Source organism: Streptomyces sp. NPDC001020 (assembly GCF_053599115.1).
The window spans coordinates 1-114619 of record NZ_JBSFLQ010000025.1 but is presented as its reverse complement, the minus strand read 5'-3'; the positions used below and the strand labels follow the sequence as shown (position 1 = coordinate 114619).

The following is a 114619-nucleotide window of genomic DNA, read 5'->3' as shown; positions in this document are numbered from 1 at the left end:
TGCTGATCATGATGTATCCGGTCCTGGCCAAGGTCCGTTACGACAAGCTCGACGCCGTCACCGGCGACAAAAAGCTGATGGTCTCCTCGCTGGTCATCAACTGGCTGGTCGGGCCCGCGGTGATGTTCGCCCTGGCATGGATTTTCCTGTCGGACCTTCCCGAATACCGCACCGGCCTGATCATCGTCGGTCTCGCCCGCTGTATCGCCATGGTCATCATCTGGAACGACCTCGCATGCGGCGACCGTGAAGCCGCCGCCGTCCTGGTGGCGCTGAACTCGGTCTTCCAGGTCCTGGCCTTCGGCCTGCTGGGCTGGTTCTACCTCGACCTGCTGCCCGGCTGGCTCGGCCTGGGTGGCGGCCAGCACCTGGACATCTCCATGTGGAAGATCGCCCTGAACGTCGTCATCTTCCTCGGCATCCCGCTGGGAGCCGGGTTCCTCACCCGCCGCATCGGCGAGCAGAAGCTCGGCCGCGAGAAGTACGAGACGGGCTTTCTACCCAAGATCGGCCCGTGGGCGCTTTACGGGCTGCTGTTCACGATCGTCGTCCTCTTCGCCCTGCAGGGGAGGACGATCACCTCCCAGCCGCTGGACGTGGCCCGTATCGCGCTGCCGCTGCTGGTCTACTTCGCGGTGATGTGGTTCGGCGTGTTCGCCCTTGGCAAAGCCATCGGCCTGGCCTACGACCGCACCGCCACGCTGGCCTTCACCGCCGCCGGCAACAACTTCGAACTCGCCATCGCGGTCGCCATAGCCACGTTCGGCGTCACCTCCGGCCAGGCCCTGTCCGGCGTCGTCGGTCCGTTGATCGAGGTGCCCGTCCTGGTCGCCCTCGTCCACGTCTCGCTGGCCTGGCGACGCCAGTTCAGCGCGGCCCGGCAGCTGACCTCGGCCACCCAGGAGGGCTGAAGCTGCTGTCGGCGTCTGCGCCGCAGCCGACCGAGCCCACGCGGAGTGCTGCCCGTTGGCCACCTGTGTCCTCCGGATCTGCTGACACGCAAGTGATGATCGTCGGCGGCGGTCAGGTCGGGCTCGCCGTCGGCTACCACCTACGCCGTCTCGGGCTGGGCTTCGTCATAACGCTACGAACTGTCGATTCGGCGGCCGGTTCAGCCTGTCGACGCTGCCGGCATGTGAGTTCGGTTCAGACGACGGTGGGGCTGCGGCGTTCGACGAGGACGGTGTCGCGCCAGCGGCCGTGGTGGCGGGCGACGCGTTCGCGGGTGCCGATGATCCGGAAGCCTGCCCGTTGGTGCAGGGCGATGCTGGCGGTGTTCTCGGGGAAGACGCTGGACTGGATGGTCCAGATCCCGGCCGCCTCCGTGGAGTCGATCAGTGCCTTGAGGAGCGTTGCGGCCACTCCGCGGCCCCGGGCGTCGGGGTGGATGTAGACGGAGTGTTCGACGACGCCGGCGTAGGCGCGGCGGGCGGAGACCTTGGTGACGGCGACCCAGCCGAGTACCGCCTCACGCTCGTCGAGAGCGACGAAGCGGTGCTCGGCCAGCTTCGCGGCGTCGAACGCCTGCCAGGTCGGGGCCGTCGTCTCGAAGGTGGCGTCTCCCTCGTCGATCCCTGCCTGGTAGATCGCCAGGACCTCGGCGGCGTGCGCGGTGGCCATCGGCGCGATGGTCACATTGTTCGAGCTGGACACGGTCGCGTGCTCTTTCGTTCCCGGTCGTTGTCAGGCCGCGGTCGGCGCGAAGGCCAGCAGCTTGCCCATCGCGGCCAGAACGGAGGGCTCGACCCGGTAGTACACCCAGGTGCCGCGTCGCTCGGAGGTCAGCAGCCCGGCCTCTTTCAGCTTCTTCAGGTGGTGGGAGACGGTCGGCTGGGAGACGCCGACGTCGGAGATGTCGCACACACACGCCTCTCCGCCCTCATGGGAGGCCACGGCGGAGAACAGGCGCAGCCGTACCGGGTCGCCCAGTGCCTTGAACATCCGCGCGGCCGTCTCGGCCTCCTCCGCGGAGAGTGGGCGCTCGCTGAGCGGCGGGCAGCACGGCGCCACCGTATCGGCAGTCTCGGGTTCGACCAGCGGCAGTAGCACCTCGGTGTTCGACATGTATCTATGTTGACATATATCAAAGCACCAAGGCCAGCGGTGAATCGCTCGGTCGCGAGCGAGATGAGTCGCCAGGCGTCATGCAACGCGAGGAGTTGCGGGTTCGATGGATGTCTATGTTGACGTTTATCGAAACGCACGCAATGCTGGCAGCACAACCCATCGACAAATGTCGAAACATGCAAGGAGCCGCCGTGAACGTGCCCGCCACCACCGATCTGCCCGTCGTGGTCATCGGAGCCGGACCCGCCGGTTTGGCTGCCGCCGCCCACTTGGTCGAGCGCGGTATCGAGCCTTTGGTGCTGGAAGCCGGTGACGCCGCCGGTGCGACGGTGCGCGAGTGGGCGCACGTGCGGCTGTTCTCCACTTGGGGTGAGATTGTCGACCCGGCAGCCGAGAAGCTCCTCGCCCCGACCGGCTGGACCAAGCCGGACGCGGCCGGCTACCCGTCCGGCGGCGAGTGGGTCGAGCTCTACCTCCAGCCCCTCGCTGACGTCCTCGGCGAGCGTGTCCGCACCAGCGCCCGGGTGACCGGCGTCTCCCGCGCCGGCCGGGATCGGATCGTCGACGCCGACCGTGAAGCCCAGCCCTTCGTCGTCCACGTCGCCCACGCCGACGGGCGCGAGGAACGCCTCTTCGCCCGCGCCGTGATCGATGCCTCTGGCACATGGACCACCCCCGGCCCCGCGGGCGGCAGCGGCCTGCCCGCCCTCGGGGAGAAGGCGGCGGCCGACCGGATCAGCTACCGCGTCCCCGACTTCAAGGATCCGGCCGTCCGCGTCCGGTACGCGGGCAAGCGCACCGCGGTCATCGGCTCCGGCGCCTCCGGCTTCACCGCGCTCGCCTACCTCGCCGACCTCGCCAAGTCCGACGACGGCACCGGCACAAGGGCGGTCTGGATCCTGCGCCGCGGCATCTCCGGCTCAACCTTCGGCGGTGGCACCGCCGACCAGCTGCCTGCCCGAGGCGCTCTCGGCCTCGCGGCCAAGGCCGCCGTCGATGACGGCTACGCGGACGCGGTCACCGGCTTCCGCGTCGAGGCCATCGAGCGCGACGCCGATGGCCGCCTGGTCCTGGCCGCCGAGGACGGCCGCCACCTGGAGCCGGTCGACGAGGTCATCGTGTTGACCGGCTTCCGCCCCGACCTGTCCTTTCTCTCCGAGATCCGCCTGGGCCTCGACGAGCGCCTCCAGGCCCCCGTCGAGCTCGCCCCGCTGATCGACCCCAACCAGCACTCCTGCGGCACCGTCTACCCGCACGGCCACCGCGAGCTCGCTCACCCCGAACAGGGCATCTACCTGGTCGGCATGAAGTCCTACGGCCGCGCCCCGACCTTCCTGGCGATGACCGGCTACGAGCAGGTCCGCTCTGTCGTCGCCGCGATCGCCGGCGACCTGGAGTCCGCCGACCGCGTCGAACTCACCCTCCCCGAGACCGGAGTGTGTGGCGGCGCAGGACTCTTCGACGCTCCCGAGGTTGGCCAGGCGTCCGGTGGCTGTTGCACACCCACGCCCGCGCTGGTCCAGATCGGCAGCGCCTCGGCTGCAGTACAGGCCGCAGACACGGCACAGTCGGAGGGCGGCGGTTGCTGCGGCTGATGACCGGGGTCACCATCCACGAAGGCGATGGGGTCGCCGCACAGGGGCCTGCGACGGGCAGTGGTTCTCCCCCCGGCGCTCCGGCACCCCAGGGGCCATTTGGACGCCGCACGATGGTGTCGCCCCAGGCCCGGCCACACGCTGGACATGGACGCGCTGCCGTTCAGGACACGGCAGACAGGCTCTGGGAGGACCATGTGACCGCTTCGTCACCCATCCCTGGTGTACCACCCGCCCGATACGACGACCTGCGGGCGCTGGTGATCAACTGCACCCTCAAGCGGTCACCGGAGCGCAGCAACACCCAGGGGCTGATCGACCGCAGCACCACCATCATGGACGCGCAGGGAGTGCAGGTCGATGTGGTGCGGGCCGTGGACCACGACATCGCCACCGGTGTGTGGCCGGACATGACCGAGCACGGTTGGGCGACAGACGCGTGGCCCAGCCTCTACGAGCAGGTACTCGCGGCGGACATCCTGGTGCTGGCCGGCCCGATCTGGCTCGGTGACAACAGCTCCGTGATGAAGCAGGTCATCGAACGCCTCTACGCCTGCTCCAGCCTGCTCAACGAAGCGGGGCAGTACGCCTACTACGGACGGATCGGCGGCTGCCTGATCACGGGCAACGAGGACGGTGTCAAGCACTGTGCCATGAACGTCCTCTACAGCTTGCAGCACCTGGGATACACGATCCCGCCGCAGGCGGACGCCGGGTGGATCGGAGAAGCGGGCCCCGGCCCCTCCTACCTCGACCCAGGCTCCGGCGGTCCGGAGAACGACTTCACCAACCGCAACACCACCTTCATGACCTGGAACCTGCTGCACCTGGCCCGCATGTTGAAGGACCTGGGCGGCATCCCCGCCTACGGCAACCAGCGCACCGCCTGGGACGCAGGCTGCCGCCACGACTACGAAAACCCCGAACACCGTTAAGGGCTGTCCCGCTGCACGCGAGTGAACCAGGCCGGCTGTCACGGCACGGCCCTCGTCGCGACCATCAAGCGCTGGGCCGGACACGGAGAGCTCGCCCAGGTGGACGGTGTAATTCCGTATTTAGCAGCGGGAGTTGGGGTCGGAGCGGTCGATGTTGATCAGTTTCAATCGTGCCTAGTCAGTTCCCGCATCACAGGGTTAAGCTCCATCCTGATCACTCGCGATCTACTGTGATCAGGTCTGACAACTTCGTGCTGCAGCCGACCACTTACCCGTGGTCGGCTGTGGTGCGCCTGCCCCCTGGGAGGCGATGCGATGAAAGACATGGACTCGGTGTTCGTCGAGACCGACGAAGTGAGGCAAGACCTCCCAGAGCGGTCGTCGTATTGCGAGCCGGACCACTTGCAGAAGCTGGCCCGTCGGCTCGAGGGCTCCCGTCACCTCCGGGCGCAGCCCGTGGTCCAGGCGTTCCTCGAGGACATCCGTTCCTTCACCCCCGGCAGTCGGCTCCAGGCCACCAAGGAGCACATCAACACCCGCCGGGACAACCACATCTTTTCGCTGTTCAACGCCTCGTACTTCCCGCGGCTCTCGCTGGACTACCTCACCTATGAGACGCTGCCGACCGACCCGCACCTCGCCGAGCGGTATGCGAGCAACACGATGCCGGTCAACATCACCGGCCGGTCCGCCGGGTTCGGATCCCGCGTCGTCGTGGCACTCTTCCCGGAGAATCACATCGACGGCGTCCAGGAGCCGGACGACCTGATCTTCTACTTCATCGACAAGTTCGTCGAGCGGCACCAGCGGGTCACCCAGAAGATGATCGACGCGGTGATGGCCCCGGGCAGCTTCCCCCTCATTCAGAACGCGACGCCTCAGCAGGTCGAGCAGGCGTCGTCCTGGTGGGTGCGGTTGCACGAATACCATCACCGGCAGGGCGACATGCCGATACCCGACTTCCTCCCGGCCAAGAAGGCCAAGCCGTTGGCCGGTCTTGAGGAGCTGCGGGTCGACGTCTCCGGCATGCTGGTACTGCTCACGGACGACAAGCTTCCGCAGGAAGAGGCGCGCCGCGCCTACGAGTTCGTGTTGTCCGAGCGGCTGTTGCGTTACGCGGTCGAGGGTATTCCGCGGCCCAATTACGACGCGGTGGCCTCACAGTTGCTCTTCAACTATCTGGCCCGGCACGACGGCATCCGGATCGAGTCGGGACTGATCCACCTGGGTCGCCGGATTCACGAGATCCTGGCCGCTTTCCTCGCCGAGATTCAGGACATCGAGCGCAGGATCCATGAGGAGCCAGTGGAATCTGTTCAGAAGCGGCTTCTCGAATTCACCAATCTGTACACGGACTACGATCCGGTGGCCCGCGATTACCGCCACATCCCTTATTTCGCCGAGGTCAAGGCGAAGCTGGGCGTTTAGTACACCACCCCCCGTACTTTTCCTGGAGTGATCGTGACTGTCGTAGAGCTTTCCAGTGCTGCCCGGAAAGAGCTTGACGAGCGCGTGGAGTCGGAGATCGACAAAGCGCTGCTGCGGCGCGCGGACAACCCGTTCTTCGGTACCGCGCGGAACGTCGAGTCGGTGACCCCGCAGGCCGGGCTCACCATCGCGGTGTGGTGGCGGGCGATGACCAAGAGCTTCATGTTCACCACCCTCGCGGGCCTGGGAGTCACCGCGCGTGCCTTCTCGGCCCAGGACGCGCCCACGCGTGACCTGCTCAGTGCCTTCCAGACCGTGTACCGGGTGATCGGTGACGACCTGGACAACGCGGCCCCCGAATTCCGCGAGGTGGCTCCGAGCGGCCCGGCCGGCATCCACTACGTCTGGTGGGAGGACACCATCCTCAACCCGCTGAAGGAGCACGTCGACGAGGACGGGCAGCGGGAAGCGCAGGTCATACCGCCGGCCATTCGTGAGTTGCTGGACGATATGGACCGGCTGGCCACCGAGCCGCTGGGTGCTGCGGTGCAGCTGCGGGTGGTGGAGACCATCGCGCTGGACATCGCGGTGGGATTCCGGCGGATGTACGCCAAGGTGCTGGCGAACGGCGAAAAGGTCTTCACCGCGAACGAGCAGTTCGCCTGGATCGACTCCCACATCAAGGCGGAGACCAGCCACGCGGCCCAGGTCAGCGATGACGAGACCGGTATGACCACCCTGGTCGTGACCGAAGCGGAGGCGGCCGAGTTCGAGAACCTGGTCGCGGAGTACTCCCAGCACTGGTCCGCCGCGCTCAACTGCTTCGCGGAGTGCCTGGCCGGCGCCGAGCCGACGGGCGTCTGAGCGGAAGCATGGAGATCCGGGATCTCTACGGTCTGAGGGTTGCCCTGATCGGGCCGGACGAGCTGGCCGACGAGCCGTGGACTCGGGCGCCGGAGCACATCGACGTGGTCCGGATGCCCCAGCCCCCGGCCGTCTGCTGGGCCCATCTCGCCGCCCGGGGGTTCGTCCGCAAACCCACCACGGTGACCTGGGCGGCCGAACTCGGGTCGGACGAAGCGGAGTTCATGGCACGGCTGGAACGCAGGGGTCGCAAGGACATCCACAGGGCCCGGCGGCGGGCGGAGGCGGCCCGTCTGCGCCAGGTGACCGAGGAGCCGGTGTCCGAGTACACACTCGACGCTTTTCTGAAGCTGTACGAGGAACGGGTCGGCGACATGCCGTTCGGCGTCCCCTTCGCCCTCCAGTACCGGGACGTCGTCCTGCACGGGCCGGACAAGTTCTTCGGTGTGTTCGCCTTCGAACGGGACGAGCTGGTCGGAGGCACCCTCGTGCTGGAGTGTCCCGCCGCCGACACTGCCGTGCTGCGCTTCTCGGCCGTCAGCGCGGAATGGCGCAAGGTCAGCCTGGCCCGCGCCCTGTACCCAGCGGCGATGGACATCGCGCGTGCCAAGGGGTACACGCGTGCGACGCTGGGGAACGAGCCCAATCTGCTCGGACATCTCACCCGGCCGGGGCTGCTGGTCTTCAAGACCGACCTGGGGTTCCGGGCCGTCCCCTCGCAGGACTTCGCCGACCCGCAGGGCACCGACGAGGCGGATCTCGTCCTGAGCCTGGCCGCCTTGAACGACCCGACACTGATCCTGGGCTACGCCGACCAGACCGACCCGGCGGAGCGCCGTCTCGCGGGGCACCTCATCTGCGAGGCGCCGGTGGACGCAGCGGTGTACGCGGCGCCGTTCCTCACCTCGATGCATCAGCAGCGCCCGGGGAGCCGGGCCGGTCACCCGAGGTGACCGGCAACGCCGGACGGTGCGTGGTTTCCGTCCTGAAACGCCGGACGGGCCGCGGGCCGACACATTGTCGGCCGGGCCCGGTCCGGCGTACGGGAGACGGCCTACTCCGCCGTGCGTGCCTCGACCCAGTCGAAGACTCCACCGAGTACCTGCCGGTGCTGCTCCTTCCCCATCAGGCCGAGGAAGCCGGGGACGGGGTTCACCTCGAGGACCAGGTAACCGCCGTCATGCGGAAGGATGTCGAGACCGGCGAGGGTCAGGCCCATGGCACGGGTGGCGCGCAGGGAGAGTTCGACCAGCTCGTCCGGTGCGTCGAGCCGCTCGAAACTCGACCCCTCCATGGTCTTGCAGCGCCAGGAGCCGGCGGCCGGGAGCTTGAGGGTGTTCAGAGGCGTTGCGGTTCCCGCCACGGTGATGCGGTACTCGCCGCCCGCGGTCGAGTAGTAGGGCTGGCAGACCAGGGTGGGGTACCGGGACAGCAGGTCCTCCGCGACCGCCTTGTCCGCCGCGAGGTCGGCTATCCGCTCCACATCCTGGGCGCGGTAACCGAAGGACGGCTTCAGGACGAGGGGCCCCCACTCCTCGTACGCGGCCTCGACATCGGCAAGGGTGACGGCCGACCGGATGGGCGGTACGGGGATTCCGGCCGCGGCCAGCCGCTGGGCCATCAGGAACTTGCTGTACCCGGTCGACCAGGCGTCCGCGGGGTCGAAGAGCCGCAGGCCGGAGACGTTGCTCAGCATGCTCAGCCGCTCAACGCGGTCCTGCCAGTCGTCGCCGTAGAGCTTGGAGCGGTTGATGACCGCGTCGAAGGATGCCGCCGGCTCGCCGCCGAGGCTCATCTCGATGCCATTCGTGCCTGAGCGATAGGTGATTTCTTCAAGGGTGAAGAAACTCATCTCATGCCCGCGCTCGCGCCCGAATTCCGTCAGGGCCGGGCCGTCGGGGTCAATGCCGGAGTAGTCCCAGCCCAGCAAGCCAATCTTCACACTGCCCCCAAGGACGCGGATACATGCCGCACAGAGATCAGAATTTTGATGAAGCCTCGCCGGGAGCATCGCGGCTGTCAAGTGTCATGCCGACTGGGGAACCTTGAGGAGAACTTGTCGATGATGGGGCAGTCTGTCGGATTTCATGCGGCATTAAATCGTGCAGGGTCGAATAACCGAACCGGAATTCCGAGTTCAGGCCTACCGTGGCCACGACATCATCATCTAGGCTCGGCAGCCAGATTCGCTCTCGAGTGCGAAGGGTGTTGTCGTGGGGATGTGGGAGACGCTGGTCCGGCCGGAGCCCGAACAGGCCGATCACTATCGGGCCCAAGGTTGGTGGCGGGAGACGACTTTCCTCGACGATCTCGCCGAATCCGCCCGCACCAAAGGTGGTCATCCGGCGCTCATCGCCTACGAGGGGCGGGGGCCGGCTCGAACCGTCTCCTACACCGAACTCCTGAAGTATGTCGAACGGTTCGCCGCCGCGCTCGCCGAACTGGGCGTCACTCGAGGCGATGTGGTGGCTCTCTACCTGCCGAACCGCTGGGTGCTCACCCCGCTCTACCTCGCCTGCCACCGCCTCGGCGCCGTCGCCTCGCCCGTCATACCCGTGCTCGACGTCCGTGAACTGGCCTTCGTGCTGCAGGAGAGCAAGGCGAAGGTCTGCGTGACCGTCGACCGCTTCAACGACGCCGACTACGGTGCCCGTCTGGCCGACGCGGCACCGGACTCCCTCGCCCACCGTGTGGTGATCGGCGATGCGGCGGCCACCGGTGCGGTCGACTTCGACGAGTTCTTCGTGCATACACCCTGGGAGGAGCGCCGACAGGTCGACCCGGCGGACCGGCTCGGCCCGGACGACCCGTCACTGCTGCTCTACACCTCCGGTACGACCGGCCGGATGAAGGGTGTCGTGCACACCCAGAACACGCTGCACGCGGCGGTGCTCGCGGTCAGCGTGCCGCACGGGGTCACCGGCGACGACGTCATCTCCATACCGAACTACACGACCCACATGGCGGGCCTGACCTACGCCTGCTACATGCCGCTGCTGCTGGGCGCGACCTGCATCCTGCAGGAGGCCAACCGGGACATGGAGCTGTTCCTCGACATCATCGCCGAGCACCGCGTCACCTGGGCGTACGCCTCACCCGTCTATCTCGTGGACATGCTCGCCGTACAGGCGAAGGAGCCGCGCGACACCTCCAGCGTGGTGCAGATCGTGTCCGGCTCCGCGCCGATCCAACCGCAGCTCATCGCACAGATGCGAGAGGTCTTCGACATCCCGGTGCGAGCCCTGTGGGGGATGACCGAGAACGGCGCGGTCACCGTCACCAGGCCGGACGACCCGGAAGGCTGGGCCGGCAACAGCGACGGTCGCGCGGAACCGTCGATGGGGATCCGCGTCGACGCCAAGCCGGGCGAGGTGGGACGGCTGCTGGTGCGTGGAGCCTCCCAGTGCCTCGGCTATCTCGGCCAGCGTGATGTCTATCTGGCCTGCCTGGACGAGGACGGCTGGTTCGACACCGGCGACCTGGCCCGGGAGGACGGCCGCGGCGGCATCCGGATCACCGGCCGACGGGCGGACCAGATCGCCCGGGCCAGCGGCCAGAAGATCTCCACGCTCGAGGTCGAATCAGTTCTGACCCGGCACCCCGGCATCAAGGACGTGGCGCTGATCGGCTACCCCGATCCCGCCGTCGTCGGCGCGGAGCTCGTCTGCGCCGTGGTGGTGCCGGAAGGGGAGCCGATCACCCTCGAGGCGCTGCACGCCCATCTGGCCGAGGAACGGATGGCCCAGGTGCTGTGGCCCGACCGGGTCCAGTTCGTATGGGAACTTCCCAAGAACTCCCTGGGCAAGGTGCTGCGGCAGCCGCTGCGCGAGCGTCTTGAGATCGAATACGCCGCACGCCGGTGACGGCGTCGAGCCAGTCCGCTGTCGGCACCCCGGAACGCCGGGAGGGCGGTCAGCGGCGAACCGTCGCACTCGCGGTCATCTCCGCGGCCCAGTTGATGTTTCTGCTCGACGCCACCATCGTCAATGTCGTGCTGCCCAGCATTCAGCACTCGCTGCGGCTGAGCGGCTCGCACCTGGAGTGGGTCGTCGCCTCGTACTCGATCGCCTTCGGCGGCCTGCTGATGCTGGGCGGCCGGGCCGGCGACATCCTCGGCAGGCGGCGGATGTTCACCGCCGGAGTGGCGCTGTTCACCGCCGCCTCGCTGCTGGGCGGGTTCGCCGCGGAGCCCTGGCTGCTCACCGTGTGCCGCATCCTGCAAGGCATGGGCGCCGCCGCGGCCTCACCGGCCGCTCTGTCACTCATCGCGGTGACCTTCCCCGAGGGCCCGGAACGCAACCGGGCAGTGGGCTGGTACACGGCGACGGCCACAGCGGGCGGCGGCGTGGGCATCCTGGCGGGCGGACTGATCGCCGCCTATCTGTCCTGGCGCTGGGTGTTCTTCGTGAACGTCCCGATCGGGCTGGCGGTCATCGCGGCCACCCGGCAGGTGATACCCGAAACGCCCCGGCGGCGTGGCGCGTTCGACGCGGCCGGGGCACTCACCGGCACACTGGCCGCGCTGCTCCTGGTGTACGGACTGATCGACGGCGCGCAGGGCGGCGGCAACTGGTCCTCCTGGCGTGTGCTCGCCGCACTCGGTGCCGCAGCCGTTCTGACGCCGGCGTTCGTGATGGTCGAGCGGCGCAGCCGGCAGCCTCTGGTGCCGCTGCGGCTGTTCGCCGACCGCACCCGCGTCGGTGTCTACGCCGTACTCGCGCTCACCGGCACCGCCATGTTCGGCATTTTCTTCTTCCTCACGCTCTTCCTGCAGCAGGTCTGGCACTACAGCGCGCTGCACACCGCCCTCGTCTACATTCCGCTGACCTGCCTGCTGGTCCTGGGGGCGAAGACCAGCTCCTGGCTCTTCGCACGGTTCGGTGCCCGGACCCTGGTCTGCTGCGGTCTGCTGACCTCGGCGGCCGGGATGCTGTGGCTCTCCCGGATCGGTGACTCGGCCGGCTACGCGAGCGGGATGCTCGTGCCGACCGTGCTCACGTATGCCGGACTCGGCGTCACCGGCGTGCCGTTGACGCTTTCGGCCCTCGCGAAGGTCGCCGACGAGGACTCCGGTGCCGCCTCCGGACTGTTCAGCATGGCCCGCCAGATAGGCGGCGCGACAGGGCTCGCGGTACTCGGCACGGTCGTCTGGTCGGCGGTCGCCTCGGCCGCCCCCGGCACCCCTGCCGGGGAGGCCCTGTCCACCGGCGCGTCCCGCGGGTTCGTGGTGGCCGCCGCGATCACCGCGCTCGCGCTGCTGGTGGCGCTCGTCACCGTGCCCGGGAAGGAACGGATGGCCACATGAGCGACTTCCTCGTCATCGGGGGCGGCATCGCCGGTGCCGCGGCCGGCTACTTCCTCGGCCTGCGCGGCACGGTGACACTGCTGGAGGCCGAGCGGACACCGGGCCTGCACTCGACCGGACGCTCCGCGGCCCTGTTCTCCGAGTACTACGGAAACGACTGCGTCCGATCCCTGACGCGTACCTCACGCGCCTTCTACGAGACCCCGCCGCCAGGATTCGCGGCCGCCCCGCTGCTCACCCCGCGCGGGGTGCTCGCACTCGAAACCCCCGGAACGGCCGAGCAGTTCGAGGCCGCGAAGGAAGCGGGAGCGAGCGCCCCCCAGCCCGTCGTCGAGCTGGACCGAGCCCAGACACTGCGCCTGTGCCCGGTGCTGTGGCCCGGCACCTTCGGCCGTGTCCTGCACAGACCCGGAGCCTGCGACATCGATGTGGACGCGGCCCACCAGGGCTTTCTGCGCGGGCTGCGTTCCTCGGGCGGCACCGTGGTCACCGACGCCCGGGTCCGCGGACTGAACCGGCGGCACGGCCGCTGGTACGCGGACACCACGGCGGGGGAGTTCAGCGCACCCGTCGTGGTGAACGCCGCCGGAGCCTGGGCGGACGAGATCGCCCGGCTGGCCGACGTCCGCCCAGCCGGACTGGTGCCCCGCCGCCGTACCGCGGCGATCGCCAAACTCCCACCCGGAGTCGATGCCACCGCCTGGCCCATGGTCTGCGATGTGGCGGACACCTTCTACGCCAAGCCGGAGCCGGGCGGTCTGCTGCTCTCCCCGGTGGACGCCGAGCCCGCCCCGCCGGGGGACGTACGGCCTGACGACCTCGGTGTCGCTTTGGCGGTCGAGCGCCTGGAAGCGGTGACCACCCTGCGCATCCGGCACATCAGCCATGCCTGGGCGGGGCTGCGCACCGCGTCCGCCGACGACACGCCCGTCGTCGGACCGGACCCGGCCGAGCCCGGTTTCTGCTGGCTCGCCGGCCTCAGCGGATACGGCATCCAGACCGCCCCGGCGGCAGGAGCGCTGCTCGCGGCGCTCGCCGTGGAGGAAGCACCGCCGCCCGAGCTCACCTCCGTAGTCCTGGGCGCCACCCCAGCCCGGGACTACGGACAGCCTCTCCAGTGACCCCGCCCCTCACCAGCAGAGAGTCCAGAAGATATGTCGGAAGCGATCTGGCAGTTCGCCGGCAGCGCCGTCGATCACGGTCCGTACCGGCCAGTGGCCGCTCTCATCGAGGACCAGACCGATCGAACCCCCCATCGCCCGGCCATCGTCCACCGGTCGGCGACGGAGACGATCCTGACCTATGCGGAGTTCGACGCCCTGGCCAACGGGCTTGCCGCGGAGCTGACGGCGGCCGGGCTGGGCGCCGGCGACATGGTGCCCGTCGTGATCGGCAACTGTGAGGAACTGCCGCTGTGCATGGTGGCGTTGATGAAGATCGGCGCGGTGTTCACCCTCTGTGACCCGGCCTGGCCCGAGGAACGGCTGCGCGCGGTCCTGGAAGTACTGTCCCCCAAGCTGGTGCTGACCTCGGGTAGCGCCGTGCGTACCGAACTGCCGGTTCGTGTCGTGTCGGTGAGGGACATCACGCCGAGCACACACCGCCCCGGCCTGCTGCCGGGCCCCGACCAGCCCGTCTACGGTGTCTTCACCTCGGGCACGACCGGCACCCCCAAATGCGCCGTCAATCTGCACGGTGGGCTGACCAACCGGTTCCGCTTCATGTCCCGGCACTTCCGGGCCAACGGCGAAGAGGTGGTGTTGCAGAACAGCCGGCACACCTTCGACTCGGCCATCTGGCAATTGCTGTGGCCGCTGACCACCGGTGGCTGCACGGTCATTCCCGAGCCGGGCGAGTTTCTCGACCTGGAGCGGACCGTCGAGACCATCGACCGGTACCGGGTGACGGTCACCGACTTCGTCCCGGCGATCCTCGGCATGCTCGTCACCCTGCTCGAGGCCGTCCCGGAATCCGTGGCCAAGGTCGCCTCGCTGCGGCATCTGGTGGTGGGCGGCGAAGAGATCATCCCCCATGCCGTGCACCGGCTGCGGGCCCTGGTCCCCGGCCTCGAGATCTCCAACGGATACGGTCCCTCCGAAGCCTCGATCGGCATGGTCTTCCATCGGATCGAGGGCAGCGAGGGCGACCGCATCCCGCTCGGACGGCCGATCGACAACTGCTACGCCGTCGTCACCGACGAGGAACTGCGCCCGCTCCCGCCCGGCAGCAGCGGTGAGATCCTGATCGGCGGCGCCTGCATCGGGGCCGGATACCTGGGCGATCCGGAGCTCACGGCGGAGGCCTTCGTTCCCAACCCGTTCCCGGCCGTCCCGGGCGAGCGCCTGTACCGCACAGGTGACCTCGGCTGGTACGACGAAGAAGGCCTGCTGCGCTTCATAGGACGCCGTGACCGGCAGACCAAGGTGGACGGCGTCCGTATCGAACTCGCCGAGATCGAGACCACCGCCGAGGGCTGCCCCGGTGTCGTCCAGGCGAAGGCGCTGACCGTGCGCCGGGCGGGACGCAACCGGCTGGTGGTCGCCGCGGCGGCGGAGGAGACGACTCCGGTCGTGCTCCGGGCCCATCTGGCCGCCCGACTGCCCCGGGTCCAGGTGCCGCAGCACTGCTTCGTACTGCAGTCCCTGCCACTCACCGATAACGGCAAGGTCGACCTCGGCACGCTGCGCGGCCTCGTCGAGGAGAAGCTCGAATCCGAGACCAGACCCGCGGCACACCACGCGCTCGAGGAGCGCATCGCGCAGGTGCTGTGCGGTGTGCTCGGCCTGCCGCACTTCGGCGTCCACGACGACTTCCTCGCCCAGGGCGGCGACTCGCTGTCCGCGCTCAGCGCCGCCATCCGTATCCGGGACGAACTCGGCGTGCAGTCGGGCATCTCCGACCTGTACCGGCACCGCACCCCTGCCGCGCTGGCCGCGGCGCTGTCCGGAAGCGCCCCGGAGGCCGGTCAGGAGACGGACATCGTGGCGCTGATGGAACGGGACGCCGCACTCGACGCGGGGCTGGCGGAGCTCGCCAGGGCGGCAGCAGGCCGGACCACCACGGCGCCGCCGGGCACCGTCCTGGTCACCGGTGGTGCCGGTTTCGTCGGCGCACGGACCGTGCACCGGCTCCTCGCCGCGACCGAAGCACGAGTGATCTGTCTGGTACGGGGACGCGACGACACACATGCCCGGGACCGGGTCGTACACACCCTGCGGGCCCAGGGGCTGTGGGACGAGTCGCTCGCCGGACGTCTCGAGGTGTACCGCGGCGACCTCGGTGAACCGCTGTTCGGCTGGACGCGGGAAACCTGGGACCGCCTGACGGTGGACTGCGACGCCGTCCTGAACATCGCGGCGTTGGTCAACTTCCTGCTCGACTACCGGGCACACCGCCCGGCCAATGTGCGCGGCACGGCGGAGGTGCTCCGCTTCGCGCTGACCGGACGACCGAAACCCCTCCACCACGTCTCCACCCTCGGAGTCCTCGACCACCACGCCGTCCGGTCGGACCGGCCCCTGGGTGAGGACTTCGACGTGTCGGACGCGCCGGCTCCCACGAGCGGCTACAGCAGGTCCAAATGGGTGGCCGAGCGGATGCTGCTGGAGGCCCGGCAGCTCGGTGCCTGCGTCACCGTCTACCGGCTGGGCGAGGTGATGCCCGCCGCCGACAACGGCGTACCCAACCGGAAGGCGCTGACCCATCTGCTGCTCTCGGCCTTCCACCGGCTGCAGATGCGACCCTCCGTGCCCATGTACTCCGACTACACACCCGTCGACTTCGCCGCGGAACGACTGGTCTGCGGACTGCTGGAGCCGGATGCCACGGCGGTTCACCACATATTCCGCGCGGGCAGCGTCGACTTCACCGCGACCGGCCTCGCCGGCGCAGGCCCGGCGGACACGTTCCGGTCCGTTTCGCCGGCCGAGTTCATGGCCGCGCTGAGCGCGGTGGCGGACCGCGAACAGGACTCGGCCGTGGCCGTGCTGCACGCGCTGCTCACGGCGCTGCCCGTCACCGGTACCGACGGCCTGCCGGAGTTCGGCCGGCTGCTCGCCGACAACCCCGCCCTGTTCACCCGTGATTCCTGTGCCGCACTCGAGGCGCGGCACGGTCTGACCGAGCGGCCGCTGGCAGCAGCGATCGCCGCGTACCACAGCACACTCATCGCCTGAGCGCAGGGAACGAGAGGAAATCCGTGCACTACCGAACGATGGGCCGACTCGGCTGGCAGGTCAGCGAGATCGGCTACGGAATGTGGGGCATCGGCGGCGGACCCGGAGGGTTCACCGGCTGGGACTACGACGTGGCACCGGACTGCCTTGATCTCGCCGTCGACCTGGGCTGCACCTTCTTCGACACCGCCTGGGTCTACGGCCGCGGCGTCAGCGAGCAGATGCTGGGCGCGCTGCTGCGCAGACACAGCGGCCGACGCCTGTACACCGCCACCAAGGTCCCGCCGCTCAACCGGGAATGGCCCCCGCGCCCGAACGACACGCTCGACGACGTGTTCCCGGCCCATCACATCCGCGAGTACGTCCACCGCAGCCTGGAGAACCTCGGCACGGACCGGATCGACCTGCTGCAGTTCCATGTCTGGGAGGACCGCTGGAGCGGCGACGAGCGCTGGCAGCAGGTCATCGCCGACCTCAAGGCCGAGGGCGTCATCGAGGGATTCGGCCTCAGCGTGAACCGTTGGGAGCCGGCCAACTGTCTGCGCGCGCTCGACACCGGACTCGTCGACGTCATCCAGGTCATCTACAACATCTTCGACCAGGCTCCCGAGGACGAGCTCTTCGAACGGGCCCAGCGCGACGGCATCGGCATCATCGCCCGCGTCCCCTTCGACGAGGGCGGACTCACCGGGACGCTCACCCGCGACACGGTCTTCCCCGAGGAGGACTGGCGTTCCGTCTACTTCGGCCCGGAGAACCTGGGTCCCACGGTCGACCGGGCGGAGCGGCTGAAGAAGTCGCTGCCCGAGGGCATGGAACTACCCGAACTCGCCCTCCGGTTCATCCTGCACCACCCCGCCGTGAGCACCGTCATCCCCGGCATGCGCAAGCCCGCGCACGTCCGCGCCAACCTTGGCGCCGCCGGGAAGCAGCCCCTCGCCCCCGCGCTCCTGGACGAGTTGCGCGGCCACCGCTGGGACCGCCGGCCGACGGGGTGGTCGATGTGAGCGTCATCGCGATGTGGGCACACCCCCGGGCGGTCTCCACCGCGTTCCTGCGCATGATGGCCGAGCGCGGGGACGTCACCGTCGTGCACGAGCCCCTGGTGCTGCTCACCGACCACGGCCAGGTGGAACTCCCCGGTACGGACGGCGGAACGACGACCGTCCGTACGACCGGCGAGCTGCTGGACCGTCTGACAGAACTCGGCACCAAAGGCCCGGTGTTCTTCAAGGACACCCTTGAGTACCACTACCAGTATCTTTTCGACCACCCCGAGGCCATCGCCGGCTTCCGGCACACCTTCATCGTCCGCGAGCCGGCCCGCACGATCGCCTCCCACCACGCGGTCAAGCCCGAGTTGGCCTGCCACGAGGTCGGCTACGAGCATCAGTACGCCCTCTTCGAGCTGGCCTGGAAGACCACCGGCGATCGCCCCGTGGTCATCAGTACCGAGCGGCTGCTCGAGGACCCTGCCCCCGTGGTCGAGGCGTACTGCGCCGCCGTCGGCCTGCCCTATCTTCCGAAAGCCCTGACCTGGCAGCCGGGCGAGCGCGCCGAATGGCAGCAGAACCGGCGCTGGCACCTCGACGCCATCGCCAGCGCCGGCTTCCGGCTGCCCGAGAAGAAGTACCCGGTCACCGTCGAGAACGACGAGCGCCTGCGCGGCTACTACGAGCATCACCTTCCGTACTACGAACGGCTCATCGAACACGCCCTCTGATCCGTCGAACCGGCCACCACAGGAGCCCCTCACCATGACCGACACGCCCGGCGAGCGGTTCGCCCAAGCCTTCCTGACCGACCCCGAACACGCCCAGGTCGACTTCGACTTCACGCTCAGCGACGCCTTCCAGCCCACGAACGACCGGCCGCGCCTGACCGTACGCAACCTCTTCCGCAAGCAGCGCGCCGCCACCGGCACGGTCCGGTCGTGGTTCGAGAACCGGCCGGGCGCGGACGAGGCGTCGCCGGAACGCAGGCTGCGTGAGGCCGCGTTCCGGTTTTCAGTGGCCGAGTACGGTGTGCGGCCGATCACCGGATGGGTGCAGATACCGGAAGACCTTGCCAAGGAACCGGAGGCCCTGGCGTCCTTCATCGACCGCCGCCTGATGGTCCGCCTCGGCACCGCGGAGAACCTGGCACTCACCCGAGACCTGCTGGACAACCCCGATGTGGCACCGCTGCCCTACAAGGACTCGTACACCGCGGGCGTACTCGCCGCCTTCGAGGAGATCGAGCAGACCGGCGGAACCGGTCACGCCCTGATCGTGAACCCTGCGGACTACTACGGTGAGTTGGTCGGCGCGGGCAGCGTGCTTCAGGACCTCGCCCGGGAAAAGGTCATGATCTGCCGCAACCGGCACGTGGCCCCGGGGCATGCGGTGGTCGGCGACTTCGCGATGGCCGCCCGGCTGCTCGAAGCGGGCCATTCGGTGATCAAGGTTGCCGAGCCGCCGCAAGGGACCTTCGACCGGCCCGGCACAGCGGTCTGTGCAGAGGTCTACGAAGGCGTCGCCGTGCAGCTGCCCACCCACTTCTTCCATGTCGTACCGGCATGAGTGATGGCGCCACGATCTGGCTGACCGGTCTGCCGAGCGCCGGCAAGACCACCATCGCCTGCGAGCTGGCGGGACGGCTGCGCGAGGAGGGGCACCGAGTGGAAGTGCTCGACGGCGACGAGATCCGCGAGTTCCTCTCCGCGGGCCTGGGCTTCAGCCGTGAGGACCGGCACACCAACGTCCAGCGGATCGGCTTCGTCGCCGAACTGCTGGCGCGCAACGGCGTGAAGGCGCTGGTGCCGGTGATCGCACCCTACGCGGACAGCCGTGAGGCGGTGCGCATGCGCCATGACGCGGCGGGCACCACGTATGTCGAGGTGCATGTCGCCGCTCCGGTGGGCGTGTGCTCGGCGCGTGATGTGAAGGGCCTGTACGCCAAGCAGGCGGCGGGCGAGATCAGCGGACTGACCGGTGTCGACGACCCGTACGAGGAACCGCGGACACCGGATCTACGGATCGAGTCGCACCGGCAGACCGTTGCCGAGTCCGTGGCGGTGCTGCACGCGCTGTTGACCGAAAGGGGCCTGGCATGACGACGGCGACTGTCTCGGCAAAGGACACCGAGAACTCGTTCGCGCTGTCGCACCTGGACGTTCTGGAGTCCGAGGCGGTGCACATCTTGCGTGAGGTGGCGGGTGAGTTCGAGCGGCCGGTGATCCTTTTCTCCGGTGGCAAGGACTCCACTGTCATGCTGCACCTGGCACTGAAGGCGTTCGCCCCGGCTCCGGTGCCGTTCTCGCTGCTGCACGTGGACACGGGGCACAACTTCCCCGAGGTGATGGACTACCGCGACCGGACGGTGGCCCGGCACGGGCTGCGGCTGTATGTCGCCTCGGTGCAGGAGTACATCGACAGCGGTCGGCTGCGCGAGCGTCCCGACGGCACCCGTAACCCGCTGCAGACGCTGCCGCTGACCGAGAAGATCGCCGCCGAGCGGTTCGATGCGGTCTTCGGCGGCGGCCGCCGCGACGAGGAGAAGGCCCGCGCCAAGGAGCGCGTCTTCTCCCTGCGCGACGAGTTCTCCCAGTGGGACCCGCGCCGCCAGCGCCCCGAACTGTGGCAGCTCTACAACGGCCGGCACGCCCCGGGCGAGCACGTCCGCGTGTTCCCGCTGTCCAACTGGACCGAGCTGGACGTGTGGCAGTACATCGCCCGCGAGAAGATCGAACTCCCTCAGATCTACTACGCCCACGAGCGCGAGGTCTTCAAGCGCAACGGCATGTGGCTGACCGCCGGCGAATGGGGCGGGCCACGGGAGGGCGAGACCACCGAGATCCGACTGATCCGCTACCGCACGGTCGGCGACATGTCCTGCACCGGCGCCGTCGACTCCGACGCGACCACCATCGAGCAGGTCATCGCCGAGATCTCCGCGTCCCGGCTCACCGAGCGGGGCGCCACCCGCGCCGACGACAAGCTGTCCGAAGCCGCGATGGAAGACCGCAAGCGCGAGGGGTACTTCTAGTCATGACCAGCACCACCATCGACACCAGCGCGACCTCGCTGCTCCGTTTCGCCACCGCCGGGTCGGTCGACGACGGCAAGTCCACCCTGGTCGGGCGGCTGCTGCACGACTCCAAGTCCGTGCTGGCGGACCAACTGGAGGCCGTGGAAGCAGCATCCCGCAACCGGGGCCAGCAGGCCCCGGACCTGGCGCTGCTCACCGACGGACTGCGCGCCGAGCGTGAGCAGGGCATCACCATCGATGTCGCCTACCGCTACTTCGCCACCCCCCGGCGCCGGTTCATCCTTGCCGACACGCCCGGCCATGTTCAGTACACCCGCAACATGGTCACCGGCGCCTCCACCGCCGAACTGGCCATCATCCTGGTCGACGCCCGCAACGGCGTCGTCGAACAGACCCGCCGCCACGCCGCGGTCGCCGCTCTGCTGCGTGTCCCGCACGTCGTCCTGGCCGTCAACAAGATGGACCTGGTCGACCACGCCGAGCCCGTCTTCGCGCGCACAGCCGAGGAGTTCACCGCCTACGCCACCCGGCTCGGTGTCCCGGAGGTCACCGCGATCCCGATCTCCGCGCTGAACGGCGACAACGTCGTGGACCCGTCGGCGACCATGGACTGGTACGGCGGCCCCACCGTGCTGGAGCACCTGGAGACCGTGCCCGTCGGCTCGGCCCCCTCCGACGACCCGGCCCGCTTCCCGGTCCAGTACGTGATCCGCCCGCAGACCCCGGAGCACCCCGACTACCGCGGCTACGCCGGCCAGATCGCCTCCGGCGTGCTCCGTGTCGGCGACCAGGTGACCGTACTGCCCTCCGGTGTGACCTCCACGATCACGGGCATCGACGCGCTCGGCCGGGCCGTGGACGTGGCCTGGGCACCCCAGTCGGTGACCGTGCTGCTGGCCGACGACGTCGACATCTCCCGCGGCGACCTGATCACCCCCACGGGTGCCGCCCCGGCGACCACCCGAGACGTCGAGGCCACCGTCTGTCACCTGCACGAACGGCCGCTCAAGACCGGCGACCGGGTGCTGCTCAAGCACAGCACCCGTACCGTCAAGGCCATCGTGGAGGACATCCCCTTCCGGCTGGCGCTCGAGGACCTGTCCCAAGACGCTTCGCCCGGTGTGCTCACCACCAACGACATCGGCCGGGTGGTCATCCGCACCGCGGAGCCACTGCCCATCGACGCCTACGCCGACTTCCGGCGTACCGGTTCCTTCCTGCTGATGGACCCCGCCGACGGCACCACACTCACCGCGGGAATGGCGGAGCGCTCGTAACCGTCAGGCGCCCAGCCGGAACACGGGCAGCCGGCGGCCGGATGCGTGAGAGAAGGGCACCCTGGTCGACGATGAAGCCGGCGAGGGGGCCCTTGACGCGAACAGGCCAGTGCCCCGGCAGGCAAGGTTGGCCCGCCGAGGAGCGTCCGTCCGGTGGTTCTCCGGGGGCACATCCTGCCCGAAGAGTCGGTTACAGGTGTGGCTCCAGGGTGTTGGCGGCCTTGTGGCACAGCTCCGCGAACATCGCTCGTTCGCCGGGGCTCAGGGCGGTCTCCACGATGCGGGCGTTCTCGCGTCGTTGCTCGGCGACCCGAGTGAGGAAGGTCTCACCGGCCGGGGTGAGTGAAGTGGTCAGTTCGCGTCGATCCTCGCCGAGTGTGCGCTGGCCGACGAGCCCGAGGTCCTTCAGGACACGCAGCGCCTTGGACGTGGTTGCCCGTGACACTCCGAGTGAGTTGCTCAGCGCCGAAGGAGTCATCGGGCCCCGGATGCGTAGCAGTTCGAGCACGTCGTACTGCTGCCAGGTGACGCCTTCCGGATTCGACCGAGTGCGGCGGGCGACCAGGACGCACTGCAGGTGGGAGAGTGCGTCCTCCAGTTCGTCCGGCGCGGCCAAGGCCTGAGGCACACGTTGTGGAGGGTCGATTCGGGTCATCAGCGCCCTTGGGTGATGGGTTGGGGAAGAGGCTCGGTGTGGCACCCGAGGCGGAGCAGCCGGCGGCAGTTCGCGCTCCACGTGCACGGCCGCTTCGCCAAGCAGTCGCAACTCAGAGGTAGTGTCTATAAGGAAATTAGTATACCCCGACTGTCGAGTGGTCGCCTTCGGTGGTGATCAGGCGGCAGGCTGCTCCGTCGCTGATTGAGGGGATTGCCTTGATGGGATAGCTTTCCATAAAGAAATCATATTGCTGATCTTCCATGGAAGAGGAACGGCATGGCGTCCCACCTATCACCGGTCCCGGGTGACCACATCGTTCTGGGTGAAGCACGGCAGAACAACCTCAAGGGTGTCAGTCTGCGCATCCCCAAGGGGCAGTTGACCGTCTTCACCGGAGTATCCGGCTCTGGCAAGTCCTCGCTCGTCTTCGGGACGATCGCGGTCGAGTCACAGAGGCAGCTCAACGAGACCTACCCGGCCTTCATCCGCAACCGGCTGCCCAAGTTCGAGCGGCCCGACGCGGAGGTCATCGAGAACCTGTCCACAGCGATCGTGATCGACCAGCGTCCGGTCGGCGGCAACGCCCGCTCCACAGTCGGCACCATGACCGAGATCCACCCCATGCTGCGGGTGCTGTTCTCCCGGCACGGCACGCCCAGCGCGGGCCCCTCACACAGGTATTCCTTCAACGATCCGCGCGGGATGTGCACCGAATGCGAGGGGCTCGGATCCATGGTGCGGCTGGACCTGAACCGGCTGCTGGATCAGGACAAGAGCCTCAACCAGGGCGCCATCCGTTTCCCGTCCTTCGCCGTCGGCACCTTCCAGTGGCAGCTTTACGCGGAGTCCGGACTCTTCGACCCCGACCTGCCACTGCGGCGATACTCCGCCGAGGACCGCGAACTGCTTCTGCACGGTTCGGGGTTCAAGGTCGACCGGGCCGGCCGACACGGCATCTACAAGAACGAGTACGAAGGCATCGTGCTGCGCTTCACCCGCCGCTACATCAAGCCAGGCCTGGACGCCCTAAAGTCAAAGGAACGTGGGGCGGTGGAGCAGGTCGTGACCGAGGGCTCCTGCGAAGCCTGCGGCGGCGCCCGACTGGGATCGGCGGCGCTCGACTCGCGCATCGCGGGAGAGAACATCGCGGACTACTGCTCCCTGGAGACAACCGATCTGACCCGTCGCCTCGAGCGGATCGACGCGCCCTCGGTCAAACCGGTGGTGCAGGCGGCGCTGTCCGCCCTGCGCAGGATCGACGCGGTCGGGCTCGGCTACCTCAGCCTCGACCGCCAGACCAACACGCTCTCCGGCGGTGAGGCCCAGCGTCTGAAGACGGTGCGACACCTGGGCAGCAGTCTGACCGGTCTGACGTACATCTTCGATGAGCCGAGCGTAGGCCTGCACCCGCGTGACGTGCGGCGCCTGAACCAGATGCTGCTCGGGCTGCGGGACAAGGGAAACACAGTGCTCGTGGTGGAGCACGACCGGGATGTGATCGCCGTCGCCGACCATGTCGTGGACATGGGGCCCCGCGCTGGCAACCAGGGCGGCGAGGTGGTCTACGAAGGCACTCTGGCCGGATTGCGGCATGCCGACACCCCGACCGGACGCGGCCTGGCCTCCGTTCCGGGGCTGAAACCCGAACGGCGTTCCCCACGGGGAAACCTGACGATCCGCGGCGCCCGGCTGCACAACCTCAAGGACATCACGGTCGACGTGCCTACCGGTGTGCTCGTGGCGCTGAGCGGCGTCGCCGGATCGGGCAAGAGCTCGCTCGCCCGGGAACTGGTCGACCGGTATCCGCAGGAGACGGTCGTGGTCGACCAGTCCTCGATCGGGATCTCCTCCCGCTCCACCCCCGGGACCTACCTCGACATCATGGATACCGTCCGGCGGCTGTTCGCCCGCGCCTGCGGCGCCGACCCCGGCCTGTTCAGCTTCAACTCCACAGGCGCCTGCCCAGAGTGCCAGGGCCGGGGGGTGATCGAGACCGACCTGGCGTTCATGGACCCGGTCACCACGGTCTGCGAGCGCTGCGAGGGACACCGGTTCAATGAGGAAGCGCTGCGCCACACCTTGTCCGGCCGGACCATCGTGGACGTCCTCGCCATGACGGCCGAGCAGGCGATCGATTTCTTCGAAGACGCGCCCGTCCGCCGCAAACTGGCCCTGCTGACCGAGGTCGGCCTCGGCTACCTCACGCTTGGGCGGACCCTGTCCACCCTCTCCGGTGGTGAACGCCAGCGGCTCAAACTGGCGCACCGGCTGCACACCTCTGGCAGTGTCTACGTCTTCGACGAGCCGTCCACCGGCCTGCACATGACGGATCTGGGCAAGCTGCTCGCCCTGTTCGACCGGCTGGTCGACGGCGGCAACACGGTGGTGGTGATCGAACACGACCTTGACGTGCTCAAGCATGCGGACTGGATCATCGACCTCGGTCCCGAGGCCGGCCGGCACGGCGGCCGAGTGGTGTTCGAGGGCACCCCGGCGGACCTGGTACGGGCACGCGACTCGCACACCGGCCGATACCTCGCCGAGGACCTGGCAGCGCACGGTCAACGCTGAAGGCCACCGCACCAGGCTCCACCGTTGGGGCGCTGGGGTGCTCGTTCCGGTGCACGCACAGTCATGACCACCGTGCGACCGGCGACTACCGTTGCCCACCTCGCAGGATTACCGGAAGAAGAGGGGCCCATGCAGTTCGGTATCTTCACGGTCGGTGATGTGACAACCGATCCGACCACCGGACGTACTCCGTCGGAGCACGAACGCATCAACGCGATGGTCACCATCGCGGTCAAGGCGGAGGAGGTCGGACTGGACGTCTTCGCGACCGGTGAGCACCACAACCCGCCGTTCGTACCATCGTCCCCGACCACGATGCTGGGTTACATCGCGGCCCGCACCGAGAAGCTGATCCTGTCCACGGCCACGACGCTGATCACCACCAACGACCCGGTGAAGATAGCCGAGGACTATGCGATGCTCCAGCACCTGGCCGATGGCCGGGTCGACCTGATGCTGGGTCGTGGCAACACCGGGCCGGTCTACCCGTGGTTCGGGCAGGACATTCGCCAGGGCATCAATCTGGCCAAGGAAAACTACGCGCTGCTGCGCCGCCTGTGGCACGAGGACGTCGTCAACTGGGAGGGGAAGTTCCGTACGCCCCTGCAGGCGTTCACGTCAACGCCCCGTCCGCTGGACGGCGTAGCACCGTTCGTCTGGCACGGCTCCATCCGGTCCCCGGAGATCGCCGAGCAGGCGGCCTTCTACGGTGACGGCTTCTTCCACAACAACATCTTCTGGCCTGCCGAGCACACGAGACGGATGGTCCAGCTGTACCGGCGGCGGTACGCCCACCACGGTCACGGTCGACCCGAAGAGGCCATCGTCGGTCTCGGTGGGCAGGTGTTCATGCGGAAGAACTCACAGGACGCCGTACGGGAGTTCCGTCCCTACTTCGACAACGCGCCCGTCTATGGGCACGGTCCGTCACTGGAGGACTTCACTGAGCAGACTCCATTGACCGTCGGTTCTCCCCAGCAGGTCATCGAACGGACGCTGGCCTTCCGTGAGACCGTCGGCGACTATCAGCGGCAGCTCTTCCTGATGGACCACGCGGGTCTTCCCCTGAAAACCGTTCTGGAACAGCTCGACATGCTCGGTGAAGAGGTCGTACCCGTGCTGCGCAAGGAGTTCGCCGGCGGCCGCCCGGCCGACGTGCCGGACGCGCCGACGCACGCGGCGCGGGTCGCCGCAGCGGAGTCCTCGAAGGGAGTGACCACCGCATGAAGCTGGTCGCCGTGTCCGCAGGATTGAGCACTCCGTCCTCCACGCGTCTTCTCGCGGACCGTCTCGCCGAGTCGGTTCGCGGTGAACTCGTCGCGCAGGGGCATGACGTGGAGATTCACGTCATCGAGCTGCGCGAGCTGGCCGTCGCCATCGCCAACGGCCTCCTGACCGGATTCCCGCCGCCGCAACTGGCCGCGGCGATCGACACAGTGACGGGCGCCGACGGCCTGATCACCGTGACTCCGGTGTTCACCGCCTCCTACAGCGGGCTGTTCAAGTCCTTCTTCGACCTGATCGATCCCGAAGCACTCACCGGCAAACCGGTCCTGGTCGCCGCGACGGGAGGCACGGCCCGCCACTCCCTGGTCCTGGAGCACTCCATGCGGCCGCTCTTCGCCTACCTGCGTGCCATCGTCGTCCCCACCGCGGTGTATGCGGCGTCCGAGGACTGGGGATCAGGCGGCGACGAGTACGTGGAGGGCCTGCCCGCACGCATACGGCGGGCGGGCGGAGAGCTGGCCGCGCTCATGGCCGCCCGCCCGGCCGACACGGTGCCCGAGGACGACATCACCGCACTCGAACGCCAGCTTTCCGACCTGCGCTTCGACTGAGGCCAACCCCGACCGGCCGCGTGTATGCCGGGGACGCGTTGTCCAGGAGCGCATGTGGTGATGCCGGAAGCGCGCCAAAGGCGCCCTCGGGCCTTCGGCGTGCGCTCTCGGACCGACAGCCGTGCGCTCACGGACATGGGCAGTCGCCGCACGGTCCTAGCCTCGGTGCACGGCAGGTCGAATGACCGTACGGACGGAGAAGTGTGCGAGTGAACGAGCAGGTGGACGTGGTCGTCGTCGGCCTTGGACCCGGCGGCGAGTATGCCGCGGGCACGCTGGCCGAGGCCGGCCTGGACGTTGTCGGTGTCGAGGCGGAACTCGTCGGGGGCGAGTGCCCGTACTGGGGATGCGTGCCCAGCAAGATGATGATCCGGGCCGGGAACCTGCTCGCCGAAGCCCGCCGTGTCCCCGCCCTTGCCGGGGACACGGATGTCACCCCTGACTGGGGGCGCGTAGCCGGTCGCATCCGCGAAGAAGCCACCGACGACTGGAACGACCAGGTGGCAGCCGCCCGCCTCGCGGCCAAGGGCGGCCGTCTGGTCCGTGGACGGGGGCGCCTCACCGGGCCGCGACGGGTCACCGTCGACGGGCGCACCTGGGAGGCCCGCCGGGGCGTCGTGCTGGCCACGGGCAGCCGGCCCCGGATCCCGTCCGTACCCGGCCTTGCCGCGACGCCGTACTGGACCAATCGGGACGCCATGGCGACCAAGGACCTGCCGACGTCGATGATTGTCCTGGGCGGGGGTGCCATCGGCGTGGAGGTCGCACAGGTTTTCGCCCGCTTCGCCTGCCGCGTCACCCTGATCGAGGGACAGGGTCGGCTGCTGTCCCAGGAGGAGCCGGAAGCCGCGGAACTCGCGGCGCAGTCCTTGCGTGCGGATGGCGTGAGCGTGCTCACCGGCGTTCACGCCCGTCAAGTCAGCCATGACGGCGCGGAGTTCGACGTACTTCTGGAAGGTCGGACGGAGCCCCTGCGCGCGGAACGGCTGCTCGTCGCCACCGGGCGCCATGCCGAGCTCACCGACCTGGGCCTCGAGACGGTGGGGCTCGATCCCGCGGCGGGGATCGTATCCACGGATGGCCGGATGCGGGCGGCGGAGGGGCTGTGGGCGGTCGGCGACATCACCGGCCGTGGCGCCTTCACGCATGTGTCGATGTACCAGGCCCAGATCGCCGTCCGCGACATCCTCGACCGGCCCGGCCCCGATGCCGACTACCGTGCGCTGCCCCGCGTCACCTTCACCGACCCCGAGATCGCGGCCGTGGGACTCACCGAGCGACAGGCCCGCGACCTTGGCCTGCGGGTGCGGACCGCCGTGATGCCCAACTCCTCCTCGACGCGCGGGTGGATCCATGGGCAGGGTGGCGAGGGGTTCATCAAGCTGATCGAGGACGCGGACCGGGGTGTCCTGGTCGGCGCGACCTCCGCGGGACCGGCCGGGGGCGAGCTGCTGTACGGGCTGAACGTCGCCGTCCACGCGGAGGTGCCGGTCGAGCGACTCCGGAACATGATCTACACCTACCCGACGTTCCACCGTGCCGTGGAACCGGCGCTGGCGGCACTGGGCTGACCCCGTCCTCACGCGTGCCGCGTCGAAAGCCCAGGCAGGTCGGTGTGTCACTCGCTTCCTGACAGCAAGCGGTACCGGCAGTTCGTTGGCCTCGGTGACGAGGATCGCTGCCTGGGAAACGATCGAGTCATCTCCTGCGGGGACGGCCGCGGGGACCGTCTACTGCGGCCGCACCGGGTGCTTGCTCATGATCGAGACCCGGTTGAACGCGTTGATGGTGACCGCGACCCAGACGGCGGCCGAGATCTGGTCGTCGGTGAGCACCTCGCGGGCGTTGTCGTAGGCGGCCTCCTGCAGCGTAGCGTCACCGGGGTCGGTGGTCGCCTCCGCGAGCGCGAGCGCCGCGCGCTCGTCGGGAGTGAACAGTTCGGTGTCCCGCCAGGCCGCCAGCACACCGAGCCGTTGTGCGGTCTCGCCCGCGCGAACGGCCGCCTTGGTGTGTACGTTGAGGCAGTACGCGCAGCCGTTGACCTGCGAGACGCGCAGGTTGATCAGTTCCACGAGCGTTCGGTCGAGCCCTGCCTCGGCGGCGACCGCGCGGACCGCTTCCGAGGTCTGTACCAGCGCGTGATAGGCGGTGGGGCTCTGCTTGTCGATGAAGATCCGCTGGGGCGTGGAACCCCTCGTGTGGGCGCTCAACCTGGGACTCCTCCGGGGCCTGTCCGGCTCCCTTGTCGTGTGGCGTGTACCTGCTGGTGTGGACGGTCTGTCTTCAGGCATGATAGTTGAATCTAGAACATTTTTAGGAGGTGTCCACGGTGAGCAGTGCCGAGACGAAATCGATGGAGCTGCGAGGCGGCGCGCCGAAGGACGGCGAGCGCCCGATCGAGACGGCGCGGGTCGATGTACTGACCCCGCGTGCTGTGCCCCTCGGCGGTCCCCGGGCGATGACCGTGCGGCGGACCCTGCCGCAGCGCTCCCGGACCCTGATCGGTGCCTGGTGCTTCGCCGACCATTACGGCCCCGACGACGTCTCGGTGACCGGCGGCATGGATGTCGCCCCGCATCCGCACACCGGGCTGCAGACGGTGAGCTGGCTGTTCAGCGGTGAGATCGAGCACCGCGACAGCCTGGGCAGCCACGCCTACGTACGGCCCGGCGAGCTGAACCTCATGACGGGCGGGTACGGCATCAGCCACTCGGAGGTCTCCACTGAGCGGACCACCATCCTGCACGGCGTCCAGTTGTGGGTGGCGCTGCCAGGGGAGCACCGCAACACCGACCGGGACTTCCAGCACTACGTACCTGAGCCCGTGCGGATCGACGGGGCCGAGATCAGGGTCTTTCTGGGTTCCCTCGTCGGTCATGCCTCTCCGGTGCGGACCTTCACGCCCCTGCTCGGCGCCGAGATCGTCCTCCAGCCGCGCTCGACCCTCACGCTCGTCGTGGACCCCGGCTTCGAGCACGGCCTCCTGGTCGACCAAGGGGAGGTGCGCCTGGCCGACACTCTCGTGGGCCCCGCGGAACTTGGCTACGCCCACCCGGGCATTGATGAACTGACGCTGACGAACGAGTCGGACGGCATCGCACGGGCGGTCCTGCTCGGCGGAACCCCGTTCGAGGAGGAGATCGTCATGTGGTGGAACTTCATCGGGCGCAGCCACGAAGACATTGCGAAAGCCCGCGACGATTGGCAGAACTCCTCTGAACGATTCGGCGCCGTCGAAGGATATGCCGGAGACCGTCTGCCCGCCCCCGCTCTGCCGAACGCCGTCATCAGGCCGCGCAGGAATCCACCGCGCCACTGAACTGTCCTACCCGTCATCCCCGTTTGAGAGGCACCCGATGAGCCAGCATTCCACCGCTCCGACCGTGGAGCGGAATGACGCCAAGAACCGCTACGAAATCCTGGTCGACGGCACGCGCGCCGGACTGACCGCCTATCGCGACCGCGGTGATCAGCGCGTCTTCTACCACACTGTGGTCTACGAGGCCTTCGCCGGACAGGGCCTGGCCTCCCTGCTGGTCCAGGAGGCGCTCACCGACGTGCGCGACTCCGGAAAGCGGATCGTGCCCGTCTGCCCGTACGTTGCCAAGTTCCTGACGAAGCATGACGAGTTCTCCGACATCACCGACCCCGTGACCCCCGAGGTCCTGCAGTGGCTGGACACGGAACTCGGCTGACCGCACGCCTCTTCAAGCCGGCCGTTGGACTCAACGGCCGACGCCTACCACCACATCGTCCGGGCCCACACCCACCGCCGGCAGGCGCACGGCGGGTGACGGCGGGACGGGCCACACCAGATGACGTGAGCGGAAGGTCATGGTCGCCGGCGGGAGCCACATGATGGGGCCTGGGGCTCAAACAGATCACTGCCGTGATCCATCACGGAAACACAGCCTCACCTTCCGTCGCCCAGCGCCTCGGGTTCAACCGCCTGCGCGAGGACACCGTCCTCGGTAGCGCCTGCACCGTCTGCCCTGACCCGGGACGACTTTCCCTCCCCTGTGGCGGAGCGGAACTGTGCCGTTCGCATCCCCGGCCGCCGCCTAAACTGACGGGCAATCAACTGCACAACATGGCAGGGCGGAAAGAATCATGCGTGGCCTCACTGAGGTGAACCTCAAGAAGCTGGCTGGTGCCCGTTCCTTCGATCGCGGCCTCGGGTACCTCGACGTGGTGTCCGAGGTTGAGGTCGGTGACGGCTGGATCACCGCGTCCGTCCACGGAACGGAACGGTACGAGGTGGAGCTGTCGTTGGACGGGCCCGGCGGCCTCGCCGGCGAGTGCGACTGCCCGTACGGCCTGGAGGGCAACTTCTGCAAGCACTTGGTCGCCCTCGGCCTGAAGGTGCTTGCCCAGCAGGCGAGCCTGCCGCGGCAGCGAAAGGCAGCCAAGGAGCGCGCGCAGAACCTCGACGGCTGGCTTTCCGCCCTGTCCAGGGACGAGTTGCTCGCTGTGTTGCGAGAACAGTTGGACGAGGACCGGCAGTTCCGGCGACGCCTGGAACTGCGGGCCGCCACCGCCCGCGGCGACCTTGCCGCGGTCCGGTCCCGCATCCGCGGCCTGCTCGACATCGGCCCCTTCGCACAGTACGGGTACGTCGAGTACGCCGATGCCCGCGCCTACGCCGACCAGGCCGCGCAGGCGGTGTCCGCGATCAGGGCACTGACCGGCTCCGGCCGGGCCGACGACGCGCTCACCCTGACGCGGGAGGCAATGAAGCTGCTGGCCGAGGCGGAGGAGAGCGTCGACGACTCGGACGGCCGGCTGGGGCAGATCGGTGCAGACCTCGCCGACGCCCACCTCGACGCGTGCCGCGCGGCACGCCCCGACCCCGAGGAGCTCGCGCGCTGGCTGGTCGGTCATGCGCTCGGCGACATCGACGACGGTCTGACCGACATCGATCCACTCGACTACGAGGACGTCCTCGGCGAAGAGGGAATGGCGGTCCTGCGGAAGTCCGCGGTCGAGGCGTGGCGGGGCAACCGTCGTGGTTGGGCGGAGAAGTACCTGATGGAACGTCTGGCCAAGGCAGGAGGCGATGTCGACGCGGTGATCGCCGTGCACGCGGCCGACCTCTCACCGAACGGTCACACGCACCTGGTCATCGCCCGCGAGCTGGACACCACCCGGCGCACCGACGAGGCACTGCGCTGGGCAGAACGCGGCATCCGGGAAACCCGTGACCTCGCCGCCATCGACACCGCCCTCGTCGACTACCTCTGCGACCGCTACACCCAGGCGGAGCGTCTGCCGGATGCCGTCTCCATCCGCCGTGAGCACTTCCGCGCCGGCCGCACCCTGGCCTCGTACCAGCAGCTGCGGTCCGCCGCGCGAGCTGCGGACTGCTGGCCGACCGAGCGTCGGGGAGCCCTTGCCCTGCTGTATGCCGACGCGGAGCGGCGACAACCGGGCCGGTACGGCGGCCCCGTCCTGGTCGACGCCCTGCTCGACGACAAGGACATCGACGCAGCCTGGCAGGCTGCCACCCGAACCGGCGCCCAGGACCGGCAGTGGCGCGCCCTTGCCGACCGGGCACGGTCCGACCGCCCCGCCGACGCCCTCGGCGTCTACCTACGCCTGGCCGAACCACTGACCAAGCAGACGGGCAACACGGTCTACGAGCAACTGGTCGCCCTGCAGCTGAGCATCCGCGACTGCCACCGTCGCCTGGGCACGGAGGAAGAGTTCGCCGAGTACATCACCGCCCTGCGCCTCGCTCAGAAACGCAAGCGGAACCTGATGCGCCTGATGGACGAACACGGTCTGTGAGCCGGACGGCGCCTCGGAGCCACCAGGCCACGCTGACCTCGCATCCCTGCGGTCCGATGGTGCTCTGCACGCCCCATGGCCAGGCGGATGGGGACCAGTTTTGGACCGGCGCGCTTGACCGCGTCAGCGGGCGACCACGGTCGGGTTCGGTGCACGTCTGGGTGCAGGTAGCGCTGGATGGTTGTCAGTGATCCGTGGCCGGCGGTTCTGCACAGGATGCGCTGGACGACGAGGGGCGGCCGGATTGTGGAAACCGATGATGCCCCCGCAACACCTGGCGTTCACGTTTTCGCCACTGCGATGACTCCTGGCATCAATCCGTGATTTTCATGGGCCCCTTCAGTGGGCCGCTGTCGGGAACGTGTAGTGCGCCCAGTCGGCGAAGCTGCTCCAGTGGACCTCCGGGTGGGCAGCGTGCAGCGCGGGGATGTCGACGCTGTAGCCGGGGCCGTTCAGAAACGTCCACATCGCATGCATGTCCGGGTTGGTGATCGCGGTCAGAGGCACTTGCTGATCGCGGACTTCCCGGCCCAGCGCCGCGCCGAGTGCGGCCGCCATCTGACGGGGAGTGGGCGCATCACTGGCCAGTTCGATACGTCGACCGGCGTAGGGCCCGGGATTGAGCAGCACTTCCGCCGCGAACGCACCCAGGTCGGTGCGGGCCAGCTGCTGCAACGGCCGATCGGGCGGCAACGGCAGGTCGAGAATGCCGCCGAAGATACGCTCCGCTCCGGCAAGAGCGTTGTCGAAGAAATACGTCGGTCCCAGAATCGTATGGGGTACATCACCAGCGGCCAGCTCGGCTTCGATGCGTGCCTTGCTGTCGAAATGCGGTACCCCGCTCTGCTGGTCGGCGCCGGCGACCGAGCTGAACACGAGATGCGGCACGCCCGTCTCCTGAGCGGCAGCCAGGATTGCCTGTCCCTGGCCCACTTCCGCCTCCACACCGGCCTCGAAGGGAGTGGTGAACGCGAAGACCCTCGCCATCCCGCTCATCGCAGCGGCGAGCGACCCGCGATCGCTCAACGACCCCGCCATCACTTCGACACCCTGGCCAGCCAGTTCCCGCGCCGCTCTCCGCTCGGGGTCGCGCACCAGTGCGCGGACCCGGGCCCGGCGACCCAGCAGCGCGTCGGCCACAGCCCTGCCCTGTCCCCCGGTTGCCGCAAGTACCAAGATCGGCTCATCGACCATTGAAGAATGTCCTTCCTTGGGGCAGACGCGGCAACGCATCATCAGCGCCGGCCTCAACGGTAACCATCACTCCCGGAGGACACGCCCAGCGTTGTGTCCATTCACCCCTTCCAGTGGGCCTCGTGAAGGCCGGGCATTGCCGGTCTCGGCACGCCCGGCTCTCTCACCGTCGTCACCAGTCGCGACGAACCACTCAGCGCCCCGTACCTGGAGGCCGAGACGCTCAACCGCATCGGCGACACCCACCTTGTGACCGGCGCCCACGAGGACGCACATGCCGCTTGGGAACAGGCCCTCGCCTCCTCACCACGCTCGGCCACCCGGAAGCCGACCGGGTCAGGGCCCGGCTCCAGGGGCGGGGCGAGCGGCGCGGTGACATGACGGCGCTGGAGGTCCGACATCCCCGGCACTACGAGCCGGACTCGGCGTCGCCGGACTCCTTTACCCGAGTGCCGCCCTGATCCGGAACAGCGGGGCCCGACACGGTGTCGAATGCATGAGTCACCTCCGGCAGAGCCCCTGGGACGAGCAGTTCACGAGCCTGCTCCTCGTGACGGCGGTCGGTGACTGTCAGACGGGTGTGGTGCTGGGCGCGGTGTTCCGCCCAGGAGGCGACCAGGTAGTTCTCGATGAAGCGTTCCGGGTCGTTGCCGTCCTGGTAGAGGCCCCAGGTGAGAGCTCCCGTACGGCGTCTGGAGCGCGAGACGCGGTTCATGCGGTCCGTGAACTCGGCGCGGCTGTCCGGGGGAACGCGGTAGACGACGGAGACCAGGACCGGCCCGTCCGCCTCGCCTGCTTCGAACACCAGGGGAGGAGCGGGCCAGTGGTCGGACGGCGAGGGGTCGATGTCCTCGGTGTCGTGCAGAGGCCACCGGCGTACGCTGGCGGCGCTCAGCAGCATCACGGCGCCGGCGATCAAGAGGCAGGCGGTGAGGCCGAGCCAGTCGGCCACCGCACCCCACAGCGGCGCCGCCAGCGCTTGACCCCCCTGGAAGACCAGGAGATAGACGGCGAGCCCACGAGCCCTGACCCAGCCTGGAAGCCGCTTCTGCACGGCCGCGTTGAGCGTGGACAGTACACCGATCCAGGCGAGACCCGCAGGCAGCAGAGCGACCGTCACCAGCCACGGTGTTCGGACTGTGCCCAGGACGGCCAGTACCCCGGCGAACATCAGCGCGCCGGCGGCGAGCGTGCCGTTGGCCCCCAGTACGCGGCGGATACGGGGCAGCGCGAAGGCACCCGCCACCGCCCCCGTACCAACTGCCGTCAGCAGGAGTCCGTATCCACCCGAGCCGAGGCCGAGGGAGCGGCTCGCGCTCAGGGGCAGCAGTGCCCACAGGGCAGCGCCGCCCGGGATGAACAGGAGCGTTCGCAGGAGGACTCGGCGCACGCCAGGCGCGTTCCACACATAGCGGCGACCGGCCTGCAGAGCGGTCAGTAGCCGTTCGCTTCTCACGGCAGGGGAGACCGTCTCCGGGCGCCGCCACCCCAACAGGACAGCCGCGATGCCCAGGTATGAGGCCGCGTTGAAGGCGAAAACCCACCCTGCGCCCGCCGCCGCGACCACCGCCCCGCCAAGTGCCGGGCCGACAGCGCGGGCCAGGTTGATGTTCACCGCGCCCAGCGCCGCCGCCTGATCGAGCCGGCGGCGCTCCACCAGCTCCGGCTGGATCGCCTGCCAGGCCGGGCCCATCAGTGCGGTGCCGCACCCAAGGAGGAAGGTGAGGACGAGCAGCACCGTCGGCGTCAGCGCGTTCGTGAACGCCAGCACAGCCAGCACGCCGGACACCGTGAGCATCGCGAACTGGGCGGCCAGCAGCACCGAACGCCTGTCGAAACGGTCGGCGATCACCCCGGAGGGCAAGGCCAGCAGGACAACGGGAAGACTGGAGGCGGTCTGGACGAGTGTCACGAGGGCGGCGTTGTCCTCGACCAGTAGCCACTGGGCACCCACCGTCTGCATCCAGCTGCCGATGTTTGAGCCCAGTTGAGCGATCCACAGCGCCCGGAAGACGCGCGCGGCAAGCGGCGCCCACGGGGACTCGGATGATGCCGATGCGGGTGGTGAAGGGGCGGCGCTCATGCTCGTCCAGACCAGTGTGGGGGGCAGGCGACTGTCCGGACGGAAGCCGCCTGCCCCGCGGGCGTAGTGGTTGCGACAGTAAGGGCCGCTGCTGGAAGGCCGTTGACCGAGAGTGCACCGGTTGTCGTCGCGCAGCGCGGTGGCCCCGGGGCAGCGAGCCGCCCGCCTGAGCTGTCAGGACGGCGGCCGGATCCAGGCGGCCTGGGTGGCGGACAGGCGATGCGTGGCCACGGAAACGAGCGCCAGGAGCAGCAGGACCAAGCCCAGGGTGAGTACAAGATGCCCTTGCAGGATCAGCTTGGCTCCGACGACGGCTCCGAGGAAGATGGCAAGCACGGACAGGGTCCGGCGGCCCGTTCGCGGTGCCGCACCGCCGGCCGGGGTGGAGTCAGCCGCCAGCCCTGCCAAGGTCAGGGTCAGTACGGTCGTGGTGAGGTCCGGAACCCCAAGGCGCCGGGCGACCGCGTTCTGTAGACCCATGGCGAGCCCGAGGACCACGATCAGCGTGTACTGAACACCGGTGGTGACCCGGCCGTCGGCGGCCGCGGCGACGGCGACGGTGATGGCGACCAGGACCGTCTGTGCCGCGGCGGCCGTCTTCAACAGGCGCCCGCGATGGGCGGAGAACCGGGTTCCGAGCCTGCCTCCGGCGAGCGCACCGAGAAGGAACGCGGCCATCGCGACGACGGAGGCGAGCGCGGAGAGGTTGGGCGCGCCCACCAGCGCGAATCCCAGGAACACCACGTTGCCGGTCATGTTGGCGACGAAGACGTGTCCGAGCGCGAGAAAGCTCACCGCGTCCACCAGACCGGTGACCACGGTCAGCGTCAGCATCAGGGGAGGCAGCGGGCCATGAAGGTCCCCCCTGGGCGGCGCGATCGTGTGGAACGCGTCAGTCAGTAGCCGGCGCATACGGCTTCCTCTCCATCACGGTGGGCCGACGGTGCAACACCACGCGGGTGAGCAGCCCGCTGGCGGGGCCTAGCACGATCGCGGCAGCGGAGACCCACAGCGGCCAGGGAGACATGCCCAGCGCGTGGTCGAGGGACCACTGGCCCGGCCCGGTGAGGGCCAGTGCCGCGGAGACGACGACGAGGACCAGCGGGTACTCATACCCGTCGTCTTGTACCCAAAGGCCCATGGGCCATTTGACGGTGCCCGCGACCGTCATCACACCCATGGCGGCCATCGCGGCCAGGGGCGTGAGCAGACCGGCGGTCAGGAACAGGCCGGCCCCGATCTGACTGCCGCCCGCGACGACCGCGGTCAGTCGGCCGCCGCGGAACCCGTCATGACGGAACTCCTCGGTCCCGCCTGCCAAGCCGTGGCCCCCGAGCCGGAAGCTCACCTTCTGCACTCCGTGGCCGGCGATGAGAAGACCCACCACCAGCCGGAGCACCAGCAGTCCAGTGTTCATCGTTTCCTGCCTGTTCCTGACATCCGTCCTTGACGCTCCTCGATCGGTGCGGGATCAGCCCGCCGTGTGCGCGCCGATGACGGCCTGCGCGTAGACGAGGCCGAGGCCGTAGGTGCCGCCGTGCTCCTTCACCACGTCCGTCACGGCCGCGTACGTCTCCGTGCGGGCCCAGTCGCGCTGGAGCTCCAGGAGCACCTGCACCCAGGTGACCGGGACCGCGCCGGCCTGGATCATGCGCTGCACGGCGTGCTCATGGGCCTGCGGGCTGACACCGCCGGAGGCGTCGGTGACCACATAGACCTCGTAGCCCTGAGCGAGGGCGGAGAGCGTGGGCAGCACGACGCAGACTTCGGTCCACAGACCTGCTATGACGAGCTTCTTGCGCCCCGTGGCCTTGACCGCCTCGACGAACGCGGAGTCCTCCCAGGCGTTCATCGAGGTGCGGTCGATGATCTCGTGGCCGGGGAAGACGGCCGGCAGCTGCGGCATGATCGGGCCGGAGAAGGACTCGGCGGCAACGGTGCTCAGGACGACCGGGACGTCGAACACCTTGGCGGCCTTGGCCAGGCCCACCGTGGAGTTGATGATCGCGGTGCGGTCACTGCTACCGGTGCCGAAGAACATCTGCGGCTGGTGGTCCACGAACAGCACGGCGCAGTTGTCGGGGGTGATGAGGTCGGCGCTGGGAGTTGCGGTGACCTCGGTGATGTCGACCATGAGGGTGCCTTTCACATGAGTAGCGGCGCGGACGGGCGTCCGCGTCGGGTAAGAACCGTCCGGTGGACGGGGCTTGATGGGTGGTGTCCCGAGAGGGGCGGCTCGTGGCCTGGCCCCTCTCGGGAGTGCCGGTGCTGCGGTATTAGAGGGAAAAGCAGGGATCGAAGGGCGTGTCGCCGGTGCCGTCCGGGGTCAGACCACGCCGTACGCGCCACACACGATGTTGTTCCGACTCGGCGACGGCCGCGCCGAGCGACTCCGCCTGGCGGACTCCCGAAAGGCCCTGCCGGGACGCCTGGTAGCCGCCGAAGTGCGCCACCGGGCTCCAGGCGGGGCTGACGGGCGGAAGCTCCTCGTCGAGTCCCTCGTACTCGGCGGCGGCGTAGACGATCCGGCCGCCGGTGACGGTGAGCAGTGACTCGATGTGGGGGATCTCCGGCTCGGGCACGGAGAAGTAGTCGTCGGACAGGACCGCGAGGTCGGCGTAGCACCCCGGGCGCAGTACGCCCTTGACGTTCTCCTCGCCGGTCAGTTCGGCGCCGGCCCGGGTGAACATCGTCAGCGCGGTCTGCCGGTCGACACGGTTGGTCGGGGGGCGGAGCACCAGGTCGCCGACGTTACGGCCGCTGACCAGCCAGTGCAGGGCCACCCAGGGGTTGTACGTGGAGACCCGGGTGGCGTCGGTGCCGGCGGCCACCGTCAGCCCGCGGTCCAGCATGGCCCGGATCGGTGGGGCGTCCGCGGCGGCGCCGGGGCCGTAGCGGCGCAGGAACGCTTCACCCTGGAAGGACAAACGATTCTGCACGGACATGGCACCGCCGAGCGCGGCGATGCGGTCAAGGCTGTCCGCGGAGACGGTCTCCGCGTGGTCGAACAACCACCGGTTCCCGGCCGGGAAGAGTCCCTCCGCGGCCAGCTTCTCGAAGACCGCGAGGTCCCGGCGGATGGTCTCGTCGTACGTGGCGTGCAGCCTGAAGCCCCAACCGTTCTCCATGAGAAGACGTACCGCCTTCTCGAACTCCACCTCGAAACCGGCGAGTTCCGGGCGGGGCTGGGTGAAGTTCTCGAAGTCCGCCGCTGCCCAGGTGAGGTTCTCTCCCGCGCCGTTGAGGCGCAGCCATTCGTCACCGTCTTCGGGGCCGGCCATTTCGATCCAGCGGGTCAGGTCGGCTATCTCCTGGCCGGCTGTCTGCGGGAAGAGGTGATAGGCGATGCGCAGCGACAACTGACCGGCTTTCGCCAGTTCGATGACGGTGCTGTAATTGTCGGGAAAGTTCTGGAATCCGCCGGCGGCGTCGATGGCCGAGGTCAGGCCGAACCTGTTCAGTTCGCGCAGGAAATGACGGGTCGAGGTCTTCCGGTCCTCGCCCTGGAGCACCGGCGCCTTGGCGAGGGTCGAGTAGAGGACGAGGGCGCTGGGCGCGGCCAGCAGCATACCCGTCGGCTCACCGTCCCGGCCGCGTACGATCTGACCACCCTTGGGATCGGGGGAGTTCCTGTCGAATCCGGCGGCCTTGAGCGCCGCCCGGTTGAGCACGGCCGACTGGTACAGGTGCAGGACGAACACCGGAGTGTCCGGGGCCGCGGCGTTCAGTTCAGCCGGTGTCGGCAGCCGCCGCTCGGCGAACTGCTCGGCCGACCAGCCGCCCACCACCCGTACCCACTGGCCCTTCGGGGTGCGAGCGGCCTGCTCCCGCAGCATCGCCAGACCCTGACGCAGCGTGGGGACGCCGTCCCAGCGCAGTTCCAGTACGTAGTTGAGCCCGCCACGAATGACGTGCAGATGGGCGTCGTTGAGGCCTGGTATCACCCGTCGGCCGAGGGCGTCCACCACCTTCGTGGCCGTACCGATGTGCGAGGCCACGTCCTTGTCGTCGCCGACGACCGTGATGACGCCGTCCCGGACGGCGATCGCCTCGGCGTGCGGGCGCTTCGAGTCCCCCGTATGGACCTTGGCGTTACGGACGACGAGGTCCGCTGCTTCGTCGGCTGCTTGGGGAGCCAGTCCGCCGACCGGCATTGGTGACATGTTTGTACGGCCCTCTCCGGGATGAATGATGTCGATGTCCGCTGTGGTCGATGTCGGCGGACGAAGAACGGGGAATGCGCGAGTGTTCGCAGTCGATTGACGGGCGAACCGCAGCCGCTGAGCCGTCACGCTAGGCGCGGTGGATTCCCTTGTGTGTTCTGCCAGCGCACTGGAACGTGCCTCACAGCGCATTGGCTCTCCGTATCATCGAGTGCGCTGTGAGGACATCAGTGGTGCGCTCGTGGGCAATGGCCGCCCACACCGTGCTTCTACCGTGAACATCGGCGGCACCGGAGTACTCGATACGAACAATCCGGGCCGTTGGCCGGAAAGACCGGCTCCCCGACGAAATTCCAGGAGATTCGTATGTCCGATGCCTTTGCGCCGGTCAAGCCGGTGTTGGAGCCCGCGGCAGCCGCGTTCGCGGACGCGACCGCCAATCCGCCGTACCTGTTCGACCTGGCCCCGGCGGAGGGGCGCAAGGCCGTCGACGAGGTGCAGTCCGGCGAGATCGAGAAGCCCGTGATCGACGAGGAGTGGATCACTGTCCCGGGTGGTCCGACGGGCGGTGTCCGGGCGCGCATCGTCAAGCCCGCCGGCGCCGAGGGCCCCCTCCCGGTGATCCTCTACATCCATGGGGCGGGCTGGGTCTTCGGTAACGCCCACACCCACGACCGCCTGGTGCGTGAACTCGCCGTCGGCGCGAACGCCGCCGTCGTGTTCCCCGAGTACGACCTGTCGCCCGAGGCCCGCTACCCGGTCGCCATCGAGCAGAACTTCGCCGTCGCGAAGTGGATCGTGGAGCAGGGAGCCTCCAACGGTCTCGACGGCTCCCGGCTGGCGGTGGCCGGGGACTCCGTCGGCGGCAACATGACGGCCGCCCTGACTCTGATGGCCAAGGAACGTGGCGGCATCCCGCTGCTCCAGCAGGTGCTGTTCTACCCGGTCACCGACGCGAACTTCGACAACGGCTCCTACCACCAGTTCGCCACCGGCTACTTCCTGCGCCGGGACGGTATGCAGTGGTTCTGGGACCAGTACACGACCGACGAGAACGAGCGCGCCCAGATCACCGCGTCCCCGTTGCGTGCCACGACCGAGCAGTTGCGCGGCCTGCCTCCGGCCCTGGTGATCACGGCCGAGGCCGACGTGCTGCGTGACGAGGGCGAGGCCTACGCCAACAAGCTTCGGGAGGCCGGCGTACCGGTCACCGCCGTGCGCTTCCAGGGCATCATCCACGACTTCGTCATGCTCAATGCCCTGCGCGAGACCCACGCCGCCGAGGCCGCCATCAGCCTGGCCGTCCGGACCCTGCACACCGCCCTGCACACCGCCTGAACCCGAGGAGACAACGCACACATGGCCACCTCCACACCCACGGTCGTTCTCGTCCACGGAGCGTTCGCCGACGCGGCCAGTTGGTCCGGGGTCATCCGCGAACTGCAGAGCGCAGGCATTCCCGTGGTCGCCCCGCCGAACCCGCTACGCGGCCTTGCGGCCGACGCCGCGTACGTCGCCTCCGTCGCCTCCCAGATCGACGGTCCGGTCGTACTGGTCGGCCACTCCTACGGCGGTGCGCTCATCACCGTGGCCGGTACGACCGACAACGTCGTCGGGCTGGTCTACGTGGCCGCCTACGTCCCCGAGGAGGGCGAGAGCCTCGGCGAGCTGCAGGGCCGCTTCCCCGCCTCGCCGCTGGTGAGCAACCTCAAGCAGTGGACGTACCCGGTCGCGGACGGTGACCCGGCAGTCGAGGTCACCATCGCCGAGGAGGCCTTCCCGTCGGTCTTCGCCGCCGACGTGCCCGCGGAGGTCACGAAGGTCCTCGCAACAGCCCAACGCCCGCTTGCTGCATCGGTGTTCGAAGCGACGGCCACCTCCGCCGCATGGAAGACCAAGCCGTCCTGGGCACTGGTGGCAGGCGCGGACCAGGCCATCAACCCGGAGGTGCAGCGCTTCGCCGCCAAGCGCGCGGGAGCGACCGTCGTAGAGATCGAGGGCGCGTCGCACGCCGTCGCCGTCTCCCAGCCCAAGGATGTCGCGGACCTGATTCGCGAAGCGGTCCGCGCGACGAGCTGACGAGCGGTACGGAACGCCACACGAACCCCTCCGGAGGTGGGAGGCTTCCTCGATCGCGCAGCGGGTGCCGCCGGTGCGAACCGGCGGCACGCTGGGGCGGGCGGAGCCCGTTCACACGGTGGTGCTGTCGCCGAGCGGTACGAGGAGTTCGCGGATACGCAGCCCCAGGTGCAAGGTGATGCGGTCGGCGCCGCTGTCCAGATCGAGCCCGGTGATCTCCTGGATCTGACGCAGCCGGTAGTACAACGAGGTGCGGTGGATCTGAAGTGCTTCCGCAGTCCTGGGTATCGAACCGGCTTGCTCGAGGAAGCACCGCAAGGTCGCCTCCAAGCGATGTCTGCCACTGGATGCCAGCAGGGCACGCAGCGGCTTCGGGAGCAGCGACTCGTTCAAGGCACGGTCAGGCAACTGCAGGAGCACCGCCAATTCACCGAGCTCCTCCCAGGAGCCGATGCCCTTCAGCTCGGGCATCCGGCGTGCCGCGCGCACCGCGACGAGCGCCTGCTCGTACGAGGTCCATGCGTCGGCAAGTCCGGTCTGATGACCACCGATGCCGATGACGGGAGCGGCTGAGGCGTCCAGATGAGTACCGAGGGCTTGCATGATGTCGGCGGATTGCTCCCGGAGCGCTTCCTGGTTCAACGGCCGGTCGGCGAGCTGGAGCAGGACGGCTCGGTCCGAGGTGACCGCGAAGGTGCCGACCGCTGATCGGGTACGGCGAAATCCCTCCACTGCCCCGCGTAGTGCGGTCTCCACCTGCCCGGGAGACACCTGGGAGCGTGCCACCTGCACAACGCTGACCACTGCCTGGGGGGCGTCCGGGAGCAGCGCCCCGTCCAGGAGCTGCTTTCGGGCCTCGGCGCGCACGACCGGGCTTGAGCCCAGCAGTGACAGAAGAAGCTTCTGCTCCCTGGTCTTCTCGGCATCGGCCAGGACATGATCGGCGTACATCTGGGCGGCGATAGCCGGCGTTGCCCGGGCGATGACCTCGGTTTCCTCCGGGGCCAACGACGTGTCCGGTGCGATAACCATCAGCACACCGAGGAAATGTCCGCGCTCCCGCAGCGGCACGCAGTAGCGAGGGAGCAACCCGAGATCGTCCCGGCCCTCGAGGAAACCCGGCTTGGACCACTGAGCGACGCCCTGATCGAGGACGTGACGAATGACCTCGCTGCTCCCTCGTCCCTGCAGCAGGCTGTGGATGCGTGCCGGATCCGCGTCACCGAAGTGCCGGCTCGAGCAGACGAGCCTGACCAGGGGGTCGTTCAGGGCCACGGAACGACGGAGCGACTCCGCGAGTTCCTCGATCAGTTCTTGTAGCGCGGCACTGCCGACGGGGGCTCGCCGCAACTGTTCGGTCATGGCAGTCCTCATTCGTGGTCATCTCTCTGCGACGCGAGAGCCGGTGGGCCAGGATTCCGCGCTGGCTCCTCACGCACTGGTCCCGAACCCGTATCGCTCCGACCTCGCATGTTCTCGAGCTACCGTGACACCGCCACGATGCCCCACAGTGCACGGCTCTTGCCTGTGTGCGCAGGGAATGCCAGGCCGTCGAGCATCTGTCGCGGAACTGCCTCAGGCTGATCCCGTGACTCATTGCCCAGTCGTGTCACTTGTGCCGTCCTGGACTTCGAACCGATGCGTTGACCAGGGCGTCAGGTGCAGTACGTATCCGCGTCGGCAGGTCACTTCCGACGCAGAGCGCCTGTCTGGTCGGCGGCGGGCGCACCGGCCGCTCTTTCGGGTAGCCCGTGAATCGCCCCTGCGTAGGAGTGCTCATGCAAGAAGACGTTCAGGTTCCGTGGGTGACGCCCGTCCTCGGGCGGCGGACGCGTGCCTTCATCGAGTCCTGTCAGTGGCCCACTTCTCCGCACACCGACAGCGCCACATGGAGGGCACGGTTGGCAGCTCTCTGGAGCGGCGGCCGCGATGAGCCGGACGTCGAGGAGGAGTGGCTGGCTTTGCCGGGAAGCGGCGGGAACCGCATCCGGGTGAGGATTCTCCGTCCCGTGGGTGCACGGGAGCCGCTGCCGGTAGTGCTCTATCTGCACGGGCTCGGCTGGATGCTGACCGACGCCTACGCACATCGGCAACTGGTGGTGGATCTGGCCCTCGGAGCGGATGCGGCCGTCGTGGTCCCTGAGTACGACGCACCCAAGAACGCACGCCACCCGGAGGCCGTCGAGCGGGCATACGCCATAGCCCAGTGGATCGCCCGGCATGGCGCGGGATGCGGAATGGACGGGACCAGGATCGCGGTTGTCGGTGCCAGCGCAGGCGCCCAGCACGCGGCCGCGCTCACCCTCATGGCGCGGAAGCGCCGCGGCCCGCACTTCCGCCACCAAGTGCTGGTCTGCCCGGTGACCGACGCGGCGATGGACACTCATTCCTATCGCCAGTTCGCGGAAGGGTACTTTCTGAGCCGCGCCGCCATGCACGACTACTGGCATCAGTACGCTCCGGACCCGCGGGACCGCGCACGAAGCACCGTCTCACCCTTGCGTGCGCCCACCCGCTGTCTCCTGGGTCTACCGCCCACGCTCCTCATCACCGCCGAGGCCGACGTACTTCGTGACGAGGGTGAGGCCTACGCAGCGCATTTGAGGGAAGCGGACGTCCCGGTCGTGTCGATCCGTTATCACGGCACGATCCACGGATTCATCCTGTTCGATCCGCTCCGTGGCACGGAGGCGTCCAAGGCGGCACGTATTCAGGTGACGGATACTCTGCACACCGCCTTGCATGTGGGATAGGGCTGCTCGGCGCCTGTGGTAGCCCTCCCCAGGCAGGACTTGCCGGTGCGGTCCCAGCAGGTCACTCGGGCCCGTCCACGGTGACGGCATCACGAAGCCGCCGCCACTCGCTCGGGGACACTCCAAAGGCTGTTTGAAAACGGCGGCTGAAGTGACTCGGGCTGCTGAACCCGCACCGAGCGGAGACCGCAGCGATGGTCAAGCGGTCATAACGCGCGGAGGCCAGCATCCGACGCGCTTTCCCGAGCCGCTCCGTGATGAGCCACTGCTCCAGACTGATCCCCGCCCCGCTGAGCAGAGAGTAGAGCCGACGAACCGACACAGCGTGCTCCGCTGCTATTCGCTCCGGTGTCAGGTCACGGTCCGCGAGGTGGCGCCGCGCGTAGGCCATGATCCGCGTGAGCAGGGTGTCGTCCATCGTCGACCTGACCTCAGCGGTCTGTTCGGCGTGCGCGGCCGAGAGGAGCAGAGCGCGTACCAGGTCCGTCGTGGCAGACGCCAGGGCCTCCGCGCCGGGATCAGTCTCCAGGCCTCCGGGATCACGCCACACTCCCCGTAGATGCTGCAGAACCAGGTCATAGAGCGGACTGGCGCGCAACTGCAGGGATGCTCTCACCACCGCGTCCACCGGCACGCCGAGGCGGTGCATGTCGAACATGATGGACTGGGATGCCCCGTCGCCGGACCAGCCGTACACGCGGGGCGACAACTCATGGAAGACGCAGATGTCATCGGAGCCCAGAAACTCCCGCCGACCTGAGACTTCGGCTCGGTGGACACCCATGGGCTGGAGCGAGACGGAGACTATCGGGCGGCTCCTGTGGTGGCGTACGTGTCGTGCTGTCCGTCGCACTTCAAAGCCAGAATTCCGGGTGGCGAAGAGGTCGAGTCCGCCAACGCGCCATAGTTCCATGCGTGCGTGAATTCCGGTCTCAGGCTCCTCGTGGGCAACGTCGTTGGGCACCAACGAATCCGTCAACGCGTGATGGAACGCCTCCACGCGCTCACGCGGCGCCACAGTGTTGAGATCGAGCAGCAGCACACAGCCTCCTAGGAAAACTACCCTCAGGCATTCTGCCGCATCGGTGAGCATCGCCGACTTTGGCGAAGTCCAGGCGGGGAGTTCACGTCGCTCGGTCGTGTCGTCCTGCGACCTGCCGTGTCACCAGTCACACAGCGGTTGCCCGGCCAGGAGGGACACCGCGTGACGGAGCTTGTCGGCGCGGACATCGCCCGTCGCGCAGGACATCGGCCTTGGCGGTGACGAGCAGGGTCGGCTCTCGGTTCAGTGCAGTCCGTATTCCAGCAGGGGCTCCGAGTTCACGAGTCGAAGTGTGCTGAAGCCTGCCATTCCTTGGGCGAGAGGCCGTAGGTCTGCCGGAAGAGTCGGCTGAAGTGGGAGGGGCTGGTGAATCCCCAGTTCTGGGCTACGGCGGCCACAGTGCGGCGCCGTCGGCGCAGGTCCCGGCGGCAGGCATCGAGCCTGCGCTGTCTTATCCACGCTCCCACCGTGGTGCTGTCGGCCTGGAAGATTTTGTGCAGGTAACGGACCGAGATGTGATGAGCTCGGGCGATCGACTCCGGTGACATGTCGGAGTCCGCCAGATTCTCCTCGATGTACGCCTGGATCCGGTCCAGCATGTCACGATGCGGCCGAGTGGAATCCGGCTTGTTGTGTTCGAAGACCTCGTCAATGAGCAACGCGACGAGATCGGCGGTGTTCAAGGCAAGTCGTCTACTGACTGTCGAGCGCTGGGACCCGGACGTCTTGACCAGGGCGACCAGGAACTGGGAGACCAGTGCCGGCAGGCCGCTCTTGCCGCTGACGTGGATTACGGAAGCGCCGCGCAGGCTCTCTCGCGACGCGCGGACCATGGAGAACGGCACCCGGAAGAAAGCGAGTTCCTTCGACTGGCCGGCGTGAGGCTGAAAGGTGGCGGCGACGACGATATCGCCTGGTTCCATGTGATGGGCCGAGTTCGGGTGCAGGAGCGCTGTACTGTCGGAAACGTTGATGCCCAGGTACAGGTGGTCGTCATCTCTTCCAGTGGACCAGGGCAGGCGTATGAAAGCGTCTGAGTTGTTGCCTGCAACGGGGGCTTTTGTGTTCTGTTCCGAAGTTTTCGGCATGGGTGACGCTGTCGACCGGGTCATGCTGGTTTCCCGTCGCTTTCCTTTTGCTGCAGGGTCTTACGTATTGATGAGGTGCCCACGTGATCAGGTTCATGCCGTCACTCGTCGCCGCTCCGGTTGCCGAACCTCAGTTTGAGTGGATGACATGATCGGCTCCCGTGTAAGGCATTCTCCGGCGCCGGGGCATGTCGGCGCCACCGCTCTCTGTAGGGATGCGCTGACAAAAAATTCGTCAGTCTGTAGAGGTGCGGCAGGGAGTGACTGACATGCCGGGCTTCGCCACGGGTGAGTGAACGAGAGGGGCTGACTCCTCCGCCCGTGCCCTCTTCTGGTCCGTGAGCGCACAGCACTCCTCACGGCGGACGTGGAGAAGGAGACTGCACCGATACTTGTGACCCGTCACCGCTACAAGCGGCAACTGGTGCAGCTCGGAGCCCTTGAGGGTGCGCCGCGACGGAAACCGCCCAAATGTGACATGAATCAAGTACTTCAGGAGCCGGCTTGTCCCGTACCCGCCCCCCTCGCAAGTTCTCTCGTTCCGAGACCACACGGGCTGAGGCCTTCAGTGACGGGGTGTTCGCCATTGCCGTCACGCTTCTGGTTCTCAATCTCGCTGATCCGCCGCACAAGCCGGGCGGCCTTGGCCGGGCTTTGCTGGCTCAGTGGCCTGCCTACCTCGGCTACCTGGCGTCCTTCGGCTATGTCGCGGTGATCTGGCTCAACCACCACCAGGCCTTCGTCCGCATCAGGGCCATGGATCGCGGACTACATGCCGCCAACCTGTTCCTCCTGCTCACCACGGCGGCGCTGTCCTTCCCGACGGCGGTGGTCGCGGACGCACTGCAGGCCGACCTCATGGACTCCGACGCGCGAGTGGCCGTTGCTCTCTACGCAGGTCTTGCCGCAGCGATGTGCCTGAGCTGGGTGGCCTTCTACCGACAGATCGCCCGGCGACCCGAGCTGCTGGACCCCGACACGGAGGCCACGTACGTACGGCACGGACGGCTTCGCTCGTGGGCCGGCGCCCTCGCCTACACCGTCGCCGGGCTTCTCGGGGTGTTCGTCGCACCATTGCTGGCGATCGCGGTGTTCGTCCTCCTTCCGGTCTTCTACTTCGTCACCAGCGAAGGCCTGCCCGTCGGGCGGGACGGCTCCTCTTGACACAGCACTGCCAGAGCAGTGAGACACTCGTCGCCCGCCGACCGGGATCAGCGGAATCAGTCCGTCCATGAGTACACACGGGTAGCGTCACCCCCATGGAGGACTCACAGGACACTCACAACTCATCCACACTGCGCACCCGGTACGTTCGACGCGTCACGACAGCCGTCGCAGGGGCGGCTGTTCTGGTGGCGCTGAGTTTCGGGGTCGCCCTCGCGGCCGGCTCGGACGACGACACCCCCGTCCCGGCTTCTTCGGAGACCGTCATGCCGCCGGGTGAGGAAACCGGCGCCAGTACCGATGGCGGCACCAGTGGTGGCGGCGACAGCAGCAGTGGCCCGTCACCGACGTCCGACGTCGAATACCCGCCCATCCCCACCTCCACTGTGCCCACGTCTTCGCCCAGCTCCGAGCCCGATCTGACCGAGCTCAACCGACGCATCGCGCAACTCGACAAGAAGATCGACCAACTGCCCACCAAGAAGGAGCTTGCCGACGCCCTGCGCGCCTTCGCCGACGAACTCGACAAGTCCGAGTAATCGTGGGGGACAACCGGTGGACGTATCACGCTCGCCGTCCGGTTGACTCCACGAGCCGGTGTTGTCATGGCACTGGCCGCAGTTCTCGTGCCCGTGGGCGCGATCCGTCATGCGGCTGAGGGGTGAGATGACACCCCATCAGCATCAGACAGCCCAGAAGAGGCCGCAGCGGCTTGTGGTCATGGGGTCGGAGTCGCAGTGAAATGCACGCCGGGCGTCGGAGATGCGGACGGCGGAGGATAACTCGGGGCCAGCGAGGGGGACAGCGGAGCCAGCGACGCGCACAGCGAGGTCGGGAAGGCAGGCTCCTTGCTCTGCACGTCACGGCAGCCTCCGGTGGAGGTCCGGAAGATCGGCTTCCAGCCCGACTTCTTCGCCTGGAAGAACCAGCGGTCGCCCAGCCGGGACGAGCAGGCAGGGTCCGTCGAGCCGCCGCAGGCCGGTCCCGTGCGCCAGGAGAAGTCCAGCACCAGCCACTTCCCGTCGCACTTCTCCGAGTTCCGGTACGTGTGCGCGGGCGCGCCGGCTGCCATCAACGCCTGTTCATAGGAGGCGGTGGTGCAGCCGGTGGCCGGCGGTGTGCAGCCCAGCTCGCCGCACAACCGCAGCGCGGGCAGCTTGGCACCATCGGCGGTGAAGCGCGTGTAGTTGTCGACGATCACGTCCCGGTCGCCCAGCGGTTCGGGCAGCCTGACCTTTGCCGTGGCCGTGCTCTCCTTGGTGCACCCGGAAGCCCTGTCCCCGGACGGCGAGGTGAAGGTGACCTGCACCCGCACGAGGTCCGTCATCGGGTCGGTGAGCACTGCCTTGAGCTCGCGCACACACGCGTGCACGCCACTGGGCACCTGCGTGTCGAGGAGCAGCGTGCGGCGGTCGCCGCTGAGGTGGACTCCGGTGACCGCGGAAGGTTGCATCGTGGTCCACGGGATGGGCTCGGTCGTCGCCGGCGAGGCCGACCTCTCGTCCCCCTGACCGGCCGCCTGTGTTCCGCACGCGCCGAGGAACAGCACGGCAACGGCGCAGAGCAATGCGGCTACGACGGCTCGATGCGTTCTACCTGATCGCAAGAGCGCCCAATCCCCCTGGTACGCACCGACGTTTGCCAGGCCAATATAAGGCGAAGGCCAGGTGTGGGTGGCCGACCGCTGCGTGCGCATCCCTCCGACGTCCAGGCCGGCCACCCCGTGAAGCAGGCAGGTAGGCCAGAGCCGAACCGCCCACGTTGTCGTCCAGTTGGTCTGCCGCTTACTGAGGTGCGATCGTCTTGAGCCAGTCGTCGATGGTGACGACATCCGCCCACTGCGGGAACAGTCGCCCAATGAGGACCCGGTGCACCTCGGGGTCGATGTCCAGACAGCCGTCGGAGAGGACGGTGAGGCCGAAGTCCAGGTCGTTCGCCTGGCACAGGGTGGACAGCACCACAGCGCTGGTGGCGATGCCGGTGAGTACGAGGCTGTCGATACCGCGTGCCCTCAGCACCATGTCGAGATCGCTGCCCGAGAACGCACTCGCCCTTCTCTTGGTGACCACCACGTCGCCCGGCCGGGGCGCGACCTCAGGGTGGATCTCGGTGCCCGGGGCGCCCTCGACATAGAGGCCGGCCTGCGCGATGGCATTGAGAGCCCTGTTGCGCGTGCCGACCTCCGGGAAGCCGGGACGGAACGCGATGACCACGTAGATCACGGGCATGTTCGCCGCCCGGGCCCCGTCGATCGCCCTGCGCAGGCGTGGCAGGTATCCGGAGTCGTCGTCGACGATGTCCACGATGGCCTGTTGGACGTCCATCACGAGAAGGGCGCTGCTCATGTCGTCTCCAGGAACGAAGTCGGTTCTGCGTTGACTCGGGCCGGGCTCTCCATGGTCGGATCCTGCGAGATCGTGCCGCTCGGGCACGTCCGCCAGACCACACCGGCCCGGAACTCGCACACGCTCCGGTTCAGGACCACCCGGTCATCCGGTCGGCCGCGGCCACGCGACGAGTCGTGCAGCGACCGACGGATGAACTCGCTTACCGTACCGGGCAGTTCATGGCGCTGTATCACCAGCCCACAATGCGTTCGCCGAGACCGGCGCGTTCAGCGTCACCCACCACCGCCACCCGGTCTGGAAGGTCGTGTTACCGATAGACGGCCAGGTCCGGCGGCCCTGACCGCCGCGTGACACAGCACCGCACGCGTTCACGGCCCGGAGGGCATGGGGCTGACGCGCCTCGACGAAGCCGCGGCAGGGCGCATACTCGCCGCTCTGGGGCACACCGGCGTCCCTGACACCGGCAGCGCGTCCGACCTGTCCGCCGTCAAGGCCGAACTCACCGCCCTCATCGGAGCCGGGCGCGCCCTCGACCCAAGAGTGGCCCACGCATTGTGTGAGAGCACACGTGCCGATCCCCGCGCCGACGTCGGCTCCATCGCCGCTGGCGTCGGTCTCTCGCCGCCCCGGATGCGTGCCCTCGTCCGTGCCTCCGTGGGAGTCCCGTTGGTACGGCTGCGGCAATGGGCACGGCTGCGCGCCGCCATCGCCGACCTGCCCAGGGAATCGGTGGCCGCGGCCGCGGCCTTGGCGGGCTTCGCCGACCAGGCCCATCTCGCCCGCACCGCCCGGGACCTCATCGGACGCGCACCGGCTTCCGTCGGACGTGTACACGATCCCGTCGCAGGCGGACGCCGGGCGGATCGGAGAAGCGGACCCCGGGCCGCCACCCCCCACGACAACGTGCTGCACCCGCGTAGCTCTGGTAGCGCGATCGTCCGGGGATGACGGGCAATGGCAAGTCCTGAGCGTCCGACAATCACGTCGGCTGGCTTCCGGCCGACTCCGAGACGCGCGATCCTGGTACTCCTACCACGGGCCGGCGAACAAATGCGGGCTGGTGCGCATCTCACGTTTCGTGAAGCCCACTTCACGCTGATACGGCCCTCTGCGCGACGTGTACCGTCGCGTCTTCCGAAAGGAGGCGGGGCGATGAATGTCCCGTCGTTCTCTGACCGCAGAAGCGCGACCGCACCGCTGCGGCACCCTTGCCGGGCCACGACCGCACGCGGACTGAGTACCGCTGCCGCCGCGGCGGTGGTGCTCCTGGCGGGCTGTGGCACGGAAACTCCCACGGCGGCCCCGCACTCCGGTGGGCCCGGCGTGTCCCTCGCCCCGACCGCCGCGCTTTCCCAGGCCCCTTCGCTCGTCGCGAGGAACCTCACCGCCGCCACCGCGTGCACCAACAGCACGAAGCTGGCCGGGTGGTCGAACCGCCGGCTGGCCATGCTGACCATCGCCGTCCCCGTGTCGGAGACCTCGGTGTCCGACGTCACCTCCGAGGTGAGCGCCGGTGCGGGCGGTGTGCTGCTGTTCGGCAGTAAGGCGCCGTCCGACCTCGGCTCCCGGCTGACCGCCCTGAAGTCCCATGTACCCGACCACCTGGGCCTGTTGGTGATGACCGACGAGGAGGGCGGCGGCATCCAGCGCATGGCGAACCTCGCCGGGTCCCTGCCCTGGCCCGCATACATGGGTAAGCACTGGAGCCCGGCTCAGATCCAGCAGAGCGTCACGAAGGTCGCCACCAAGATGGCGGCTGCCCAGGTGAACACGGACCTTGCGCCGGTGGTCGACGTCGACGGCAGGAACATGGCCCCCGGTCGGACCAACCCCGACGGATGGCGGTCCTTCAGCGGCAGCACCTCGGTGGTCTCCAAGGACGGTGTCGCGTACTTGAACGGGTTGCGCGCCGGACACGTGATACCTGTCGTCAAGCACTTCCCCGGCCTCGGCGGCTCCAGCTACAACTCCGACTTCGGCCCCGCCCGCACCCTGCCCTGGTCCACCCTGAAGAAGGTGGGCATCCCGCCGTTCACAGCGGCCATCAAGGCCGGTGCCCCGGCCATCATGGTCTCCAACAACATCGTGCCGGGCCTGGGCACCAATCCGGCGAGCCTGTCACCCACCGTCATCAGCTACGAGTTGCGCGGCAAACTGGGCTTCAAGGGGCTGGTGGTCACCGACTCGCTCAGCGCCAAGGCGATCTCCGCCGCCGGCTTCGGCGTCCCCGCCGCCGCCGTCCAGGCCCTGCGCTCCGGTGCCGACATGGTCATGTTCGACCTTGGTGGCAACGTCAGCTCCAAAACGTCCTCGATCGCCTCGGCGATCACCAGCGCGGTGGCCGGCGGACACCTCGCCCGCAGCCGTCTCATCGACGCGGCGGGGCACGTCCTGGCCGTCCGGCACGTGAGTCTCTGCTCCTGAGCGCGAACGGCAGCGAGAAGTCGGCTCCTCCCATCGGTCCGGCCCGCCGAGGCGGCGGCGTTCAGCGCGGGATCACCCAGTCCGGCACCCAGGTCCCGGTGGCGTCGTGGCCGGCCGCTGTGGCGGCGAGGTGGGCGCGGAGGGTGGCCAGCGCGGGGTGGGGGTTGTCGCGGTGCCAGAGGAGCGAGTGCGGGTATACGGGTGTCGGGTCGGTCACCGGGATACGGCGCAGACCATGGCCGGCGGGCCAGACCAGGCGGGTCTGCTCGCTCATGAAGGTGGCCAGGGCCGGAGTGTCGGCGACGGTGTCGAGAAGCGTGTCGGAGCCGAAGTTGGGGCCGGTCGCCTCGATGATGAGCCCGAACTCGGCGACGAGGTCGTCGTAGTAGGCGGCCCACTCGGTTCCGGGGACGATGCCGGGCATCCAGATCCGGTGTCCGGCGAGCTGGGCGACGGTCACCGACCGGGCGGACGCAAGCGCGTGGGCGGGGCCGGTGAGGAGCTGGAGCGGCTCGTCGAGTATGCGGACCGACTCGATGTCCTCGGGAAGGGGCCGGCCGGGCATGGCGACGGCGCGGAATGACGCGTCGATCGTCCCGGACCGGATGGCGGCGACGGCCGTGTCGACGTCGAACAGCTTTACCACGTCGAGGTCGATCTCGGGGTGTGCGCGGTGGAAGCCGCGCATCAGGCCCGACGCCGCGCCGCGCAAGTTGATCACATCTACGCGCAGTGGACGGCTGCCGGTGCGCACGGACGCGACGGCACGGTCGGCGACGCGCAGCAGCTCGCGCGCGTGGGGCAGGAACGCCTGCCCGTCGATGGTGAGCTCGGCGCCGCGCGGCGTGCGGGTGAACAGCCGCACACCGAGGTTGCGCTCCAGCGCGGCGATGCGTTTGGAGACGGCCTGCTGGGTGACCGCCAGCTCGGCGGCGGCCTCCTGGAACTGCCCCGCGTCGGCGGCGGTGACGAAGGTCTGAACGGTGTCGAGGTCCATGCGGGCACCCTACGGGTACAACCGTTGGTTGTGGTCGGGCGGCCCTTTGGTTGTTTGATCCCTTGTCGTGATGCTCGCTTTGATGCCTCCGTACGCGGATTGGTTGTGCGGGTGTGTGGCGAGGGGAGTCGGACATGAGGAACGGGCACCGGTTGGGGCGGCGGTTCGGGTGGCTCTGGGGAGCGTACGGGACCAGCGCGCTCGGCACGTGGCTGGCCTTCGGCGCGTTCCCGCTGATCGCGATCCGGGTGCTGCACGCCGGGCCGGCGGAGGTCGCGGCGTTGTCCTCCGTGGGGGCGGCGGTGGGCGCGGCCGTGGCGGTGCCGCTCGGACCGTGGGTGGAGTTCCGCCGCAAGCGACAGGTGCTGATCGGGATGGACCTGGCGCGCTTCGCGGCGCTGCTGACGATCCCCGCCGCGTTCGCGCTCGGCGTGCTCACCTTCGCCCAGCTCCTACTGGTCTCGGTCGTCGTCGCGGCGTCCGACATCGCCTTCCGCGCCGCCTCGGGCGCGTACCTGAAGGCGCTGCTGCCGGCCGAGGACCTGCTCGTCGCCAACGCCCGGTTGGAGTCCACGACCTGGACGACCACGATCATCGGACCGCCGCTGGGCGGCGCCGCGATCGGGCTCCTCGGTCCGGTGGCGACGGTGGTGGCCGACGCGGTCAGCTACCTGCTCTCCGCCCTGGGCATCCGCGCGACGGGCGGCCAGGAGCCGCGGCCCGAGCGCCGGAAGACGGCGCGCATGCGGGTCGGGGACCTGCTCGACGGTTGGCGGTACATCCTCGCCGACGTATCGCTGCGCCCGCTGCTCTTCAACACCGCCTTGTTCAACGGCCTGGTGATGGCCGCCCAGCCGCTGATGGCCGTCCTGATGCTCGGCCCACTCGGGTTCGCACCGTGGCAGTACAGCCTTGCCTTCGCCGCGCCCTCGATCGGCGGGCTGCTCGGTTCGCGGCTGGCCCGACCGCTCGTCACCCGGTTCGGGCAACACCAGATCCTGATCGCGACCGGGGCGCTGCGCGCGGTCTGGCCCATCGGCCTGGCCTTCCTGGGACCGGGTACCGGAGGCTTGCTGCTGGTCATGAGCGTCGAACTCGGGCTCATCTTCTGCTGCGGGGTCTTCAACCCCGTCTACACCACCTACCGCCTCGAGCGCACCGCGACCGATCGGGTCACCCGCACGCTGACCGCCTGGTCGGTGACGACCAAGGCCTCGACCGCGCTCCTGACGGCCGCATGGGGCGTGCTGGGCAGCCTGCTCGGCCCGCGCACGGCCATCGGCCTGGCCGGCGTACTCCTGTTGGCGTCCCCGCTGCTCCTTCCCCGACGCGCCGCGGCACCCCTCGACGAGCCGGAGTCGGCACCGAGCCGCGCCTGACGAGGTGTGGGATCACCAGCACCGGACTGTAGCCGCCACGTCCGTAGAACAGGCGGCGGCCGAACGCCCGAAAGCCCCCTCTGGCCACTTACGCTCGGATCAGCTTCGACGTGACCGTGGTCCCGTCCGACATGGATTCGGGTCTCAGCCAGTCGTTCACGGCCGCTGCGGGGATCGTGAGGTCAGCCGGTGCGGCGGGAGCGTGCCAGAGCCAGCCCACCGAGGCTGATGCCGATCAGTCCCACCACCAGGGCCACGATGGCCCCGCCGAGCCCGTTGCCGGTGCCGAGACCACCGTCGGCGGTGGCTATGACCAGCGCACCGAGAACCATGCCGATCAGCCCCACCGTCAGGGCCATGATGGCCCTGCTGCGCACGTTGCCGGTGCTGATACGACCGGCGAAGCGGGCCAGAGCCAGACCGCCGACGACCACGCTGGTCAGACCCATCAGCGCGGCGACGATGGCACCCAGTCGTCCAGAACTCATGGTGTAGACACTGGCGGCGATCGGCTGGACCGACGCGTGCGCGACCGCCGGGGTGGCAAGCACCAATCGGACTGACATGAAGTGCTCCTTCTCCTGCTGCGACTGGACGACCTGATCATGTCCGCCGGACGTACGGCTGGTCGTCCACCGCATGCAGGAAATCCGCATTGCCGCCGATGCGGCATCCGACTACCGCGGACGCTGCAGGAGCCGCACAAGTACCGCGTGTGCGGTAGGCGACCGATGGAGTGGGATACGCGCTGCTGCCGCCCGAGCGTTGCACCTCCCTCTACGAGGTGCGTGCGGTTATCGCGTGGCGCACCCCGTAGGCGGCAGCCCCCAGCACCAGTACTGCTGCTCCCCACGCCACGGACGCCACGGGCAAGGTGAAGGCCAGCAGCAGGCAGCCGGTCAGGCCGACGGCGGGTACGACGCGTGGTGGGCGGTTCTCCTGCGGTGTCAGTGTCCAGGCCGAGGCGTTGGCGACGGCGTAGTAGACCAGTACCCCGAAGGACGAGAAGCCGATCGCGCCGCGCACGTCCACCGTCGCCGCCAGCACCGCCACGACCGCGCCGACCAGGAGTTCCGCGCGGTGGGGAACCTTGAAGCGGGGGTGGACGGCGGACAGCGTGTGCGGCAGGTGCCGGTCACGGGCCATGGCCAGCGTTGTGCGGGAGACCCCCAGGATCAGAGCGAGCAGGGAGCCGAGCGCGGCCACGGCCGCCCCGACCCGTACGACGGGCGCCAGCCGGCCCGCCCCCGCAGCCCGCACCGCGTCGGTCAGTGGCGCGGTGGCGTCGGCCAGCCGCTGCGGGCCCAGCACCATCAACGCGGAGACCGCCACCACCGTGTACACGACCAGGGTGATCCCCAGTGCCAGCGGAATGGCCCGCGGAATGGTGCGTGCGGGGTCGCGCACTTCCTCACCCAGGGTGGCGATGCGCGCGTATCCGGCGAACGCGAAGAACAGCAGGCCGCCGGCCTGCAGTACCCCACTGAACGAGGCGTCCGTACCGACGTCCAGCCGGGTCGCGTCCGCCGCGGGGGAGGTCAGCGAGGCGACGACCACCGCGGCGAGCACGGCAAGCACCACGGCGACGATCACGCGGGTCAGCCAAGCCGCCTTCCGAACTCCGGCGTAGTTCACCGCGGTCAGCGCCACTACGGCCGCCACCGCCACCGCGTGCGCCTGACCGGGCCAGACGTACGCCCCGACGGTGAGCGCCATAGCCGCGCACGAGGCGGTCTTTCCCACCACGAAGCTCCAGCCCGCGAGGTAGCCCCAGAACTCACCGAGTCGTTCGCGGCCGTAGACGTAGGTGCCTCCGGAGGCCGGATAGCGGGCCGCGAGCCGCGCCGAGGACGTCGCATTGCAGTACGCCACCACGGCGGCCACCGCGAGACCGAGCAGAAGCCCGGAGCCGGCTGCGTGCGCGGCGGGAGCGAGCGCGGCGAAGATCCCCGCACCGATCATCGACCCAAGGCCGATCACCACGGCATCCGGCACGCCCAGTCGCCGCTCCAGCTCACCAGGGACGCCGGACGCCTCCGACGGTCCGCTCATCGCACGCTCCCTGAGGGTGATCGAAGCCCAGAGCCACCCCTGTGGCTCCCGACATCGGAATACGATATCGATGCGACGGGCCCGGCACGGATGTAGAGCGTCCGGCATCAAGTGTTCGGAGGCAACGAGGTCCACGGCTTTTTCGGTCGGCCGGTACCCGCCGGAAGTCGAGCAACATATCCGCAACCGAATCTGCGATGGCGGCTGTTGCCGCCGATGTGAGTCCAGGTTGCATCAGCGGGCTGCGGAATTATCTGCCACCTGCTGGGCGATGTGCGCCACGGCGAACTCCGTTCCTGCCACGAACCGCATCATCGGGCCGAGCATCGGGGCGGCGAGTGACCCGGTGGAGTACAGGCCCCGGACCGACGACTCGAACGAAGCGGACAGGTGGGGCGCCTTCGAACCCGGCACACAGGCCAGGGCGTCGCGCACCGTGGGTGACAGAAAGAGCGTGCCTCGGTCGGCTCCTGGCTGCGCCTGCTCCCGGGAGGTCCTGGCCACTGCGATGTACGAAGTCGCGGCCGGGCGGGCCCCGAAGGCGGCCCTGGGGGGCCGGCGGTTCGGGCGCCCTCATCCGGGTGCGGCGCGTCCTCACCCCGCAGCCCCGGCCGCACCGCGCGACGTGGCTGGGCATCGTCATGGCGACCGTCGCGGCTCCGCTGCTACCTCTGCTGGTGCCCTGCGTGCCCTGACTCCTGCCGGACTCGCACTGCCCCCGACAACAACGCCGAGCCGGGGCGCTTCCCGGACACACACTGCGCGGCTTGGCTGACAGACCATGGGAGGCACCCGGCTCGGCCGGGTGCCTCCCATGAATTCGTTGCTCTGCGTGGTTACTTGAAGGACCGCAGTCGAAGACTGTTGGTCACGACGAATACCGAGGAGAACGCCATCGCCGCGCCCGCGATCATCGGGTTGAGCATGCCGAAGGCAGCCAGGGGCAGGGCGGCGACGTTGTAGCCGAACGCCCAGAACAGGTTGCCCTTGATGGTGGCCAGCGTCCTGCGGGACAGACGTATCGCGTCCGTCGCCACGCGCAGATCGCCTCGTACGAGGGTCAGGTCGCCCGCCTCGATCGCCGCGTCCGTGCCGGTGCCCATCGCCAGGCCCAGATCGGCAGTGGCCAGAGCGGCCGCGTCGTTGACGCCGTCGCCGACCATCGCGACCGTACGGCCTTCCTTCTGCAGTCGCTTGACGACGGCCACCTTGTCCTGGGGCATGACCTCGGCGATCACCTCGTCGATCCCCACCGTCCGAGCCACGGACTCGGCGACGAGCTGGTTGTCGCCGGTCAGTAGGACGGGCCGCAGCCCGAGTCGACGCAGCTCGGCGACGGCCTCGGCGCTGGTCTCCTTGACCGCGTCGGCGACCGTGAGGACGCCGCGCGCGTGGCCGTCCCAGGCGACGGCCACCGCCGTGCGACCCTCGGCCTCCGCGGCCTCCTTGGCCTCAACCAGCTCGTGGGGCAGCTCGATCGCCCACTCCTTCAGGAGCTTCTCGCGTCCGACGAGCACCGCGTGTCCGTCGACGACGCCTTGGACGCCGAGTCCGGCGACGTTCTCGAAGCTCTCGGGTACCGGCAGCGGGCCACCGATCCGCTCGATCGCCCCGGCGGCGATCGCCTGCGCGATGGGGTGCTCAGAGGCGTGCTCCAACGCGCCCGCGATCCGCACGAGTTCGTCTTCCGCCATGCCCTTGGCGACGTACACGTCCTGGAGGGTCATCCGGCCGGTGGTCACGGTTCCGGTCTTGTCCAGGACGATGGTGTCGACCCGCCGCGTGGACTCCAGTACCTCCGGGCCCTTGATCAGGATGCCGAGCTGGGCGCCGCGACCGGTGCCGACCATCAGCGCGGTCGGCGTGGCCAGACCCAGCGCGCACGGACAGGCGACGATGAGAACCGCGACGGCTGCCGTGAATGCGGCCGTCGTGTCGCCGGTGGCGAACAGCCAGGTCAGCAGGGTGCCCAGGGCAATGAGGATGACCGCTGGCACGAAGACCGACGAGATCCGGTCCGCGAGGCGCTGTACCTCGGCCTTGCCGTTCTGTGCGTCCTCGACCAGCCTGGCCATCCGTGCGAGCTGAGTGTCCGCGCCGATGCGGGTCGCCTCCACGACGAGCCGACCCCCGGCGTTGACCGTGGCACCGGTGACCGCGTCGCCGACGGCCACGTCGACGGGTACGGACTCGCCGGTCAGCATGGACGCGTCCACGGCCGAGACACCCTCGACGACCCTCCCGTCGGTTGCGATCTTCTCGCCGGGCCGTACGACGAATCGGTCACCGACCACCAACTGCGCGACGGGCATCCGTACCTCCGTCCCGCCGCGCAGCACAGAGACATCCTTGGCACCGAGCTCAAGCAGCGCCCGCAGAGCCGCGCCGGCCTTGCGCTTGGACTTCGCTTCCAGATAGCGCCCGGCGAGGATGAACGCGGTGACACCGGCTGCGGCCTCCAGGTAGATGGAGGAGGAGCCGTCGGTGCGGGAGACGGTGAGGTCGAAGCCGTGCCGCATGCCCGGCATGCCGGCATGGCCGAAGAACAGGGCCCAAAGCGACCAGCCCAAGGCGGCGAGCGTGCCGATGGAGACCAGGGTGTCCATGGTCGCCGCGCCGTGTCGGGCATTGGTGAACGCGGCGCTGTGGAAGGGAAGGGCACCCCAGACGACGACGGGGGCGGCCAGAGTGAGTGACAGCCACTGCCAGTTGTCGAACTGGAGGGCCGGAACCATCGCCATCAGGATGACGGGCACGGCCAGGACGAGCGAGACGAGCAGGCGCTGGCGAAGGGAGAGCAGTTCGTCATCCGCTGCCGAGGTGGCCTCGGCTGTGTCACCGGCCGGGGGAGTGGGAGGTGGCGGTTCCTCGGCGGTGTAGCCGGTCTTCACTACGGTGGCGATGAGGTCGGCGACCTCGACGTCCGGTCCGTAGGTGACCTTCGCCTTTTCGGTGGCGAAGTTGACCGTGGCGGTGACGCCGTCCATACGGTTGAGCTTCTTCTCGATGCGGGCCGCGCAGGAGGCGCAGGTCATCCCGCCGATGGAGAGCTCGACGTCGGAGGCAGGGGCCTTGCTGTTGAGCGTCGTCTCGGGGGTCGTGCTGGTCATGCGTATCTCCTGAAGGAGACCGGGGCGTACGGCGTCCGTATCGGCAGAGCTGTACGCCCCGGCGTGGTGAGGCGAATTGCCTGATGGTCGGGCCGGCGAGCCCCGGGAGGAGCGGTCAGGCCTGGCCGACGAGTTCGTAGCCGGCCTCGTCGACGGCGGCACGCACCGCCTGCTCGGTGAGCGGGGCGGTGGAGGTGACGGTGACCTCACCGGTCTTGGCGACGGCTATGACGGAGGTGACGCCATCCAGGGCGGATATCTCCTTCGAGACCGAGCCTTCGCAGTGGCCACAGGTCATGCCCGACACCTTGTACACGGTGGTGACGCCGATGCCCTGAACATCGATCGTGGCGCCCGAGCTGCAGGAACCGCCGCAGCAGGAGCTGGAGCTCGTCTGTTCGGTCATGGCTTCTTCCTCCGGGTTATGTATGTGTGGGTCGGTTCTGAGGCTGACCGGGGATTCCCCGACGCGTCCCGACTACGGGAATTATACCCCCGAGGGGTATCTTTCTCTCTGTAACGCTGCCCACACGGAATGCCCGTACCGTGTCGCTTTCACTAACGTACTTAGTAGCGGAACACCGGCAGGCGCCGGTGGTCACGGGCCGACGGCCACCCGACAGTCGCGGCACCGCTCCACTCGTCGACCAGAGGTTCCTGGTGGACCAGAGATTCAAGGAGTCCCGTGGACAAAGAAGCCACCACAACCGGACCGCAGAACTTGCAGCATCCCCGCTTCGCCCGCCAGTACCTCAAAATCGCCGCCGAGTCGGACCGCCGCGGCGGCACCACGCACCGGCGTCGGCTCCTGGCCGGCCTGGCCGGACGGGTTCTCGAAGTCGGCGCCGGACAGGGTCGCAACTTCCCCCACTACCCGGCCACCGTCACCGAAGTCGTCGCGCTCGAGCCCGACAACACCCTCCGCGCCGTCGCCGAGCGGGCAGCCGCCGGTGCCCCTACGTCCATCACGCTCAGCACCGGCCACGCGGGAGAGCTCCCGGGCGGACAAGGGGAGTTCGACGCCGTGGTCTTCTCGCTCGTGCTGTGCAGCGTGGGCGACCCGGCCGCCGCCCTGTCCGAGGCGGCACGCGTACTGCGGCCGGGCGGCCAGATTCGTTTCTACGAACACGTACGCTCTCCGCACCGGCTCGGCGCCCTGCTGCAAGACGCCGTCACCCCGCTGTGGCGCAAGATCGGCGGCGGTTGCCACCTCAACCGGAACACCGAGGCGGCCATCCGCGCCGCCGGATTCACCGTGGACGCCGTCGACCGCTTCCGGTTCTCGCCCATCGGACTCGTCCCGCCCTTCCCGCACATCATCGGCGCCGCCACCCGGCCCTGACCATGAGGCTCAACTCCAGGTCCACGCTAGCGGTTTGATAACTATTTCACCCCGCTCGTTGACTGAGCACAGCGTGCTGGGAACGGTGAGCCGATCAAGCTGCTCCCGTCTCTCCCGAGGAGTCCGCGTGACCGATACTGCGAACCACGGCTCGGCCGCACGGCGCCCCACGCGTCGCATGCTGCTGCGGGCCGCAGGGCTGATGGCCGGCCTGGCCGCCACGGGGTCGTCAATCCCTGCTGCTGCGGCCGCCGCCGACGGCACCGCGACCGAGTACCGCGACCGCGAGCTGCGTGGCGAGTGGATCGCCACCGTCGCCAACATCGACTGGCCCTCAAGACCCGGGCTGAGTCCCGACGTACAGCAGGCGGAGTTCATCGCGCTGCTCGACCATGCCAGATCGATAGGGCTCAACACGATATTCGCGCAAGTCCGCCCGGCCGCCGATGCGTTCTGGCCGTCGAGCTACGAGCCGTGGTCGCAGTACCTGACCGGCACTCAGGGTCAGGATCCCGGCTACGACCCGCTGGACTTCATGGTCAAGGCCGCGCACGACCGCGGGCTGGCCCTGCACGCGTGGTTCAATCCGTACCGCGTCTCGTTGCAGCCCGACGTCACCAAGCTCGTGCCGGACCATCCGGCACGGCTGCACCCGGAATGGGTCGTCTCCTATGGCGGCCAGCTGTACTACAACCCCGGTATCCCGGCCGCCCGCGCCTTCGTCGAGAACGCCATCATGGACGCGGTGGAACGCTACGAGATCGACGGCGTCCACTTCGACGACTACTTCTACCCCTACCCGGCGGGCGGCCGGGACTTCCCCGACGACGACGCCTTCGCCGAGTACGGCGCGGGCTTCACCGACCGGGCCGCCTGGCGTCGGCACAACGTGGACCTGCTGGTACAGGAGGTGTGCGACCGGGTACGCGAAGTCCGGCCCGAAGCGGCGTTCGGCATCAGCCCCTTCGGTATCTGGCGCAACGCCTCGAGCGACCCACGGGGCTCGGCCACGGGCGGCACTCAGTCCTACGACGCGCTCAACGCCGACAGCCTGGGCTGGGTACGCAACGGTTGGTTGGACTACATCGCCCCGCAGCTTTACTGGAACATCGGTCTCCCGGTGGCCGACTACGCCGTCCTCGCGCCGTGGTGGGCGCAGGCGGTCCGTGGTACCGATGTGCAACTGTGGATCGGCCAGGCCGTGTACAAGGTCGGTGACCCCGCCCAACCGGCCGCCTGGCAGGAGCCGGCCGAGCTCTCCCGGCACCTGACGACGGACAAAGGACTGCCGGAGATCAACGGCGAGATCCTGTTCAGCGCCACGGACGTGACCGCCGACCCCATCGGCGCGATCAGCCGGCTGACCGCCGATCACTGGCAGCGGCCCGCGCTGCCACCGGTCCTGCCGAGGCTGGCCCACGGGCCCGCACCACTGCCCCCGCTCGCGTCGGCAACCAGGACCGCCGACGGCGCGATCCGGATCGAGGTGCGCTCCCGCGGCAACCACGTCCCCGCGCTGTACGCGCTGCGCCGGCACACCGCCGCTGACAACGGCCTCGTGGCATTGCTGCCGGGTACCCGCCACGCCCAGTGGACCGCTCCGGCAGCCGCGGAAAGCGCGACCTACACGGTCACGTCGGTGGACCGTGCCAACCGCGAGAGCTCGCCTATAACCGTTCGGTTGCCTCGCCGCTGACACATCACCACTTGCGGCCCGGCCCTCGATTTCTTCCGTTCTCGGGGCCGGGCCGGTCTGCGGAGCCGGTCTGCGAAGCCACGGGGAGAGGACGCCGACCGGTATGACGCCGGCCCCGGCGGCATGTAGCTGTGGAGTGGCCGGTCAGCAGTGGGCTAACGACGAGGGCTGTCGCGGGCATCACCTGTCACGGAAACGTCGGCCGTGGCCCGAGCAGCAACGCCGCGAGCTGGAGATACGCCTTGTACGTCTCCGGGGTCAGCCAGGACAGTTCGACGGTGCTGCCCATGGCGAGGTGACCGTCGCGGGGAACGGTGACGAGGCCGCGGCAGCGGGAGCTCAGAGCCCGCTTGGTTGCCGGGTCGAGGTTCCAGCCTGCGGCGGGACGGCTGTGATTGAGCACGACGACCGCGTCCCGGACCAGGTCCATGCGGTTGAGGGCAAGCAGAGTGTCCATGGTTTGCTGGGCCTGGGTGAGCCCTGCGGGGTCCGCGCGCGAGACGATGACGACGCGGTCGGCGTACTGCAGGACCACGGGCAGTGGTGTGTCCGCGTCGACGAGGGCGAGGTCGAAATACTGCTGCGTGGCGAGAGCCACCCGGCCGAAGTCCGGGTCGGTGTACTGGACTCCTTTCGCTGGACGGGACAGCGAGTTGTTGGCCAGGACCATGAGCCCCGAGCGGTGCGGGGACAGGAACAGTTGGAGGTCCTCGAAGCTGTGCACCTCGTGCAGTGAAGAGGCCAGGTCGGACAGGCCGGCCAGCGTGTTGTGGAAGACGCGACGGATGATGCGGACCTGGCTGCCGACATGCCGGTCGGCGTCGATGGCGAGCACACGTTCCTGGCGCTGGTCGGCCAGGACCGCGCCGAGTGTCATGGTCGTCGTGGTACACCCGACCCCCTCCCTCACGCCCACGAGGGCGATCCGCAGTGGCCGCTTCAGGGGTGCCCGAATGGTTCGCGTCCACCCCTCGCTGTCTTCCATTGACGGGTCCGCCCCGTCCCGCTCGGGCGGCGCCGTGGTCTCGGACGGAGTCCAGGTCTCCTCCTCGGCGTCCGCCCACTCCGGGCCTCCCGGCAGACGTGCGCCCAGGGCTTCGGCTACTTCTTGGGCGGTCGGCCGGTCCTCGGGCTCGGTCGAGACACAACGCAGTAGCAAGTCCCTGATTTCTGCGTCGAGTTCGGTGAACTCCGGACTGCGTTCCAGGGCACCTTGCTCGTAGGCGTTCCACGCGCGACCCGTCACCGCGTGCAGCAGGATCGCGCCCATGGAGTACACGTCGCCCGCCGCGATCCGCGACTCGCCCCAGTAGGTCACCTCCGGTGCGCGATATGGGGAGCTGGCCGGTACGGATGCCGTGGACGCGCTCCATGCGCCGTCGATACGCGCCGACGTCCAGCTGATGATGTGCAGCGTCGACTCGGTGATCAGGATTGCGCCTGGTGTCAGTGAGCCATGGACGATGCCCCGGCGGTGGCAGCGGGTCACCGCGCGTGCCAGATGCCAGCCGAGCCAGGTGAACAGCGCTGTGCCGGACAGCGGTCCGGCCGCTTCCAGCACGGTCCGCAGCGTGGGAGCCGGCCGCCCGTCGGCGAGCGTGTCGAGCCGAAGGGCGAGCCACGGTGCGGGGACGCCCGCCAAGTCGCTGCCGACGACGCCCGGCGCGTACACCCCGTCCATGCGGCGCAGCGCACGACGTTCGATGTCCAGCAGTTCCTGCCCGACGGGCGACGCGAACGACGAGGACACCCGCAGGAGCACCTGCCGCCCTTCCTCGTCCTCCCCGATATAGGCCGTGGGCTTCCCAGCCGTTCCGCCGCGCTGCAGGAGCGTGTACGGACCGAGCGTATGAAAGTCCTGCAGGCGCAGCGGCTGCCAGGCAGGCGATGACTCCAGCCCCGTCGGGAGGCGTACCTCCTCGTACTCGACCACCCGCTCGGGCGCCGGTGCCATCGGCCGGGCGCCGAGGTGCGTGAGGAGGCGATCCTCCAGCCAGGCGAACGGCCGGGTACCTGGCAGCAGTTCTCCGGTGCCTGAGGGGTGTGCGAGCCAGGCCGGGAAGTCTGGTGAGCGGCCTACCAGCGTGCGCAGGCGGTCGGTGACGGTTCGGGTGGTGCGCAGCAGGTCGATCGGGGACGCCGTGTCGAGCAGGATCTCCTGGGCGTCCTTGGGAAATCCGAACCGGCGGTGCTGCACCGGGAGATGTTCGTCGGTCGACTCGACCTGGCGCATCAGGCCGCCGAGGAACACCTCGGCGAGATGAGCGGTGTCGGCGTGCCAGGGGACGGCCGACTGGACGAGCCGCATCACGGGCACGGTGAGTGGTGACACCGCGGCGAGGTGCGCGGCCAGCCGGTACGCCTCCGGTGACGCCGCGTCCCGGAAGCGTAGAACGGCGCTCGGCGCGTCCGCGCCACGGGTTTCGGCCCTGCCGCGGGGTGCCCGGCTGTGGGACGGCTCCAGCAGGGGCAACTCCGCGCTCGCACCCGGCGACGAGACGAGCCGTGACCAGGTGGCGATCGCCGGAGGATACGGTTCGAGCACGGGGATGGGCACGCCCGTGAAGTCATCGCCGAGCCCTGGGGGCAGCAGCGGGTCTGTCACCTCCCAGGTGTCGTTCGCCGCTCCCCGCCGCCTGCTCGTCACGAGCCAGGGTTTCGAGCGGATCCCCGAGCCGTCCCACAGATGCGCGGGCAGGGTGTGCATGATCGCGGTCGGTCCCTGACGTGCCCAGCGCTCCAGCGCCTTCGTCATCCGCCCGTCCCGCCAGCACGCCCCGACTCCGTCGCTGATCACCAGGACCAGCGTGCGGCCCGACGGGTCGACGATCGCGGCGGGGGACAGGACCGGGGTGTGCGGGGCGAAGGGGCGGGCCCGTAGCAGCGGCGCCCGCGCCGACCGGGTGTCGAGGCCGTGCACGCGCATGGTCCGGAAGGCGCCCAACCGTTCCAGCACGGCGCGCAGTTCCATCGCCAGGCGCCGCCACAGCAGCATCGAGATGCCGTCGTCGATGAGCAGCACGAGGTTCAGCCAGCGCTGTCGCGCAGGCCGAGTCACCATGTCCGGCAGTCCGGTCTCGGCCAGTGCCGCGGCGGTGGCCTCCTCGTCGAACTCGCTCTTGAAAGGATCCGGTTGGGGCTGCTTCAGTGAGCGCAGAGCGCGCCCGAACCGCAGTTCGTCCTCCCCGAGCGCTTTCTCCTCGGGGACGCGTACGGGCATCGCTCCCTCGGGCGCGCCTGTTCGACGTTCCGTACCGAGCTCGGCGAACTCAGGCGCGCTGCGGGTGGCTGCCGCGGCGTGCAGGGCGCCGAGCAGTTGGGCGGGAGGCGGCGGCTGGGATGGAGTGTTCGGTGTGGGAAGAGCGTCTTGAGCGGGCCTCGTACCTGACGGCGTATCAGGAGGGCTGGTGCTGTCCGCTGATTCCGGTACCGGCGGGAGCGCCAAGCCCCCGTGCAGGGAGCACGCGAGCGGTGCGTCGGCGTCCGCCGGGAGCCGCGTCGCCAGCCACACGGCGTCGAGCAGTTCATGGATGGACAGGTCGAGCCCAGTGAGCTGCGCCAGCCTGCTCAGCGCGGACGGCTGCGGCTCGGGGCCGCCCGACTCGGCTGGAGCGCGCGGACGGGTGCCGTCGGACGGCATCTAGACCGCCCCGCCGAGCCGGTGCAGTACGGCGTCGAGCAGGCCGTTGGCGTCAAGGTCGACCCCGCCCTTGCGCAGGAACACCGCGTTGAGTAGCTGATCCGTGGCCAGCTCGCCGGGCGCCCGGCGGTTCAGGAAGGCATGGAGCAGATCGTCCACGCCGTCAAGGGCCCCCTCACCGAGGTGCGCGGCCACGATGTCGCGCAGCCGCGCCTCGTCCGGATCGGGCAGGTCCAGGCGTACGCAGCGGCGCATGAAGGCAGGCGGAAAGTCGCGCTCACCGTTGCTGGTGATCACCACGATGGGGAACTCCCGGCAGCGGACCAGCCCCCTGGTCACGGTGACCCGCTCACCGTCCGAGCCGTGGGTGAGGACCGAGACCTCGGACTGCCCCTCCGGCAGCCGGGACAGCTCCGGGATCTCGAACTCGCCCTCCTCGAAGACGGTCAGCAGGTCGTTGGGCAAATCCACGTCGCCCTTGTCCAGCTCGTCCACCAGCAGGACCCGCGGCAGGTCGCGCGGCACGAGGGCGGTGCCCAGGGGGCCGAGCCGGATGAAGGTGCCGATGTCGGGCTCGGCATCGCCCCGCTCCTTGCGCAGATGGGTCTCGCGGAGACGGCCGATGGCGTCGTATCCGTAGAGGGCGTCCTTGAGGACCGAGCGGCTGTTGACGGGCCACTGGAGCACCGACCCGAGGGTGAGCTCGTGGGCGATGGCATGCGCCAGGGAGGACTTTCCCGTGCCCGGGTGCCCGGTGACCAGCAGCGGGCGGCGCAGGTGCAGGGCCGCGCTCACCACATCGGCCTCGGTGCGCCCGATGAGGTACGGGCGGTGCCGGGGGCCGGCGTTCGGGGCGGCGGCGAACTGCCGCCACGGGGGAGCCTCGGGGAAGGTCACTTGCCGGGCCACGCGATCGCCGCGGAACAGCCGCCATCCGTCACTGTGCGTCATACCGCCTGCTCCGTTCCTTCCGAGGGGTCGGCGAGCTGGAGTTCGTCGGGCAACGGCAGGTCGACGTCCTCCCACACCAGAGCGGGACGCTCGGATCCCGCGCCGTGAGCGTAGGCGCGGACCCTGAAGTGCCGCAGGCGCTCCGGGAGCCCGTCGACCGGTGACTCCAGCACGATGGCATCGAGCCGGGGGCCTGCGCCGCCAGAGCCACCGGCTTCGCAAGCTTGCTGCTCTGCGCCGACTTCGCGATTCCACAGCACGATCGGGACACCCATCACGAGGCAGATGGGAAGGAGTTCGCCGCGGTGCGCGGCGCTTCCCCGCAGAAAGACGCGCGCACTGTCCCGGTGGGTTGTCTTCAGCAACCCGATGAGTTCCGCGCGCCCGCCGACGGTGTGATCGGCGACGAGCGGGGGGCTCTGTGTACGTGCCTTCCACCGCCGTTTGACGTCGAGAGCGCCCGTACGGGAGCGCATCCGTAGCTTCGGGCACCGCAGTACGAGGTGGAAGTCCTCGCCGAGCGGCGCGGGGATGACCTCGTCGGCGCCGGCCCCGTCCCACTCGTCCACCGGTAGCTCCAGCCCGTCCGGTGGCACGGACACGGCGACGAGCGAAACCCCGTCCCCCGTGCCCTCTGCCCCACCCGCGACCTCGCGGATCAGCCGGGCGATCTCCCGACCGGTACGGGGCTGTTCGGAGCCCCTTGCTGCGCGCGCGGCGGTGCCGTCGGACCGCAGCCGCCAGACCGAGCAGCGGTAGTGGTCGGCGGGGTCCTTGGCGTACCGGTCGAGTTCCACGAGAATACGGGCAGCGGCCGGGGTGGTGCGCTGAGACCATCGCTCGGCGTCGGTGCGCCGCTCATTCAGCGCCGACGGGTGTACGCCCAGGCGGCTGGCGACCCGCCTGCTCCATTCCTGAAGCGCCTTGCAGGCCAGGCCACTGGTCTCAGCGGCGACGTACTCGACCACGCGCAGCAGAGCGGGCAGCCGCGGCGTCTCCTCGGGCACCGGTGACCCGTCGCCATGCCAGTTCTCCAGCTCCCGCAGAACACCGGGCACGGCGGACGGCGTGAGGCGGGCCGACTGGAGCGACTGGGGCAGGTCGAGGTAGGGCAGGGCTGCGATCGCGGCACGGTGCAGCAGGCCCGGATCGTCCTGGACGAGATGTTCCACCTTGGCGAGCAGAGCGCGGTGTTCGGCGACCGACAGCAGCCGGGCCGCGTCGGTGAGCCGGCCCAGGGCGAGCAGCCGGTCGAGCTCGGCGCGGCAGCGCGGGTCGTCGGCCACCTTGGGAGCCAGCGACTCGGCAAGCGTGGGCAGTGCCCGCTCCATGCTGCTGAGCAGCTGCGCCAGCTCCTCCATGGAGGGCGCGGACCCGTCCGCAGGCGCGCGCAGGCCGAGTTCGGCGGCGAGCGCTCCGGCGTGCGCGGCGCGTGCCCCGGGGTCACCGAGCAGGGCCTGCAACGGTCCGACCATCATGTCGCGCACCGACTCGTCCACCCCGAGGACTGTGGGTCTCGTGTGCAGGGCGGCCAGGTGCTTCTCGGAAACCGCTCCTGCCCGGCGCAGTTCCGCCAGGATCGACTGCCAGCCGAGGCCCCAACTGCGCCGCACGGTGTGCTGCGCCGAGAACGCCACGTCCGGAGCGGTGATGCGGCCCATGACCAGGCCCACGACGGCACCGGCGTCCATCGACCACAGCGGTCCGCCGCTGTAGCCCTCGCCAATGGCAGCCCCCGACAGCTGTCCGTCGAGGTAGCCGATGCCGTCCTCGTACGCGGCGACCCGGACGTCGGCGTACGTGAACGGCTGCCCGCCCCCGTACCAGGCCCTGACCTCCTGCCCGCTCGTCATCTCCAACCAGCGCGCGGGCGCCACAGGCGGTGGGGGCGCTTCGTCCAGTTCGAGGACGGCCAGGTCGCCGTCCCACTTCAGTGAGCTGTCCACCGTGGGCCCGTACCGTTGGGATCGTGGCGGTATCCAGGCCGAGAGCCGCGCCCGCCACGTATGGGTGGCGGGCAGCGCCGGAAACGCCACGTCGAGCACGACGTTTCCGGGGTCTTCCGGGCTGAGAGCGCGTAGTCCGAGGGCGAGATTGACGACGTGGGCGCAGGTGAGCAGAGACCGGCCCAAGAGGTACACGCCCGCGCCGACCGTGCGCGCCTGGTCCTTCGACAGCACCTGGACGAGCGCCCCGCGGGCGTCCGCCGGGCGCCCGTCCGGTGCCGCTGCGAACCAGGTCACGTCTCGGTCCCGCGGGGAATCTGCCAGGTGGCCGAAATGGTCATACTGGCCTGGCCGTTGGCGCCGACGATGCCGATCTTCAGGTCCTGGCCGATCTGTATCCCGAAGTCGACGGAGATCTCGTGCGGCGGGTCGGGGATGCCCCGCACCGAGTCATGCACCTGCTGCAGCACGGGGCCCAGCGGGCTCAGCACCGTCCGCAGGGCGTCCGTGGCCAGCGCCCCGACGCGCGCTCCGCGCCCCACCGGAGTCACTCCGGCCATGCCCTCCGGCAGATCGGCACCGCCGTCCGGGGGCGTAGGCGCCTCGCCCGCCGGCGACAGCTCCAGGCGTACCTGCGCACCGTCGTCGAGGGCGAACTCCATGTAGTCAATGTGTCCCACAACCAGCATTGTGCCGATCAATGGACCGTGCGAACACGGGAGTTGCGAAAGACCTCGCATGTAATCCGTGAACTACGGGTTCCGGACGGGTTTTGCCCGTGCCGTGATGGGACGCACCTGTCGACGTTCAGCCTCCCGGATGGTCGGCCGACGGCTCATGCGCGGGCCCCGTGCTGCTCGCCGTCGGACCGAGCTGTGTCGGATGTGACCTGGTAGGACAACAGTTGCTGGAACAGGCCTTTCTGCTGGGAGAGTTGCCGGTATGTGCCTTCCTGTACGATCCTGCCCTCGTCGAGGACCACGATCCGGTCGGCCACGGCGACGTTGGTGATGCGGTGGGTCACCAGCAAGACCACCCGGTCTCGTGCCAGGTCCCGCAACCGCTGGAAGATCCGGTACTCGGCTCGGGGGTCCAGGTTGGCGGTGGGTTCGTCGAGGACCAGCAAACCCGCCTCACGGAAGAACGCCCGTCCGAGAGCGATGCGTTGCCATTGGCCACCGCTCAGTTCCTCCCCGTTGAGCCACTCCCGGGCGAGAAGGGTGTCCAGGCCGGAGCCGAGCTTGTCGACGACCTCGTCGGCGCCGGCGGCCTCGCACGCTTCACGCACCGCCGTATCGCCGCGCGGCGACGGCTGTCCGAGGGTGATGTTCTCGCGCACGGTCAGGGGCCAGTGAGCGTAGTCCTGTGGCACCAGGGCCACCTGCTGCCACAGTGCCTGCGGGTCGGCGTCGCCAGTGGGTGTGCCGTCCCACAGCACCTGTCCGTCAGTGGGCAGGTAGAGTCCGCTGACCAGCTTCGACAGTGTCGACTTTCCTGAGCCGTTGAAGCCGACCAGGGCGGTGACCTCGCCTCGTCGCAGAGTGAGCGAGACATCGGTCAGCGCGTTGCGGTCCTTGCCCGCGTAGCGGTGGGAGAGCGACTGGATCTCGATCGTCTTCGGTGGTGCGGGCCGGTGCGAGCCCCGGCGCATGCGGAATCCGCCGGCCTTGTCCAGGAAGCCGCTCCAGTCGTCCATGTACAGGCCGGTGCGCACGGCTCGTGCCCCGACAGCCACCAGTCCGCGGACCGACTGCCCCACCGTCTGCAGCGCGAAGACGGCCGTCCCGGCATGTCCGACGCTGATGCGACTGGTTGCCAGCAGCCACACGACCGCCGCCCACACGAGCGCCGACCCCATGCCTCCGCACAGCGCGCCGACCAGGGACATGCGGGCCCCCTTGTCGGCCGCGGCCCGGTCCTCGCGGTTGATCCGGGCGACCGTCTGCCGGTACCGGCCGGACAGGAAGGCTGCCATGGTGCCGGCACGGATCTGGTCGGCGGCCTCCTTGGTGTAGATGTGCCAGCGCAGCACCGACAGCATCCGGTTGTCGCCGTTGCTGCGCAGGTTCGCCAGGTAGCGCACCCGTGCGGCGCTGACCTGGGCCAGTGCCTGCGGGAGGCTGGCGGCCACCAGAAGCGGAAGGAGCACCCAGTGCACGCCCGCCAGCACGACGGCCCCGGCGAGGAAGGAGGCCGACGAGGCGATCAGGTCCTGCCCCTCGTCGATCAGGTCCCCGGTGACCTGCGCTCCGCGGTCGGCGGCCTCACGATCGCGGTTGAAGTCGGGCTCGTCGTAGGCGCACAGCTCCACCTCGGCGCAACCGGTGAGCAGCATCAGCTCGGCCTCTCGCGACATCAGCGGACCCAGCCGTGAGGAGAGCCAGGCGACGATGATTCCCAGGAGTGCTCGCACGCCGGATGCGCCGGCCAGAAGGGCCACGGACGGCCAGGCCTGCAGGAGCCGGTGGTAGACGTCCCCGCTGGTCAGGAGAGCGGTCAGGGTGCCGCTGATCGCAACCAGGCCCAGTGCCTGCATCACACCGGCGACCGCCTGGCACACGAGGAGGCCGACGGTCGCCGCCCGGTCGACCCGCCAGGCCAGAGCCAGCGACCGGCGCACCAACTGCGGCAGGCGCCTGGCCATGTCGCGCATCCGGATCGAGCGGCCGGCCGCCTCACGACTGCCCGTCAGGTCCACGTACCGCATCTGAGACCCGGGTGAGGTCGCCTCCGCAGTCTTCGGTGGTACGCCTGATCCGTCCCGCGGTCCGGAAGACTCTCTTGTGGACGGAAGCGGCGGCGGGGAGGTGCGCGCCCGCGGGACATCGCCGGTGGACCCATCGGTGGGCTCGCTCATGCCGCCCACCCCGTATCCGGTCGTGCTGAGCGGATGGCGCTGTCAGCGCTGCGGTTCATGGTGCTGCTGGGCTGCCGTTCGAATCCAGGGGGCCGGTGAGCAGGAGCGGGAGCGGGATGCATGGCGTCCTCCATCTGGGCGGCGAAGTGGCACTGGTGCTCTAAAAACGCGCCGGAGTCGCATCCGTTACGGCCCTTTCGAGGACAGCTTCCGAACAGATGTTTCTTTCGCCTGTGTTGGGCGTGCAGGCTGCGGGTGCGACGTCGACCGGTAGTTGGCCTTCTCGTTCGATAGTTGGCCCGCTCCCTCGGTCAGGCGATCCAGAGGCGTCGTTTTCTGATCAAGTACGGCATGCCGCACGAGGGGCATGAGCGGGGCTGCTGTGCAGGTCGCTCCGAGGCCCGGCACCGCCCCGCCCCTCGACAGCCCTCGCAAGGACAGGCAGTTTCCGGATTCGTCTGATCGCGCGTCACCGGCAGCGAACGCGCCGAGGGTTTGAGGTCCTCATCGAAGGAAAAAGCAACAGTGCTTATATAAGTACTGTTACGATGCGCCGCATGGCCGACACCCCCGCGCTCGACCCGACGCAGCAGAGCCTCTGGCGGCCCCTGCGTCTACTGCAGGCGTCCATGGACGCCGACATCGCCCAGATCCACTCCGAGCAACAGATCGACGGACTCAAGCCCAGCTTCGTCATGGAGTTGCTCCGGCTTCACGCCTGCGGGCCCATGACCATCGCGGAACTGGCCGAGTCGGTTCAGCGCACACATTCGGCACTCAGTCAGAAGGTCGCCGCGATGCGCACGGCCGGCTGGGTTCAGACCGTCGTGGGTGACGACGCGCGCACCAGGAAGGTGACGCTCACCGACAAAGCCCGTCGCGTCATGGATCGCCTGGCGGCGGAATGGCGGGCCACCGAGGCCGCCGTCGCTGACCTGGAAGCCGAGATTCCCTACCCGCTCTCCCAGGTCGTCACTGATATCGAGCGGGCTCTGGAGCGCAGGAGTTTCCACGACCGGATCGCCGAGAAGCTGGCAGAGGATCCCGCATGGGGCTGAAGCGCACGCTGATCGACGTGACTCCGTTACGGTCGGCACCACCGTTCCGGCGGTTGTGGATCGGCCAGACCCTGTCCGGTTTCGGCAGCCAGACGACGCTCGTCGCCGTCATGTTCCAGGTCTGGCAAATGACGGAGAGCCCCACCTGGACGGGTGCCGTCGGGCTGGCCCAGGCGATTCCGCTCGTCGCGCTCGGACTGTTCGCCGGATCGCTCGTCGATCGAGTGGACCGCCGGAAGCTCTACCTGCTCACGACCAGCGGGCAAGCCGTGTGTTCGCTCCTCCTCGCACTCCAGGCCTTCCTCGGGCACGTTCCTGCCGCCGGCGTGCTGGGGCTCGTCGCGCTCCAGTCATGCTTCGTCGCAGGCGGTGGCCCGGCCTCGCGCACCTTCATCCCGCACCTTTTACCCAAGCACCAACTGGCCGCAGGGCTGGCGTTGAGACGAATCGCCTTCCAGGGCGCCATGCTGGTCGGCCCCGCGCTCGGCGGATTGATCGCGGGCGCTCTGGGAGTCGGCGCCTGCTACCTGATCGACGCCTTGACGTTCGTCGCCGCGCTCTACGGTGCCTTCGGCCTGCCCCGGATGAACCCCGGAGGAGAGCCCGCACGGCCCGGCCTGCGCGGAGTACTGGATGGCCTGGCCTTCTTGGGCCGCACCCCCGTCATTCGCGGCGCCCTGCTCACAGACCTGGCCACCACCGTGCTGTCGATGCCCATCAGCCTGTTTCCCTTGATCAACGCCGAACGGTTCGGCGGCAACCCACGCACCCTCGGACTGTTCCTCACGGCCATCGCCGTCGGCGGCGTTTCAGCGTCACTCTTCTCGGGAACCTTCACCCGTCTTCCCCGCCCCGGCCTGGTCATGCTCGGCGGATCCGCCACCTGGGGCGGAGCGTTGACGCTGTTCGGCATGTCACCCAACCCATGGGTCGGTTTGGCCTTCCTCGTCATAGCCGGCGCCGCCGACACCGTCTCCGTCGTCTCCCGGAGCACCGTCGTCCAGATGCACACCCCCGACGAACTGCTCGGCCGCGTCAGCGCAGCCGAACAGATCGTCGGACAAGCCGGACCCGACATGGGCAATATGCGCGGCGGCCTCGTGGCAGATGCCACCTCGGGAGCAGCAGCCCTCGTCAGCGGTGGCCTGCTCTGCCTCGGGGCCGTGGCCGTGGTGGGCGCCACGACGGCAGACCTGCGCAGTTCCTCCGCGCCCTCCTCTTCTGCCCAGACAGCCCCGACCCAGTAGGCGGAATCAGGACACAGTTAGGGGTCGATCACACCGCCCGGCGGGAACCCAGGCCCCTCCATGGCACTGCCCCGAACGGATTTGGGACACGTCGGGGCGTCTGGTCGAAGTTCGTACGACGTTCTCACGGTCCGACCGGTCCGCGGGCGCCCTGACCGGGACGGCACTCTTGACACATGCACGCCGTTGCACCGTTCCTGTCGTAATCGCGGCGCATGGTTGATCGTTGGGCCGAGCATCGATGCATGCACGGACAACGATTGGCAGGGGGCGCACATGACCATCAGCCGCAGGGCACTTCTGGCCGCGGGAGTGGTCGCGGGCGGTGGGCTGCTCACCGCCTGCGGGAGCAACACCGGGCGCGGGGACGGCGACGGCTCAGGGCCGGCGCTGTCGCACTGGTACCACCAGTACGGTGAGACGGGCGCCCAGCAGGCGGTGAAACGGTACGCGGCCGCGTACAAGAAGGCGCAGGTCACCGTTCAGTGGCGGCCGGGTAACTACGATCAGCAGACCGCCGCCGCCCTCCTCACCGACTCCGGCCCGGACGTCTTCGAGGTCAACGGGCCCACGCTCGACCAGATCCAGGGCGACCAGGTCGTCGACCTCACCGACCTGCTCGACGGCGTCAAGGACGACTTCAACCCGGCGGTGCTCGCCCCGAAGACGTACGACGGGAAGATCTGGGGCATCCCGCAGGTCATCGACATGCAGATGCTCTACTACCGCAAGAGCCTGCTGAAGGACGCCGGCATCGAGCCGCCGGACACCCTCGACGCACTCGTCGACGCCGCGCGCGAACTCACCACGAAGAAGGTCAAGGGCCTCTTCCTCGGCAACGACGGCGGTGCGGGTGTCCTCGGTGGAACCCCCTTGTACGCGGCCGGGTTGCGACTCGTCACCGACGACGGCAAGCCCGGCTTCGACGACCCGGCCGCCGCCCGCGCCCTGGGCAAGTTCCACCAGTTGTACGCCGGCAAGTCCCTCCTCCTCGGCGCGCCCGCCGACTGGGCCGATCCATCCGCCTTCCTCCAGGGGCTGACCGCCATGCAGTGGTCCGGCCTGTGGGCACTGCCCCAGGTGCAGAAGGAACTCGGTGACGACTTCGGCGTCCTGCCGTTCCCCAAGGACGGCCCGTCCGGCCGTCCCAGCGTGCCGGTCGGCGCGTACGGCGCCGCCGTCAGCACCCGCAGCCGACACAAGGAGGCCGCCAAGGAGTACGTGAAGTGGCTGTGGGTGGAACAGACCGACGACCAGGAGGATTTCGCGCTCTCCTACGGCTTCCACATTCCGGCCCGCATCTCGCTCGCGAAGAAGGCCGCCAAGCTGAAGACGGGCGCCGCCGCCGACGCCGTGCGTTTCACCACCGACCACGGCTACGCCCAGCCGCTGCTGTGGACCCCGGCCGCGCAGACCGCCTACCAGGACGCGCTGAGCCGGATCATCAAGGACGGCGCGAACCCGGACAACGAGGTGAGGACGGTCCTGCGGAAGGTGTCGGACGAACTCGCCCGCGTACAGAAGAAGAAGCCGTGAGCCAGGGGGTCGTGAGCCGTCGGCGCACCCTCTGGTTCTGGATCTTCGTCGGGCCGTTCGCCGCCGGACTCGCGCTGTTCACCTACGTCCCGCTGCTGTGGAGCGTGGGCCTGAGCTTCTTCGACGCGCACAACACCGTCACACCCACCCACTTCGTGGGCCTGGACAACTACACGGCCATGCTGTCGGACGACGCGTTCGTCGACAGCCTGCGCACCTTCCTGCTGTTCACGGCGTTCATCGTCCCGGCCACGTACGTCCTCTCGCTGGCCCTCGCCCTCATGGTCAACCGGGTGCGGCGGGCACGGGCGTTCTTCCGGTCGGTGTTCTTCCTTCCGGCCGCGTGCAGTTATGTCGTCGCGGCCCTGATCTGGAAGATGTCCATCTTCAACGGGGTCAGGTTCGGACTGGCCAACACCGTCCTGGACCTCTTCGGCGCAGACCCGGTGGCCTGGCTGTCGACCACCGACCCGCCCTGGTACTGGCTGGTGATCGTGACCGTACGGCTGTGGCTTCAGGCCGGCTTCTACATGATCCTGTTCCTCGCGGGACTCCAGCGCATCAACCCCGTGCTCTACGAGGCCGCTGCCGTGGACGGTGCCCGCCCCGGCTGGCAGGTGCTGCGGCACATCACCCTGCCCCAACTGCGCGCCACCTCCGTCGCGGTGGTACTGCTGCTCGTCATCAACGCCTTCCAGGCCTTCGACGAGTTCTACAACCTGCTGTCCGACGCGAGGGGTTACCCGCCCTACGCCCGCCCGCCGTTGGTCTACCTCTACTACACCGCCCTCGGCCAGGGGCAGAACCTGGGCCTGGGCAGCGCGGGCGCGGTGATACTCGCCCTGATCATCGCGGTCGTCACAGTGGGGCAGGCCCGTTGGTTCGGGCTGGGAAGGAAGGACACCGATGGATGACGCCCTGGTACGTGCCGGGCGGGCGCTGCGGCTCGCCCTGCTGATCGCGCTCGCCCTGCTCTTCCTGGTCCCCTTCTATCTCCTGCTGCGCAACGGGTTGTCCACCGAGCAGGACATCACCTCACCCGACTGGACCTTCTTCCCCTCCGATCTGCGCTGGGGCAACGTCCGCGAACTCTTCGACGACGGCTCCGTCCCGTTCGCCCGCTCGCTGCTGAACTCCGCGCTGATCGCCGTCGCCACCACGCTCGGCACCCTCGTCCTGGCCTCGCTCGCGGGCTACGGCCTCGCCCGCATTCCCTACCGCCACGCCGACAAGGTCTTCTACGCCATCCTCGGCACCCTCATGGTCCCGGCCGCCGTCACCTTCGTCCCCAGCTTCGTGCTGGTGTCGTCACTGGGCTGGATCTCCACACTGCGGGGCCTGATCGTCCCGACCCTCTTCTCCGCCTTCGCCTGTTTCGTCTTCCGTCAGTACTTCCTCGGCTTCCCCAGGGAACTCGAGGACGCCGCCCAGGTCGACGGGCTCGGCTACTGGCGGACGTACTGGCTGGTCGTCGTACCGAACGCGCGCCCGGTGTTCGCGGCCGTCGGAACGATCGTCTTCATCGGCGCCTGGAACGCGTTCCTGTGGCCACTGGTGATCGGACAGGACCAGAGCGCCTGGACGGTCCAGGTGGCCCTGTCCTCCTTCACCACCGCCCAGGTGGTTCGCATGCATGAACTGTTCGTGGCTGCAGCCGTGTCGATCCTGCCGCTGCTGGCCGTGTTCCTGTGCTTCCAGCGGTGGATCGTGGCGGGGGTGGAGCGGACCGGGATCGACTGAGACGTCGGGCACCGGGCATGGGCGGGCAAGCGTCATCGTTCCGGCGCCGCACCGATCTGACGGAGGACCGAAAGGCTGTCGAAGTAGTCCCGCTCACGGTAGATGAGCCCGTCGCGCACCTCGATGACATGGCAGGCGTGCGACACGACCGTTTCACCGGTCGGTGGAATGTCCCCGAACGGGCCGAGGTGGGTCCCGCGGCACACCACCTCGACGACGGAAACGGTGTCGGCGTCGCCGGAGTGGAAGGCCCGGTAGGAGAACCGCACATCCGGAAACGCGGTGTGCAGGTGGCGCATCACGGCGACCGGGGTGTCGGTTTCCGGGAACTGCCTTCCGGTGTTGTCGGTGTAGACGTACTCCGGGTGGTAAAGCGATCTCATCTCCTCCCAGCCGTAGTTCTCAATGGTCTCCCACTGCCGCCGGTGAAGCTGGGTGGCAAGCATCATGCGCGCTCCCGTGCTGAGTGATCATCGTGATGGTGATCAGTGCGCTAGGAGCGCCGGGAACGGCGAACCATCACGCATCCGGGTTGACTTCGCACTACGGAGCGCTGCCCACGGTCAGCCGGCACTTGTCGAAGCCGAAGCCCGCCAGAGGAGAAGGCACCCGTACTCGGGACGGCGGCGCCGACCGGGTCGCGTGGGGCCGTAACCTGCGGCCTGGTGTTCGACGCCTGACGCGGATCTTAAGGTGATTGCTGTACAAGGGGCTGTCGGTACTTTCGGCACCGGGAGGCACAGGCAGTCGTCACGGCGTGCCTCCTGGTGCGCGGGGCAAGGCGTTCGGGGTGCCGAGGAACGGGTGCGAGAGGGAAGGCGGGAGATGGGCGAACCCCGGAGACAGCGGTCGTGGCGGTGGCTCAGCGTGGTGGTCTTCGTCCTGGCCGTCTATGTCATCGTGCGCGCGGCCAACTCCCCGCAGGCCAGTGGGCCGCCGTCGCCTGAGGGATCCGCCTCCGCGTCGGCCTCGCCGACCGGTCCCTCGGCCTCGGCGACCCCCTCCGTGTACGACCCCGCCGACTTCGCCTCCCAGGCCCGTGCCCGAGCCCGCCAGACCGGTATCAGCGCGCAGTTGCTCATGGCGATCCTCTACAACGAGGCCTACAAACCCCACGATCCGGCCTTGGAGCGAGCCTGGCAGCGGCACAAGCCCGACGCGGCCTTCGGTATCGCGAACATGCACCGTGCCGCCTTCGACGAGGTCAAGCGAGGCCGCGACTTCGCCGACCGGCGCTGGGAGGAGTTGCCCGACGACCGTGATCTGGCCATCGAGGCCGAGGCCTGGTACCTGCACGACCTGGCGGCCCGACTGCCCGCCCAGTGGCCCGCGTCCTACACCAGGGACGAACTGCTGGCCCTCGGCTACAACACGGGCGCGGGCAACATGCTCGCCTTCGCCCGCGGCGCGACACCGGGCAGCCAGGCCCAGTCGTATCTCGACAGACTGCACGCCAACTGGGCCAAGGCCGGCAAGGCGGTCGCCCCTTAGGGGGACTCGTTCGCCGGAGGAGGGCCGCCTCGTCCGGTCGCGGGCGAGATCCGGACGGCCCTGTCCATAGGACGGGTCGGAGCAGGGGCGCCGTCGCGAGGTCGGGCGGCCGCGCGCCACCGAGGTCGGGAGGGTGGGTGGAAGCGGAGGAGGCCGGCCGCGACGTCAGGTATGTCCCGGCTCCGGGCGGGTACACGAGAGGGGCGCGCCCGGAGGCGATGGTTCCGGCGCGCCCGTCCGCCACTATCTGGGGATCTGCCATGGACATACCCGACAAGAACCACGACCAGACCGCGGCGCAGGAAGCGCTCACCACACTCGCGGCGCACGCCGGGGACATGGAGGCGCTGGACACGCTGGCCGGGAGCGATGTGCTCGTCCCGGTGCCGGACGACGCCACCGAGGAGGAGGCCGCCAACCCCAACACCGTCGCGCTGCCCGTCCTGCAGCAGCCGGACGGCGAGGAGACGGTGCCTGTGTTCACCTCGGAGACGGAGATGGCGGACTTGCTGCCGTTCGTCTCCCGCTACCGGCTCGTGCCGCTCGGTGCGCTGGCCTCCCAGTGGCCCACCGGGGATCTCACCCTCACCATCGACGCGGCCTCGCCGCACAGCCTGACGCTCAACTCCGACGGCGTCCGCACACAGTTGGCCCGGCCCTAGCTAGGGGCAAAAAGGGGGCAGCAGGAGCAGTACTAACCGTTCAGCGTGCGGGCCAGGGCCTCGCGTTGCAGCGGCAGCACCTCGGCGTGCAGTTCGCGGCCCTTCTCCGTCAGGGCGACCCACACCCCCCGACGGTCCTCCTCGCACACGGAGCGCCGCACCAGGCCGTCCTTCTCCAGTCTCCCGATCAGCCGGGACAGGGCACTCTGGCTCAGATGGACGCGTCCGGCTATGTTCTGCACCCGGCACTGGTCGCCGCGCGCCGGCGCCTCGGCGGCGAGGATGTCGAGCACCTCGAAGTCACTGGCGCCGAGCCCGTGCGGATGGAGCGCACGGTCGATCTCGCACATGGTGCGCGCGTGCACCGACAGGATGTCCCGCCACTGTTCCTCCAGCCGGGGACCGGTCGTGTTCGCCATACCCGCACGGTAACAGACAAAGACGAGTTCGTTTACAGTGCAACTAGTGCGCTTGCAACAAGTACCCCTCGTCAGGTGCGGCCCGGAAATGGAACGCGCCGGCCCGCGCCTCTCACGACACCGGCTGACACCGCGTGTGCGAGGCAGCCGTGCCCGGGGTTAAGCTGTTCGCCGGCCGCGAACGTGTCTCGCGGCGCGGCGGTGGGGCCCGCCGTATCCCAACCGCGGCAGTGCCCGCCGCCAACGGTCCCTACTTGCGATCGAGCGTGCCCCTCCCCAGGGCCCCGGCGAGTAGGAGAAGTACGTCGATGACAGTCCCGCACCCCAAGAGTGCCGACGCGCTCGGCGCCACCGCGTCCGAGTCCTCCCCGAGGCCGTCGCCCTGGCAGGGGCAGGGGCCCGTCGTGGCGGTCGTCGCACTCGGCGGAGGCATCGGCGCCGGCGCCCGTTACGCCGCCTCGCTGTTGTGGCCGGTGGGGACCGGTGGTTTCCCCTGGGCCATCTTCGGGGTCAACCTCGTCGGCTGTGCCGTGATCGGCGTCTTCATGGTCGTGATCACCGAGGTGTGGGCGGCCCACCGGCTGGTGCGGCCCTTCTTCGGCACCGGTGTGCTCGGCGGCTTCACTACTTTCTCGACGTACGCCGTCGGCGTCCAGGAACTGGTCGGCGCGGGCCATCCGCGCACCGCGCTCGCCTATCTGTTCGCGACCCCGCTCGGTGCCCTGACGGCCGTATGGCTCGCGATGACGGCCGCCCGTCGTGCCCTGGCGTGGCGGCAACGATGAACGAGATGCGGGACCGGCGACCGGCGGAGACGACACGGCCGGCCAACAGGGCCCTGCGGCTGACCGTCTTCATCGGCGAGCACGACCGGTGGCACCACAAGCCCCTCTATGCGGAGATCGTGCATCGCGCGCATGCCGCGGGCCTTGCCGGCGCGAGCGTCTTCCGTGGCATCGAGGGCTTCGGCGCCTCCTCGCTCATCCACACCTCGCGGCTGCTGTCGCTGAGCGAGGAACTGCCCGTGGCCGTCGTCATCGTCGACACCGAGGAACGCGTCCGCGCCTTCCTGCCACAGCTCGAGGAACTCGTCACCGACGGACTGGTCACCCTCGACGACTGCGAGGTCATCCGGTACGCGGGGCGCCACGACGTACCGCGCACGGCGGACGGGAAAGGTGAGAACCCGTTGTGAACTGGCTGCTGGTGATCGTCGGCGCCATGGTCGGTGCGCCCCTGCGCTACCTCACCGACCGTGCGGTGCAGCTCGGACACGACACCGTCTTCCCCTGGGGCACCCTCGTCGTCAACGTCATGGGTTCCGCGATCCTGGGCCTGCTGACCGGTGCGGTCGCGGCCGGTCACGCCTCGCCCCACCTGCAACTCCTGATCGGCACGGGCCTGTGCGGAGGGCTGACCACATACTCGACCTTCTCCTACGAGACCCTGCGGCTGACCCAGACCGGTGCGGGGTTCTACGCCGCTTTGAACGTCGTCGCGAGTGTGGCGGCGGGACTCGGCGCGGCCTTCGTCGGGGTTTCGTTCGCCCAGGCATTGTGGCGCTAGCCGGTGGATGTCGCCGCGCGTAGTAGAAACGTCCAAAGCACCAGCGTCGAGAGCACTGCCGGCCAACTCCTCAGAACTGGGTGACCCATGAGCGCCATCAACGTCGGTCAGGCCGTAGTCCTCGGAATCGTCGAGGGGGTGACCGAATTCCTCCCCGTGTCCTCGACCGGCCACCTCAAGATCACTGAGGGGCTCATGGGGATCCCCGTGGACGACGAGTCCGTCGTCGGCTTCTCGGCCGTCATCCAGGTCGGCGCCATCGCGGCCGTGCTCGTGTACTTCTTCAACGACATCGTGCGGATCACCTCCGCCTGGTTCCGCGGCCTCACCGACCGTGAGGAGCGTCGTCATCACGACTACAGGTTCGCCTGGTGGGTCATCTACGCCACCATCCCGATCGTGATCGTGGGCCTGGCCGCCAAGCCGCTCATCGACGGCGTGCTCGGCTCGCTCTGGGTCGTCGCGGCCTCGCTGATCGTCGGGTCCGGCGTGATGTGGGCGGCCGACCGGACGGGCCGGCACAAGCGCGGTGAGGACGACACCTCGTTCAAGGACGCGATGCTGGTCGGCTGCTCCCAGATCCTCGCCCTGCTCTTTCCCGGTTTCTCCCGCTCGGGCGCCACGATGTCGACCGCGCTCATCCTCGACCTCGACCGTGTCGCCGCCACCCGCCTCTCGTTCTTCCTCGGTATCCCGGCCCTCACCGGTGCGGGTATCTACGAGCTGAAGGACGCCCTGGGCGCGGGGGTGGGCGTCACACCGCTCGCGGTCGGCACGATCGTCTCGTTCGTGGTCGCGTACGCCTCGATCGCCTGGCTGCTGAAGTACATCGCCAGTCACTCCTTCAACGCCTTCGTGCTCTACCGGATCGTCATCGGGGTGCTGCTCCTGGGCCTGCTCACGACCGGCGCGCTCGGCTGATCACCGTAAAGTCGCTTCCCGGCCACCCGGCGTTGACAGCCGGCTGCTGCCGGTCGGTCAGCGGCGCGCCGACCGGCCGCCGCCCTTCAGCCGCAACGCCAGCGCAAGCGCCCCCGCGCCCGCGCCGACCGCGCCCGCGATCGTCCCCGCCTCGAGCCAGTCGTTGTCCGGCTTCGCCGACTGAACCGTGACCGGAGCGATCCGCGACACGGCCGGTCGAGGGGGCAGGAGGGAGCCGACCGGCGCGATGCGGCCGACGGTGGAGAAGCCCCAGTCCAGCAGTCGGCGGGCCTCCTCGTAGACCGCGAAGGCGCCGCCCTGCTGAGGGTTCATCACCGTCACCACGAGGGTGCGCTCGCCGTGGCGGGCAGCGGCCACCAGGGTGTGGCCCGCTCCGCTGGTGTAGCCGTTCTTGATGCCGATCAGCCCCGGGTAGGCCGCCACGCCGTTGTTGCCGGTCAGCAGCCGGTTGGTGTTCGCGATTTCGTAGGACGCGCCGTCGCCGGGGAAGCTCGACTCGGCGGTGGCGCAGTAGCGGGCGAAATCCGCGTTGCGTAGTCCCGCCCGTCCGAAGACAGCGAGGTCGTACGCGGACGACACCTGCCCCGGAGCGTCGTAGCCGTCGGGCGAGACGACATGGGTGTCGAGGGCGCCAAGCGCTCGGGCCCTGGCCTGCATCTGGCGGGCCGTGGTCTGCCAGCCGCCGTTGAGCGCGGCCAGCACATGCACGGCGTCGTTGCCGGAATGCAGGAAGACTCCCTTCCACAGGTCGGCCACCCGGTAGGTCAGTCCCTCCTTGAGCCCGACGAGGCTGCTGCCGGGGCCGATACCCGCCAGCTCCCGCTGGGTGACGGTGTGCCAGGCGTCGCGGGGCAGTACAGGCAGGACCGTGAGGGCGAACAGTGTCTTCAGGGTGCTCGCGGGCGGTAGCGGGCGGTGGGCGTCATACGCGGCCAGCACGTCGCCGGTGTCGGCGTCGGCCACCAGCCAGGACAGCGCCGACACGTCCGGGACCTCCGGGATCCCCGGGCGCAGCCGCACCTGTGTGCCGGACCGGTACAGCAGCGGCTGCTGCGAGGCCGTGGGCGACGGGGCGGCTGAGTCGGTGCGCACCTGGGCGGCGACCGGGTGCGGGGCGAGGGCCAGCGCCCCGGCCGCGCAGAGGGCACAGCAGGAAACGACGATGCGGTACGGAAGAACGACAGTCATACCGAACACCGTAGGAATGCGGAGCGTCTGGGCCCCGATCGCTTGAGCCGAGTGGGGGGAACGTGCACCCGGATGCCGCACGCCGGGCCTGCTGGCGCGGAAGGTCAGTCGGTCGGCAGCGTGGGCTGGACCTGACGCAGGAAGGCCGCGTTGTCCGGTGTGGTCCGCATCCGTTCCATCAGGATCTCCAGGCTTGTCTGGCCGTCGCGTGACCGCAGTACGCGCCGCAGACCCCGTACGGCCGTCAACTCATCCGCCGAGAGCAGGAGTTCCTCACGCCGGGTGCCGGAAGGGGTGATGTCGACGGCGGGGTGGATCCGACGGGCAGCCAGAGAGCGATCCAGGCGCAGTTCCATGTTCCCGGTGCTCTTGAGTTCCTCGAAGAAGAAGTCGTCGGCGCGGGATCCGGTCTCGACCAGGGCGGTGGCCAGGATGGTGAGCGAGCCGCCCTCCTCGGCCAGGCGGGCGGCACCGAAGAGCCGCTTGGGGCCGTGCAGGGCAGCCGCGTCGACACCGCCGCTGAGGGTGCGGCCACCGGCTGCGGCCGCGTTGTTGTGCGCCCGGCACAGCCGGGTCAGGGAGTCGAGCAGGATGACGACGTCCTGCCCCTGCTCGACCAGCCGCTTGGCCCGCTCGACGACCAGTTCGGCGAGCGCGATGTGCTGCTTCGGGGCTCGGTCGAAAGTGGAGGCGTGCACCTCGCCGCGCACCGAGCGCCGCATGTCGGTGACCTCTTCCGGTCGCTCGTCCAGCAGCAGCACCATCAGATGGCACTCGGGGTGGTTGCCGGTGACGGCGGCGGCGAGCTGCTGGAGCAGTACGGTCTTGCCGGTCTTGGGCGGGGCTACGATCAGCCCACGCTGGCCCTTGCCGACGGGAGAGATCAGGTCGACGACACGTCCGGCGAGACCGCTCGCAGGGTGTTCGAGCCGCAGGCGCTCGCGCGGGTGCAGTGGGGTGAGGTCACGGAAGTGCGGGCGGCGGCGCTGCTCGGTGGGTGTGCGGCCGTTGATCTGTTCGACCTCGGCGAGGGCGCGCTGCCCACCGCGTACGCCCACGAGCGTGTCGCCCTTGCGTAGGCCGAGGCGGCGGATCAGGGCCGGGGGGACCTGGAGGTCCGTCGGCGACGGCAGGCAGTCCTCGGTCCGCAGGTACCCCTTCCCGCCGTGGTCGATGTCCAGGACACCGGTGACGGTCCGGGGCGCGGGCTCCTGCTGGACAGGAGGGTGTTCGAGTGTGGTGGTCATGGGAGTCCTACCTTTCAAGAGTGGTCGCTCTGGTCATTCGTAAGATCGGAGGGCCCGGGGGGTTCTGGGTATGGCTGTCATGCGGAAGCCGTCGGCAAGGCTCAAAGGACTTGGCCGCCCGGAGCCCCGCGACGACTCGACCGCCAATTGGGAGACGCGACTCCGATCGCTGCTGTCCGTTCACGGACGGAAGGCAGAAGGAAGGGGGAAGGGGAGTGCCGCGGAGACGGTGTGATCACGCCTCGGTGCGGCGAGGAACGTCACCTCGGGTACGGCGGAGAACTACTGCTCACGAGGTGGTGCCGGAAGCCGATGCGCCGACCCGGAAACGACAGGCGGGTCAGCGAAATGAGGAGGAACTGGCACCGGCGCCCGAGACGGGGCGTACACAGGTGCTGATCGCACTGTACCACCCATGGCGCGGGTGTGAAGGCGCAGCGTGGTCGGTGCCGCGCAGGGCGTAGTGAGCGGGCCGATTCGTTCGTCGTACGACAACGAGGTTCCGCCGGCGGGGAGTTACCGCGCAAGCGCCTGGTCACAGAGGGGCGGCCGCCGGCGCCCTGCACGACCGGGACCGTGCTGCTCGCTGCCCGTAAGCTGAGGGTGATGTTCTCCCCGCACGGACCCACCCTCCGAGAGCTGGCCGTCCAGGCGTTGTCCTCGGTCGAGCGCGGATACGACCTGCTCGCGCCCACGTTCGACCACACCCCCTTCCGTACGTCGGACGCGATCCTTGACGCCGTCGAGGACGCACTGGCGACCAGGGGACCCTTCGACCACGGGCTCGATCTGTGCTGCGGTACCGGAGCGGGCATGGACATGCTGCGCACGGTGTGCCGCCGTAGCGTCACCGGCGTGGACTTCAGCACGGGGATGCTGTCCGTGGGACGGGACCGGGCACGTGCCGACGGCCCGCCGCGCGTCGCCTGGGTGCGCGGCGACGCCCGCGCCCTGCCCTTCGGTCCCGCCTTCGACCTGGTCGTGAGCTTCGGCGCCTTCGGGCACTTCCTGCCCGGCGAGTTGCCCGGTCTGTTCGCGCAGGTCCACTCCGTGCTGCGGCCGGGAGGGACGTTCGCGTTTCCGATCGGGGCCCCGCCGCACCCAACGTCGCCCTGGTACTGGGCGCTGCTCGGCTTCGACACCGCGATGCGTGTCCGCAATGCCCTTTGGCGGCCGCCGTTCGTCATGTACTACCGGGCGTTCCGCTTCGGCGATGTGCGGCGGGAGTTGGCGCGCGCCGGCTTCACGGTGGAGCACCAGGCACTGCCGGACTTCGGTCGCAGGCCCGACGGAAGTCCGCGCTGCCGACTGGTCGTGGCCACCCGGGAGACGCAATCGGGTTCGGAGTCCGTGAGTTCCCGCTGAGATGCCGTGTCGGTGTCTCAGAAACGGGCCGGCAGCCAGCGCAGCTTGACCGCCTCCTGGTAGGGACCGCCGCTCTCATGGTCGTTGAAGTCGTACACCTCGATCGTCTTGGGCTGGTGCGCCCACGCGTTGAACGCGGCGAAAATCTTCGAGGTCGGAGCGGATGAGCCACACCGTACGGCGGCCGTCGGGCGGCTGCCAGACCGAGATCCGTCACCTCCCGGCGGCTGTGCCCCGGCCTGTCATGCCGTCCGCCGCCGCCACTCCGGCCCCGTGCGGGCCCACTCGTCCTCCCACTCCGCCATGCGGTGCCGCTCGGCGACCCGCCTGATCACGGCGCGGACCAGCAGCACGGTCCCCACCACACCACCCGTGGCCCACACCCCGGCCGACAGGGAGCGCTGCCACACCGCGGCGTCGCTCACCGGTGGGGCGACGCCGTTGCCCCTGGCGTCCAGCCACACTGCTGTCCGCTCGCCGTGCCGCGAGCCCGCCGGCACCTGGGCGAGCGTGAACCGCGTGCCCTGCCCCGGCTCGGTCCAGCGCACCTTCACCCGGTACAGCGGCTGGTTGCCGCCCTGTGTCGAGGGCACCGCGGCAGGGGCGTCCTCGAGCAGCACCGCCGGCACCTCATGGCGTTGGGCGCGCTGGGTCACCTGTGCCGCGTGCGCGTTGTCGTACGCCCACCAGGCCGCGACCGTGCCCGCGAACGGCGCGCCGACGCACAGCAGAACCGCGAGGACCAGTGCTGTCCACGCCTCTACGACATCCGACCGGCGGCGCAGCGGATTGCGCCGCCAGCGCCAGCCGCGCACCCGGGTTCGCATCTCGACCTCCTAGCCGCCGCGTCCCGCTCGTGGAGGCACCGGCCGCCCCTCGGCCGGCATGACCCGCCTGCCCGGCGTACCGTGCCGGGACGCGAGCGTCCACCAGGGATTCGGCGTCGATTCAGTACTCGCGCGATCGGTCCGCACGGTGCACGGAGAGCGGGGAACCCGCGTACCACCCCCGGGCCACAGGCGGCAACCCCTCGGCGGGGCACCATGTGTCGGCGCCCGCGACGCATTCGTACGCCTTGCCCCTCGACGGGCCGTCAAACCACCGCGTGCGCCGTGCACCACGGCGGCGGTCCCGGTGCCTCCCGCAGTCCGGACGGGGTCACGTCGGAGCGACCGTGCTCGCCGGCCCCGGGCCGGCGGACGGCCGTTCAGCGACACGCGCGTACCTGGCACGGGATGCTTCCGGATCACAACGGCTTGTTGAACGGCTTTTCATACCGATTGTCCTCCCCGTCGGGGCTCCTGGCCATCCGGTCCCGAAACCGCCCTGCCGGTCGCCTCGCCTGCCGACAGCCGGGCCCGGCCCCGAACTCAGCCGAAGCGTTCGATGCGGATACGGTCCACCGGCTGCCCGGCCTCGACGAGCAGCCGCGAGGCGTGCTCCGCGAACCCGTTGGAGCCGCACACATAGGCCTCCCACCCGCCGGGAGGGGCGTCGGCCAGGAGCGGCGCCACATGGGCGGCCGACATACGGCCCACAGGTACGCCCTCGGGTGCGCTGCGTGTGAAGACCGGCATGCTCTCCGCGCCGTACTCGTCGGCGTAGATCAGTTCCCGTGGCCCGCGCGCCGACACCAGCAGCCGCAGCGGCAGGTCCAGGGCGCGCGCCCGGTGGTGGCGCACCATCGACATCAGTGGGACGACCCCCGACCCGGCGCCGAGCAGCAGCGCGGGCCGGTCGCCGGGCCAGGCGAAGAAGCCGCTCAGCGGGCCGCGCACCTGGACCTCGTCCCCGGGCCTGGCCACGGTGTGGAACCAGCCGGAGACCTCGCCGCCCTCGACATGGTCCAGGGTCAGTTCGATGTGCCCGGCGTCGTCCGGCGGCGACGCGATCGAGTAGTGCCGTTGCGCCGCGTAGCCGTCCAGTGCGGTCAGCCGCAGCATCAGGTGCTGGCCTGGCAGATGGCCCGCCCAACCGGGCACCGCGAACCGGAACGTCGCCGCGTGCGGAGTCTCCCGGCGGATCTCGGTCAGCGTCGCGGTCTGCCACACGGTGGCCGTCTGGTTGCTCACGGCGATCCGACCGGGCACCGCGAAGCGCGTGGGAGGAACGAAGGGCTCGGATGTCACAGTCGTCTCAGTCACCGGAGTACCGCTGCTCCTCCCAGGGGTTGCCCCGCGCGTGATAGCCGTTCTGCTCCCAGAATCCCGGCTCGTCATGGTCGAGGATCCTGAGGCCCGCGATCCATTTGGTGCTCTTCCAGAAGTACAGGTGCGGCACGAGCAGCCGGGCGGGCCCGCCGTGTTCGGGGGGCAGCGGTTCGCCGTCGTACTCGAAGGCGATCCAGGCCCGCCCTCCGGTGAGGTCGCAGAGGGGGAGGTTCGTGGTGTACCCGGTGTGGGAGTAGGCGACGGCGTGCGTGGCCGTCGCCCCCGGCCGTACGAGGTCCAGGAAGACGTCGAGGGACACACCGCCGAACCGCACCCCGAACTTCGACCAGCCGGTCACGCAGTGGATGTCACCCTTGTACGCGGACGCCGGCAGCGCGTGCGCGTCCTCCCAGCCCCAGGTGCGCGGCTCGGCGACCAGCCCGTCGATCCGGAACGTCCACTCCGCGGCCGCCAGATCGGGAGTGACCTCGGCGGACAGGATGGGCCAGTCCTCACCGGCGTCGTACTGGCCGGGCGGAAGTCCAGGGTTGGGGACACGCGGGCGCCCGGTGAAGCCGCGGGTGACGTTCATGGCAGGTGGTGCCTCCAGGCCGTCCGGTCGGGAAAGCCGGTCGTGCGTGATCAATGCGTACGCATTCCACCGTACGCGTCCGCCGGGCCTGCTCCGTCCCCGGGGACGCGCCGGTGCATGGAGCCGGTGCCCTCGTCCTTCGGGCGTGCTGGCGCGGGAACCGCCGGTGCGACCGACCCCCCGGTCAGTCGCCCGCCGACCCGGACGGTCTGATCGGTGTGGCGGCCGCCGCCGCGTTGTACCGCAGCAGGTATCCCGCGAAGCGTTCCAGGTCCGCCTCCGGCCAGCCCGTCAGCCGCTCCCGGAACGCCTCGCGGCGACTCTCGGTGACCCGGGCGAGGATCCGTCTACCCGTCTTGGTCAGATACAGCACCTGTACCCGGTGGTCCTCCGGGTCGAGCCGGCGCTCGATCAGCCCGGCCCGTTCCAGCGCGGTCACCTGCCGACTGACCGTGGACTTGTCCAGCGCGTAGTGCGCGGCGAGGTCGGTGGCGCGGCAGCCGTCGCTCTCCTCCAGGTGCCCGAGGAGGGTGTACGAGACCAGTGAGAGCTCAGGATGCATGCGCCCGGCCGAGGCGCGGGCGCGCCGCGCGAACGCCGTCATCTCACGCTGGATGGTCTCGACAGCCGTGTCGGCGACGGACTCACGGGCGTCACGCTCCCTGGCAACGGTCCCATGGGGCCCCTCGGTTGGCATTGCGGGACCTCCCTCCCTCTCCGGTTGTATAGTACAACTCGGAAAAAAGGTTGCGTAAGCCAACCAATGGAACAGGGGTGCGGCGGGAAGCGGGAAGAAGCGGTCGGTGTGCGATGGGTGACTGCTAGGGTGATCGCTCCCGGCTGTGGATCGTCCCGGCCGGCTCGCGACCGAGGAGGTGAGACCCATTTCCGCTGTGCCAGCCAGGGTGCTCTCACCTCGAAACAGCGCGGATCACGATCGCAGGTGACCGCGAGGGCGCCCTTCGGTCCACCGAAAGGCTTCTCGGCTTCATGCCATCACCGTCGCATTCCACTCTCGTCTCCACGCTTCGTGCCGCCGGCTGTGTCTTCGCCGAGGACGAGGCGCAACTGATCCTCTCCACCGCCCGCACGCCTGAGGAGGCCACCGCCATGGCCGACCGGCGGGCCGCCGGTCTCCCCCTCGAACAGGTCCTCGGCTGGGCTGAGTTCCACGGTCTGCGGGTGACCGTGGAACCGGGCGTCTTCGTGCCCCGACGCCGCACCGAGTTCCTTGTCGAACAGGCGCTTGCCGTCGGGAAGGACGCAACCGTCGTCGTGGACCTGTGCTGTGGCTCGGGCGCGGTGGGTGCCGCCCTCGCCGCGGCGCTCGACGGGCCCGAACTGCACGCCGCCGACATCCATCCGCCCGCCGTGCGCTGCGCCCGCGGCAATGTGGCGGCGTACGGCGGACACGTCCACGAGGGCGACCTGTTCGCGGCGCTCCCGGACGAACTGCGCGGCCGTGTCGACCTCCTGGCCGCCAACGTGCCCTATGTCCCCACGGGCGAGGTCGCGCTGCTGCCCGCCGAGGCCCGCGACCACGAACCCTTGGTCGCCCTCGACGGCGGTGCGGACGGGCTGGACGTGCTGCGCCGCGTCACGGCCGAGGCGGTGCGGTGGCTGGCGCCCGGCGGCGCGCTGTTGGTCGAGGCCAGTGAACGCCAAGTCCCGCTAGGGGTCGAGGCGTTCACCCGTGGTGGCCTGGAGGTCCGGCTCGCCGTCTCCGCGGAGTTGTGCGCCAATGTCCTGATCGGCACGCCGCGTTAGCGATCCCGGAGGCAGGAGTCAGAGGCTCAGGGAGTGCAGGAATTCCTGAACGATCGCGTTGAAGGCGCCGGGCTGCTCCATGTTGGGGTAGTGCGCGGTGCCTTCGACGGTCGTGACCCGGCCGTTCCGGACGGCGCGTACGAGGCGTTCCGCCGCGCCGATGTGATCGACCGAGTCGACGCCGCCGTTGACGGCCAGCACCGGCGCCTCGATCGTCGCCGCGCGGGACCAGGTGTCGGTGACGGGGACGGACCAGTCCGGTTCGTCGGCGGTGTGTTTGGCGATCGTGCTCCGGGCCATCTCCCGTACTCGACGGTCGACTTCGGGGTCGACGTCTTTTGCGGTGCGATGCGGGCCGTAGACGAACAGCGAGAACGCATCCAAGAAGGCGTCGATGTCGCCGACGCCGAGCGCCTGCCAATACGCGGCCTGGGTGTCCTTGGTCCAAGGGTCCTGGAAGTCGGGCTCACTGGTTCCGACGCCACTGACGACGAGGGCGCGGACCAGGGTGGGGTGCTCCAGCGCGGTGTCGACGGCGATCCCCCCGCCCATGGACAGTCCGACCAGGGTCGCGGGGCCGACGTCGAGATGGCGCAGCAGCGCGGCGAGGTCGTCGGTGTGGCGGAACGGTCCGGTCGCGTTCGACGAGGCTCCGTGACCCCGGGCGTCCACGGCGATCACCCGGTGGGTCTGCGCGAACACGGGAATCTGGTCGTTCCACATCCGGTGGTCGACGAAGCCGCCGTGTACCAGGACCAGCGGCGGTCCCGCCCCTTCGTCGCGGTAGGCGAGGCAGCCGTCGTCGGTCTTGAGTGTCTGTGTCTCCGAGGTGTGCTTCATGACAACCAAGGTGTCAAGTTGCCAAGCAATTGACAACTTGGGTGTCATAATTGTCGACGTGACCGACGAAAATGCGCCACTCGACCCCGACGAACTCGCCCCTCGTCTCATGGAGGTCTTCAGCCTGGTGGGCCCGCTGTACCGGCGGGTGCTGCGCAAGGTCGAACAGGCCGAGCCGATCGAGGGGATCTCTGTCGGTGTGCGCGCCGTCCTCGACCTGTTGCGGGGGCACGGCCCCCTGACCGTCCCGCAGATGGGCCGAGCGCAGGCGCTCAGCAGGCAGTTCGTACAGCGGATGGTCAATGATGCGGCGGCGCGCGGGCTGGTCGAGAGCATCCCCAACCCGGCCCACAAGCGGTCCTCGTTGATCCGGCTGACGGACGACGGCCAGGCGGCCATCGATGCCGTCGCCGCCCGCGAGTACGCCCTGCTCGGTCAGGTCCGCGGTGGCTTCACCGAGGCGGACGTACGGACCTGCGTGCGCGTGCTCACGGGGATGCTCGACATCTTCGACGACGTAGATGTGGGCTGAAGGGGTCCGAGCTATTATGCAACTAGTTGCATAAATGGGGTGCGGTCGTCTACAACAGACGAGCACCGCACCCCGATGGAGGGCCCGATGAGCCGCTACCCGCATCTGCTGACCCCGCTCGACCTGGGCTTCACCACGCTGCCCAACCGCGTGATCATGGGCTCGATGCACGTGGGCCTCGAAGAGGCGGACGGCGGGTTCGAACGCATGGCCGCCTTCTATGCCGCACGGGCCCGGGGAGGCGTGGGGCTCATCGTCACCGGCGGTATCGCGCCCAACGACGCCGGACGCCCGTACGAAGGTGGTGCCAAGCTCACCACCGAGGCGGAGGCCGAGCGGCACTCCGTGATCACCGAGGCCGTGCACCGCGCGGGCGGGCGGATCGCGATGCAGATCCTTCACTTCGGCCGGTACGCGTACCACCAGGACCTCGTCGCGCCCAGCGCGCTCCAGGCCCCGATCAGCCCGTTCGTCCCGCAGGCGCTGTCCGACGCCGCGGTCGAGCGGACGATCGACGACTACGCGCGCGCGGCCCGACTGGCCCGCCGGGCCGGGTACGACGGTGTCGAGATCATGGGCTCCGAGGGCTACCTCATCAACGAGTTCCTCGCGACCCGGACCAACCGGCGCGAGGACCGTTGGGGCGGTTCCTACGAGAACCGCATGCGCTTCCCGGTGGAGATCGTCCGTCGCGTCCGCGAGGCGGTCGGCGAGGACTTCATCATCATCTACCGGCTGTCCATGCTCGACCTCGTCCCCGACGGCTCCTCCCTCGACGAGGTCCTCACGCTCGCCAAAGCGGTCGAGGACGCCGGGGCCACCGTCATCAACACCGGTATCGGCTGGCACGAGGCGCGTATCCCGACCATCGCCACCTCCGTGCCGCGCGGTGCCTACGCCTGGGTGACCAAGAAGGTCATGGGTGCCGTCTCGGTCCCGCTGGTGACGACCAACCGCATCAACACCCCCGAACTTGCCGAGAAGTTGCTCGCCGAGGGGTACGCCGACATGGTCTCCCTGGCCCGCCCGATGCTCGCCGACCCCGACTTCGTCGGCAAGGCCGCGGCCGGGCGCCCCGAGGCCATCAACACCTGCATCGGCTGCAACCAGGCCTGCCTCGACCACACCTTCAGCGGGAAGATCACCTCCTGCCTGGTCAACCCCCGCGCGTGCCACGAGACCGAACTGGTCCTCTCCCCGACCCGGCTGCGCAAGCGCGTCGCGGTGGTGGGCGCCGGCCCCGCGGGGCTCGCCTGCGCCGTCTCCGCCGCCGAGCGCGGCCACGACGTCACGCTCTACGACGCGGCGGACGAGATCGGCGGCCAGCTCAACGTGGCCCGCCGCGTCCCCGGCAAGCAGGAGTTCGACGAGACGCTTCGCTACTTCCGCACCCAGCTCCAAGAGCACGACGTGGACGTCCGGTTGAACACCCGTGTCGCAGCCGCGGACCTCGCGGACCACGACGAGATCGTCGTCGCGACCGGCGTCACCCCACGCACCCCGGCGATCCCCGGTGTCGACCACCCCAGCGTCCTCGGCTACCTCGACGTGCTGCGGGGTGGCGCCCCCGTCGGCGAGCGGGTCGCCGTCCTCGGCGCGGGCGGCATCGGCTTCGACGTCGCCGCATACCTCACCGACCCCGGCGACAAGGCGAGTGAGGACCCGGTGGCCTACTTCCGCCGCTGGGGTGTCGACACGGACTACCGAGCCCCCGGCGGCCTGGCCGCGCCCGAGCGGGCCGCCCCGCCGCGCACTGTCCACCTCCTCCAGCGCAAGGCCTCCAAGGTCGGCGCGGGGCTCGGCAAGACCACCGGCTGGATCCACCGCGCGGAGCTGAAGCACCGGGGCGTCACCATGGTCCCCGGCGTCAGCTACGACCGGATCGATGACGCCGGGCTCCACATCACCGTTGACGGTGTGAGCCAGGTCCTGGAGGTCGACACGATCGTCCTGTGCACGGGACAGGAGCCGCGCCGCGACCTGTACGAGGAGCTGGTGGCCACGGGCCGGTCCGCACATCTCATCGGCGGCGCCGACGTGGCGGCCGAACTGGATGCCAAGCGCGCGATCAAGCAGGGCACGGAGCTGGCCGCGGCGCTCTGAGGGCTGTCCTCAGGGGACGGGGTCTTCGGTCCTGGATCGGGCCGGCTCAGGGAGCGGTGCCGGCTTCCGCGAGCCCGGCATGATCCGAACGAAAGACCCCAGGACCGCATCCCTAGGATGACCTCATGTCACTCCCGCACGCGATCCTGACCGCCCTGCTGGAGAAGCCGTCGTCGGGGCTCGAGCTCACCCGTCGCTTCGACCGGTCGATCGGCTACTTCTGGTCGGCGACCCACCAGCAGATCTATCGCGAGCTGGGGCGGCTGGAGAGCGACGGACTCATCCGAGCCCTCCCTTCGGAGCAGCCCGCCCGCGGGCAGAAGAAGTTGTACGAGGTCCTGCCCGCGGGCCGCGCCGAACTCTCCCGCTGGACCGCCAAGTCCCAGGACCCCAAGCCCCTGCGCGATGTGCTGCTGCTGCGGCTGCGCGCTGCCGCCGTCGTCGGCACCGAGGGCGTCGAAGCGGACCTTCGTCGTCACCTCGCCCTGCATCAAAGGCAGTTGGCCGAATACAAGGAGATCGAGGAACGCGACTTCGGGCCCGGCAAGGACACAGTCCAGGACCGGCTCCAGCACCTTGTGCTGCGGGCCGGTATCGACCTGGAGACCTTCTGGACCCAGTGGCTGACCCATGCGCTGGAGGAGATCAGGGATCTGCCCGGACAGGCATAGCGAACGTTGCCTGCCCGGGCACCCAGGGGCGAAGGGGCCGGGTGCGAAGGAGCCGCCGCCGGCCTGGAGGTCCGGAGCGGCGGCTCCTGTGCGATGGCCGGATGCGTCAATCCTTGCGGTACGAGTAAGCCTCCTTGGCTGCCGCCTCCACCGCCGCCAGGTCGGCGCCCGCCGAGGCCGTGACCATCGCCGCGACCGCGCCCTCGACGAAGGGTGCGTCGACCAGCCGGGTGTTCTCCGGAAGCTCGTCACCTTCCGCGAGCAGCGCCTTCACGGTGAGGACCGCACTGCCCAGGTCCATGAGCACGGCCACCCCCGAGCCCCGGTCCACGGCGAAGGCCGCCTGGGACACCAGCTCGGGGCTCGTGCCCAGCCCGCCGTCGACCGTCCCGCCCGCCGCCGCGATGGGCGCGGTCGCCCCGCCGCCCGCGAGCCCCGTCGCCAGTTCCGCGACCGACTCGGCCACGGCGGCGCTGTGCGAGACGAGCACGATGCCGACCATCTTCTCCGCAGGGTCACTCACTGGCGGCCTCCACGAGCGCGGCGATCAGCAGGGCCGAGGAGGTGGCGCCGGGGTCCTGGTGCCCGATGCTGCGCTCGCCAAGGTAGCTCGCCCGGCCCTTGCGGGCCAGCAGCGGTGTCGTCGCGATGGCGCCCTTCTCGGCGGCGACGCTCGCCGCCTCGAACGAGGTGCCGAGCGCATCCACCGCGGGTACCAGAGCGTCGATCATGGTCTTGTCGCCGGGCGCGGCCCCGCCCAGCGTCATCACCGCGTCCACACTCGCCCGCAGCGCTTCCGTCAGCTGCTCCTCGGTGACCTCGGCGGCGTCCCCGAGGACCTTGCCTGCGCGGCGGAGCAAGGTGCCGTACAGCGGTCCCGACGCGCCCCCGACTGTCGAGATCAGCCGGCGGCCCGCCAACTGAAGAACCGCGCCGGGCGTGTCCGGCGCCTCCTTCTCCAGCGCGTCGGTGACGGCATGGAACCCGCGCTTCATATTGCTGCCGTGGTCGGCGTCGCCGATCGGCGAGTCGAGCGCGGTCAGCCGCTCCGCCTCGCGGTCTACGGATGCGGCGGCCGCCGTCATCCAGCGGCGGAAGAAATCGGCGTCGAGCACTGAATCTCCTTGATTGATACGGACCTTGACCTCACTCACCTGCCCCAACGCAGCCCCGGCGTGCTGACCGGCGCGTCCCACAGCCGCAGCAGTTCCTCGTCGACCTGGCAGAGGGTGACCGAAGCGCCGGCCATGTCGAGGGAGGTGACGTAGTTACCGACCAGGGTGCGGGCCACGGCGACGCCGCGCTCGGCCAGTACCCGCTGGACCTCGCCGTTGAAGCCGTACAGCTCCAGGAGCGGGGTGGCTCCCATCCCGTTGACCAGGACGAGTACCGGATTGCGCGGATCCAGGTCGTCCAGGACGGCGTGCACCGAGAAGTCGGCGATCTCGCGTGCCGTCATCATCGGGCGCCGCTCGCGCCCCGGCTCGCCGTGGATGCCGATGCCCAACTCCAGTTCGCCCGTCGGCAGATCGAAGGTGGGGGTGCCCTTGGCGGGCGTGGTGCAGGGGCTGAGGGCGACACCGAAGCTGCGGGAGTTCTCGTTGACCTGCCGGGCGATGGACTGGACGCGTTCCAGCGACTGCCCCTCGTCCGCCGCGGCCCCCGCGATCTTCTCCACGAACAGGGTGGCGCCGGTGCCGCGCCGACCGGCCGTGTAGAGGCTGTCGGTGACGGCGACGTCATCGTTGACGAGGACTTTCGCGACCTGGATGCCCTCGTCCTCGGCGAGTTCCGCCGCCATGTCGAAGTTCAGCACGTCGCCGGTGTAGTTCTTCACGATGAACAGCACACCCGCGCCGCTGTCCACGGCCGCGGCCGCGCGCACCATCTGGTCGGGCACCGGCGAGGTGAACACCTCGCCGGGGCAGGCCGCCGACAGCATTCCCGGGCCGACGAAGCCGCCGTGGAGCGGCTCGTGCCCGGAGCCGCCGCCGGAGACGAGGGCTACCTTTCCGGCCACCGGGGCGTCACGCCGTACGATCACCCGGTTCTCCACATCGACGATCAGTTCGGGATGCGCGGCCGCCATACCCCGCAGCGCGTCCGCGACCACCGTTTCCGGGACGTTGATCAACATCTTCAAGGAAGCCTCCTGGTGAGCCTGGCAGCTGAGCCCCCGACCCATGTCCTGCCCGGCCGGAGGTGACGGCGACAGTTTCTGATCTCGGTGGTCCGATTTTTGTGGTGGTTCGCTCACGGCAGTATCGGACCTGACAGGGCGATGGTCACGTGTGCGGACGTTCGTGGGCGCGTACGAGTCGGGCGCACGGAGGCACTTGTGTCCTCTTTGTTACGGACGGTGACTCATTGGGATGTCGGCGCCATGGGTAGGGTCAACGCCCCTTACCTCGCCGCCCGTTCACGGACGCATCCGCCGCCGCGGAATCCTGCGAGGCCGTCGTCCGTCGCCGGCGTACAGCCGGACAGGGGCACCCCTCGGCCGCCTTGTACGGGGCGCTTCGAGGGGACGGCGGTGGCCCTTGGGATAGGCGAATCGTGCAGGTGAGAGGGCTTAGGGATGCGGGCCCGGGTCGGGTTCCCTAGCGTTGCAGGCATCGACGTCTCCCTCTGGAGGGACCTGTCATGACTGTGCCCCGGATCGTGATCGTCGGTGGCGGATTCGCGGGGATGGAGACCGCGCGCAGACTGGAACGGATCCTCAGGCCCGCCGAGGCCACCCTGAGGCTTGTCACGCCCTACGACTACCAGCTCTATCTGCCCCTCCTGCCACACGTGGCCTCGGGGATCCTCACCGCGCAGTCGGTCGCGGTCCCGTTGCGCCGTCTGCTGAACCGCACGGTCATCGTGCCCGGCGGGGCGGTCGGTGTCGATCCCGGAGCCAAGGCCGTGGTCGTACGGAAGATCAACGGCGAGACGAGCGTCGAGCACTACGACTATCTGGTGCTGGCACCGGGCAGCGTGACACGACAGTTCGACATCCCTGGGGTGGACCAGCACGCGGTGGGCATGAAGACGCTCGCCGAGGCGGCCTGGGTCCGCGACCACGTCATTTCCCAGCTCGATCTCGCGGCGGCGAGTTCCGACCGTTTCGAGCGCGAGACGCGGCTGCAGTTCGTGGTCGTCGGCGGCGGGTACGCCGGCACCGAGACGGCGGCCTATCTGCACCACCTGACCACCGCCGCGGTGAAGCGCTACCCGGGCCTCGACCCGGCGCTCATCAAGTGGCACCTGATCGACATCGCGCCCCGGCTCATGCCCGAACTCGGTGAGCGGCTCGGCGTGAAGGCCCTTGGCATCCTGAAGCGGCGCGGCCTGAACATCTCCCTCGGGGTCTCCGTCGCGGAGGCCACGCGGAACACCGTCACCCTCACCGACGGCCGCACACTGCCCTGCCACACGCTGATCTGGACGGCGGGGATCGCACCCAGCCCGCTGATCGCGACGCTCGACGCCGAGACCAACAGGGGCCGGTTGATCGTCCGGCCGGACCTCACCGTGCCGGGCCTGGACGGTGCCTTCGCCCTGGGCGACGCCGCCGCGGTGCCCGACTTCGCCAAGGGCGACGACGCGATCTGCCCGCCGACCGCCCAGCACGCCATGCGCCAGGGCTGGACAGCGGCGAAGAACGTTGCGGCGGCGCTGCGCGGTGCGGCGTTGACCACCTACCGGCACTGGGACCTGGGACTGGTCGTGGACCTCGGCGGCGCCCAGGCCGTCTCCAAGCCGCTCGGCGTGGAGCTCACGGGCCTGCCCGCGCAGACCGTCGCACGCGGCTACCATCTGGGGGCCCTGCGTACGGTTCCGGCCCGTCTGCGCACGCTGACCAACTGGACGCTCAACGCGCTCGCGAGCTACGACTTCGTCCGTATCGGCTTCCAGGCGGGCCGGCCTGCCACGCTCAAGCACTTCGAGCGCAGCGACGCCTATCTCACGCCTGACCGGATCGTCTCACACACGGCGCAGAGGACGGGGGCCTGAGAGCGGGGAACGCACACCCGGCCGCCATTCGGGCGCGTGGGGCGGGCGGCAGGTGTGGTGTCAGCCCTGGTGGTGCAGGGACTCGACGGCTGCGGAGGCGATGGCCGCCGCCACGAGTGCGAGTGCCGGAACGTCCAGCTTCCATTGCTGCCAGTACAACGGCACGTCCAGCCGTCGCCCCGGGGCCAGTTGTGTGAGCGCTCCCGACCGCAGCAGCGGTTCCGCTTGCGGCTCTGGGACCAGGCCCCAGCCAAGACCGGCGGCCACTGCGTCGCAGAACCCCTCCGACGTGGGTACGTAGTGCCGGATTCGGCCGGCGTGTGACCCGTCCGGCGTGAGGGATCGCACGAACCGGTCCTGCAGTTCGTCACGCCGGTCGAAAACGATCACGGGCGCGTCGGGCAGGCAGCGCTCCAACGGTCCGGCCGACAAATGGCGCGCCGCGAACTGCGGGCTCGCCACCGGCAGGTACCGCGCAAGGCCCAACGAACGCACCGTGCAGCCCACCACCGGCTCCGCCGACGACGTCACCGCCGCCATCACCCGTCCCTCGCGCAGCAGCGCCGCGGTGTGCGCCTCGTCCTCGCGGTGCAGGTCGAAGCAGATCGGCGGGTTCTGTGGCACCCGCGTCAGGGCCGGCAGGAACCAGGTGGCCAGGGAATCCGCGTTCACCGCGATGGGCAGCCGGGTCGGACCCGAATCGGTCGCGATCCCCAGCTCCATGTGCATATCCCGTTCGAGGGCGGCCAGTTGGCGCGCGAACCGCACCACCACCTGTCCGGACTCCGTCGGCCGGACCGGCTTGGTGCGCGTGAGCAGCACTCGCCCGGTGCGCTGCTCCAGCGTCTTGATCCGCTGACTGACGGCGGAAGGTGTCACGTGCAAGGCGGCAGCCGCGGCGTCGAAGGTGCCCTCGTCGACGACGGCGAGCAGCGTACGTACCTGGTCGAAAGGCAGCTCGTTCATCACGTCAGCTAATGTTAGATAAGAAACTTTAGCTGTACTAATGCCGCGCTGATCCATAGCGTCGAATGACATGAACAGCGGCATCCTCCCGGCAGCCATCGCCGGATTCAGTACAGGCCTGTCCCTCATCGTCGCCATCGGCGCGCAGAACGCCTTCGTTCTGCGCCAAGGGGCGCGTGGGCAAGCCGTTCTCGCGGTGGTCGGCATCTGTGCCGCGTCCGATGTGGTCCTGATCGCTCTCGGCGTGGCCGGGCTGGGCGCCGTGGTCACCGCGTGGCCCGCCGCACTGACCGTGGTCGGCCTGGCCGGCGGCGGCTTCTTGACCTGCTACGGCATCCTGGCCGCGCGTCGGGCACTGCGACCCGCCTCCGTCCAGGCGCTGACGACGAGGGGCACCTCGGCGGGCTCCGTTCGCACCGCGGTGCTCACCTGCCTGGCCTTGACCTGGCTCAACCCGCATGTCTACCTGGACACCGTGCTGCTGCTCGGTTCGGTCGCCGCCGACCGAGGCTCGATGCGCTGGTCCTTCGGCCTCGGCGCGATGCTGGCGAGCTTGGTGTGGTTCGCCGGCCTCGGCTACGGTGCCCGACTCCTCAGCGGAGTCCTGTCACGCCCCGTCGCCTGGCGGGTGCTGGACACCATGGTCGCGGCCACCATGCTCGCCATGGGTGCCATGCTGCTGGCTCGCACCTTCTGATAACGGGGTGTTCCGGGAGAGCCGCGGCGGTCAGCGAGGGGGCGACAGCCGAGGGCCGGGGTCTGGCCGGCCACCGCAGTCCCCCCGAACCTCCCACGACGCGCAACGCACGTAAAGGAACGGAGCGGTTGGTCGTGCCCTTTCCCGCTGGCAAAATGGGTGCTCCGGATCAAGGAGACGCGTCATGCCCGCCCGCCCCAGCCTTCTGTACGTGACCGATCTGGCTTACAAGGCTCGGGGACGGCGCTACTGCGACGAGGACATCTTCCTGTCCTCTCGTCTGCGCACGGACTTCGACATCGCGTTGTGCCACCCGCTCGATGCCGCGGCCTTGATGGACCGTTTCGATGCCGTCGTCGTCCGCAACAGCGGACCGGTGCTGCATTACCAGAAGGAGTACGACGCATTTCGCGAGCAGGCCATTGCGCAGGGTAACCGTGTCTACAACCCGCTGACCGGCCGGGCCGACATGGCGGGCAAGCAGTACCTCCTGGACCTGACCCGAGCCGGATACCCGGTCATCCCCACCGTCGACCAGCCCCTGGACCTGGGCCGCCTGCCCGCGGCCGACCAGTACGCGGTCAAGCCGAAGGCCGGGGCGGACTCCATAGGCCTGGCCTTCGTGTCCCGCGAGCAACTGGATGACCTCGCCTACGGCAGCATCCTGGTCCAGCCCCGCATCGACTTCCGCTACGAGGTGTCCTTCTACTACGTCGACGACATTTTCCAGTACGCCCTTCACGCTCCCGACCCCGATCGGCGCTGGGTCCTCGAGCCCTACACGCCCACGGAAGCCGATCTGGCCTTCGCTCGGCGCTTCATCGACTGGAACGCGCTGGACCACGGCATCCAGCGCGTGGACGCCTGCCGTACCCAGGAAGGCGACCTGCTCCTGGTCGAGTTGGAAGACCTCAATCCCTACCTGTCCCTCGACCACGTCGGCGACCAGACCCGGGACACCTTCGTCACCAGCATGACGGCTTCCCTGCACCGGTTCCTGGATGCCGGGACCCCGGGCGAGGCAAGCCGGTAGACCGGAGAGAATGGCGGCGGAGCGGCGGTGTCGCGTCGGACCACGGAGGTGCTTGTGGGGCTGCGGACCCGGATCGCGGACGAGCTCAAGGCGACCGTGCACGGTGGGGACCTCAAACTGGAGCGCTACGAGGAGCCGGTCGGTGATCCCGGGCTGCTCAAGATCGCCCCGGGTGACCCCGCCTGGCGGGTGCACGGACATCTGACCGGCATGCTCACCGGCGGGTTCGCGGCGCTGATGCTCCAGTCACTGCATCCTCTGGCCATGGCCGGGGTCGACCAGTACTCGGATTTCCGGTCCGACCCGACCGGTCGGTTCATCGGCACCGCGCGGTTCATCACCACGACGACCTTCGGCTCCGCGTCGGCCGCACAGGAGGCGATCGCTCTGGTGCGCCGGATTCACACCCGGGTGCGGGGTACCGCCCCGGACGGCCGGCCCTACCGTGCGGACGACCCCGAGCTGCTGACCTGGGTGCACACCGCGGAGGTACGCAGCTTCCTGGTGGGGTACCAGACGTACGCGCCACGGCGGTTCCGGCTCACGCCCACCGAGTGCGACACGTACTACCGTCAGGTCGCCCCGGTCGCCGAGCTGCTGGGCGCGGAGAAGGTGCCGCGCAACTCCCAGGAGGTCGAACGCTACCTGGTCCGAATACGTCCCCGACTCCATGCGACCCAAGCCGCGTTGGAATCCGTGCGGTTTCTTCGCGGCTTCGGCCGGACCGGACGGGAGCGGCTGGTCGTGGGCCTGTTGATGAATGCCTCGGTCGGACTCCTTCCGGGCTGGGCGCGGGACGAACTCGGCATTCATCGTCCGCCGGCGGTTCGGTCCTGCTGGGACCGGCCGGTGGCAACGGCGCTCGGCCGCACGATCGAGTGGGCACGCGGCCCTTCCGAGATCCATGCCGCTACGCGGCGCCGATTGACTTCGGTGCCGCCCAAGGACGCTCGACAGGTGTGACGGACGCCTTTCCGCGTCGCCCGCCGGTCAGCCAGTCGCTCCTTCCGCGTGCCGTGGCCGGACCCGCCGGTGCCTGCCCCGCACCGTACAAAGTCCTGCGGGAGCGGTTCAGGCGTGAGGCGCGGGTAGCCGCGGCCCTCCAGCATCGGGGTGTCACCGTCGTGCACGACTTCGGCGAGTGTGACGGGGTGCTGTTCCTCGTCATGGAGTTACTGGAGGGACGCGACCTCAGCCGGCTCCTGGAGGACAACAAGCACCATCCGCTGCCGGTGCCGGACGTCGTCGACATCGCCGACCAGGTCGCCGCGGCGCTCGCGTACACACACCGGCAAGGCATCGTGCACCGCGACCTGAAACCCGCAAACATCGTGCGGACCGTCGACGGCACAGTGAAGATATGCGACTTCGGCATCGCTCGCCTCGGCCACGACATCGGCCTCACGGCACGCCTGACCGGCACCGGCGTCGCGATGGGCACGCCCCATTACATGCCCCCGGAACAGATCGGCGGCGACCCCGTCGACCAGCGCAGCGACCTGTACTCGCTGGGGTACGTGCTCTACGAGATCGCCACCGGTGTGCCCCCGTTCGACCGGGACGACGCGTGGGCGATCCTCCTCGGGCACCGTGACACGCCGCCCGAACCGCCACGTAGTCACCGGGCCGACCTCCCCGAGTTCTTCGAGCGGATCATCCTGGACCTGCTGGCGAAACGTCCGGAGGAGCGCCCCCGCGACGCGAGCGAGCTGGGCCGCCGGATCAGCGCGGCCCGCGCCCCCGCCCCGTACGTGCCCACGATGGTGTCGCCTCCGGTGGCAACCGCCGCCCGGCCACCGTCCCGCGAACCCCGGCTGCCGTCCTGGACCCGTGGCATGACCACCGGTCACAAGGCGACCGGCAACAACCTGCGCGCCACCCCGCCGGACCGCGCGGCCGGCCTCACCGACGACTGGATCGCTCGCCCCGGCAGGGGCTGCCCGGCCGAGCCCGTGCGCGCCGAACGACCCACGCCGCCACCGGAGGTGATCGGCGCCCTGGCGAGCCGGCACAACGTGGCCCTGAACCTGGGACGGCTCGGTCGCTGGAGCGAGGCGGGCGAGCTGCACCGCGCGGTCGCCGCAGAGCGCGAACAGCTCCTCGGCCCTGAGCATGCCGATACGCTCGCCAGCCACTACGAGGTCGGTTTCACGCTCAGCCGCACCGGCCGCCCCGCCGACGCGCTGCACGAGTACACGCATGTCGCCCGGGGTCGGGAGCGGCTGCTCGGCCCCGACCACCCCGACACCCTGGCGGCCCGTCACGAGGTCGGGATCAGCCTCGGCCGACTCGGGCGCACCGCGCAGGCTCTCACGCTCTACCGCGAACTGGTCGACGACCGCACACGCGTCCACGGTCCGGCGCATCCGGAGACCCTCCGTGCCCGCCACGGCCTCGGCGTCAACCTGGGCTGCCTCGGCCGCTGGCAGGAGGCACTCGCACAGGCCCGTGACGTGTGCGTTCTCCGCGAGCGGGTGCTCGGCCCCGAGCACCCGTCCACCCTTGTCAGCCGCCGTGAGGTCGCCGTCGGCCTCGGCTGGCTCGGCCGCTGGGCCGACGCCCTCACGGAGTACCGCCATGTGGCCGCCGCCCGCGAGCGCGTTTTCGGCCCCGACCACGTCGACACCCTCGCCAGCCGTACCGACGAGGCCCACTGCCTGGAACAACTGGGCCGCGACCAGGAGGCGGTGGAGCTGTACCGCAAAGTGGCGGTGCTCCGTGGGCAGCGCGCAGCGGACAGGCCCTGAACCACCGTGGCCCGACCCTGGCCGACGGGGATCATCGCGTGCTAGCAAGAACCATGCGTGCACACAAGGGATACGACGCCGTCATCATCGGCGGGGGCCACAACGGGCTGGTCGCCGCGGCCTATCTCGCGCGGGCCGGGCGGTCCGTGCTGGTCCTGGAGCGCCTGGACCACACCGGGGGCGCCGCTGTGTCCACGCGGCCGTTCGCCGGGATGAACGCGCGGCTGTCGCGGTACTCCTACCTGGTCAGCCTGCTGCCCAGGAAGATCGTGCGAGACCTGGACCTGGACTTCCGGGTGCGGGCGCGCGCGGTTTCCTCGTACACGCCCGTCGAGCGCGACGGGCGCCCCACCGGGCTGCTCGTCGGCGGCGGCGAGCGGCGCACCAGGGAGGCGTTCTCCCACCTCACCGGATCCGAACGGGAGTACGAGGCCTGGCAGCGCTTCTACGGGATGACCGCACGCGTCGCCCAGCGGGTCTTTCCCACGCTCACCGAGCCCCTCCCCACCCGGGACGAGCTGCGTCGCCGCATCGACGACGAGGAGGCCTGGCGGGCGCTGTTCGAGGAGCCGCTCGGCGTCGCCGTCGAGACACACTTCGCCGACGACCTGGTCCGCGGTGTCGTCCTCACCGACGCGCTCATCGGCACCTTCGCGGACGCTCATGACACCTCGCTGCGACACAACCGTTGCTTCCTCTACCACGTCATCGGCGGCGGAACGGGCGCCTGGGACGTCCCGGTGGGCGGTATGGGCGCGCTCACCGACACGCTGGCGGCGGCCGCGCGCGCCGCCGGAGCGGTGATCGCCACCGGGTCCGAGGCCGTACGGATCGAGACCGACGGACGCACCGCCGAGGTCACGTACCACGGCGCGGACGGCGAAGGCACCGTCTCCGCCGGGCACGTCCTGGTGAACGCCTCCCCGCAGGAGCTGGCCCGGCTCACCGGTGACACCCCGCCCACCCGGGCCGAGGGCGCCCAGCTCAAGGTGAACATGCTCCTCACCCGGCTGCCGGTGCTGCGGGACACCGCCGTGGACGCCCGCGAGGCCTTCTCCGGGACCTTCCACATCGCCGAGGGTTACGCGCAGCTGGCCGCCGCCCACGCCCAGGCGGCAGCGGGTGTGCTGCCCGAGGCGCCACCCTCGGAGATCTACTGCCACTCGCTCACCGACCCGACCATCCTCGGGCCCGACCTCGTCGAGCGGGGTTACCAGACCCTCACCCTCTTCGGTCTCCACACGCCCGCGCGACTCTTCGGACGCGACAACGACGGCGTACGCGAGGAACTGGTGAAGTCGACGCTGGCGCAGCTCGACGCCCACCTGGCCGAGCCCCTCGAGAGCTGCCTGGCCATCGACGAGGACGGGCGTCCCTGCATCGAGGCGAAGACCCCACTCGATCTGGAGCGCGAGCTGCGGCTGCCCGGCGGCAACATCTTCCACCGCGAGCTCGCCTGGCCGTACGCCCAGGAGGGCACCGGCCGCTGGGGCGTGGAGACCCGGCACGGCAACGTCCTGCTGTGCGGCGCGGGTGCGGTGCGCGGGGGCGGGGTGAGCGGGGTGCCGGGTCACAACGCGGCGATGGCGGTGCTGGAACGGCTCGCGGGGCCAACCGATCGGGCAGATGTCTGACCGGTCGATCGGCCCCAGCCGGTCGATCGTGGGGAAGGCGGGAGGGTCGTCCCGGCGTCAGTCGGTCGACGCGGTCCAGCCCGTCGCCTCGATCCGCGCCGCGTCCGCCGGCCGCATTCCGTCGAACACGACCCGCCCGCCGGCCTCGACCTTCAGCCCGTCCACATACGCGCCCCGGCCCACGTACAGCGTGTCGGTCGTGTACCGCCATCGCAGCGTGAGCCGCGCCGCCGCCGGCAGGTTCGCGGTGAGCCGGTGCCACGCCCGCTCCGACCAGCCGGTGACCGAGCCGGAGGGATGCCGCTCAGGATCCTGGCCGTCGCGTACCGTCGTGAACGGCACCGCCTCCCAGTTCGCGCCGCCATCACGGGAGGCCTCCAGGAAGACCGAGTCCGACGCCGGTTCGGTGTCCCACCACAGGCCGCACCGCAGCCGGGCGTCACCACCGCCGGTGTCCAGCGCGGGCAGCGTGAGGACCGCGGAGGTCGAGTTGGCCATCCCGGAGAACCAGGCCGTACGTCCGCGTGCCGGCCGGACGGGTACGGCCCGCGCCAGGTTGTTCCCCGCGGCCACCCGGGGCGCGGAACCGGACCGCCAGGTGCGCACGGGATGCACGGAGTTGCCCAGCACGATCAGGAAGGAGTCGGTGGTCGGGTCGAGGACGAGGCACGTGCCTGTGAAGCCGGTGTGGCCCGCCGTGCGAGGCGTGGCCATGGCGCCCATGTACCAATGCTGGTAGAGCTCGAAGCCCAGCCCGTGTTCGTTTCCCGGGAACGCGGTGTTGAAGTCGGTGAACATCAACTCCACGGACTTGGGCTTCAGGATGCGCGCGGTCCCGTACGCGCCGCCGTTCAGCAGCGTCCGGCCGAGCACCGCCAGGTCCCACGCGCTCGAGAACACGCCCGCGTGGCCGGCGACACCGCCGAGGCTGTAGGCGTTCTCGTCGTGCACCTCTCCCCAGACGAGCCCTCGGTCGAGCCCGGACCAGGGCTTGCGGGCGTCCTCCGTCGCCGCGATCCTCGGCTTCCAGGAGGCCGGCGGGTTGTAGCGGGTGCTGCTCATCCCGAGGGGAGCGGTGATCTCCTTGCGCAGCAGGGATTCCAGGGGCTGACCGGTGATCGCCTCCAGGACGAGCTGGAGGGAGATCAGGTTCAGGTCCGAGTAGAGGTAGACCTTGCCGGGCGGGTTCAGCGGCGCCTCGTCCCAGATGAGCTGGAGTTTCGCCTCGCGGGTCGGCGCCTTGTAGAGAGGGATCCAGGCCCGGAAACCCGAGGTGTGTGTGAGGAGCTGACGGATCGTGATGTCCTGCTTGCCCGCGCCGCCGAACTGCGGAAGGTAGGAGGCCACCTTGGCCTCCAGTTCCAGCGTTCCGCGTTCCAGCTGCTGGACGGCGAGGATCGAGGTGAACAGCTTGGACACGGACGCCAGATCGAAGACCGTGTCCTGCGCCATGCGGATCTGCTGATCGGCCGGTAGTTCCACTCCGGTGTCGGTCTTCTCGTCGTACGCCGAGTAGCGCACCGCCGTTCCGATCGGCTGGTGCAGGGCCACCGTGCCGCCCCGCCCGGCGAGCAGCACGGCGCCCGCGTACCACGGGTGTTTGGGGGAGGGGCCGAGGAAGGCCTTTGCGTCGGTGACCAGGCGTTGCAGGGGTTCGGGGAGCAGACCCGCCTGCTGCGCGGAGCCGTGCCGCAGTACGGGGTGGCCGGACTTCTCAGCCGCGGCCGGGGCTGCGGCCGCGGCTGGGGTCCCCGCGAGCGGCGCGAGAATCAGAGCGCCGCCCAATGCCATCGTGGCGCTGCCCAGCCGACGTCTCGTCAAACCGCTGTCCGCTCTGTCCGCTCTCTCCGTCATGGTGAAGCCTCCTGCCGCGTCGCCTGAAAGAAACTTTCCGGTATCGCCGTGCGGAGTGAAAGATTCATGTCAGTGGAAGGGTGTGTCAAGCGGTCCGCGGAACGAGGACTCCGGCGCGTTCGACCGACTTCGCAGGGAAGACGCCCGGCCCTTGACCTTCCGTGAGGGACGCCACGAGGATCGCGTCAGGCTCCGGGTGAACCGAGCCCCACCTCACGGAGGAGCAAGGCATGACGGCGGGACGAAGCGTCACGGTCGACGGCATGCTGCGGCGCAGCGCCCGGCGCACCCCGGAGCGCGTGGCGGTCCGTTACGGCGACCGGTCGTGGACGTACGCGGAACTCGACGACGCGGTCTCCCGTGCCGCCCGGGCCCTGCGCGAGGCCGGGCTCGCCCCCGGCGACCGCGTCGGCGCCTTCGGTCACAACTCCGACGCGTACCTGATCGGCTTCCTGGCCTGTGCCCGCGCCGGACTGGTGCACGTGCCGGTCAACCAGAACCTGACCGGTGACGACCTGTCGTACATCGTCGACCAGTCCGGCTGCGCACTCGTCCTCGCGGATCCGGACCTCGCCGGGAACCTGGCCGAGGGCGTACCCGTGCTGCCGCTGCGCGACGCGGCCGACTCGTTGCTTGCGCGGCTCGCCACGACGGAGGCGTACGACGGGGCGGAGCCACGCGGCGAGGACCTGGTCCAACTGCTCTACACCTCCGGTACGACCGCGCTGCCCAAGGGCGCGATGATGACCCATCGCGCGCTGGTGCACGAGTACCTCAGCGCGATCACGGCCCTCGATCTGAGCGCGGGCGACCGGCCGGTGCACTCGCTGCCGCTCTACCACTCGGCACAGATGCACGTCTTCCTGATGCCCTGCCTCGCCGTCGGCGCGGAGAACATCATCCTGGACGCGCCCGACGGTGACCGGCTCTTCGACCTGATCGAGGCGGGTCGCGCCGACAGCGTGTTCGCGCCGCCCACCGTGTGGATCGGCCTGGCCGGCCGCCCCGACTTCGCCACCCGTGACCTGAGCGGTCTGCGCAAGGCCTACTACGGCGCCTCGATCATGCCCGTGCCCGTCCTGGAGCGCATCGAGGAGCGGCTGCCGAAGCTCGCCTTCTACAACTGCTTCGGGCAGAGCGAGATCGGCCCGCTGGCCATGGTCCTCGGGCCGGACGAGCACAAGGGGCGCATGGACTCCTGTGGGCGCCCGGTGCTGTTCGTCGAGGCGAAACTTGTCGACGAGTCGGGCAAGGACGTGCCGGACGGGGAGCGGGGCGAAATCGTCTACCGGTCACCGCAGTTGTGCGAGGGCTACTGGGACAGGCCGGAAGAGAGCGCCGAGGCCTTCCGTGACGGCTGGTTCCACTCCGGTGACCTCGCCGTCAGGGACGCCGAGGGGTACTTCACCATCGTCGACCGGGTCAAGGACGCCATCAACTCCGGTGGTGTGCTGGTCGCTTCACGGCAGGTCGAGGAGGTCCTGTACACCCACGAGGGGGTCGCCGAGGCCGCGGTGATCGGGCTGCCGGACGAGCGGTGGATCGAGGCGGTCACGGCGGTCGTCGTGCCACGCGGCGAGGTGACGGAGGCCGAACTCCTCGCCCACACGCGCGAGAAGCTCGCCCCCTTCAAGGTGCCCAAGCGGGTGCTGTTCGTGAACGAGCTGCCGCGCAACGCGAGCGGGAAGATCCTCAAGCGGGAGCTACGGGACCGGTTCGCGGGAGACTGAACTCAGTGTGGCCGCAGGTCGACGATGCGCCTGATCTTGCCCACCGAACGCTCCAGGGACTCCGGTTCGACGATCTCGACCTCGACCGAGACGCCGATCCCGTCCTTCACGGCGGCGGCGATGGCGACCGCGGCCGCCTCGCGCTGCTCGGGTGTGGCGCCGGCCCGAGCCTCGGCCCGCACGGTCAGCGCGTCGAGCCGGCCCTCGCGGGTGAGCCGGAGCTGGAAGTGCGGGGCCACGCCCGGTGTGCGCAGCACGATCTCCTCGATCTGGGTGGGGAAGAGGTTCACACCGCGCAGGATGACCATGTCGTCGCTACGGCCGGTGATCTTCTCCATCCGCCGGAAGGCGCGGGCCGTGCCCGGCAGCAGACGGGTCAGGTCACGTGTCCGATAGCGGATCACGGGCATGGCCTCCTTGGTCAGGGAGGTGAAGACCAGCTCGCCCTCCTCACCGTCGGGCAGCACCTCGCCGGTGATCGGGTCGACGACCTCGGGGTAGAAGTGGTCCTCCCATACGTGCAGGCCGTCCTTGGTCTCGACGCACTCCTGCGCCACGCCCGGACCGATGACCTCCGAGAGGCCGTAGATGTCGACGGCGTCGATGGCGAACCGCTCCTCGATCTCGCGCCGCATCTCCCCGGTCCAGGGCTCGGCGCCGAAGATTCCCACACGCAGGGAGGTGCTCCGCGGGTCGACGCCCTGGCGCTCGAACTCGTCGAGGAGAGTGAGCATGTACGACGGGGTCACCATGATGATGTCGGGCTTCAGGTCCTGGATGAGCCGCACCTGGCGTGCCGTCATGCCGCCGGAGGCGGGGATCACGGTGCAGCCGAGGCGTTCGGCGCCGTAGTGGGCGCCGAGACCACCGGTGAACAGACCGTAGCCGTACGCCACATGCACCGTGTCGCCGGGGCGGCCGCCGGCCGCACGGATCGACCGGGCCACCATGTCGGACCACATGGACAGGTCGTTGTCGGTGTAGCCGACGACGGTGGGGTGTCCGGTGGTGCCGCTGGAGGCGTGGATCCGCCGTATCCGCTCCCGGGGGACGGCGAACATCCCGTACGGATAGTTGTCCCGCAGGTCGGACTTCACCGTGAAGGGGAACCGGGCGAGATCGGCGAGCGTTCGGCAGTCGTCCGGATGGACCCCGGCCTTGTCGAAGGACTCCCGGTAGAAGGCTACGTGCGCGTATACGTGGCGCAGCGAGGCCCGCAACCGCTCCAGTTGCAGGGCCCGCAACTCCTCCGCGCCGAGCTGTTCCCCTTGGTCCAGCAAGTCCCGCGCATCCGCCATGGGGACGTCTCCCTCATCAATCACATCAATTCGGGCGACCGATCATTCGGTCGAACTGTTGGAGATCAGTAATCCAGCCCACCCGGCCGCAGGCAAGAGGTCAGCGGCGACTTTCTCCTCCGCGGAGTGGACCCGAGGTCGACATGACCCGTGCCTACCGGACCCTCGCCCCGGGAGGGAAACTCCTTGCTGTCGAACCGTCCCAGCCGTGAAGATCAGGGGCATGCCAGTCTTCGACGCGTACGACGGGACCCGACTTGCCTACCATCTGCGCGGCGAGGGGAAGCCACTCGTCGTGCTGCCGGGCGGACCCATGCGGGCCGGCGCCTATCTCGGGGAGCTGGGCGGGCTGGCCTCCCGGCGGCAGCTCGTGCTGCTCGATCTGCGGGGCACCGGCGACTCCGCCGTGCCCGCCGATCAGGCGACCTACCGATGCGACCGGCTTGTCGACGACGTGGAGGCGCTGCGCGCCCATCTCGGCCTCGAGCGCATGGACGTACTCGCGCACTCCGCGGGCGGGAGCCTCGCGATGCTCTACGCGACCCGGTATCCGGAGCGCGTCGCGCGGCTGGCCCTGATCACCGCCATCCCGTGGGCCCTCGGCATGCCCGCGACTGCCGGGGACCGGCTCGCGGCGGCCCGGCTGCGCAAGGACGAGCCCTGGTTCGAGGCCGCCTTCCCGGCGTTCGATGCATGGCTGGCGGGGCACGGCGACTTCGATGCCGCCTTCATGCCCTTCTTCTACGGGCGCTGGGACGAGGCGGCGCGCGCCCACGCGGACGCCGAAGAGGAGCAGACCAACGAGGCCGCGGCCGACGTCTACGGCTCCGACGGTGCCTACGACCCGCTTGCCACCCGGGCGGCGCTCGCACGGCTGACGGCGCCCGTTCTCCTCCTCGCGGGTGAACTCGACGGCGGGCCCCGCCCGGAACTCGTGCGCCGGGTCACCGAGGCCGTCCCACACGCCGAGTTCGCTGTGCAACCGGGTGCCGGCCACTATCCGTGGTTGGACGACCCCGACTGGTTCACGGCCCGTGTGGGTGACTTCCTCGCCGGACGACCGGCGTAGGCCCTGGCGCGGCGAGTGGCTTCCCGCCGGGCCGCGTCGCTCCTTCCCGAACTTCCGATTCCCGCCTGGAGAGCGGAGGCGCGCGGCGCCCCCAGGGCTCGCTCCTGAGTCTCTCGGCCGGCCTGGCGACCGGTCGCCGGCCTCCCGAGAGCATCCCCCTTCCGTGACCTGTTGGCGGTGGGACACGATCGCTAGGCTGGCCGCGGACGACGAATCGGGAGGAGCATGGACGTGGCCGAGAGCACCATCCAGCAGCAGTTGCTCACGGGCTGGGACAAGCCGGAGCTGGACCTCAGCAACGCCGACTGGCACTCCAGCAGTCGAGGGCTAGGGGATGTCCAGATCGCCTTCGTCGAAGGCTTTATCGCCATGCGCAACAGTGGCCGTCCCGAGAGCCCTTCCCTGATCTTCACCCCCGCGGAGTGGGGCGCGTTCGTGTCGGGCGCGCGGGAGGGGGAGTTCGACCTGACGTAAGCCGTTGCCCAGGGCTCTCCGTTCGGATCAAGCCGGATCCGACGAAAGACCCTGGCGGAATTTCCGGACACGCGGTCGGTGACCCCGTTCCGGGGCCGTCCGGTACGTCAGGCTGGCTCCGGAACGATCACAGTGGTGTGTGCCGGAGGCGAGGATCCCATGAGTACCCTGCCGGTCGTCGCGGCCGTCGACGGATCGGACGACAGCCTGCGCGCGCTGGAGTGGGCGCTGACCGCCGCCCGGCTGCGCGAGGCGCCGCTGCGTGTGGTCCACGTGCGGCAGTACGCGTCCTGGGCGCAGCCCGATGTCCTGGTCGCCGGCCCCCCGGACCCGGATGAGGACCAGGTGCTCGACGAGGTGAGGGCGTGGCTGGAAGGCCGGGCCGACCGCCCGGTCATGGAGTACCTGTCGCTGGCCGGCGCCCCGGCCGCGATGCTGCCCGAACTGGGCGGCAGCGCTCAGCTGATGGTGCTCGGCTCACGGGGCCGCGGCGGCTTCGCCAGTCTGCTGCTCGGCTCCTGCGGTGTGGCTGCCGCACGCGACGCCGACTGCCCGGTGGTCGTGGTGCCGCGCCCGGGGCGTCAGGTGCACGAGGGTCCGCCCGTCGCACCGGGGCCGCGTGTCGTCGTCGGCCTGCACGTCGAAAGTCCCGCCGACGCCACCCTCGCCTTCGCCTTCGCGGAGGCGGACCGCCGCGGTGCCCGGCTGCACGTGGTCGCCGCATACCCCTGGCCGCCGGCACGGATCTGGACGGCGCCCAGTGAACTGATCCCTCCGGGCGACGACGAGGACGCGGTGGAGGGCGAGACCCGGACCCTGGCCGCGGGCCTCCTCGCCATCCATCGGGAGCGGCACCCGGATGTGCGGGTCGAACTCTCGACCCCTCCCGGGGACGCCGCGGGTCACCTGGTAGCGGCCTCCAACGGCGCCGAACTGGTCGTCGTGGGCCGTCACCGTCGCCGCCTCCTCGCCCCTGCCCGCATGATCGGTTCGGTGACCCAGGCCGTCCTGCTCCACGCGGCCGGCCCCATCGCGGTGATCCCCCCGACGACCGAGCCTGCTCGCACCGACTAGGTGTTCTGTCCCGGGAGGTTGTGGACTGGTGATGCCGGTCTCGGCTGAGGATTCTTGAATGGGTGAGGGCCTTCCGGGTTCGGTGTGGATT

100 protein-coding genes and 2 pseudogenes (1 of these 102 cut by a window edge) are annotated in these 114619 nt (G+C 69.3%); 59 read left to right on the top strand and 43 right to left on the bottom strand.

Annotated features, from left to right (window positions below):
• Nucleotides 1-911, top strand: partial view of an ACR3 family arsenite efflux transporter gene (arsB, locus tag ACWDEX_RS23710; protein WP_450465840.1) — the 3' portion only. Its footprint begins 199 nt before the window's first position; 911 of the gene's 1110 nt are visible here — the last part of the coding sequence; the start codon falls outside the window, past its left edge; its stop codon occupies nt 909-911.
• 235 nt (nt 912-1146) lie between these two features.
• Here the strand turns inward: arsB and ACWDEX_RS23705 are convergent, their stop codons facing one another.
• Both ACWDEX_RS23705 and ACWDEX_RS23700 read right to left on the bottom strand, forming a co-directional pair.
• Nucleotides 1147-1620, bottom strand: coding sequence for an N-acetyltransferase family protein (locus ACWDEX_RS23705; RefSeq protein ID WP_450465854.1), 474 nt, complete (start codon nt 1618-1620; stop codon nt 1147-1149).
• A 63-nt stretch (nt 1621-1683) separates the two neighbouring features.
• Nucleotides 1684-2064 (bottom strand): ArsR/SmtB family transcription factor, encoded by a 381-nt coding sequence (locus tag ACWDEX_RS23700; protein WP_450465839.1) that lies wholly within the window; start codon nt 2062-2064, stop codon nt 1684-1686.
• Nucleotides 2065-2258: 194 nt separating this feature from the next.
• Between ACWDEX_RS23700 and ACWDEX_RS23695 the strand changes: the two genes are divergently transcribed.
• The 5 genes from ACWDEX_RS23695 to ACWDEX_RS23675 all read left to right on the top strand — a co-directional run bounded on the left by ACWDEX_RS23695 (nt 2259) and on the right by ACWDEX_RS23675 (nt 7842).
• Complete coding sequence (locus ACWDEX_RS23695) at nt 2259-3662, top strand: FAD-dependent oxidoreductase (protein ID WP_450465838.1); 1404 nt, start codon at nt 2259-2261, stop codon at nt 3660-3662.
• Between the two features lie 197 nt (nt 3663-3859).
• Nucleotides 3860-4597 carry a flavodoxin family protein gene (locus ACWDEX_RS23690; protein WP_450465837.1) on the top strand — a complete coding sequence of 246 codons (738 nt, stop codon included), beginning with the start codon at nt 3860-3862 and terminating at the stop codon, nt 4595-4597.
• A 315-nt stretch (nt 4598-4912) separates the two neighbouring features.
• Complete coding sequence (locus ACWDEX_RS23685; protein WP_450465836.1) at nt 4913-6025, top strand: DUF6421 family protein; 1113 nt, start codon at nt 4913-4915, stop codon at nt 6023-6025.
• A 33-nt stretch (nt 6026-6058) separates the two neighbouring features.
• Nucleotides 6059-6889, top strand: a complete 831-nt coding sequence (locus ACWDEX_RS23680; RefSeq protein ID WP_450465835.1) for a DUF6202 family protein — start codon at nt 6059-6061, stop codon at nt 6887-6889.
• 8 nt (nt 6890-6897) lie between these two features.
• The gene (locus ACWDEX_RS23675) at nt 6898-7842 is read left to right on the top strand and encodes a GNAT family N-acetyltransferase (protein ID WP_450465834.1); all 945 of its coding nucleotides are present in this window, start codon (nt 6898-6900) and stop codon (nt 7840-7842) included.
• Between the two features lie 101 nt (nt 7843-7943).
• Here the strand turns inward: ACWDEX_RS23675 and ACWDEX_RS23670 are convergent, their stop codons facing one another.
• Entirely contained in the window at nt 7944-8831 is an 888-nt protein-coding gene (locus tag ACWDEX_RS23670; RefSeq protein WP_450465833.1) for an ATP-grasp domain-containing protein, read from the bottom strand.
• A gap of 277 nt (nt 8832-9108) precedes the next feature.
• On the opposite strand from ACWDEX_RS23670, the gene ACWDEX_RS23665 reads away from it, so the two are divergent.
• From ACWDEX_RS23665 to ACWDEX_RS23620, 10 genes are read left to right on the top strand one after another with little or no spacing between them, the layout of a single operon-like run.
• Entirely contained in the window at nt 9109-10752 is a 1644-nt protein-coding gene (locus ACWDEX_RS23665) for an AMP-binding protein (protein WP_450465852.1), read from the top strand.
• Complete coding sequence (locus tag ACWDEX_RS23660; RefSeq protein WP_450465832.1) at nt 10749-12194, top strand: MFS transporter; 1446 nt, start codon at nt 10749-10751, stop codon at nt 12192-12194. Before ACWDEX_RS23665 ends, ACWDEX_RS23660 begins: the two co-directional genes overlap by 4 nt.
• The gene (locus tag ACWDEX_RS23655; protein ID WP_450465831.1) at nt 12191-13315 is read left to right on the top strand and encodes an NAD(P)/FAD-dependent oxidoreductase; all 1125 of its coding nucleotides are present in this window, start codon (nt 12191-12193) and stop codon (nt 13313-13315) included. Before ACWDEX_RS23660 ends, ACWDEX_RS23655 begins: the two co-directional genes overlap by 4 nt.
• 33 nt (nt 13316-13348) lie before the next feature.
• Nucleotides 13349-16369 carry a non-ribosomal peptide synthetase gene (locus ACWDEX_RS23650; RefSeq protein WP_450465830.1) on the top strand — a complete coding sequence of 1007 codons (3021 nt, stop codon included), beginning with the start codon at nt 13349-13351 and terminating at the stop codon, nt 16367-16369.
• 23 nt (nt 16370-16392) lie between these two features.
• Complete coding sequence (locus ACWDEX_RS23645; protein WP_450465829.1) at nt 16393-17376, top strand: aldo/keto reductase; 984 nt, start codon at nt 16393-16395, stop codon at nt 17374-17376.
• Complete coding sequence (locus tag ACWDEX_RS23640) at nt 17373-18092, top strand: sulfotransferase-like domain-containing protein (protein ID WP_450465828.1); 720 nt, start codon at nt 17373-17375, stop codon at nt 18090-18092. The genes ACWDEX_RS23645 and ACWDEX_RS23640 overlap by 4 nt, the downstream gene beginning before the upstream one ends.
• 34 nt (nt 18093-18126) lie before the next feature.
• Nucleotides 18127-18930 carry a family 3 encapsulin nanocompartment shell protein gene (locus tag ACWDEX_RS23635; RefSeq protein WP_450465827.1) on the top strand — a complete coding sequence of 268 codons (804 nt, stop codon included), beginning with the start codon at nt 18127-18129 and terminating at the stop codon, nt 18928-18930.
• Nucleotides 18927-19463: an adenylyl-sulfate kinase gene (gene cysC / locus ACWDEX_RS23630; protein WP_450465825.1), complete on the top strand. Its 537-nt coding sequence runs from the start codon at nt 18927-18929 to the stop codon at nt 19461-19463. Before ACWDEX_RS23635 ends, cysC begins: the two co-directional genes overlap by 4 nt.
• Nucleotides 19460-20395, top strand: a complete 936-nt coding sequence (gene cysD, locus ACWDEX_RS23625; RefSeq protein ID WP_450465823.1) for a sulfate adenylyltransferase subunit CysD — start codon at nt 19460-19462, stop codon at nt 20393-20395. Before cysC ends, cysD begins: the two co-directional genes overlap by 4 nt.
• A gap of 2 nt (nt 20396-20397) precedes the next feature.
• A complete protein-coding gene (locus ACWDEX_RS23620) occupies nt 20398-21675 on the top strand; it encodes a sulfate adenylyltransferase subunit 1 (RefSeq protein ID WP_450465821.1) in 1278 nt (425 codons plus the stop codon).
• 190 nt (nt 21676-21865) lie between these two features.
• Here ACWDEX_RS23620 and ACWDEX_RS23615 read toward each other — a convergent pair whose 3' ends face one another.
• Nucleotides 21866-22303, bottom strand: coding sequence for a MarR family winged helix-turn-helix transcriptional regulator (locus tag ACWDEX_RS23615; protein WP_450465820.1), 438 nt, complete (start codon nt 22301-22303; stop codon nt 21866-21868).
• Between the two features lie 306 nt (nt 22304-22609).
• Here ACWDEX_RS23615 and ACWDEX_RS23610 point away from each other — a divergent pair, with 306 nt between their 5' ends.
• From ACWDEX_RS23610 to ACWDEX_RS23595, 4 genes are all read left to right on the top strand, one after another.
• Nucleotides 22610-24904: an ATP-binding cassette domain-containing protein gene (locus ACWDEX_RS23610; RefSeq protein WP_450465819.1), complete on the top strand. Its 2295-nt coding sequence runs from the start codon at nt 22610-22612 to the stop codon at nt 24902-24904.
• Between the two features lie 129 nt (nt 24905-25033).
• The gene (locus ACWDEX_RS23605) at nt 25034-26131 is read left to right on the top strand and encodes an LLM class flavin-dependent oxidoreductase (protein WP_450465818.1); all 1098 of its coding nucleotides are present in this window, start codon (nt 25034-25036) and stop codon (nt 26129-26131) included.
• Nucleotides 26128-26742, top strand: a complete 615-nt coding sequence (locus ACWDEX_RS23600) for an FMN reductase (protein WP_450465817.1) — start codon at nt 26128-26130, stop codon at nt 26740-26742. Before ACWDEX_RS23605 ends, ACWDEX_RS23600 begins: the two co-directional genes overlap by 4 nt.
• A gap of 209 nt (nt 26743-26951) precedes the next feature.
• Entirely contained in the window at nt 26952-28313 is a 1362-nt protein-coding gene (locus ACWDEX_RS23595) for a dihydrolipoyl dehydrogenase family protein (RefSeq protein WP_450465816.1), read from the top strand.
• Nucleotides 28314-28472: 159 nt separating this feature from the next.
• Here ACWDEX_RS23595 and ACWDEX_RS23590 read toward each other — a convergent pair whose 3' ends face one another.
• The gene (locus ACWDEX_RS23590) at nt 28473-28952 is read right to left on the bottom strand and encodes a carboxymuconolactone decarboxylase family protein (protein WP_450465815.1); all 480 of its coding nucleotides are present in this window, start codon (nt 28950-28952) and stop codon (nt 28473-28475) included.
• 119 nt (nt 28953-29071) lie between these two features.
• Between ACWDEX_RS23590 and ACWDEX_RS23585 the strand changes: the two genes are divergently transcribed.
• The 3 genes from ACWDEX_RS23585 (at nt 29072) to ACWDEX_RS23575 (ending at nt 32529) form a co-directional block, all read left to right on the top strand.
• A complete protein-coding gene (locus ACWDEX_RS23585; protein WP_450465814.1) occupies nt 29072-30061 on the top strand; it encodes a pirin family protein in 990 nt (329 codons plus the stop codon).
• A 37-nt stretch (nt 30062-30098) separates the two neighbouring features.
• Nucleotides 30099-30437 (top strand): GNAT family N-acetyltransferase, encoded by a 339-nt coding sequence (locus ACWDEX_RS23580; RefSeq protein WP_450465813.1) that lies wholly within the window; start codon nt 30099-30101, stop codon nt 30435-30437.
• Between the two features lie 415 nt (nt 30438-30852).
• The gene (locus ACWDEX_RS23575; RefSeq protein WP_450465811.1) at nt 30853-32529 is read left to right on the top strand and encodes an SWIM zinc finger family protein; all 1677 of its coding nucleotides are present in this window, start codon (nt 30853-30855) and stop codon (nt 32527-32529) included.
• A gap of 339 nt (nt 32530-32868) precedes the next feature.
• Here the strand turns inward: ACWDEX_RS23575 and ACWDEX_RS23570 are convergent, their stop codons facing one another.
• From ACWDEX_RS23570 to ACWDEX_RS23545, 6 genes are all read right to left on the bottom strand, one after another.
• Entirely contained in the window at nt 32869-33723 is an 855-nt protein-coding gene (locus tag ACWDEX_RS23570; protein ID WP_450465810.1) for an NmrA/HSCARG family protein, read from the bottom strand.
• A gap of 409 nt (nt 33724-34132) precedes the next feature.
• Nucleotides 34133-35806: an MFS transporter gene (locus tag ACWDEX_RS23565; RefSeq protein ID WP_450465809.1), complete on the bottom strand. Its 1674-nt coding sequence runs from the start codon at nt 35804-35806 to the stop codon at nt 34133-34135.
• 174 nt (nt 35807-35980) lie between these two features.
• Nucleotides 35981-36718 carry a YoaK family protein gene (locus ACWDEX_RS23560; protein ID WP_450465808.1) on the bottom strand — a complete coding sequence of 246 codons (738 nt, stop codon included), beginning with the start codon at nt 36716-36718 and terminating at the stop codon, nt 35981-35983.
• Nucleotides 36699-37223 carry a DoxX family protein gene (locus ACWDEX_RS23555; protein WP_450465807.1) on the bottom strand — a complete coding sequence of 175 codons (525 nt, stop codon included), beginning with the start codon at nt 37221-37223 and terminating at the stop codon, nt 36699-36701. The genes ACWDEX_RS23560 and ACWDEX_RS23555 overlap by 20 nt, the downstream gene beginning before the upstream one ends.
• A 54-nt stretch (nt 37224-37277) precedes the next feature.
• Entirely contained in the window at nt 37278-37940 is a 663-nt protein-coding gene (locus ACWDEX_RS23550) for a hydrolase (RefSeq protein ID WP_450465851.1), read from the bottom strand.
• Between the two features lie 142 nt (nt 37941-38082).
• Complete coding sequence (locus ACWDEX_RS23545) at nt 38083-39969, bottom strand: amidohydrolase (RefSeq protein WP_450465806.1); 1887 nt, start codon at nt 39967-39969, stop codon at nt 38083-38085.
• Nucleotides 39970-40335: 366 nt separating this feature from the next.
• Here ACWDEX_RS23545 and ACWDEX_RS23540 point away from each other — a divergent pair, with 366 nt between their 5' ends.
• Nucleotides 40336-41307: an alpha/beta hydrolase gene (locus ACWDEX_RS23540; RefSeq protein ID WP_450465804.1), complete on the top strand. Its 972-nt coding sequence runs from the start codon at nt 40336-40338 to the stop codon at nt 41305-41307.
• Nucleotides 41308-41328: 21 nt separating this feature from the next.
• Entirely contained in the window at nt 41329-42048 is a 720-nt protein-coding gene (locus tag ACWDEX_RS23535; protein ID WP_450465802.1) for an alpha/beta fold hydrolase, read from the top strand.
• A 111-nt stretch (nt 42049-42159) separates the two neighbouring features.
• Here ACWDEX_RS23535 and ACWDEX_RS23530 read toward each other — a convergent pair whose 3' ends face one another.
• Nucleotides 42160-43410 carry a PucR family transcriptional regulator gene (locus tag ACWDEX_RS23530; protein ID WP_450465800.1) on the bottom strand — a complete coding sequence of 417 codons (1251 nt, stop codon included), beginning with the start codon at nt 43408-43410 and terminating at the stop codon, nt 42160-42162.
• Between the two features lie 416 nt (nt 43411-43826).
• Between ACWDEX_RS23530 and ACWDEX_RS23525 the strand changes: the two genes are divergently transcribed.
• Entirely contained in the window at nt 43827-44801 is a 975-nt protein-coding gene (locus ACWDEX_RS23525) for an alpha/beta hydrolase (RefSeq protein WP_450465799.1), read from the top strand.
• A gap of 61 nt (nt 44802-44862) precedes the next feature.
• On the opposite strand, the gene ACWDEX_RS23520 is transcribed toward ACWDEX_RS23525, so the two are convergent.
• Together ACWDEX_RS23520 and ACWDEX_RS23515 are read right to left on the bottom strand one after the other, a co-directional pair.
• Nucleotides 44863-45894: an AraC family transcriptional regulator gene (locus ACWDEX_RS23520; RefSeq protein ID WP_450465798.1), complete on the bottom strand. Its 1032-nt coding sequence runs from the start codon at nt 45892-45894 to the stop codon at nt 44863-44865.
• Between the two features lie 227 nt (nt 45895-46121).
• A complete protein-coding gene (locus ACWDEX_RS23515; RefSeq protein WP_450465797.1) occupies nt 46122-46931 on the bottom strand; it encodes a helix-turn-helix transcriptional regulator in 810 nt (269 codons plus the stop codon).
• 504 nt (nt 46932-47435) lie between these two features.
• Here ACWDEX_RS23515 and ACWDEX_RS23510 point away from each other — a divergent pair.
• Nucleotides 47436-48095, top strand: coding sequence for a TMEM175 family protein (locus tag ACWDEX_RS23510; protein ID WP_450465796.1), 660 nt, complete (start codon nt 47436-47438; stop codon nt 48093-48095).
• A 95-nt stretch (nt 48096-48190) separates the two neighbouring features.
• Nucleotides 48191-48634, top strand: a complete 444-nt coding sequence (locus ACWDEX_RS23505) for a hypothetical protein (protein WP_450465795.1) — start codon at nt 48191-48193, stop codon at nt 48632-48634.
• Between the two features lie 179 nt (nt 48635-48813).
• Here the strand turns inward: ACWDEX_RS23505 and ACWDEX_RS23500 are convergent, their stop codons facing one another.
• Entirely contained in the window at nt 48814-49548 is a 735-nt protein-coding gene (locus tag ACWDEX_RS23500; protein ID WP_450465794.1) for a hypothetical protein, read from the bottom strand.
• A gap of 331 nt (nt 49549-49879) precedes the next feature.
• Nucleotides 49880-50440 (bottom strand): cysteine hydrolase family protein, encoded by a 561-nt coding sequence (locus ACWDEX_RS23495; RefSeq protein WP_450465793.1) that lies wholly within the window; start codon nt 50438-50440, stop codon nt 49880-49882.
• A gap of 387 nt (nt 50441-50827) precedes the next feature.
• Here ACWDEX_RS23495 and ACWDEX_RS23490 point away from each other — a divergent pair, with 387 nt between their 5' ends.
• Both ACWDEX_RS23490 and ACWDEX_RS23485 read left to right on the top strand, forming a co-directional pair.
• Entirely contained in the window at nt 50828-51391 is a 564-nt protein-coding gene (locus ACWDEX_RS23490) for a helix-turn-helix domain-containing protein (protein WP_450465791.1), read from the top strand.
• A gap of 204 nt (nt 51392-51595) precedes the next feature.
• Nucleotides 51596-52867, top strand: a complete 1272-nt coding sequence (locus tag ACWDEX_RS23485; RefSeq protein WP_450465789.1) for a glycoside hydrolase family 3 N-terminal domain-containing protein — start codon at nt 51596-51598, stop codon at nt 52865-52867.
• 61 nt (nt 52868-52928) lie between these two features.
• Here the strand turns inward: ACWDEX_RS23485 and ACWDEX_RS23480 are convergent, their stop codons facing one another.
• Complete coding sequence (locus tag ACWDEX_RS23480; protein WP_450465787.1) at nt 52929-53864, bottom strand: LysR family transcriptional regulator; 936 nt, start codon at nt 53862-53864, stop codon at nt 52929-52931.
• A gap of 134 nt (nt 53865-53998) precedes the next feature.
• On the opposite strand from ACWDEX_RS23480, the gene ACWDEX_RS23475 reads away from it, so the two are divergent.
• Complete coding sequence (locus ACWDEX_RS23475) at nt 53999-55243, top strand: MFS transporter (protein ID WP_450465786.1); 1245 nt, start codon at nt 53999-54001, stop codon at nt 55241-55243.
• A 182-nt stretch (nt 55244-55425) separates the two neighbouring features.
• Here ACWDEX_RS23475 and ACWDEX_RS23470 read toward each other — a convergent pair whose 3' ends face one another.
• The 5 genes from ACWDEX_RS23470 to ACWDEX_RS23450 all read right to left on the bottom strand — a co-directional run bounded on the left by ACWDEX_RS23470 (nt 55426) and on the right by ACWDEX_RS23450 (nt 60811).
• Nucleotides 55426-55809, bottom strand: coding sequence for a DUF6223 family protein (locus ACWDEX_RS23470; RefSeq protein ID WP_450465785.1), 384 nt, complete (start codon nt 55807-55809; stop codon nt 55426-55428).
• 211 nt (nt 55810-56020) lie between these two features.
• A complete protein-coding gene (locus ACWDEX_RS23465) occupies nt 56021-57295 on the bottom strand; it encodes an APC family permease (protein WP_450465784.1) in 1275 nt (424 codons plus the stop codon).
• Between the two features lie 234 nt (nt 57296-57529).
• Entirely contained in the window at nt 57530-57799 is a 270-nt protein-coding gene (locus ACWDEX_RS23460; protein WP_450465783.1) for a hypothetical protein, read from the bottom strand.
• A gap of 332 nt (nt 57800-58131) precedes the next feature.
• Nucleotides 58132-60405, bottom strand: a complete 2274-nt coding sequence (locus ACWDEX_RS23455; protein WP_450465782.1) for a heavy metal translocating P-type ATPase — start codon at nt 60403-60405, stop codon at nt 58132-58134.
• Between the two features lie 115 nt (nt 60406-60520).
• Nucleotides 60521-60811, bottom strand: coding sequence for a heavy-metal-associated domain-containing protein (locus ACWDEX_RS23450; protein ID WP_450465781.1), 291 nt, complete (start codon nt 60809-60811; stop codon nt 60521-60523).
• Between the two features lie 279 nt (nt 60812-61090).
• Between ACWDEX_RS23450 and ACWDEX_RS23445 the strand changes: the two genes are divergently transcribed.
• Both ACWDEX_RS23445 and ACWDEX_RS23440 read left to right on the top strand, forming a co-directional pair.
• Nucleotides 61091-61747 carry a class I SAM-dependent methyltransferase gene (locus ACWDEX_RS23445; RefSeq protein WP_450465780.1) on the top strand — a complete coding sequence of 219 codons (657 nt, stop codon included), beginning with the start codon at nt 61091-61093 and terminating at the stop codon, nt 61745-61747.
• 178 nt (nt 61748-61925) lie between these two features.
• Nucleotides 61926-63125: pseudogene (locus ACWDEX_RS23440) on the top strand (glycoside hydrolase family 10 protein); the annotation flags it as partial.
• Nucleotides 63126-63630: 505 nt separating this feature from the next.
• On the opposite strand, the gene ACWDEX_RS23435 reads toward ACWDEX_RS23440, so the two are convergent.
• The 5 genes from ACWDEX_RS23435 to ACWDEX_RS23415 all read right to left on the bottom strand — a co-directional run bounded on the left by ACWDEX_RS23435 (nt 63631) and on the right by ACWDEX_RS23415 (nt 72687).
• Complete coding sequence (locus tag ACWDEX_RS23435; RefSeq protein ID WP_450465779.1) at nt 63631-67083, bottom strand: SAV_2336 N-terminal domain-related protein; 3453 nt, start codon at nt 67081-67083, stop codon at nt 63631-63633.
• Nucleotides 67084-68034: an AAA family ATPase gene (locus ACWDEX_RS23430; protein WP_450465778.1), complete on the bottom strand. Its 951-nt coding sequence runs from the start codon at nt 68032-68034 to the stop codon at nt 67084-67086.
• Nucleotides 68031-70277, bottom strand: coding sequence for a VMAP-C domain-containing protein (locus ACWDEX_RS23425; protein ID WP_450465777.1), 2247 nt, complete (start codon nt 70275-70277; stop codon nt 68031-68033). Before ACWDEX_RS23425 ends, ACWDEX_RS23430 begins: the two co-directional genes overlap by 4 nt.
• Nucleotides 70274-70660: a CU044_2847 family protein gene (locus tag ACWDEX_RS23420; RefSeq protein ID WP_450465776.1), complete on the bottom strand. Its 387-nt coding sequence runs from the start codon at nt 70658-70660 to the stop codon at nt 70274-70276. The genes ACWDEX_RS23425 and ACWDEX_RS23420 overlap by 4 nt, the downstream gene beginning before the upstream one ends.
• Before the next feature lie 155 nt (nt 70661-70815).
• Nucleotides 70816-72687 (bottom strand): ABC transporter ATP-binding protein, encoded by a 1872-nt coding sequence (locus ACWDEX_RS23415; RefSeq protein ID WP_450465775.1) that lies wholly within the window; start codon nt 72685-72687, stop codon nt 70816-70818.
• 707 nt (nt 72688-73394) lie between these two features.
• On the opposite strand from ACWDEX_RS23415, the gene ACWDEX_RS23410 reads away from it, so the two are divergent.
• The 5 genes from ACWDEX_RS23410 to ACWDEX_RS23390 all read left to right on the top strand — a co-directional run bounded on the left by ACWDEX_RS23410 (nt 73395) and on the right by ACWDEX_RS23390 (nt 78418).
• On the top strand, nt 73395-73895 hold the full coding sequence (locus ACWDEX_RS23410; RefSeq protein ID WP_450465773.1) for a MarR family winged helix-turn-helix transcriptional regulator: 501 nt from the start codon (nt 73395-73397) through the stop codon (nt 73893-73895).
• Complete coding sequence (locus ACWDEX_RS23405) at nt 73886-75142, top strand: MFS transporter (protein ID WP_450465772.1); 1257 nt, start codon at nt 73886-73888, stop codon at nt 75140-75142. Before ACWDEX_RS23410 ends, ACWDEX_RS23405 begins: the two co-directional genes overlap by 10 nt.
• Nucleotides 75143-75418: 276 nt before the next feature.
• Nucleotides 75419-76678 (top strand): ABC transporter substrate-binding protein, encoded by a 1260-nt coding sequence (locus ACWDEX_RS23400; RefSeq protein ID WP_450465771.1) that lies wholly within the window; start codon nt 75419-75421, stop codon nt 76676-76678.
• Nucleotides 76679-76689: 11 nt separating this feature from the next.
• Entirely contained in the window at nt 76690-77592 is a 903-nt protein-coding gene (locus ACWDEX_RS23395; protein WP_450465850.1) for a carbohydrate ABC transporter permease, read from the top strand.
• On the top strand, nt 77585-78418 hold the full coding sequence (locus ACWDEX_RS23390; RefSeq protein ID WP_450465770.1) for a carbohydrate ABC transporter permease: 834 nt from the start codon (nt 77585-77587) through the stop codon (nt 78416-78418). Before ACWDEX_RS23395 ends, ACWDEX_RS23390 begins: the two co-directional genes overlap by 8 nt.
• A 32-nt stretch (nt 78419-78450) precedes the next feature.
• On the opposite strand, the gene ACWDEX_RS23385 is transcribed toward ACWDEX_RS23390, so the two are convergent.
• The gene (locus ACWDEX_RS23385) at nt 78451-78867 is read right to left on the bottom strand and encodes an ester cyclase (protein WP_450465768.1); all 417 of its coding nucleotides are present in this window, start codon (nt 78865-78867) and stop codon (nt 78451-78453) included.
• 376 nt (nt 78868-79243) lie between these two features.
• On the opposite strand from ACWDEX_RS23385, the gene ACWDEX_RS23380 reads away from it, so the two are divergent.
• Entirely contained in the window at nt 79244-79909 is a 666-nt protein-coding gene (locus tag ACWDEX_RS23380) for a lytic transglycosylase domain-containing protein (protein ID WP_450465767.1), read from the top strand.
• Between the two features lie 260 nt (nt 79910-80169).
• Complete coding sequence (locus tag ACWDEX_RS23375) at nt 80170-80571, top strand: SseB family protein (RefSeq protein ID WP_450465766.1); 402 nt, start codon at nt 80170-80172, stop codon at nt 80569-80571.
• Between the two features lie 32 nt (nt 80572-80603).
• Here the strand turns inward: ACWDEX_RS23375 and ACWDEX_RS23370 are convergent, their stop codons facing one another.
• Nucleotides 80604-80990: a MarR family winged helix-turn-helix transcriptional regulator gene (locus ACWDEX_RS23370; RefSeq protein WP_450465765.1), complete on the bottom strand. Its 387-nt coding sequence runs from the start codon at nt 80988-80990 to the stop codon at nt 80604-80606.
• 308 nt (nt 80991-81298) lie between these two features.
• Between ACWDEX_RS23370 and crcB (ACWDEX_RS23365) the strand changes: the two genes are divergently transcribed.
• From crcB (ACWDEX_RS23365) to ACWDEX_RS23350, 4 genes are all read left to right on the top strand, one after another.
• Entirely contained in the window at nt 81299-81775 is a 477-nt protein-coding gene (crcB, locus tag ACWDEX_RS23365; protein ID WP_450465764.1) for a fluoride efflux transporter CrcB, read from the top strand.
• On the top strand, nt 81772-82185 hold the full coding sequence (locus tag ACWDEX_RS23360) for a DUF190 domain-containing protein (RefSeq protein ID WP_450465763.1): 414 nt from the start codon (nt 81772-81774) through the stop codon (nt 82183-82185). Before crcB (ACWDEX_RS23365) ends, ACWDEX_RS23360 begins: the two co-directional genes overlap by 4 nt.
• Nucleotides 82182-82556 carry a fluoride efflux transporter CrcB gene (gene crcB / locus ACWDEX_RS23355; protein WP_450465761.1) on the top strand — a complete coding sequence of 125 codons (375 nt, stop codon included), beginning with the start codon at nt 82182-82184 and terminating at the stop codon, nt 82554-82556. The genes ACWDEX_RS23360 and crcB (ACWDEX_RS23355) overlap by 4 nt, the downstream gene beginning before the upstream one ends.
• Before the next feature lie 87 nt (nt 82557-82643).
• Nucleotides 82644-83477, top strand: coding sequence for an undecaprenyl-diphosphate phosphatase (locus ACWDEX_RS23350; RefSeq protein WP_450465760.1), 834 nt, complete (start codon nt 82644-82646; stop codon nt 83475-83477).
• 57 nt (nt 83478-83534) lie between these two features.
• Here ACWDEX_RS23350 and ACWDEX_RS23345 read toward each other — a convergent pair whose 3' ends face one another.
• Both ACWDEX_RS23345 and rho read right to left on the bottom strand, forming a co-directional pair.
• A complete protein-coding gene (locus ACWDEX_RS23345; protein ID WP_450465759.1) occupies nt 83535-84686 on the bottom strand; it encodes a D-alanyl-D-alanine carboxypeptidase family protein in 1152 nt (383 codons plus the stop codon).
• Nucleotides 84687-84790: 104 nt separating this feature from the next.
• Complete coding sequence (gene rho / locus ACWDEX_RS23340) at nt 84791-85933, bottom strand: transcription termination factor Rho (protein WP_450465758.1); 1143 nt, start codon at nt 85931-85933, stop codon at nt 84791-84793.
• 606 nt (nt 85934-86539) lie between these two features.
• Between rho and ACWDEX_RS23335 the strand changes: the two genes are divergently transcribed.
• The gene (locus ACWDEX_RS23335) at nt 86540-87298 is read left to right on the top strand and encodes a class I SAM-dependent methyltransferase (RefSeq protein ID WP_450465757.1); all 759 of its coding nucleotides are present in this window, start codon (nt 86540-86542) and stop codon (nt 87296-87298) included.
• A 17-nt stretch (nt 87299-87315) separates the two neighbouring features.
• Here ACWDEX_RS23335 and ACWDEX_RS23330 read toward each other — a convergent pair.
• From ACWDEX_RS23330 to ACWDEX_RS23310, 5 genes and pseudogenes are all read right to left on the bottom strand, one after another.
• Nucleotides 87316-87450: pseudogene (locus tag ACWDEX_RS23330) on the bottom strand (acetylxylan esterase); the annotation flags it as partial.
• A gap of 90 nt (nt 87451-87540) precedes the next feature.
• Nucleotides 87541-88125 carry an Rv1733c family protein gene (locus ACWDEX_RS23325; protein ID WP_450465756.1) on the bottom strand — a complete coding sequence of 195 codons (585 nt, stop codon included), beginning with the start codon at nt 88123-88125 and terminating at the stop codon, nt 87541-87543.
• 543 nt (nt 88126-88668) lie between these two features.
• Entirely contained in the window at nt 88669-89442 is a 774-nt protein-coding gene (locus tag ACWDEX_RS23320) for a ferredoxin reductase (RefSeq protein WP_450465755.1), read from the bottom strand.
• Nucleotides 89435-90040, bottom strand: a complete 606-nt coding sequence (locus ACWDEX_RS23315; RefSeq protein ID WP_450465754.1) for a sulfite oxidase-like oxidoreductase — start codon at nt 90038-90040, stop codon at nt 89435-89437. Before ACWDEX_RS23315 ends, ACWDEX_RS23320 begins: the two co-directional genes overlap by 8 nt.
• Before the next feature lie 184 nt (nt 90041-90224).
• A complete protein-coding gene (locus ACWDEX_RS23310) occupies nt 90225-90737 on the bottom strand; it encodes a MarR family winged helix-turn-helix transcriptional regulator (protein WP_450465752.1) in 513 nt (170 codons plus the stop codon).
• 293 nt (nt 90738-91030) lie between these two features.
• Between ACWDEX_RS23310 and ACWDEX_RS23305 the strand changes: the two genes are divergently transcribed.
• Nucleotides 91031-91807, top strand: coding sequence for a putative protein N(5)-glutamine methyltransferase (locus ACWDEX_RS23305; RefSeq protein WP_450465750.1), 777 nt, complete (start codon nt 91031-91033; stop codon nt 91805-91807).
• Between the two features lie 18 nt (nt 91808-91825).
• Here ACWDEX_RS23305 and ACWDEX_RS23300 read toward each other — a convergent pair whose 3' ends face one another.
• Nucleotides 91826-92647, bottom strand: coding sequence for an alpha/beta fold hydrolase (locus ACWDEX_RS23300; RefSeq protein ID WP_450465749.1), 822 nt, complete (start codon nt 92645-92647; stop codon nt 91826-91828).
• Nucleotides 92648-92756: 109 nt separating this feature from the next.
• On the opposite strand from ACWDEX_RS23300, the gene ACWDEX_RS23295 reads away from it, so the two are divergent.
• From ACWDEX_RS23295 to ACWDEX_RS23285, 3 genes are all read left to right on the top strand, one after another.
• The gene (locus tag ACWDEX_RS23295) at nt 92757-93179 is read left to right on the top strand and encodes a MarR family winged helix-turn-helix transcriptional regulator (RefSeq protein ID WP_450465849.1); all 423 of its coding nucleotides are present in this window, start codon (nt 92757-92759) and stop codon (nt 93177-93179) included.
• Between the two features lie 87 nt (nt 93180-93266).
• Complete coding sequence (locus tag ACWDEX_RS23290; RefSeq protein ID WP_450465748.1) at nt 93267-95282, top strand: FAD-dependent oxidoreductase; 2016 nt, start codon at nt 93267-93269, stop codon at nt 95280-95282.
• 125 nt (nt 95283-95407) lie between these two features.
• Nucleotides 95408-95953, top strand: a complete 546-nt coding sequence (locus ACWDEX_RS23285; RefSeq protein WP_450465747.1) for a PadR family transcriptional regulator — start codon at nt 95408-95410, stop codon at nt 95951-95953.
• 106 nt (nt 95954-96059) lie between these two features.
• Here the strand turns inward: ACWDEX_RS23285 and ACWDEX_RS23280 are convergent, their stop codons facing one another.
• From ACWDEX_RS23280 to dhaK, 3 genes are read right to left on the bottom strand one after another with little or no spacing between them, the layout of a single operon-like run.
• Nucleotides 96060-96476 (bottom strand): PTS-dependent dihydroxyacetone kinase phosphotransferase subunit DhaM, encoded by a 417-nt coding sequence (locus ACWDEX_RS23280; protein ID WP_450465746.1) that lies wholly within the window; start codon nt 96474-96476, stop codon nt 96060-96062.
• Nucleotides 96469-97068: a dihydroxyacetone kinase subunit DhaL gene (gene dhaL, locus ACWDEX_RS23275; protein ID WP_450465744.1), complete on the bottom strand. Its 600-nt coding sequence runs from the start codon at nt 97066-97068 to the stop codon at nt 96469-96471. Before dhaL ends, ACWDEX_RS23280 begins: the two co-directional genes overlap by 8 nt.
• A gap of 35 nt (nt 97069-97103) precedes the next feature.
• A complete protein-coding gene (gene dhaK, locus ACWDEX_RS23270) occupies nt 97104-98096 on the bottom strand; it encodes a dihydroxyacetone kinase subunit DhaK (protein ID WP_450465742.1) in 993 nt (330 codons plus the stop codon).
• A gap of 500 nt (nt 98097-98596) precedes the next feature.
• Between dhaK and ACWDEX_RS23265 the strand changes: the two genes are divergently transcribed.
• Nucleotides 98597-99952: an NAD(P)/FAD-dependent oxidoreductase gene (locus ACWDEX_RS23265; RefSeq protein WP_450465741.1), complete on the top strand. Its 1356-nt coding sequence runs from the start codon at nt 98597-98599 to the stop codon at nt 99950-99952.
• A gap of 60 nt (nt 99953-100012) precedes the next feature.
• Here the strand turns inward: ACWDEX_RS23265 and ACWDEX_RS23260 are convergent, their stop codons facing one another.
• The gene (locus tag ACWDEX_RS23260; protein WP_450465740.1) at nt 100013-100918 is read right to left on the bottom strand and encodes a LysR family transcriptional regulator ArgP; all 906 of its coding nucleotides are present in this window, start codon (nt 100916-100918) and stop codon (nt 100013-100015) included.
• A 70-nt stretch (nt 100919-100988) separates the two neighbouring features.
• Between ACWDEX_RS23260 and ACWDEX_RS23255 the strand changes: the two genes are divergently transcribed.
• From ACWDEX_RS23255 to ACWDEX_RS23235, 5 genes are all read left to right on the top strand, one after another.
• On the top strand, nt 100989-101615 hold the full coding sequence (locus tag ACWDEX_RS23255) for a LysE/ArgO family amino acid transporter (protein ID WP_450465739.1): 627 nt from the start codon (nt 100989-100991) through the stop codon (nt 101613-101615).
• A 184-nt stretch (nt 101616-101799) separates the two neighbouring features.
• Entirely contained in the window at nt 101800-102648 is an 849-nt protein-coding gene (locus ACWDEX_RS23250) for a hypothetical protein (protein WP_450465738.1), read from the top strand.
• Nucleotides 102649-102675: 27 nt separating this feature from the next.
• A complete protein-coding gene (locus ACWDEX_RS23245; protein ID WP_450465737.1) occupies nt 102676-103611 on the top strand; it encodes an oxygenase MpaB family protein in 936 nt (311 codons plus the stop codon).
• A gap of 53 nt (nt 103612-103664) precedes the next feature.
• Nucleotides 103665-105395 carry a tetratricopeptide repeat protein gene (locus ACWDEX_RS23240; protein ID WP_450465847.1) on the top strand — a complete coding sequence of 577 codons (1731 nt, stop codon included), beginning with the start codon at nt 103665-103667 and terminating at the stop codon, nt 105393-105395.
• A 53-nt stretch (nt 105396-105448) separates the two neighbouring features.
• Nucleotides 105449-107029, top strand: a complete 1581-nt coding sequence (locus ACWDEX_RS23235; protein ID WP_450465736.1) for a phytoene desaturase family protein — start codon at nt 105449-105451, stop codon at nt 107027-107029.
• 57 nt (nt 107030-107086) lie between these two features.
• On the opposite strand, the gene ACWDEX_RS23230 is transcribed toward ACWDEX_RS23235, so the two are convergent.
• Nucleotides 107087-108883: a serine hydrolase gene (locus ACWDEX_RS23230; protein ID WP_450465735.1), complete on the bottom strand. Its 1797-nt coding sequence runs from the start codon at nt 108881-108883 to the stop codon at nt 107087-107089.
• 230 nt (nt 108884-109113) lie between these two features.
• On the opposite strand from ACWDEX_RS23230, the gene ACWDEX_RS23225 reads away from it, so the two are divergent.
• Nucleotides 109114-110613, top strand: a complete 1500-nt coding sequence (locus tag ACWDEX_RS23225; RefSeq protein WP_450465734.1) for an acyl-CoA synthetase — start codon at nt 109114-109116, stop codon at nt 110611-110613.
• Nucleotides 110614-110615: 2 nt separating this feature from the next.
• Here the strand turns inward: ACWDEX_RS23225 and paaK are convergent, their stop codons facing one another.
• The gene (gene paaK / locus ACWDEX_RS23220) at nt 110616-111911 is read right to left on the bottom strand and encodes a phenylacetate--CoA ligase PaaK (protein WP_450465733.1); all 1296 of its coding nucleotides are present in this window, start codon (nt 111909-111911) and stop codon (nt 110616-110618) included.
• A 223-nt stretch (nt 111912-112134) separates the two neighbouring features.
• Here paaK and ACWDEX_RS23215 point away from each other — a divergent pair, with 223 nt between their 5' ends.
• From ACWDEX_RS23215 to ACWDEX_RS23205, 3 genes are all read left to right on the top strand, one after another.
• Nucleotides 112135-112980 (top strand): alpha/beta fold hydrolase, encoded by an 846-nt coding sequence (locus ACWDEX_RS23215; protein WP_450465732.1) that lies wholly within the window; start codon nt 112135-112137, stop codon nt 112978-112980.
• 231 nt (nt 112981-113211) lie between these two features.
• On the top strand, nt 113212-113454 hold the full coding sequence (locus ACWDEX_RS23210) for a DUF397 domain-containing protein (protein ID WP_450465731.1): 243 nt from the start codon (nt 113212-113214) through the stop codon (nt 113452-113454).
• A 159-nt stretch (nt 113455-113613) separates the two neighbouring features.
• The gene (locus ACWDEX_RS23205) at nt 113614-114528 is read left to right on the top strand and encodes a universal stress protein (protein WP_450465730.1); all 915 of its coding nucleotides are present in this window, start codon (nt 113614-113616) and stop codon (nt 114526-114528) included.
• The last annotated feature ends 91 nt before the right edge of the window (nt 114529-114619 follow it).

Excerpts from the sequence above, each read along its gene's own strand:
- ACWDEX_RS23705 (WP_450465854.1), bottom strand. The coding sequence starts at position 1,620 with ATGGCCACCGCGCACGCCGCCGAGGTCCTGGCGATCTACCAGGCAGGG.
- ACWDEX_RS23700 (WP_450465839.1), bottom strand. The coding sequence starts at position 2,064 with ATGTCGAACACCGAGGTGCTACTGCCGCTGGTCGAACCCGAGACTGCC.
- ACWDEX_RS23685 (WP_450465836.1), top strand. The coding sequence starts at position 4,913 with ATGAAAGACATGGACTCGGTGTTCGTCGAGACCGACGAAGTGAGGCAA.
- ACWDEX_RS23675 (WP_450465834.1), top strand. The coding sequence starts at position 6,898 with ATGGAGATCCGGGATCTCTACGGTCTGAGGGTTGCCCTGATCGGGCCG.
- ACWDEX_RS23665 (WP_450465852.1), top strand. The coding sequence starts at position 9,109 with ATGTGGGAGACGCTGGTCCGGCCGGAGCCCGAACAGGCCGATCACTAT.
- ACWDEX_RS23655 (WP_450465831.1), top strand. The coding sequence starts at position 12,191 with ATGAGCGACTTCCTCGTCATCGGGGGCGGCATCGCCGGTGCCGCGGCC.
- ACWDEX_RS23650 (WP_450465830.1), top strand. The coding sequence starts at position 13,349 with ATGTCGGAAGCGATCTGGCAGTTCGCCGGCAGCGCCGTCGATCACGGT.
- ACWDEX_RS23635 (WP_450465827.1), top strand. The coding sequence starts at position 18,127 with ATGACCGACACGCCCGGCGAGCGGTTCGCCCAAGCCTTCCTGACCGAC.
- cysC (WP_450465825.1), top strand. The coding sequence starts at position 18,927 with ATGAGTGATGGCGCCACGATCTGGCTGACCGGTCTGCCGAGCGCCGGC.
- cysD (WP_450465823.1), top strand. The coding sequence starts at position 19,460 with ATGACGACGGCGACTGTCTCGGCAAAGGACACCGAGAACTCGTTCGCG.
- ACWDEX_RS23620 (WP_450465821.1), top strand. The coding sequence starts at position 20,398 with ATGACCAGCACCACCATCGACACCAGCGCGACCTCGCTGCTCCGTTTC.
- ACWDEX_RS23610 (WP_450465819.1), top strand. The coding sequence starts at position 22,610 with ATGGCGTCCCACCTATCACCGGTCCCGGGTGACCACATCGTTCTGGGT.
- ACWDEX_RS23605 (WP_450465818.1), top strand. The coding sequence starts at position 25,034 with ATGCAGTTCGGTATCTTCACGGTCGGTGATGTGACAACCGATCCGACC.
- ACWDEX_RS23600 (WP_450465817.1), top strand. The coding sequence starts at position 26,128 with ATGAAGCTGGTCGCCGTGTCCGCAGGATTGAGCACTCCGTCCTCCACG.
- ACWDEX_RS23580 (WP_450465813.1), top strand. The coding sequence starts at position 30,099 with ATGAGCCAGCATTCCACCGCTCCGACCGTGGAGCGGAATGACGCCAAG.
- ACWDEX_RS23575 (WP_450465811.1), top strand. The coding sequence starts at position 30,853 with ATGCGTGGCCTCACTGAGGTGAACCTCAAGAAGCTGGCTGGTGCCCGT.
- ACWDEX_RS23570 (WP_450465810.1), bottom strand. The coding sequence starts at position 33,723 with ATGGTCGATGAGCCGATCTTGGTACTTGCGGCAACCGGGGGACAGGGC.
- ACWDEX_RS23565 (WP_450465809.1), bottom strand. The coding sequence starts at position 35,806 with ATGAGCGCCGCCCCTTCACCACCCGCATCGGCATCATCCGAGTCCCCG.
- ACWDEX_RS23560 (WP_450465808.1), bottom strand. The coding sequence starts at position 36,718 with ATGCGCCGGCTACTGACTGACGCGTTCCACACGATCGCGCCGCCCAGG.
- ACWDEX_RS23555 (WP_450465807.1), bottom strand. The coding sequence starts at position 37,223 with ATGAACACTGGACTGCTGGTGCTCCGGCTGGTGGTGGGTCTTCTCATC.
- ACWDEX_RS23550 (WP_450465851.1), bottom strand. The coding sequence starts at position 37,940 with ATGGTCGACATCACCGAGGTCACCGCAACTCCCAGCGCCGACCTCATC.
- ACWDEX_RS23545 (WP_450465806.1), bottom strand. The coding sequence starts at position 39,969 with ATGTCACCAATGCCGGTCGGCGGACTGGCTCCCCAAGCAGCCGACGAA.
- ACWDEX_RS23540 (WP_450465804.1), top strand. The coding sequence starts at position 40,336 with ATGTCCGATGCCTTTGCGCCGGTCAAGCCGGTGTTGGAGCCCGCGGCA.
- ACWDEX_RS23535 (WP_450465802.1), top strand. The coding sequence starts at position 41,329 with ATGGCCACCTCCACACCCACGGTCGTTCTCGTCCACGGAGCGTTCGCC.
- ACWDEX_RS23530 (WP_450465800.1), bottom strand. The coding sequence starts at position 43,410 with ATGACCGAACAGTTGCGGCGAGCCCCCGTCGGCAGTGCCGCGCTACAA.
- ACWDEX_RS23525 (WP_450465799.1), top strand. The coding sequence starts at position 43,827 with ATGCAAGAAGACGTTCAGGTTCCGTGGGTGACGCCCGTCCTCGGGCGG.
- ACWDEX_RS23520 (WP_450465798.1), bottom strand. The coding sequence starts at position 45,894 with ATGCTCACCGATGCGGCAGAATGCCTGAGGGTAGTTTTCCTAGGAGGC.
- ACWDEX_RS23515 (WP_450465797.1), bottom strand. The coding sequence starts at position 46,931 with ATGCCGAAAACTTCGGAACAGAACACAAAAGCCCCCGTTGCAGGCAAC.
- ACWDEX_RS23505 (WP_450465795.1), top strand. The coding sequence starts at position 48,191 with ATGGAGGACTCACAGGACACTCACAACTCATCCACACTGCGCACCCGG.
- ACWDEX_RS23500 (WP_450465794.1), bottom strand. The coding sequence starts at position 49,548 with ATGCAACCTTCCGCGGTCACCGGAGTCCACCTCAGCGGCGACCGCCGC.
- ACWDEX_RS23495 (WP_450465793.1), bottom strand. The coding sequence starts at position 50,440 with ATGAGCAGCGCCCTTCTCGTGATGGACGTCCAACAGGCCATCGTGGAC.
- ACWDEX_RS23490 (WP_450465791.1), top strand. The coding sequence starts at position 50,828 with ATGGGGCTGACGCGCCTCGACGAAGCCGCGGCAGGGCGCATACTCGCC.
- ACWDEX_RS23485 (WP_450465789.1), top strand. The coding sequence starts at position 51,596 with ATGAATGTCCCGTCGTTCTCTGACCGCAGAAGCGCGACCGCACCGCTG.
- ACWDEX_RS23480 (WP_450465787.1), bottom strand. The coding sequence starts at position 53,864 with ATGGACCTCGACACCGTTCAGACCTTCGTCACCGCCGCCGACGCGGGG.
- ACWDEX_RS23475 (WP_450465786.1), top strand. The coding sequence starts at position 53,999 with ATGAGGAACGGGCACCGGTTGGGGCGGCGGTTCGGGTGGCTCTGGGGA.
- ACWDEX_RS23470 (WP_450465785.1), bottom strand. The coding sequence starts at position 55,809 with ATGTCAGTCCGATTGGTGCTTGCCACCCCGGCGGTCGCGCACGCGTCG.
- ACWDEX_RS23465 (WP_450465784.1), bottom strand. The coding sequence starts at position 57,295 with ATGAGCGGACCGTCGGAGGCGTCCGGCGTCCCTGGTGAGCTGGAGCGG.
- ACWDEX_RS23455 (WP_450465782.1), bottom strand. The coding sequence starts at position 60,405 with ATGACCAGCACGACCCCCGAGACGACGCTCAACAGCAAGGCCCCTGCC.
- ACWDEX_RS23450 (WP_450465781.1), bottom strand. The coding sequence starts at position 60,811 with ATGACCGAACAGACGAGCTCCAGCTCCTGCTGCGGCGGTTCCTGCAGC.
- ACWDEX_RS23435 (WP_450465779.1), bottom strand. The coding sequence starts at position 67,083 with ATGCCGTCCGACGGCACCCGTCCGCGCGCTCCAGCCGAGTCGGGCGGC.
- ACWDEX_RS23430 (WP_450465778.1), bottom strand. The coding sequence starts at position 68,034 with ATGACGCACAGTGACGGATGGCGGCTGTTCCGCGGCGATCGCGTGGCC.
- ACWDEX_RS23415 (WP_450465775.1), bottom strand. The coding sequence starts at position 72,687 with ATGCGGTACGTGGACCTGACGGGCAGTCGTGAGGCGGCCGGCCGCTCG.
- ACWDEX_RS23410 (WP_450465773.1), top strand. The coding sequence starts at position 73,395 with ATGGCCGACACCCCCGCGCTCGACCCGACGCAGCAGAGCCTCTGGCGG.
- ACWDEX_RS23405 (WP_450465772.1), top strand. The coding sequence starts at position 73,886 with ATGGGGCTGAAGCGCACGCTGATCGACGTGACTCCGTTACGGTCGGCA.
- ACWDEX_RS23400 (WP_450465771.1), top strand. The coding sequence starts at position 75,419 with ATGACCATCAGCCGCAGGGCACTTCTGGCCGCGGGAGTGGTCGCGGGC.
- ACWDEX_RS23390 (WP_450465770.1), top strand. The coding sequence starts at position 77,585 with ATGGATGACGCCCTGGTACGTGCCGGGCGGGCGCTGCGGCTCGCCCTG.
- ACWDEX_RS23385 (WP_450465768.1), bottom strand. The coding sequence starts at position 78,867 with ATGATGCTTGCCACCCAGCTTCACCGGCGGCAGTGGGAGACCATTGAG.
- ACWDEX_RS23380 (WP_450465767.1), top strand. The coding sequence starts at position 79,244 with ATGGGCGAACCCCGGAGACAGCGGTCGTGGCGGTGGCTCAGCGTGGTG.
- ACWDEX_RS23375 (WP_450465766.1), top strand. The coding sequence starts at position 80,170 with ATGGACATACCCGACAAGAACCACGACCAGACCGCGGCGCAGGAAGCG.
- ACWDEX_RS23370 (WP_450465765.1), bottom strand. The coding sequence starts at position 80,990 with ATGGCGAACACGACCGGTCCCCGGCTGGAGGAACAGTGGCGGGACATC.
- crcB (WP_450465764.1), top strand. The coding sequence starts at position 81,299 with ATGACAGTCCCGCACCCCAAGAGTGCCGACGCGCTCGGCGCCACCGCG.
- ACWDEX_RS23360 (WP_450465763.1), top strand. The coding sequence starts at position 81,772 with ATGAACGAGATGCGGGACCGGCGACCGGCGGAGACGACACGGCCGGCC.
- ACWDEX_RS23350 (WP_450465760.1), top strand. The coding sequence starts at position 82,644 with ATGAGCGCCATCAACGTCGGTCAGGCCGTAGTCCTCGGAATCGTCGAG.
- ACWDEX_RS23345 (WP_450465759.1), bottom strand. The coding sequence starts at position 84,686 with ATGACTGTCGTTCTTCCGTACCGCATCGTCGTTTCCTGCTGTGCCCTC.
- rho (WP_450465758.1), bottom strand. The coding sequence starts at position 85,933 with ATGACCACCACACTCGAACACCCTCCTGTCCAGCAGGAGCCCGCGCCC.
- ACWDEX_RS23335 (WP_450465757.1), top strand. The coding sequence starts at position 86,540 with ATGTTCTCCCCGCACGGACCCACCCTCCGAGAGCTGGCCGTCCAGGCG.
- ACWDEX_RS23325 (WP_450465756.1), bottom strand. The coding sequence starts at position 88,125 with ATGCGAACCCGGGTGCGCGGCTGGCGCTGGCGGCGCAATCCGCTGCGC.
- ACWDEX_RS23315 (WP_450465754.1), bottom strand. The coding sequence starts at position 90,040 with ATGAACGTCACCCGCGGCTTCACCGGGCGCCCGCGTGTCCCCAACCCT.
- ACWDEX_RS23310 (WP_450465752.1), bottom strand. The coding sequence starts at position 90,737 with ATGCCAACCGAGGGGCCCCATGGGACCGTTGCCAGGGAGCGTGACGCC.
- ACWDEX_RS23305 (WP_450465750.1), top strand. The coding sequence starts at position 91,031 with ATGCCATCACCGTCGCATTCCACTCTCGTCTCCACGCTTCGTGCCGCC.
- ACWDEX_RS23300 (WP_450465749.1), bottom strand. The coding sequence starts at position 92,647 with ATGAAGCACACCTCGGAGACACAGACACTCAAGACCGACGACGGCTGC.
- ACWDEX_RS23295 (WP_450465849.1), top strand. The coding sequence starts at position 92,757 with ATGGAGGTCTTCAGCCTGGTGGGCCCGCTGTACCGGCGGGTGCTGCGC.
- ACWDEX_RS23290 (WP_450465748.1), top strand. The coding sequence starts at position 93,267 with ATGAGCCGCTACCCGCATCTGCTGACCCCGCTCGACCTGGGCTTCACC.
- ACWDEX_RS23285 (WP_450465747.1), top strand. The coding sequence starts at position 95,408 with ATGTCACTCCCGCACGCGATCCTGACCGCCCTGCTGGAGAAGCCGTCG.
- ACWDEX_RS23265 (WP_450465741.1), top strand. The coding sequence starts at position 98,597 with ATGACTGTGCCCCGGATCGTGATCGTCGGTGGCGGATTCGCGGGGATG.
- ACWDEX_RS23260 (WP_450465740.1), bottom strand. The coding sequence starts at position 100,918 with ATGAACGAGCTGCCTTTCGACCAGGTACGTACGCTGCTCGCCGTCGTC.
- ACWDEX_RS23255 (WP_450465739.1), top strand. The coding sequence starts at position 100,989 with ATGAACAGCGGCATCCTCCCGGCAGCCATCGCCGGATTCAGTACAGGC.
- ACWDEX_RS23250 (WP_450465738.1), top strand. The coding sequence starts at position 101,800 with ATGCCCGCCCGCCCCAGCCTTCTGTACGTGACCGATCTGGCTTACAAG.
- ACWDEX_RS23235 (WP_450465736.1), top strand. The coding sequence starts at position 105,449 with ATGCGTGCACACAAGGGATACGACGCCGTCATCATCGGCGGGGGCCAC.
- ACWDEX_RS23230 (WP_450465735.1), bottom strand. The coding sequence starts at position 108,883 with ATGACGGAGAGAGCGGACAGAGCGGACAGCGGTTTGACGAGACGTCGG.
- ACWDEX_RS23225 (WP_450465734.1), top strand. The coding sequence starts at position 109,114 with ATGACGGCGGGACGAAGCGTCACGGTCGACGGCATGCTGCGGCGCAGC.
- paaK (WP_450465733.1), bottom strand. The coding sequence starts at position 111,911 with ATGGCGGATGCGCGGGACTTGCTGGACCAAGGGGAACAGCTCGGCGCG.
- ACWDEX_RS23215 (WP_450465732.1), top strand. The coding sequence starts at position 112,135 with ATGCCAGTCTTCGACGCGTACGACGGGACCCGACTTGCCTACCATCTG.
- ACWDEX_RS23205 (WP_450465730.1), top strand. The coding sequence starts at position 113,614 with ATGAGTACCCTGCCGGTCGTCGCGGCCGTCGACGGATCGGACGACAGC.